110 protein-coding genes and 9 pseudogenes (2 of these 119 running past the window's edge) are annotated in these 114158 nt (G+C 48.6%); 63 read left to right on the top strand and 56 right to left on the bottom strand.

What is annotated here, in order from left to right; all coding sequences use genetic code 11:
• From pseC to QUE23_RS07185, 3 genes and pseudogenes are all read right to left on the bottom strand, one after another.
• Positions 1-987, bottom strand: a pseudogene (gene pseC, locus QUE23_RS07195) (UDP-4-amino-4,6-dideoxy-N-acetyl-beta-L-altrosamine transaminase) (it extends 137 nt beyond the left edge of the window).
• A gap of 8 nt (positions 988-995) precedes the next feature.
• Positions 996-1205 carry a LolA-like protein gene (locus tag QUE23_RS07190; protein WP_286348387.1) on the bottom strand — a complete coding sequence of 70 codons (210 nt, stop codon included), beginning with the start codon at positions 1203-1205 and terminating at the stop codon, positions 996-998.
• Complete coding sequence (locus QUE23_RS07185; RefSeq protein ID WP_286348386.1) at positions 1151-1513, bottom strand: outer-membrane lipoprotein carrier protein LolA; 363 nt, start codon at positions 1511-1513, stop codon at positions 1151-1153. Before QUE23_RS07185 ends, QUE23_RS07190 begins: the two co-directional genes overlap by 55 nt.
• A gap of 95 nt (positions 1514-1608) precedes the next feature.
• Here QUE23_RS07185 and secA point away from each other — a divergent pair, with 95 nt between their 5' ends.
• The 3 genes from secA (at position 1609) to rbp (ending at position 5774) form a co-directional block, all read left to right on the top strand.
• Positions 1609-4197, top strand: coding sequence for a preprotein translocase subunit SecA (gene secA, locus QUE23_RS07180; RefSeq protein ID WP_286348385.1), 2589 nt, complete (start codon positions 1609-1611; stop codon positions 4195-4197).
• Entirely contained in the window at positions 4190-5422 is a 1233-nt protein-coding gene (locus QUE23_RS07175; RefSeq protein ID WP_286349437.1) for an ABC transporter permease, read from the top strand. The genes secA and QUE23_RS07175 overlap by 8 nt, the downstream gene beginning before the upstream one ends.
• 106 nt (positions 5423-5528) lie before the next feature.
• Complete coding sequence (gene rbp, locus QUE23_RS07170) at positions 5529-5774, top strand: RNA-binding regulator (RefSeq protein ID WP_053825701.1); 246 nt, start codon at positions 5529-5531, stop codon at positions 5772-5774.
• A gap of 2 nt (positions 5775-5776) precedes the next feature.
• Here rbp and QUE23_RS10255 read toward each other — a convergent pair whose 3' ends face one another.
• Genes QUE23_RS10255 through QUE23_RS07150 form a run of 4 tightly spaced genes read right to left on the bottom strand, consistent with a single transcriptional unit; the run spans position 5777 to position 7463 of the window.
• Complete coding sequence (locus QUE23_RS10255) at positions 5777-5875, bottom strand: hypothetical protein (RefSeq protein ID WP_491904319.1); 99 nt, start codon at positions 5873-5875, stop codon at positions 5777-5779.
• 34 nt (positions 5876-5909) lie between these two features.
• On the bottom strand, positions 5910-6644 hold the full coding sequence (locus QUE23_RS10250) for a hypothetical protein (RefSeq protein WP_286348384.1): 735 nt from the start codon (positions 6642-6644) through the stop codon (positions 5910-5912).
• Positions 6611-7033, bottom strand: a complete 423-nt coding sequence (locus QUE23_RS07155) for a GIY-YIG nuclease family protein (RefSeq protein WP_286348383.1) — start codon at positions 7031-7033, stop codon at positions 6611-6613. Before QUE23_RS07155 ends, QUE23_RS10250 begins: the two co-directional genes overlap by 34 nt.
• Complete coding sequence (locus QUE23_RS07150) at positions 7014-7463, bottom strand: hypothetical protein (protein WP_286348382.1); 450 nt, start codon at positions 7461-7463, stop codon at positions 7014-7016. Before QUE23_RS07150 ends, QUE23_RS07155 begins: the two co-directional genes overlap by 20 nt.
• A 163-nt stretch (positions 7464-7626) precedes the next feature.
• Between QUE23_RS07150 and QUE23_RS07145 the strand changes: the two genes are divergently transcribed.
• The 6 genes and pseudogenes from QUE23_RS07145 (at position 7627) to QUE23_RS07120 (ending at position 13954) form a co-directional block, all read left to right on the top strand.
• Positions 7627-8742, top strand: a complete 1116-nt coding sequence (locus tag QUE23_RS07145) for a succinyldiaminopimelate transaminase (protein ID WP_286348381.1) — start codon at positions 7627-7629, stop codon at positions 8740-8742.
• Positions 8736-10070 carry a UDP-N-acetylmuramate--L-alanine ligase gene (gene murC / locus QUE23_RS07140; RefSeq protein WP_286348380.1) on the top strand — a complete coding sequence of 445 codons (1335 nt, stop codon included), beginning with the start codon at positions 8736-8738 and terminating at the stop codon, positions 10068-10070. Before QUE23_RS07145 ends, murC begins: the two co-directional genes overlap by 7 nt.
• On the top strand, positions 10067-10408 hold the full coding sequence (locus tag QUE23_RS07135) for a hypothetical protein (RefSeq protein ID WP_286348379.1): 342 nt from the start codon (positions 10067-10069) through the stop codon (positions 10406-10408). Before murC ends, QUE23_RS07135 begins: the two co-directional genes overlap by 4 nt.
• Positions 10405-10587, top strand: a complete 183-nt coding sequence (locus QUE23_RS07130; protein WP_286348378.1) for a hypothetical protein — start codon at positions 10405-10407, stop codon at positions 10585-10587. Before QUE23_RS07135 ends, QUE23_RS07130 begins: the two co-directional genes overlap by 4 nt.
• A 109-nt stretch (positions 10588-10696) precedes the next feature.
• A complete protein-coding gene (locus tag QUE23_RS07125) occupies positions 10697-12604 on the top strand; it encodes an endonuclease MutS2 (RefSeq protein ID WP_286348377.1) in 1908 nt (635 codons plus the stop codon).
• A 198-nt stretch (positions 12605-12802) separates the two neighbouring features.
• Positions 12803-13954: pseudogene (locus QUE23_RS07120) on the top strand (M20 aminoacylase family protein).
• A gap of 151 nt (positions 13955-14105) precedes the next feature.
• Here the strand turns inward: QUE23_RS07120 and QUE23_RS07115 are convergent.
• The 5 genes from QUE23_RS07115 to ndk are packed head-to-tail and all read right to left on the bottom strand — an operon-like array spanning position 14106 to position 17072.
• Entirely contained in the window at positions 14106-15101 is a 996-nt protein-coding gene (locus QUE23_RS07115; RefSeq protein WP_286348376.1) for a beta-ketoacyl-ACP synthase III, read from the bottom strand.
• A 9-nt stretch (positions 15102-15110) separates the two neighbouring features.
• A complete protein-coding gene (plsX, locus tag QUE23_RS07110; protein WP_286348375.1) occupies positions 15111-16142 on the bottom strand; it encodes a phosphate acyltransferase PlsX in 1032 nt (343 codons plus the stop codon).
• 6 nt (positions 16143-16148) lie between these two features.
• On the bottom strand, positions 16149-16298 hold the full coding sequence (rpmF, locus tag QUE23_RS07105) for a 50S ribosomal protein L32 (RefSeq protein WP_286348374.1): 150 nt from the start codon (positions 16296-16298) through the stop codon (positions 16149-16151).
• Between the two features lie 10 nt (positions 16299-16308).
• Positions 16309-16662, bottom strand: a complete 354-nt coding sequence (locus QUE23_RS07100) for a hypothetical protein (RefSeq protein ID WP_286348373.1) — start codon at positions 16660-16662, stop codon at positions 16309-16311.
• Positions 16663-16673: 11 nt separating this feature from the next.
• Positions 16674-17072 (bottom strand): nucleoside-diphosphate kinase, encoded by a 399-nt coding sequence (gene ndk / locus QUE23_RS07095; protein WP_286348372.1) that lies wholly within the window; start codon positions 17070-17072, stop codon positions 16674-16676.
• 127 nt (positions 17073-17199) lie between these two features.
• Between ndk and QUE23_RS07090 the strand changes: the two genes are divergently transcribed.
• Genes QUE23_RS07090 through QUE23_RS07060 form a run of 7 tightly spaced genes read left to right on the top strand, consistent with a single transcriptional unit; the run spans position 17200 to position 24485 of the window.
• Positions 17200-18234 (top strand): type II asparaginase, encoded by a 1035-nt coding sequence (locus QUE23_RS07090; protein WP_286348371.1) that lies wholly within the window; start codon positions 17200-17202, stop codon positions 18232-18234.
• 9 nt (positions 18235-18243) lie between these two features.
• On the top strand, positions 18244-19296 hold the full coding sequence (locus tag QUE23_RS07085) for a GMP reductase (protein ID WP_286348370.1): 1053 nt from the start codon (positions 18244-18246) through the stop codon (positions 19294-19296).
• Entirely contained in the window at positions 19286-19888 is a 603-nt protein-coding gene (locus tag QUE23_RS07080; protein ID WP_286348369.1) for a molecular chaperone TorD family protein, read from the top strand. Before QUE23_RS07085 ends, QUE23_RS07080 begins: the two co-directional genes overlap by 11 nt.
• Positions 19889-19896: 8 nt before the next feature.
• Entirely contained in the window at positions 19897-20139 is a 243-nt protein-coding gene (locus QUE23_RS07075) for a hypothetical protein (RefSeq protein WP_285602854.1), read from the top strand.
• A 15-nt stretch (positions 20140-20154) separates the two neighbouring features.
• A complete protein-coding gene (locus QUE23_RS07070) occupies positions 20155-22962 on the top strand; it encodes a formate dehydrogenase subunit alpha (protein WP_434801981.1) in 2808 nt (935 codons plus the stop codon).
• A gap of 9 nt (positions 22963-22971) precedes the next feature.
• Positions 22972-23610, top strand: coding sequence for a formate dehydrogenase FDH3 subunit beta (fdh3B, locus tag QUE23_RS07065; protein WP_286348368.1), 639 nt, complete (start codon positions 22972-22974; stop codon positions 23608-23610).
• Positions 23611-23618: 8 nt separating this feature from the next.
• Positions 23619-24485 (top strand): formate dehydrogenase subunit gamma, encoded by an 867-nt coding sequence (locus QUE23_RS07060; protein WP_286348367.1) that lies wholly within the window; start codon positions 23619-23621, stop codon positions 24483-24485.
• A gap of 3 nt (positions 24486-24488) precedes the next feature.
• Here the strand turns inward: QUE23_RS07060 and pdxA are convergent, their stop codons facing one another.
• The 3 genes and pseudogenes from pdxA to QUE23_RS07045 all read right to left on the bottom strand — a co-directional run bounded on the left by pdxA (position 24489) and on the right by QUE23_RS07045 (position 27144).
• A complete protein-coding gene (gene pdxA, locus QUE23_RS07055; protein ID WP_286348366.1) occupies positions 24489-25412 on the bottom strand; it encodes a 4-hydroxythreonine-4-phosphate dehydrogenase in 924 nt (307 codons plus the stop codon).
• Complete coding sequence (locus QUE23_RS07050) at positions 25402-26178, bottom strand: pyridoxine 5'-phosphate synthase (protein WP_286348365.1); 777 nt, start codon at positions 26176-26178, stop codon at positions 25402-25404. Before QUE23_RS07050 ends, pdxA begins: the two co-directional genes overlap by 11 nt.
• Positions 26169-27144: pseudogene (locus tag QUE23_RS07045) on the bottom strand (glycosyltransferase family 4 protein). The gene QUE23_RS07050 and the pseudogene QUE23_RS07045 overlap by 10 nt, the downstream one beginning before the upstream one ends.
• Positions 27145-27175: 31 nt before the next feature.
• Here QUE23_RS07045 and QUE23_RS07040 point away from each other — a divergent pair.
• Together QUE23_RS07040 and QUE23_RS07035 are read left to right on the top strand one after the other, a co-directional pair.
• The gene (locus QUE23_RS07040; RefSeq protein WP_286348364.1) at positions 27176-27769 is read left to right on the top strand and encodes a phosphatase PAP2 family protein; all 594 of its coding nucleotides are present in this window, start codon (positions 27176-27178) and stop codon (positions 27767-27769) included.
• Between the two features lie 114 nt (positions 27770-27883).
• Positions 27884-29563, top strand: a complete 1680-nt coding sequence (locus QUE23_RS07035; protein WP_286348363.1) for a methyl-accepting chemotaxis protein — start codon at positions 27884-27886, stop codon at positions 29561-29563.
• Between the two features lie 26 nt (positions 29564-29589).
• Here the strand turns inward: QUE23_RS07035 and selA are convergent.
• Positions 29590-30692, bottom strand: a pseudogene (gene selA, locus QUE23_RS07030) (L-seryl-tRNA(Sec) selenium transferase).
• Between the two features lie 247 nt (positions 30693-30939).
• Here selA and speA point away from each other — a divergent pair.
• The 5 genes from speA to QUE23_RS07005 are packed head-to-tail and all read left to right on the top strand — an operon-like array spanning position 30940 to position 36811.
• Positions 30940-32805, top strand: coding sequence for an arginine decarboxylase (gene speA, locus QUE23_RS07025; RefSeq protein ID WP_286348362.1), 1866 nt, complete (start codon positions 30940-30942; stop codon positions 32803-32805).
• A 46-nt stretch (positions 32806-32851) separates the two neighbouring features.
• Positions 32852-33754 (top strand): carbon-nitrogen hydrolase, encoded by a 903-nt coding sequence (locus QUE23_RS07020; protein WP_434802015.1) that lies wholly within the window; start codon positions 32852-32854, stop codon positions 33752-33754.
• A 1-nt stretch (position 33755) separates the two neighbouring features.
• Positions 33756-34145 carry a hypothetical protein gene (locus tag QUE23_RS07015; protein ID WP_286348360.1) on the top strand — a complete coding sequence of 130 codons (390 nt, stop codon included), beginning with the start codon at positions 33756-33758 and terminating at the stop codon, positions 34143-34145.
• A gap of 39 nt (positions 34146-34184) precedes the next feature.
• Positions 34185-35477 (top strand): Na+/H+ antiporter family protein, encoded by a 1293-nt coding sequence (locus tag QUE23_RS07010; protein ID WP_286348359.1) that lies wholly within the window; start codon positions 34185-34187, stop codon positions 35475-35477.
• A gap of 56 nt (positions 35478-35533) precedes the next feature.
• Complete coding sequence (locus QUE23_RS07005) at positions 35534-36811, top strand: MATE family efflux transporter (RefSeq protein WP_286348358.1); 1278 nt, start codon at positions 35534-35536, stop codon at positions 36809-36811.
• Here QUE23_RS07005 and gmd read toward each other — a convergent pair.
• Positions 36804-37799: pseudogene (gmd, locus tag QUE23_RS07000) on the bottom strand (GDP-mannose 4,6-dehydratase). The gene QUE23_RS07005 and the pseudogene gmd sit on opposite strands and share 8 nt — an antisense overlap.
• Before the next feature lie 44 nt (positions 37800-37843).
• Positions 37844-39232, bottom strand: coding sequence for a mannose-1-phosphate guanylyltransferase/mannose-6-phosphate isomerase (locus QUE23_RS06995; protein WP_286348357.1), 1389 nt, complete (start codon positions 39230-39232; stop codon positions 37844-37846).
• A gap of 272 nt (positions 39233-39504) precedes the next feature.
• Between QUE23_RS06995 and QUE23_RS06990 the strand changes: the two are divergent.
• Positions 39505-40826: pseudogene (locus QUE23_RS06990) on the top strand (hypothetical protein).
• Here the strand turns inward: QUE23_RS06990 and gltX are convergent.
• Positions 40823-42205, bottom strand: a complete 1383-nt coding sequence (gene gltX, locus QUE23_RS06985) for a glutamate--tRNA ligase (RefSeq protein WP_434801980.1) — start codon at positions 42203-42205, stop codon at positions 40823-40825. The pseudogene QUE23_RS06990 and the gene gltX overlap by 4 nt on opposite strands.
• A gap of 27 nt (positions 42206-42232) precedes the next feature.
• Positions 42233-43009, bottom strand: coding sequence for a diaminopimelate epimerase (gene dapF / locus QUE23_RS06980; protein WP_286348356.1), 777 nt, complete (start codon positions 43007-43009; stop codon positions 42233-42235).
• A gap of 43 nt (positions 43010-43052) precedes the next feature.
• Between dapF and QUE23_RS06975 the strand changes: the two genes are divergently transcribed.
• Positions 43053-44108 carry an AI-2E family transporter gene (locus QUE23_RS06975; protein WP_286348355.1) on the top strand — a complete coding sequence of 352 codons (1056 nt, stop codon included), beginning with the start codon at positions 43053-43055 and terminating at the stop codon, positions 44106-44108.
• Here QUE23_RS06975 and QUE23_RS06970 read toward each other — a convergent pair.
• The 20 genes from QUE23_RS06970 to trpD all read right to left on the bottom strand — a co-directional run bounded on the left by QUE23_RS06970 (position 44105) and on the right by trpD (position 61041).
• Positions 44105-45760: an L-lactate permease gene (locus QUE23_RS06970; protein WP_286348354.1), complete on the bottom strand. Its 1656-nt coding sequence runs from the start codon at positions 45758-45760 to the stop codon at positions 44105-44107. The two genes, QUE23_RS06975 and QUE23_RS06970, sit on opposite strands and share 4 nt — an antisense overlap.
• A gap of 86 nt (positions 45761-45846) precedes the next feature.
• Positions 45847-47025: an outer membrane protein gene (locus QUE23_RS06965; protein ID WP_286348353.1), complete on the bottom strand. Its 1179-nt coding sequence runs from the start codon at positions 47023-47025 to the stop codon at positions 45847-45849.
• An 82-nt stretch (positions 47026-47107) separates the two neighbouring features.
• Positions 47108-47419, bottom strand: a complete 312-nt coding sequence (locus tag QUE23_RS06960; protein ID WP_286348352.1) for a hypothetical protein — start codon at positions 47417-47419, stop codon at positions 47108-47110.
• 18 nt (positions 47420-47437) lie between these two features.
• The gene (locus QUE23_RS06955; RefSeq protein ID WP_286348351.1) at positions 47438-47680 is read right to left on the bottom strand and encodes a hypothetical protein; all 243 of its coding nucleotides are present in this window, start codon (positions 47678-47680) and stop codon (positions 47438-47440) included.
• Positions 47681-47773: 93 nt separating this feature from the next.
• Positions 47774-47923, bottom strand: coding sequence for a beta/alpha barrel domain-containing protein (locus QUE23_RS06950; protein WP_286348350.1), 150 nt, complete (start codon positions 47921-47923; stop codon positions 47774-47776).
• Positions 47904-48347 (bottom strand): thiamine phosphate synthase, encoded by a 444-nt coding sequence (locus QUE23_RS06945; RefSeq protein ID WP_286348349.1) that lies wholly within the window; start codon positions 48345-48347, stop codon positions 47904-47906. The genes QUE23_RS06950 and QUE23_RS06945 overlap by 20 nt, the downstream gene beginning before the upstream one ends.
• A gap of 28 nt (positions 48348-48375) precedes the next feature.
• Positions 48376-50847: an FtsK/SpoIIIE domain-containing protein gene (locus tag QUE23_RS06940; RefSeq protein WP_286348348.1), complete on the bottom strand. Its 2472-nt coding sequence runs from the start codon at positions 50845-50847 to the stop codon at positions 48376-48378.
• Positions 50848-50857: 10 nt separating this feature from the next.
• Positions 50858-51091, bottom strand: a complete 234-nt coding sequence (locus tag QUE23_RS06935) for a hypothetical protein (protein ID WP_286348347.1) — start codon at positions 51089-51091, stop codon at positions 50858-50860.
• Between the two features lie 10 nt (positions 51092-51101).
• Positions 51102-51524: an SMI1/KNR4 family protein gene (locus QUE23_RS06930; RefSeq protein ID WP_286348346.1), complete on the bottom strand. Its 423-nt coding sequence runs from the start codon at positions 51522-51524 to the stop codon at positions 51102-51104.
• Positions 51476-51583 (bottom strand): HNH endonuclease family protein, encoded by a 108-nt coding sequence (locus tag QUE23_RS06925; protein ID WP_286348345.1) that lies wholly within the window; start codon positions 51581-51583, stop codon positions 51476-51478. The genes QUE23_RS06930 and QUE23_RS06925 overlap by 49 nt, the downstream gene beginning before the upstream one ends.
• Positions 51584-51588: 5 nt before the next feature.
• Complete coding sequence (locus tag QUE23_RS06920; protein ID WP_286348344.1) at positions 51589-52485, bottom strand: HNH endonuclease; 897 nt, start codon at positions 52483-52485, stop codon at positions 51589-51591.
• 1 nt (position 52486) lies between these two features.
• Positions 52487-52756, bottom strand: coding sequence for a hypothetical protein (locus QUE23_RS06915; RefSeq protein WP_286348343.1), 270 nt, complete (start codon positions 52754-52756; stop codon positions 52487-52489).
• A gap of 41 nt (positions 52757-52797) precedes the next feature.
• Positions 52798-53379, bottom strand: coding sequence for a hypothetical protein (locus tag QUE23_RS06910; protein ID WP_286348342.1), 582 nt, complete (start codon positions 53377-53379; stop codon positions 52798-52800).
• Positions 53380-53389: 10 nt separating this feature from the next.
• Complete coding sequence (locus tag QUE23_RS06905; protein WP_286348341.1) at positions 53390-54829, bottom strand: hypothetical protein; 1440 nt, start codon at positions 54827-54829, stop codon at positions 53390-53392.
• Positions 54826-55950: a hypothetical protein gene (locus QUE23_RS06900; protein WP_286348340.1), complete on the bottom strand. Its 1125-nt coding sequence runs from the start codon at positions 55948-55950 to the stop codon at positions 54826-54828. Before QUE23_RS06900 ends, QUE23_RS06905 begins: the two co-directional genes overlap by 4 nt.
• A gap of 98 nt (positions 55951-56048) precedes the next feature.
• Positions 56049-57152, bottom strand: a complete 1104-nt coding sequence (locus tag QUE23_RS06895) for a coiled-coil domain-containing protein (RefSeq protein WP_286348339.1) — start codon at positions 57150-57152, stop codon at positions 56049-56051.
• 131 nt (positions 57153-57283) lie between these two features.
• Positions 57284-57451: a hypothetical protein gene (locus QUE23_RS06890; RefSeq protein ID WP_286348338.1), complete on the bottom strand. Its 168-nt coding sequence runs from the start codon at positions 57449-57451 to the stop codon at positions 57284-57286.
• Between the two features lie 35 nt (positions 57452-57486).
• Positions 57487-58683, bottom strand: coding sequence for a tryptophan synthase subunit beta (trpB, locus tag QUE23_RS06885; protein ID WP_286348337.1), 1197 nt, complete (start codon positions 58681-58683; stop codon positions 57487-57489).
• Positions 58683-60038 (bottom strand): bifunctional indole-3-glycerol-phosphate synthase TrpC/phosphoribosylanthranilate isomerase TrpF, encoded by a 1356-nt coding sequence (gene trpCF / locus QUE23_RS06880; RefSeq protein ID WP_286348336.1) that lies wholly within the window; start codon positions 60036-60038, stop codon positions 58683-58685. Before trpCF ends, trpB begins: the two co-directional genes overlap by 1 nt.
• Positions 60031-61041: an anthranilate phosphoribosyltransferase gene (gene trpD / locus QUE23_RS06875; protein ID WP_286348335.1), complete on the bottom strand. Its 1011-nt coding sequence runs from the start codon at positions 61039-61041 to the stop codon at positions 60031-60033. The genes trpCF and trpD overlap by 8 nt, the downstream gene beginning before the upstream one ends.
• 162 nt (positions 61042-61203) lie before the next feature.
• Between trpD and QUE23_RS06870 the strand changes: the two genes are divergently transcribed.
• The 3 genes from QUE23_RS06870 to QUE23_RS06860 are packed head-to-tail and all read left to right on the top strand — an operon-like array spanning position 61204 to position 63062.
• Positions 61204-61464: a lipopolysaccharide biosynthesis protein gene (locus QUE23_RS06870; protein WP_286348334.1), complete on the top strand. Its 261-nt coding sequence runs from the start codon at positions 61204-61206 to the stop codon at positions 61462-61464.
• Positions 61427-62014: a glycosyltransferase family 25 protein gene (locus QUE23_RS06865; RefSeq protein ID WP_286348333.1), complete on the top strand. Its 588-nt coding sequence runs from the start codon at positions 61427-61429 to the stop codon at positions 62012-62014. The genes QUE23_RS06870 and QUE23_RS06865 overlap by 38 nt, the downstream gene beginning before the upstream one ends.
• Position 62015: 1 nt before the next feature.
• Positions 62016-63062 (top strand): YeiH family protein, encoded by a 1047-nt coding sequence (locus QUE23_RS06860; RefSeq protein WP_286348332.1) that lies wholly within the window; start codon positions 62016-62018, stop codon positions 63060-63062.
• A gap of 45 nt (positions 63063-63107) precedes the next feature.
• On the opposite strand, the gene QUE23_RS06855 is transcribed toward QUE23_RS06860, so the two are convergent.
• From QUE23_RS06855 to QUE23_RS06825, 7 genes are all read right to left on the bottom strand, one after another.
• Positions 63108-63797 (bottom strand): HNH endonuclease family protein, encoded by a 690-nt coding sequence (locus QUE23_RS06855; protein WP_286348331.1) that lies wholly within the window; start codon positions 63795-63797, stop codon positions 63108-63110.
• A 255-nt stretch (positions 63798-64052) separates the two neighbouring features.
• Entirely contained in the window at positions 64053-65609 is a 1557-nt protein-coding gene (locus QUE23_RS06850) for a VWA domain-containing protein (RefSeq protein ID WP_286348330.1), read from the bottom strand.
• Positions 65610-66122 carry a hypothetical protein gene (locus tag QUE23_RS06845; protein ID WP_286348329.1) on the bottom strand — a complete coding sequence of 171 codons (513 nt, stop codon included), beginning with the start codon at positions 66120-66122 and terminating at the stop codon, positions 65610-65612.
• A gap of 43 nt (positions 66123-66165) precedes the next feature.
• Entirely contained in the window at positions 66166-66333 is a 168-nt protein-coding gene (locus QUE23_RS06840) for a hypothetical protein (RefSeq protein ID WP_286348328.1), read from the bottom strand.
• 16 nt (positions 66334-66349) lie between these two features.
• Positions 66350-66568 (bottom strand): hypothetical protein, encoded by a 219-nt coding sequence (locus QUE23_RS06835; protein ID WP_286348327.1) that lies wholly within the window; start codon positions 66566-66568, stop codon positions 66350-66352.
• A 5-nt stretch (positions 66569-66573) separates the two neighbouring features.
• The gene (locus tag QUE23_RS06830; RefSeq protein WP_286348326.1) at positions 66574-67398 is read right to left on the bottom strand and encodes a hypothetical protein; all 825 of its coding nucleotides are present in this window, start codon (positions 67396-67398) and stop codon (positions 66574-66576) included.
• A 17-nt stretch (positions 67399-67415) separates the two neighbouring features.
• A complete protein-coding gene (locus tag QUE23_RS06825) occupies positions 67416-67919 on the bottom strand; it encodes an AAA family ATPase (protein ID WP_286348325.1) in 504 nt (167 codons plus the stop codon).
• Positions 67920-68143: 224 nt separating this feature from the next.
• Between QUE23_RS06825 and QUE23_RS06820 the strand changes: the two genes are divergently transcribed.
• Positions 68144-68425, top strand: coding sequence for a LysE family translocator (locus QUE23_RS06820; protein ID WP_286348324.1), 282 nt, complete (start codon positions 68144-68146; stop codon positions 68423-68425).
• Between the two features lie 189 nt (positions 68426-68614).
• Here QUE23_RS06820 and QUE23_RS06815 read toward each other — a convergent pair whose 3' ends face one another.
• The 3 genes from QUE23_RS06815 to edd are packed head-to-tail and all read right to left on the bottom strand — an operon-like array spanning position 68615 to position 71231.
• Positions 68615-68749 carry an HP0135 family lipoprotein gene (locus QUE23_RS06815; protein ID WP_286348323.1) on the bottom strand — a complete coding sequence of 45 codons (135 nt, stop codon included), beginning with the start codon at positions 68747-68749 and terminating at the stop codon, positions 68615-68617.
• A 56-nt stretch (positions 68750-68805) separates the two neighbouring features.
• A complete protein-coding gene (locus QUE23_RS06810; RefSeq protein WP_286348322.1) occupies positions 68806-69435 on the bottom strand; it encodes a bifunctional 4-hydroxy-2-oxoglutarate aldolase/2-dehydro-3-deoxy-phosphogluconate aldolase in 630 nt (209 codons plus the stop codon).
• A gap of 2 nt (positions 69436-69437) precedes the next feature.
• Positions 69438-71231 carry a phosphogluconate dehydratase gene (gene edd, locus QUE23_RS06805; protein WP_286348321.1) on the bottom strand — a complete coding sequence of 598 codons (1794 nt, stop codon included), beginning with the start codon at positions 71229-71231 and terminating at the stop codon, positions 69438-69440.
• Positions 71232-71299: 68 nt separating this feature from the next.
• Here edd and QUE23_RS06800 point away from each other — a divergent pair, with 68 nt between their 5' ends.
• The 18 genes and pseudogenes from QUE23_RS06800 to QUE23_RS06715 all read left to right on the top strand — a co-directional run bounded on the left by QUE23_RS06800 (position 71300) and on the right by QUE23_RS06715 (position 93852).
• Positions 71300-72622 carry a glucose-6-phosphate dehydrogenase gene (locus tag QUE23_RS06800; protein WP_286348320.1) on the top strand — a complete coding sequence of 441 codons (1323 nt, stop codon included), beginning with the start codon at positions 71300-71302 and terminating at the stop codon, positions 72620-72622.
• Positions 72615-73289, top strand: coding sequence for a 6-phosphogluconolactonase (pgl, locus tag QUE23_RS06795; protein WP_286348319.1), 675 nt, complete (start codon positions 72615-72617; stop codon positions 73287-73289). The genes QUE23_RS06800 and pgl overlap by 8 nt, the downstream gene beginning before the upstream one ends.
• The gene (locus QUE23_RS06790; protein ID WP_286348318.1) at positions 73273-74259 is read left to right on the top strand and encodes a glucokinase; all 987 of its coding nucleotides are present in this window, start codon (positions 73273-73275) and stop codon (positions 74257-74259) included. The genes pgl and QUE23_RS06790 overlap by 17 nt, the downstream gene beginning before the upstream one ends.
• Entirely contained in the window at positions 74256-75905 is a 1650-nt protein-coding gene (gene pgi, locus QUE23_RS06785; RefSeq protein WP_286348317.1) for a glucose-6-phosphate isomerase, read from the top strand. The genes QUE23_RS06790 and pgi overlap by 4 nt, the downstream gene beginning before the upstream one ends.
• The gene (locus tag QUE23_RS06780; protein WP_286348316.1) at positions 75905-77122 is read left to right on the top strand and encodes a sugar MFS transporter; all 1218 of its coding nucleotides are present in this window, start codon (positions 75905-75907) and stop codon (positions 77120-77122) included. Before pgi ends, QUE23_RS06780 begins: the two co-directional genes overlap by 1 nt.
• Positions 77123-77524: 402 nt before the next feature.
• The gene (locus QUE23_RS06775) at positions 77525-79036 is read left to right on the top strand and encodes an ABC transporter substrate-binding protein (protein ID WP_286348315.1); all 1512 of its coding nucleotides are present in this window, start codon (positions 77525-77527) and stop codon (positions 79034-79036) included.
• Complete coding sequence (locus QUE23_RS06770) at positions 79036-79278, top strand: ABC transporter permease family protein (protein ID WP_286348314.1); 243 nt, start codon at positions 79036-79038, stop codon at positions 79276-79278. The genes QUE23_RS06775 and QUE23_RS06770 overlap by 1 nt, the downstream gene beginning before the upstream one ends.
• Positions 79279-79280: 2 nt before the next feature.
• Positions 79281-79979 (top strand): ABC transporter permease, encoded by a 699-nt coding sequence (locus QUE23_RS06765; RefSeq protein ID WP_286348313.1) that lies wholly within the window; start codon positions 79281-79283, stop codon positions 79977-79979.
• Positions 79973-80746, top strand: coding sequence for an ABC transporter permease (locus QUE23_RS06760; protein ID WP_286348312.1), 774 nt, complete (start codon positions 79973-79975; stop codon positions 80744-80746). The genes QUE23_RS06765 and QUE23_RS06760 overlap by 7 nt, the downstream gene beginning before the upstream one ends.
• Positions 80739-81356: an ATP-binding cassette domain-containing protein gene (locus tag QUE23_RS06755; RefSeq protein ID WP_286348311.1), complete on the top strand. Its 618-nt coding sequence runs from the start codon at positions 80739-80741 to the stop codon at positions 81354-81356. The genes QUE23_RS06760 and QUE23_RS06755 overlap by 8 nt, the downstream gene beginning before the upstream one ends.
• The gene (locus QUE23_RS06750; RefSeq protein ID WP_286348310.1) at positions 81347-81991 is read left to right on the top strand and encodes an ABC transporter ATP-binding protein; all 645 of its coding nucleotides are present in this window, start codon (positions 81347-81349) and stop codon (positions 81989-81991) included. The genes QUE23_RS06755 and QUE23_RS06750 overlap by 10 nt, the downstream gene beginning before the upstream one ends.
• An 83-nt stretch (positions 81992-82074) precedes the next feature.
• A complete protein-coding gene (locus tag QUE23_RS06745; RefSeq protein WP_286348309.1) occupies positions 82075-83457 on the top strand; it encodes a BspA family leucine-rich repeat surface protein in 1383 nt (460 codons plus the stop codon).
• An 85-nt stretch (positions 83458-83542) separates the two neighbouring features.
• Positions 83543-86779: a carbamoyl-phosphate synthase large subunit gene (gene carB / locus QUE23_RS06740; RefSeq protein ID WP_434802014.1), complete on the top strand. Its 3237-nt coding sequence runs from the start codon at positions 83543-83545 to the stop codon at positions 86777-86779.
• A 267-nt stretch (positions 86780-87046) separates the two neighbouring features.
• Positions 87047-88109, top strand: a pseudogene (locus tag QUE23_RS06735) (site-specific DNA-methyltransferase); the annotation flags it as partial.
• Positions 88110-88379: 270 nt separating this feature from the next.
• Positions 88380-88682 carry a hypothetical protein gene (locus tag QUE23_RS10215; RefSeq protein ID WP_434802013.1) on the top strand — a complete coding sequence of 101 codons (303 nt, stop codon included), beginning with the start codon at positions 88380-88382 and terminating at the stop codon, positions 88680-88682.
• Entirely contained in the window at positions 88669-91473 is a 2805-nt protein-coding gene (locus tag QUE23_RS06725) for a type III restriction-modification system endonuclease (protein WP_286348308.1), read from the top strand. The genes QUE23_RS10215 and QUE23_RS06725 overlap by 14 nt, the downstream gene beginning before the upstream one ends.
• 463 nt (positions 91474-91936) lie before the next feature.
• Positions 91937-92588, top strand: a pseudogene (locus QUE23_RS06720) (IS607 family transposase).
• Positions 92563-93852, top strand: a complete 1290-nt coding sequence (locus QUE23_RS06715; protein WP_286348307.1) for an RNA-guided endonuclease InsQ/TnpB family protein — start codon at positions 92563-92565, stop codon at positions 93850-93852. The pseudogene QUE23_RS06720 and the gene QUE23_RS06715 overlap by 26 nt, the downstream one beginning before the upstream one ends.
• A 305-nt stretch (positions 93853-94157) precedes the next feature.
• Here the strand turns inward: QUE23_RS06715 and QUE23_RS06710 are convergent, their stop codons facing one another.
• From QUE23_RS06710 to QUE23_RS06695, 4 genes are all read right to left on the bottom strand, one after another.
• Positions 94158-94334, bottom strand: coding sequence for a hypothetical protein (locus QUE23_RS06710; RefSeq protein ID WP_286348306.1), 177 nt, complete (start codon positions 94332-94334; stop codon positions 94158-94160).
• Between the two features lie 101 nt (positions 94335-94435).
• Complete coding sequence (locus tag QUE23_RS06705) at positions 94436-95116, bottom strand: outer membrane protein (protein WP_286348305.1); 681 nt, start codon at positions 95114-95116, stop codon at positions 94436-94438.
• Positions 95117-95130: 14 nt separating this feature from the next.
• Positions 95131-95313: a hypothetical protein gene (locus tag QUE23_RS06700; RefSeq protein WP_286348304.1), complete on the bottom strand. Its 183-nt coding sequence runs from the start codon at positions 95311-95313 to the stop codon at positions 95131-95133.
• Positions 95289-96164, bottom strand: coding sequence for a class 1 fructose-bisphosphatase (locus QUE23_RS06695; protein ID WP_286348303.1), 876 nt, complete (start codon positions 96162-96164; stop codon positions 95289-95291). The genes QUE23_RS06700 and QUE23_RS06695 overlap by 25 nt, the downstream gene beginning before the upstream one ends.
• 37 nt (positions 96165-96201) lie before the next feature.
• On the opposite strand from QUE23_RS06695, the gene QUE23_RS06690 reads away from it, so the two are divergent.
• From QUE23_RS06690 to QUE23_RS06665, 6 genes are read left to right on the top strand one after another with little or no spacing between them, the layout of a single operon-like run.
• The gene (locus QUE23_RS06690; RefSeq protein ID WP_286348302.1) at positions 96202-96981 is read left to right on the top strand and encodes a LamB/YcsF family protein; all 780 of its coding nucleotides are present in this window, start codon (positions 96202-96204) and stop codon (positions 96979-96981) included.
• 25 nt (positions 96982-97006) lie between these two features.
• Positions 97007-97357, top strand: a complete 351-nt coding sequence (locus QUE23_RS06685; RefSeq protein WP_286348301.1) for a hypothetical protein — start codon at positions 97007-97009, stop codon at positions 97355-97357.
• Positions 97257-98141 carry an NRAMP family divalent metal transporter gene (locus QUE23_RS06680; protein WP_286348300.1) on the top strand — a complete coding sequence of 295 codons (885 nt, stop codon included), beginning with the start codon at positions 97257-97259 and terminating at the stop codon, positions 98139-98141. Before QUE23_RS06685 ends, QUE23_RS06680 begins: the two co-directional genes overlap by 101 nt.
• Before the next feature lies 1 nt (position 98142).
• Positions 98143-98868 (top strand): 5-oxoprolinase subunit PxpB, encoded by a 726-nt coding sequence (gene pxpB, locus QUE23_RS06675; RefSeq protein ID WP_286348299.1) that lies wholly within the window; start codon positions 98143-98145, stop codon positions 98866-98868.
• A complete protein-coding gene (locus tag QUE23_RS06670) occupies positions 98861-99250 on the top strand; it encodes a 5-oxoprolinase subunit C family protein (protein WP_286348298.1) in 390 nt (129 codons plus the stop codon). The genes pxpB and QUE23_RS06670 overlap by 8 nt, the downstream gene beginning before the upstream one ends.
• On the top strand, positions 99222-99800 hold the full coding sequence (locus tag QUE23_RS06665) for a 5-oxoprolinase subunit C family protein (RefSeq protein WP_286348297.1): 579 nt from the start codon (positions 99222-99224) through the stop codon (positions 99798-99800). The genes QUE23_RS06670 and QUE23_RS06665 overlap by 29 nt, the downstream gene beginning before the upstream one ends.
• Here QUE23_RS06665 and gpmI read toward each other — a convergent pair.
• Together gpmI and QUE23_RS06655 are read right to left on the bottom strand one after the other, a co-directional pair.
• Positions 99792-101262: pseudogene (gpmI, locus tag QUE23_RS06660) on the bottom strand (2,3-bisphosphoglycerate-independent phosphoglycerate mutase). The gene QUE23_RS06665 and the pseudogene gpmI overlap by 9 nt on opposite strands.
• The gene (locus QUE23_RS06655; RefSeq protein WP_286348296.1) at positions 101263-102063 is read right to left on the bottom strand and encodes a hypothetical protein; all 801 of its coding nucleotides are present in this window, start codon (positions 102061-102063) and stop codon (positions 101263-101265) included. It abuts the pseudogene before it with no gap.
• A 213-nt stretch (positions 102064-102276) separates the two neighbouring features.
• Here QUE23_RS06655 and glyS point away from each other — a divergent pair, with 213 nt between their 5' ends.
• The 10 genes in view from glyS to waaA are tightly spaced (at most 35 nt apart) and all read left to right on the top strand, a layout consistent with a single transcriptional unit that may run on beyond the window.
• Positions 102277-104340 carry a glycine--tRNA ligase subunit beta gene (glyS, locus tag QUE23_RS06650; protein WP_286348295.1) on the top strand — a complete coding sequence of 688 codons (2064 nt, stop codon included), beginning with the start codon at positions 102277-102279 and terminating at the stop codon, positions 104338-104340.
• Between the two features lie 4 nt (positions 104341-104344).
• On the top strand, positions 104345-105604 hold the full coding sequence (locus QUE23_RS06645) for a TolC family protein (protein ID WP_286348294.1): 1260 nt from the start codon (positions 104345-104347) through the stop codon (positions 105602-105604).
• Entirely contained in the window at positions 105601-106671 is a 1071-nt protein-coding gene (locus QUE23_RS06640) for an efflux RND transporter periplasmic adaptor subunit (RefSeq protein ID WP_286348293.1), read from the top strand. The genes QUE23_RS06645 and QUE23_RS06640 overlap by 4 nt, the downstream gene beginning before the upstream one ends.
• On the top strand, positions 106671-109733 hold the full coding sequence (locus tag QUE23_RS06635; RefSeq protein WP_286348292.1) for an efflux RND transporter permease subunit: 3063 nt from the start codon (positions 106671-106673) through the stop codon (positions 109731-109733). Before QUE23_RS06640 ends, QUE23_RS06635 begins: the two co-directional genes overlap by 1 nt.
• Entirely contained in the window at positions 109733-110023 is a 291-nt protein-coding gene (locus tag QUE23_RS06630) for a DUF3240 family protein (protein WP_015107457.1), read from the top strand. Before QUE23_RS06635 ends, QUE23_RS06630 begins: the two co-directional genes overlap by 1 nt.
• A gap of 35 nt (positions 110024-110058) precedes the next feature.
• Complete coding sequence (locus tag QUE23_RS06625; protein ID WP_286348291.1) at positions 110059-110991, top strand: NAD(P)H-dependent glycerol-3-phosphate dehydrogenase; 933 nt, start codon at positions 110059-110061, stop codon at positions 110989-110991.
• A gap of 10 nt (positions 110992-111001) precedes the next feature.
• Positions 111002-111883 carry a glycine--tRNA ligase subunit alpha gene (gene glyQ, locus QUE23_RS06620; protein WP_286348290.1) on the top strand — a complete coding sequence of 294 codons (882 nt, stop codon included), beginning with the start codon at positions 111002-111004 and terminating at the stop codon, positions 111881-111883.
• Positions 111876-112631: a Nif3-like dinuclear metal center hexameric protein gene (locus QUE23_RS06615; RefSeq protein ID WP_286348289.1), complete on the top strand. Its 756-nt coding sequence runs from the start codon at positions 111876-111878 to the stop codon at positions 112629-112631. The genes glyQ and QUE23_RS06615 overlap by 8 nt, the downstream gene beginning before the upstream one ends.
• Position 112632: 1 nt before the next feature.
• On the top strand, positions 112633-113349 hold the full coding sequence (locus tag QUE23_RS06610; protein ID WP_286348288.1) for a zinc ribbon domain-containing protein: 717 nt from the start codon (positions 112633-112635) through the stop codon (positions 113347-113349).
• A 3-nt stretch (positions 113350-113352) separates the two neighbouring features.
• Positions 113353-114158, top strand: the 5' portion of a protein-coding gene (gene waaA / locus QUE23_RS06605; protein ID WP_434801979.1) for a lipid IV(A) 3-deoxy-D-manno-octulosonic acid transferase. It continues 379 nt past the right edge of the window; only the first 806 of its 1185 coding nucleotides appear in the window; it begins with the start codon at positions 113353-113355; its stop codon lies beyond the right edge, outside the window.

Raw genomic sequence — 114158 nt, 5'->3', positions numbered from 1 at the left:
GCACGCCTAGCAAGTTTTGGTAAAGCTTAAAAGTGTGTATGGGCTTGTAATGCACTTGCACGCCCATTTGTGCCTGCACCAGCGCGTCTAAAATCAAGGTCTTTTGCGCCCATAAATAGGACTTTAGCAAAATGGGGTATAAATGGTTTGCGCTCTTGATCTTGGGGCTTAGGGTGGCGTGCAAACAAGTGAAATAGGGATTGTCTTTAAAGAGCTTGTCATACAAGCACGCAATCTCTTCTCTCTTGGCGATAAAGCGATCCACTTTTTTAAGCTGACTTAAACCCAAAGCCGCCTGTAATTCATTCATACGGAAGTTAAAGCCCAAACTCTGCACTTCTGTGTCCCAGCCGTCCTTTTCCACCCCGTGTGAAATAAGCAGCTTTAAGCGGTGGTAAAGTGCGCCATCATTTGTGGCGATCGCCCCCCCCTCAGCGGTCGTGATGGACTTAATGGCGTGGAAGCTAAACACGCTCGCATCTGCAAGCCCCCCGATTTTCGCCCCACAATACTCCCCCCAAAGGCGTGTGAGCTGTCGCCAAGAAAGAGCAGCCCGTGTTTAGTGCAAAAGGCTTTAAGGGCGGCGACATCCACACTCGCCCCCCCATAATCCACACCCACCACCGCCTTAACCCCCGACTCTAGGCAATTTTCTAAAAGTGCAGGGTTGATATTGCCATCTTGTCCTATGTCGCAAAAAATCGGGGTGGCGTGGTTAGCAAGTAGCATGCTCGCTGTGGCGACAAAACTTAGGGGCGTGGTGATGACTTTAGAGTGGGCTAAGTCTAGGGCGTGATAAAGCATAAACAACGCCGTGGTTGCGCTCGTGCAAACCACGACATGTTTGACACCCAAATAATCCGCCAAAGCCCTTTCAAACTGCTCTGCTAAAGGACCTTGCGCCAAATGTGCCCCTTGCAGAGCTTCTTGCACCGCCCTTAAGTCGTCCGTATCGATGCACTGTGTGCTGTAGGGATTGAGTGCCAAAAGTCGCCTTACTGCTTGATGATCTCGATGCCAGCGGGGGGGGTGAATTGAAAAAGACTGGAGGCTAGGGGGATGTTGGTTTGCACTTGGCTGAAAGTGATTTCCACCTGGCTTTGCATTTTGTCGGTGTAGTTGAGTTTATAGGGCAGACCACCTTTTAGGGTCAGGTAGTAGGTGGTGTGGTTGATTTTGGCTTTGTAGCGCCCATCTTTTGCCACTTGGCTTTTTTAAGGATGGCAAAAAAGTCTAGAGCTTTGCTTAACTTCGTGTAGGTGGCTTGCAGCAATCTAGGCTCGTAGATGATGACTTGCTTGTCTTGCATGTAAACTTCTTTGGGGCTAGGCTTGGTGTAGCTCCACTTAGCAAAAAAAGGGGTCTTGGCGAGGATTTGCCCTTCATAGGTGGGGTTAACGGGAGAAGGAGTCGTGCCGAGCACCACTTGCTTAAAGTGGGCACTTAGACTGGTGAATTGCAGGGGAGCGGAAACCAAGAATTGGAAACAAAGGATCAACAGATAGGCGCGCATGGACTCCCTTTTTATAGGGAATTTTACAAAATTTTGTTAGAATCTGCACTTATACAAAAAGACAATTTGTCCTTGGGATTTGAGGGATGTTAGGAATGATAAAAACCATTCTAGGTAAAGTTATTGGTACAAAGAATCAACGGGAAATCAGACGCTACCAAAAACGGGTGGCAGAGATCAACGCGCTAGAAGCTGAAGTGCAGGTCTTAGACGATGGGGCATTGCAAGAGCGCTTTTTTGGCCTGAAAGAGGCGGTGCAAAAGGGCGAAAAGGACTTACAAGAGGTCTTGCCCCTAAGTTTTGCGATCACCAGGGAGGCTTCAAGGCGTATTCTTGGCATGCGCCACTTTGACGTGCAGCTCATTGGAGGGATGGTCTTGCACGAGGGCAAGATCGCCGAGATGAAAACGGGCGAGGGCAAGACTTTGGTGGCGACCTTAGCCGTGGCTCTAAACGCTTTGGGGGGGCGCAGTGTGCATGTCGTTACAGTCAATGACTACTTAGCCCAAAGGGATGCGACCCAAATGCAGCCCTTGTATAATTTCTTGGGTTATAGCGTGGGCGTGGTTACGGGGGGCGTGGGCGATGGAGAACGCCTAGAGATTTACGCCAACGACATTGTCTATGGCACGAACAACGAATTTGGATTTGACTACCTTAGGGATAACATGAAGTACTCCCTAGAGCAAAAGGTGCAAAAAGAACATGCCTTTGCGATTGTGGACGAGGTGGATTCGATCTTGATCGATGAAGCCCGCACACCTTTAATCATCTCAGGCCCTGTCAATCGGCGCATGGAGAATTACGAGCGTGCCGACATGGTCGCTAAGAACATGCAACCTGAAGTCGACTTCACCATTGATGAAAAAAATCGGGTGGTGTTGATCACCGAAGAGGGCATTAAAAGGGCAGAAGAACTCTTCGGTGTAGACAATCTTTACAGTCTGGAAAACGCCATACTCTCCCACCACTTGGATCAAGCCCTCAAAGCGCACTATCTCTTTGCCCGCGATAAGGACTATGTCGTGGCTAATGGCGAGGTGGTGATCGTGGATGAATTTACGGGCAGGCTTAGCGAGGGGCGGCGCTTTAGCGAGGGGCTGCACCAAGCTCTAGAGGCGAAAGAGAAAGTGGGTATTAAAGAGGAGAGTCAAACTTTAGCCGACATCACTTTTCAAAACTACTTTAGATTGTACGACAAGCTCTCTGGCATGACGGGCACCGCGCAAACAGAGGCGACCGAGTTTTTAGAAATCTATAATTTAGAGGTCGTGTCTGTGCCCACAAATTTACCCATCCAGCGTAAGGATTTGAACGATCTCATCTATAAGAGCGAGCGGGAGAAGTTTGAGGCGGTGGTGGCTAAGGTCAAAGAGCTGCACGCCATGGGTCAGCCCGTGTTGGTGGGCACGGCGAGTATCCAAAAGAGCGAGGCACTGCACGCCCTACTGCAACAAGAGCGCATCCCCCACACCGTGCTCAATGCCAAACAGCACACCAAAGAGGCGGAGATCATCAAAGACGCGGGGCTTAAGGGGGCTGTTACCATCGCCACGAACATGGCGGGGCGGGGCGTAGACATTAAGATCAGCGAAGAGATCAAGGCTTTGGGCGGGCTTTACATCATCGGCACAGAGCGGCACGAAAGCCGTCGAATCGACAACCAACTAAGGGGACGCTCTGGAAGGCAGGGCGATCCGGGGGTGAGTCAATTTTATTTAAGCCTTGAGGATGGCTTGCTTAGAATCTTTGGCAGCGATCGCATCAAGGGCGTGATGGAAAAGTTGGGCTTACAAGATGGCGAATACATCGAGTCTAAATTAGTGACGCGCTCCGTGGAGAACGCCCAAAAGAAAGTAGAAGCCCTGCACTTTGAGAGTCGTAAGCACCTGCTAGAGTATGACGATGTCGCCAACGAGCAGCGCAAGACCGTCTATAAATTCCGCAACGAACTCTTAGATGAAAACTACGACATCGGCGCGCGCATTGCTGAGAACCGCCAATACACCGTGGCACGCATTTTGGAGAACAACCAAGCTTTTAAAGAACAGGACTTCTCGGACGAGGACTTAGAAAACGCCGCCAAAGCCTTACAAGAGGATTTCAGCACGGCCATTGACTTTAGCCCCTTGCAAGAAAGAGATTTTAACTCTGTGGAAAACTTTATTTTAGAAGCCCTAGAGGTGCAATACGCCGCCAAAATGGCGCATGTGGAGGATCAAAACCGAATCGAGCGGGTGGTGTATTTGCAGATTTTAGACAACGCTTGGCGCGAACACCTTTACACCATGGACAATCTCAAAACAGGCATTGGGCTTAGGGGCTATAACCAAAAAGACCCCCTTGTGGAGTATAAAAAAGAGAGCTATAACCTCTTTTTAGAGCTCATCGACTCCATAAAAGTAGAGGCGATCAAGACCTTTTATAAACTTGAATTGATCGCCAACACCCCAGAAGACACCGATCGCTTTTTGAGTGGCTTAGAGGACGATCCATTAGAACTTAACTTCAACAACCAAGACATCGAAGCGGGATTGAGCAATTGGGCAGAGTCTAAACCAAAGACCATCGCTAGAAACGCCCCTTGCCATTGCGGCAGTGGCAAAAAGTATAAAAATTGCCATGGCAAGAGCGGACCTAAAAAAGGCATTTTTGCAACCAACAACAAACCCACGGATGTCTAAAACTTCTTTAGTGGCGTTTTTAGTGCGCCGCTATCTGCGCTTTGACAAGACCCAACCTTTCATCAGCATCACGGCGATCTTAGCCTTTTTGGGCGTGGGCGTGGGCGTGATGGTGCTCATCGTGGCGATGGCGATCATGAATGGCATGAACGCCGAGTTTGAAAAAAAGCTCTTTGTGATGAACTACCCGCTCACGCTCTATGCGACAAGCTACTACGGCGTGGAGCAAAGGACTTTAAGCGCCCTAGAAAAACGCTTCCCAAATTTGCGTTTTAGCCCTTATTTACAGAGCCAAGTCGTGGCGCGTTTTAATGGCATGCTGAGTGGAGGCATGCTTTTTGGTGTGGATATACAAAAAGAAGTGCAGATCAACAACATTTTAAAAAAGGGGTTAGAAGGGGTCAATTTACAAGCTTTCAAACAGGCCCCTTTTAATTTAGTGGCAGGCAAGGGCTTTAAGGAATCTCTGCTCTTAGGCAACACACGTAGCGTTGATTTGTTCTTCACGAAGTTAGAGCCTACGGGCTTTGTGCTTTCGCCCACAATGAAACGCTTTAGTTTGAAAGGCTTTTTTGAATCGGGACTCAAGGCTTACGATGGCAGTTATTTATACACAAATATAGAGGCTCTGCAAGCAATTAGGGACTTACCTGCGGGGGTGTATGACGGCGTGCACGTTTACTCCAAACATCCCATGCAAGACATGGAGAAAATCAAACAAGCCCTTAAAGAAATCCCCAACAATGGTGTAGACATTGAGGGGTGGTGGCAACAAAATGGCAACTTCTTTTCGGCCATGGCGTTAGAAAAGCGTGCCCTTTTCATTGTGCTCATGCTCATTATTTTAATGGCTTCGCTCAATATCATCAGCTCTCTTTTAATGGTGGTGATGAATCGCCGTAAAGAAATCGCCCTATTGCTGAGCCTTGGCGCGACCGCTAAAGAAATCCAAAAAAGCTTTTTTGCTTTGGGCTCAGTGATTGGCGTGGGGGGGATTGTACTAGGCGTGCTTCTAGCCTTTTTGGTGTTGTGGGTGCTTGCCACCTTTCCTATCATCTCTTTGCCCGCCGATGTCTATGGGATCAACAAGCTCCCCCTAGACTTATCTGTTGTGGATTTTTGCAGCACTTTAGTGGGCGCACTTGTCATTGTCGCTCTGTCTTCTTATTATCCTGCCCGCAAGGCAGCCAGTGTGGATGCATTGTCTATTTTACGCAATGAATAGCCCTTAGTGTCAACAAGCCATTTACCATTATTAAGTTGCTTTGTGTTAGAATCGACTCGTTCTTTGTTTATTTTTAACACAGGACTAAATCTAGTGGAGAAACGCCTTGAAGAACATTTATGTAGGGAATTTGGTTTATAGCGCAACAAATCAGGAGGTTGAGGAACTCTTTAGCCAGTTTGGTGCCGTAAACTCTGTGAAGTTGATCCAAGATCGCGAAACAAAGAGACCGAAAGGTTTTGGCTTTGTGGAAATGGAAGACGAGGGCGCACAACAAGCCATCGCTAAGTTGGACAACACGGACTTTATGGGTAGGACCATTCGGGTAACAGAGGCAAATCCCCGCAAGTAAACCTAATACCCCAAAGAGGCTTTGCGCTTTTGTTGCCTGTGGTAGGCAAGCGCGAAGCGGTGTGCTTCATCTCTCAAATTCTGTAAAAATTGTAGCCGCACGTCTTGTGGTTCTAGATGCCAAGTTTGCTCCACGCTATAAATTGTATCCGCCACATCCCCACCCCCTTTTGGCTCTTTTGTTTGCCTTTTCTTTGGCTAAGGCCACCACCGCCACGCGAGCCCCCACGCTCTTTAGAATTTTCGTGGCTAAGAGGGCTTGAGCCCGGCCGCCATCTAAAAGCCACAAATCGGGTAAGCCCCCGTGTTTGGTGCGCCTTTCTAGCATTTCTTGCATTTGGGCGTATTCGTCTATGCCTCTTAGGCTGTAGCGTCTGTAAGCACTTTTAACCCATTTGCCCCTAGAATACACGACCATCCCCCCCACGCATGCGCTTTGAGCGTGGTGGCTCACATCAAAAACTTCAATGCGTTTAGGGGGTTTGCTAAGCCCTAAGAGCTCTTGCAAGAAACGCCCCATTTGCACTTCGGGCTGTTCTGTGCGCTTGAGTAGGGTCTGTACGGCTTGCCAATAATCTCTAAAAATCGCCGCTTCTTCAAAACGCTCCTTAGTGGCTAAAACACGCATGCGCTCTTTAAGTCGGGCGCATAATTTGTCTTTATGCTCTAGCAAGTCTAGGGCTTCTTGCACGAGGGGGGCGTATTCTTGTGGGCTCACTTTGCCGCTGCAAGGGGCTAAACAACGCCCCATTTGGTGGAAAATGCAGGGTTTTTTGCCTTTTAAACAATTCTTGCTTTGCACTAAGGGGATTAAACTTTGCACGCTTTCTAAGAGCTCTAAAGAGGCGAGGCTAAAGGGGCCAAAAAACACCTACACCCTTCTAGGGGCTCTCTGGTGCGCTCTAGGGTGGGGTAGGGTTTGTTTAAGTCTAGGCAAATGTAGGGGTAGGTTTTGGAGTCTTTTAAAAGGATGTTGTATTTGGGTTGTTTGGTTTTAATGAGTTTATTTTCTAAAAGTAGGGCTTCTTCTTCGCTTGCTGTGGTTTGCACTTGCAAATGGGCGATTTGGCTTGTCATCCGTTGGATACGGACGCTGTTTTTAGGATTAGGGACGAGTTGCTCGCCTTGTATTTTAAAGTAACTCAAAATGCGTTTTTGTAAATTCTTTGCCTTACCGACATAGAGCAGGTTATCTTTCGCGTCAAAATACAGATAAACCCCACTGGTAGTGGGGAGATTCTCAAGGGTTTTGCGATCCATTGTGCTTTTTAATGCAGGTGCGGATATTTTCTAGAATTTCTCTTAAAGCCGGGTCGCTAAAGGGGTTTTCAAAGTCGCCTTTTGCCCGCTCATTGTAGTAAAGTTTGGGGGGCTTGGTTTCAAACTCTTGTTGTATGCGCTTGGGGAGGTAGCCTTGCACTTCCGTGGGCTGTGTGGGGAGGTCTAATTTTTTAGCGGCGTTTAAGAGAATGGGGGTGTAATAGCTCTTTTGCCCATTAAAATACAACTGGGCGCTGGGGTGCTTGAAGACAAGCAAAAGTTTAGTTTGTTTCAATACAATACAGCGCAGTCCTATAAGAATACCTTGTGGGAGGTATAATTTCAACTGCTCGAGTTGCAAGCGCACTTTTAGGGGGGCTAAGTGGGGTTGCTTTAAGAGCTGGGAGAAAATCTTTTGCGCGTTTTTCATGTTTGCATTTTAGCATGTTTGCTGGCCGGCTGTGGCTTTAAAGCCCCCCCTTTTTACAAGACCAACAAAGCCCCCATAACAAAACCCCAAACCCCTAGCACAAACCACATGATCCAAGAAGAATAGATTTTGGATATAATGGGGGCTTTTAGCGGAGAAATGCATGTTTGAGCCTTACCCCTTTGAACGCCTAAGAGAATTGTTAAAAGATTGCAAGAGGGGGGGGGTGCCCCTAGATTTGTCGATCGGTGAACCGCAATTTGAAACCCCTCTTAGCGTACAAGACACCTTAAAAGCCCACACCCACGAACTACGCTTTTACCCTAAAAGCAGCGGTGAGGACTTTTTAAAAGAGGCGCAAATGGCGTTTGTGAAAAAACGCTTTGGTGTGGAGTTGTCTAAAGAGCAGGTGATCCCCACCTTTGGCTCTAAAGAAGTTTTATTTAGCTTGCCTATTTTCTATCTACACGACAAACAAGCCCCTAAAATCGCCTTTGCTAACCCCTTTTATCAGGTCTATTTAGCCAGCGCAAGGGTGGCACGGGCGCAAGTGGTCTTGATGGATTTAAGCCTAGAAAATGACTTCACGCCCACGCTAGAGCAAGAAGCTGACTTAGTCATCTTAAACTCGCCTAACAACCCCACAGGGCGCACCCTAGATTTGGAGGAACTCAAAGAGTGGGTGCAAAGGGCTTTGGATGAGGATTTTCTCTTAGTCAATGACGAATGTTACAGCAACATCTACGCCACCACCCCCCCGAGCGTTTTACAAGCGTGCATAGAGGTCGGCAACACAGACTTTAAAAATGTCCTTGCCATCAATTCTTTATCCAAAACCCTAAGCGCACCAGGGCTTAGAAGTGGCTACATCGCCGGGGATGCTCAAATTTTAAAGCCCTATCAAGTCTTTAGAAGTTACAGCGGTTGTGCCTTGCCTTTGCCCTTGCAACACGCCAGTGCCGTAGGGTGGCTAGATTTAAAAGTCCAAGAGCAAATCCGTCACATTTACGCCAAAAATCTAAACCTCGCCCAAGAGATTTTAAGCGTGCCCGTTTATCCCACAAGCTTTTATGTGTGGCTAGAAGTGAAGGACGGGCAGAAATTTGCCAAGCACCTTTACACCACAGAGGGGCTAAAAGTCTTGCCTGGGGCGTTTTTGGGCTATGGCGATAGCCCACACACTAAGGACTTTGTCAGGGTGGCTTTGGTCTATGCCCCCGATCGCCTAGCCCCCGCCCTAAACGCCCTTAAAAACGCCCTAGACAGCTACTTATGCTAGATCGCCCCATCCATACTTATAAAATCCACTTCATCGGCATCGGGGGCATCGGTATTTCAGGGCTAGCCAAGTATTTAAAAGCACAGGGGGCGGTGGTGAGCGGCTCGGACATCGCCAAAAGCTCCATCACCACCTATTTAGAGGGGCTAGGCATCCCCATCACCATCCCGCATGATCCTAGCGCGCTCACCGACCAAGAGGTGGTGATCCACTCGGCAATCATTAAAGTGGATAATGTAGAGATCGTGGCGGCTATGGAGAAAAATTGCGTGATCCTCTCGCGCAAGAGGGCTTTAGAGTATATCTTGGGCGATAAACGGGTGTTTAGCGTGTGTGGAGCGCATGGCAAAAGCACCACCAGTGCCATGCTTTCTGCCCTATTGCCCCATTTTGGGGCGATCATCGGGGCATCGTCTAAAGCCTTTGGCTCCAATGTGCGGGAGAGCCAGAGCCCTAGTTTGGTCTTTGAGGCAGACGAGTCAGACCAAAGTTTTCTAAGCTCCAATCCCTATTGTGCCCTTGTTACAAACGCTGAAGTGGAGCATTTAGAGGGCTATAACTACGATTTAAAGGCGTTTTATCAAGCTTACACAGATTTTATCAAAATGGGAAAAAGGCGTGTCATCAATGTAGAAGACCCCTTTTTAAAGGGTTTGGATTTAGAGGCGATCCGCCTAAACCCCAGCGAGGACATCAGCCACATTGAATACTTTTTAAAAGAGGACGAGCCCTACACCCGTTTCACCTTGAAAGATTACGGCAAATTTGAGGTGTGGGGGCTGGGCGCACACACGGCACACAATGCGAGCCTAGCGATTTTAGCCGCCTTAGAGGAATTGCCCCTAGAAGAGCTGAGAAAAAACCTTTTGGACTTCAAGGGCATAAAAAAACGCTTTGACATTTTGCAAAAGGGGGAGTTTGTACTCATAGACGACTATGCCCACCACCCCACAGAAATCGCCGCCACTTTGCAAGCCTTGCAAACTTACGCTGACTTAAAAGGGCTTAAAGAGGCGGTGGTGTTTTGGCAACCGCACAAATACTCCCGTTTATTTGACAATCTCAAGGGCTTTCAAGAGTGCTTTAACCACCCGATTGTGAGCCAGCTTTACATCTTGCCCGTGTGGCGGGCGGGCGAAGCTGTAAGAGAGCTAGACATGCAAGCCTTGTTCGGGCATTTACAGCCCACCTTCATCGACCGCCTTTGGCGCACCCAAGAGGGGCTAGAGTTGTTCGTGCAAGGCGTGAAAATCCGCACCCTTAAAAGAGGGCTAGCCATTGGCTTTGGGGCGGGCGACATCACCACGCAACTTAGGGGAGAAGTGTGAGCGGGTGGATTGTTTTAGGCTTAGTCCTTGTGCTGTTGTGGTTTTTACTCAAAGACTTCTTTGGCAGGGGGTTTAAGCAAAAAATCGCGGTGGTGCTGTTTTTAGGCGCACTTGCCATAGGGCTAGGGCTTTACACCTACAAGCAAGATTTAATCAATAAAGAGCAAGTCGCCTTGCAAAGAGATTTTTTACGGGGTGTGGTGCTGGATTGCAATGGGGTGAAGGTGAGCCAAAAGGATTTTAGTTTGGTTTCAGGGACTTTAAGTTTTCTTGGCAAACAAAACACCCCCATGCAAGGCGTGCTGGTGGATTTACAAACTTGCCAAAGCCCCAAATGATCGCCAAACAGCTCGATTTAGCCCCCTTTTTAGAACAATTTACCCGCTTTCTAGCCCGCCCTAAAGACATCACCTTTCACTTCCCCGAGCACACTTGGATGCATTTACAAGAGCTTGAAAGCCTAGAGCTTGCCCCCCACCCCCCTTGCCCCCCTAAACGAGCCCTTAAAAGCCTTTAAAAAAGGGGGTGTTGCACCTTGAGGCATTGTTTGCTTTGATCCAAATCACCCGCTATTTTTTACGCCTAAAAAAGCAAGTCCCCCCAAATCCCCCACCCTTTACGCCTACTTGCAAAGCTTAAATATCCCCCAAGAGTTGTTGCAATTAGAAACGCACATGCAAGAGGAAGCGGGCTTTAAGAGCGGGTTTTACCCCGAGCTAGACGCACACCAAGAGAGCCTACAACGGCTCAAAAAATCCCAACAAAAAATCTTTAGCCAAATCTTGGGGCAAAAATCTTTAGAGCCCTACCTAGTCGATCGCCAAGTGCATTTGGTGCAGGGCATAGAAACCTTGCTACTCAAACCGGGCTTTTCTAGCGTGTTTAAGGGCATTGTGATTGCCCGCTCGCATAGCGGACAATTTTACATAGAGCCCTTAGAGGCAAAAACTTTAAGCCATAAAATCCAAGAAACCCGCGCCGAAATAGAACATTGCTTACAACAAATCTGCACCCAATGGAGCACGAAATTCCACCCCCTATTTCTCTTTTTACGCTTTTTTGACAAGCAATTTGACTACCTAGACCACCTACAAGCACGCATTAGCTTTGCCAAAAGTTTGGGTTTAAACTTTGTCAAGCCCAATACCAGCGGACAATTCGTGCTCAAAGACTTCGCCCACCCCAGCCTGAAAGAGCCCAAGCCCTTAAGCGTGGATTTCAACCATTCTTTATTGCTCGTTACGGGCGTGAATACGGGGGGCAAGACCATGCTTTTAAAATCCGTGCTTGCCAGCGTGTGGCTGGCTAAACACTTCTTGCCCTTTAAGATCAACCCCCACCACTCTAAAATCCCCCACATTGAGAACATCCAAGCCATCATCAGCGACCCGCAAAACAGCCAAAACGACATCTCCACCTTTGCCGGACGCATGCTTGACTTCACCCACGCTTTAAACACCCCTAACCTTCTACTCGGCATAGACGAAATCGAGCTAGGCACAGACGCAGCAGAAGCCAGTTGTCTTTACAAAGCCCTCTTAGAAAAGCTCATCAAAGAGGGGGCTAAAATCGTGGTAACCACCCACCACAAGCATTTGGCTTTGCTTTTAGCCAAAAACCCCTCCGTGCAACTTTTAGCCGCCAATTACGACCACCAAGCCCAAATGCCTACCTACACCTTTACCCCGGGGCTCATTGGCAAAAGCTACGCCTTTGAAACCGCTTTGCGTTATGGCGTGCCCCCTGAGCTCATCACTGAGGCAAAAGAGCTTTATGGCACAGAGCAAGAGAACTTAAACGCCTTGATTGAGCGCACCAGCGCGTTAGAGCAAGAGTTGCAAAGCAAGCAACAAGAATTGCAAGCAATGAAAGAAACGCAAGAGCAAGGCTACCAAGAAAAGCTAAGAAAAATGCAAGAGGCGCAAAGAGCCAAAGAGGCAAAATTAAACACCCTAGAGCAAAGCTACGCCCAAGCCCTAAAGCAAATGCAAGAGACGCTAAGAGAGTTTAACCGTCAAAAAAACATAAGCCAAGCCCACCAGCAAATCCAGCAAATCCAAGCCAGCCTAAAAAAAGAGCCCAAAGAAGCCAAAGAGCCCCCAAGCCTAGAAGTGGGCGATTTTGTGGGCTATGGCAAGCTTGGCGGCGAGATTGTGGGCACTAGTGGGGGGCTTTACAGCGTGGCGTTAGAAAATGGGCTCAAAATTAAAGTCAAGGCAGAGAGTTTAAAATTAAAGCCCAAACCCCAAGCTCCCAAGCCACAGGTGCAAATCAAACAAAAACCCCAAGCTAAGGGGCAAATGCGTTTAGATTTATGCGGTCTAGACACCCAAGAAGCCCTAGAGCAAGCCCAAGATTTCTTAGCCAACGCTTTGCTGGCCGGCTTTGAAGAGGTGCTGATTGTGCATGGCAAGGGCAAGGGGATTTTACGAAACGCTTTAAGAGAGTGGCTCAAAAAACACCCCAAAGTCCTCGAATTTAGCGATGCCCCCTACAATTTAGGCGGCTCTGGGGCGCAAATTGTGAAGTTATAGAATTTAACTTTGTTTGGGTTGTGCCAAAACTCAAGACTGGCTTGCTAGCCCTTTATGGAGGGTGAGGTGCCACACGCACCAAGGGGTGGTTTGTGCGCGCACACGCCATGCATCAAACATACAGAGAAACCCGATAAACCACAAGGTTTACCCACACAGCGTATAATGCTGTTTTTTCAAACTTTCAAAGGAAGATGCATGCCCCTCATCCCTGAAATTGTCGCCATGCAAGAGGCGTTTATCAAGTTGCGCCAGCAAATCCATCAGCACCCCGAGCTGGGCTTTGAAGAGATAGAAACTTCTAAACTCGTGGCTAAGAAGCTCAAAGAGTTTGGCTATGAGGTGCACACGGGTGTAGGCAAAACGGGGGTGGTGGGCGTGCTCAAAAAGGGCGATTCGCCTAGGAAAATCGGTTTAAGGGCAGACATGGACGCGTTGCCCATGCCAGAAGACAACGATTTGCCCTACAAGAGCCAAAACGCGGGTAAAATGCACGCCTGTGGGCATGACGGACACAGCGCGTCTTTGTTGTTGGCGGCCAAATATCTAGCCAACCAAGAGTTTAAAGGGACGCTTCATCTCTACTTCCAGCCCGCTGAAGAGGGTTTGGGGGGGGCTAGGGCGATGCTTGAAGATGGCTTGTTAGAAAAGTTTGGCAGCGACATGATCTTTGGCTGACACAACATGCCTTTAGGGACGGACAAAAAATTTTATCTAAAGAGTGGGGCGGTTATGGCAAGCGCAGACAGCTACACCCTAGAAATCAAGGGCAAGGGTGGGCATTCGAGCGCGCCTGAGAAGTGCAAAGACCCCATTCTGGCGGGTGTATTTTTAGTGGTGGCGCTGCAAAGCATTGTGGCTAGAAATGTTGACCCCCAGCACAGCGCGGTGGTGAGTGTGGGGGCGTTTAATGCGGGCAGCACCTTTAATATCATCCCCGATCGCGCCACTTTAAAATTAAGCGTGCGGGCTTTAGACAGCAAAAGCCAGGAGATCGTAGCTAAGCGCATTGAAGAAATCGCTAAAGAGACTGCTTTGGCTCATGGGGTGGAGATTGAGATCACCAAGCAGGGTGTTGCCACTATCACGTTTAATGACCCTAAAGCCACGGCCTTCGCCCAAGAAGTGGCAACGGAAGTCTTTGGTAAAGAGGCTTGCTGTTTTGAATATCCGGCGGCTATGGGTAGCGAGGACTTTGGCTACTTTGCGCAAAAACGCCCCTCAGCCTACGCCTTTTTAGAAAATGAAAACACCCACTACTTACACACCTCCGGCTATGTGTTTAACGATGCGCTGTTGGCCCGTGCGGCCAGCTATTATGCCTGCTTGGCACTAAAATATTTAAGCTAGCGTCAGCGTATGGTGTTTTTGGCGTTTATAGGGCTGCTTTGCCGCGTCCACAATCTTGCCAAAATGGGCGTGGTTTTTAGCAAATTGAGAAAAAGCTACATTGCCAAGGAATGGCTACACCTTTCTTGAAAAGGCTACACCAAAGAAAAAGCTACGCTTTTTCTTCTCCAAAATACACCAGCGCAGAGCCCCAAGTGAGGCCACCCCCAAAGGCATCTAAGAGCATTAAATCGCCCGTTTTGAGCTTGTCCTGTTCGTAAATTTCATTCATCGCCATGGGGATGCTGGCCGCGGAGGTGTTGCCATACTTTTGCACGGTCAAGACCACTTGCTCCTCTTTAAAGGCGAGTTGGTTTTGCACCGCTTGGATGATGCGTAAATTTGCCTGATGGGGGATAAAATAGGTGATTTGTTCTGGGGTTACGGCGTTGGCCTGTAAAATTTCTTCCACATCTTTCAGCAAAGTTTTAATGGCAAGTTTGAAAACTTCATTGCCTTTCATGTGCAGGGTTTGGGTGTCCTCATATCCGGGGCAAAAGGCACTGGCCTTAATGTTGCGTGGGGTGTAAAGGTAGTCGCCAAAGTTGCCATTGGCGGCAATTTTGACATCCAAAATGCTTTTTTTAATGTCTTCAGTGGGCGAGATCACACAAGCCCCCGCCCCATCCCCAAACAACACGCAAGTGGAGCGATCGTTAAAATCTAAAACACTGCTGCACTTCTCTGCCCCCACAATCAGCACATTTTCATACATCCCGCTTTCCACAAATGCCTTAGCAGTGGCGAGCAAATAAATAAACCCACTGCACGCGGCGATGAGGTCCATGCTGGGCGTGTTCTCTAAGCCTAACTTTGCGCTAAGGTTGCAGGCGGTGGAGGGCATGGCGACATAATCCGGGCTTAGTGTGCCCACCAAAACCAAATCAATGTCTTCTTTCTTTAGGCCTGCCCTTTCAATGGCAAGCTTGGCCGCCTGCATGCCTAAATCGCTGCTCTTTTGATCGGGGCTAGCAAAATAGCGGGTCTTGATCCCTGTACGCTTTTGTATCCATTCATCGCTGGTGTCTAACAGCCCCTCAAAGGCGCTGTTGGGGACACAATTTGCAGGCACATACGAAGCCACCGAGCGCAACATTGCATAGGGCATGGACTTCCTTTAAGAAACAGGGGGGCTTTGCACGCCCGCATTTTTATGACTGAAAGCTTGCGCCATTTTCTGTGCCACACCGCTTTCCTTGGCCCGAATTGCCTGGTAAATGGCGCATTCAATCGCCCGCGCATTGCTCTTACCGTGGCTGATGATCACGGCTTTATTCACCCCCAGCAGCGGTGCGCCGCCATACTCGGCGTAGTCGGTCTTTTGCTTGAGTGTGCCAAAGGCTTCTTTTAAGAGAAACGCCCCGATTTTGGCACTGAAATGCTCTTTGATCACGGTTTTAAAAATGCTGCCAATCGCGCTGGCGACTCCTTCGGTGGTTTTGAGCACAATGTTGCCCACAAAGCCATCACACACCACCACATCCACGCTGTTGACAAAAATGTCGTTGCCCTCCACATTGCCCTTAAAAATGGACGCGTTGTTGGCAAATAGAGGGTAATCGTGGATGAGCTTAAACGCTTCCTTGGTGAGGGTGTCGCCTTTGCTGTCTTCCTCGCCATTGGCTAAAATCCCCACCGTGGGGTTGTCGTAGCCCAACACGCTTTTAGCGTATTCATAGCCCAAAATGGCAAAGTCTAATAAATACTCCGCCTTGCAATCGGTGTTCGCGCCCACATCTAGGCACAAGCTCGCCCTTTTACCCACAGAGGGCATTAAAGTGCAAAGGGCGGGACGGCTCACGCCCTTAATGCGCCCGAGTTTGAGCGTGGCTAGCCCCATAGTCGCCCCGCTGTGCCCGGCCGACACTAAAGCATCTGCCCCATTATTTTTTAAAATATCCATCCCCACGAAGATAGAAGCCTCTTTGCGTTTGAGTGCCTCCGTGGCTTGTTCTTCCATGCGGATGTAATCGGGGCAATCGATGACCTCCACCTTAGAGGCCAAATCTTTAGAGATGAACGCCTTTGCCTTCTTGGCATCGCCCACTAAAATGGGCTCAAATGCCTTGTGCGCCAAAGCCTTAGAAACACCTTCAATAATGGGTAAGACTCCAAGGTCTGCCCCCATCATATCAACAACGATTTTCATCGTTTGTTATTTGTAATTGCCTGTGAATCGGTTGACAAAATGGGGCAATTTCCAGCTGCCGTCCTTGCCTCTAACGGGCATGGCCAATTTGGCTGTGTAGTGGGTGCGGCGTTTTCTCGCCCTTGTTTTACTCACGCGTCTATCAGGTACTGCCATTTTTCATCCTTTATGCTTGGTTTAAATAGTGGTAATCGGCTTGGATGCTCTGCACCTCAGAGCGCAGAATATCCTCCAAATCAATGACACCGCCAAAACACTCAACGGCGTCTAAGGCATCCACGCCCCAGCCCTCTAAACTCTGTTTAGGGTCAAAGACCCCATCGCAGAGCAAGAGTTTTAAATCTTGGGACAAGGTTTTGTTAAAGACTTGCGCACTTCGCGCACACACAACTTGCACCTCTCCATGCAAACGCCCCTCAAAAATAAAGAATTTGGGGGCAACGCGGCACACCTGCCCGTCTAAATGCACGCCCTCGTATTGGCATGCCACAGACTTAGCAGAATGTCCGATTTTTTGCATTTCTAGGCGCACTATTTGCTAAAGAAAAAGGCGATTTCTCTTTGGGCGTTCTCTTCGCTATCGCTGCCGTGCACGACATTAGCATCAATGTTTTCAGCAAAATCCGCCCTAATGGTGCCCGCTTTGGCGGCCTTGGGGTCAGTCGCGCCCATCAGCTTGCGGTTTTTCTCCACGGCGTTGTGCCCTTCTAACACCATCACCACCACCTCACCGCTGGTCATAAAAGCGATCAAGTCGTTGAAAAAGGGGCGGTCTTGGTGGATGGCGTAAAATTCTTCAGCCTGCGCTTGTTTTAGATGCAGGCGTTTGATTTTCACCACCTCGAGCCCCGCGTCTTCAAAACGGGTGATGATTTTGCCGATGATGCGCTTTTTCACGCCATCGGGTTTGATGATCGACAGGGTTTGCATGCGTGTCCTTACTTGAAATCTAAACCGCCCATTTTAGCAAACGAAGCTAGGGTTTTAGCTTAAGTTATTTGCCAAGTGTGTAGAAAAATGCGTTAGAGTAGGGGCATTTATTTTATAAAGGGCTTTTATGCGTTTGTTTTGGTCTTTGTTGTTGTTTATGGGGGTGTGTTGGGCAAAACCCCTAATTTATGTTTTGGCGACAGGCGGCACGATTGCGGGTAACTCTAACAGCCATTTAAGCAGTGCTTACAAGGCGGGGGTGGTGGGCGTGGATGCGCTCCTAAAGGCCGTGCCGCAGCTGCAAGAGCTCGCCACCCTTAAAGGGGAGCAAATCAGCAACATCGGCTCTCAAGAGATGGACAACGCCACTTTATTGAAGCTGGCCAAACGCACCCAAGCCCTGCTAGACAAGCCCGAAGTGCAGGGGGTGGTCATCACGCATGGCACAGACACGATGGAAGAGAGTGCATATTTTTTAAACCTTGTGGTGCATAGCAAAAAACCCATTGTTTTTGTGGGGGCGATGCGCAACGCCAGCTCACTGAGTGCCGATGGCCCCTTAAACCTTTACAACGCCGTGGCGGTGGCAGCAAACAAACAAGCGGACAACAAGGGGGTTTTAGTGGTGATGGACGGTGCGATCCACGCGGCTAGGGAAGTGAGCAAAACCAACACCACCCACACCGACACCTTTAAATCCCTAAACACCGGGCCCATTGGCTCTGTGATTTACGGACAGGTGCGCTTTTACATGCAGCCTTTAAGGAAGCACACCTTTAACAGCGTGTTTAACATCGCCAATATTAAAAGTCTGCCTAAAGTGGACATTCTCTACGCCCACGAAAATGACAATCCTAACTTCGTGCAAGCGGCATTGACTAAGGGAGCCGAGGGGCTTGTGAGTGCTGGGATGGGTAATGGCAATCTCTTCCCTTCCGTGCTCAATGTCCTGGCAGAGGCGACTAAAAAGGGCGTGGTGGTGGTGCGCTCTAGTCGGGTGGGCAGCGGCGAAGTTACCCAACCGGGCGAAATCAACGATGCTAAATACCGCTTCTTAACCAGCGACAATTTAAACCCCGCCAAAGCCCGCATTCTTTTAATGGTAGGGCTCACCAAAACCCATGACTTAAAAACCCTGCAGCGGTATTTTTTAGAGTATTAAGGATTTGCCATGCATATGGATGCCCATGAATATTTAGATTTTGAGGATATTTTGATCAAACCTAGGCGTAGCCCCATCAACTCCCGCCAGGAAGTGGATTTAACCCGCAGCTTTAAGACCAAGAGCGGGTTTGTGTTAAAAGGGGTCGGAGTGGTGGCGGCGAACATGGATGGCGTGGGGACTTTTAGCATGGCTAAAGCCCTAGCCCAGGAAAAGATGTTTACCGCCTTGCATAAATTCTACACCCTAGAGCAGTGGGTGGAGTTTGCCAAGGACAACGCCGCCATCTTGCCCTATGTGTTCATCACCATAGGCACAAGTGAGGCAGAGTTAGAAAATCTTGGGCGCATTTTAGAGGCGATCCCCATTTTGACCAACATTTGTGTAGATGTCGCCAATGGCTATAGCGCGCACTTCTTGCCCCATGTGGCTAAGGTGCGCGAGAAGTTTCCTAATAAAGTGCTGATGGCGGGCAATGTGGTGGGGGCAGAGATGAGCGAGGCACTCGTGCAAGCGGGGGCAGACATTGTCAAGGTGGGCATTGGCCCGGGCAGTGTGTGCACCACCCGCAAAATGACAGGCGTGGGTGTGCCGCAATTTTCGGCGATTGTGGAGTGCGCGCAGGCGGCGCACGCTTTAGGCGCGCTGGTGTGTGGGGATGGGGGCTGTGTTTGTGTGGGCGACATCGCTAAAGCCCTAGCCGGGGGAGCAGATTTTGTGATGCTAGGGGGGATGTTTGCCGGCCATGCCGAATCCGAGGCCAAGATTGTAGACAAAGAGGGCAAGCCCTATGCTTTATTTTATGGCATGAGTTCATACACCGCCCAAGAACACCACGGGGGGGTGCGCTCTTATCGGGCCAGCGAGGGCAAAGAAGTCTATTTGCCCTTTCGGGGGGCTGTGGCGGCGCGTTTGCAAGAGATTTTAGGCGGACTGCGCTCCACTTGCGCCTATGTGGGGGCAACCAACTTAGAGGAACTACCCAAGAGAGCGATTTTTATTCGGGTGCGCCGGCAAATTAACCCCATTTACGACCACTTAGAGAGTCCGCATGGAAGTTGACTTAATCCACGCTCGGGCACTTTACTACCGCCTGTGGCACTATCTAGTGGTGTTCGTGCACGATGAGAGGCTTTTTCAAGAATTGGGGGCGTTGGTGAGGCATTTAAAAGACTACCCCTTTGATCTAAAGACGGGGCAGAGCTGGCAAGAGTTTGATAACTTTTTGGCGCAAGGGCTAGAGGCGTTTAAAGCAGAGCAAAACGCCGTGTTGTTCGCGCCCGGGGAGCAGTTTGTGCCCTTAAGTGCGTCTTACTACTTGGAGGGGCAAGACAATGGCAAAAAACGCCTAGAGGCGATCGCGCTTTTAAAACAATCGGGCTTACACATTGAGAGCCACACGATCGGCGTGCCTGTGGCTGAGGACGATTTGGCGTTTTTGACCTTGATGATGAACGCCTTTTTAAAGGAAATGCTAGCCAATCCGCACTTCTTTGCGCTGCACGCCACGCTCTTTAAAGACTTCTTCCATTTATGTGGCGATGCCTTCATCAATGCCATTTCTACACACCAAAGAAGCGTGTGTTACAAAAATTGCGCTATAATCCTCAGCGCATTTATCCAACACGAAAGATTATTTTTTAATCTGGTCTAGGAGGTTTAATGAACGAAAGTGGGACGCGGGCAGAAAACGGAACTCCAACAAGACGTGGGGCTTTAAAGAAATTAGGGATCTTGGGTGTGGGGGCCCTCTCTAGCCAAAGCCTGCTAGCGACCATGCCTGAAAGGCGTTTTCCGGACACGGATGCTAATAGCAATGGCGTGGTGGTGGGCAAGAGCAATAAAAAAGAAATTCTTTACCATAAAACCCCCGCTTGGGAGATTTTTTATAAAAGTGCATGGTAGTTTTAAGGAGATAACATGGGTAATTTAAGTCGGCGCTCGTTCTTAAAAATGGGCGCAATCGGGGCGGGGGCAGGCGCAAGCCTAGCCTTTGCCAACACCAAAGTCAGCAAAGAAGAGAGTATGATCGACCCTAATGAGGGGGTCAAACGGGTTAAAACCATCTGCAGTATCTGTTCGGCCGGATGTGGAATCATCGCTGAGGTCAAAGACGGGGTGTGGATTCGCCAAGATGTCGCCCAAGATCACCCCATCAGCGCGGGCAGCCACTGCTGCAAAGGTGTGGATCAAATCGACTTAGTCAAGTCCAAAATGCGCCTAAAATACCCGCTCAAACGCGAGGGCGGACAGTGGAAGCGCATCAGCTACGAGCAAGCGATCAACGAGATCAGCGAAAAAATGCTTAAAATGCGCGAAAAGTACGGGCCTGATAGCATGATGTTTCTAGGCAGTGCGAAGATGAATTCGCAACAAGCCTACTACTGGCGTAAGTTTGCCGCCTTTTATGGGACAAACAATATAGACCACGTCGCCCGCATTTGACACAGCACCACAGTCGCCGGTGTGGCGAATACATGGGGGTATGGTGCGATGACAAACCACTTCGGGGACATTGTCGGGCATTCTAAAGCGATTTTGATGGTGGGCTTGAACACGGCTGTGAGCAACCCGATTGGCTTTAAGCACTTCTTGCAAGCCAAGGATCGCAACAACGCAAAATTGATTGTGATCGATCCGGTCTTTACCAAGAGCGCGGCTAAGGCAGATATTTATGTGCGGATACGCTCAGGCACGGACATTGCCTTCATCTATGGCATGTTGCACTTGATCTTTAAGCATGGCTGGGAGGATAAAGAAGTCATTAAAAACCAAGCCTATGGGATCGACGCGATCAAAAAAGAGGCGCTCAAATATACGCCCGAAGTGGTGGAGGACATCACCGGCGTGCCCCAAGACCTTTTGATCCAAACGACTAGGGTTTTTGCCACCGCTAAACCGGCCACACTAGCGTGGGCTTTGGGAATCACCCAACACAGCGTGGGTAGTGGCAACACCCGCATGCTCTCCATTTTGCAATTAGTTCTAGGCAATATGGGTAAAAAGGGTGGGGGCTGTAATATTGTGCGTGGGCATGACAATGTGCAGGGGGCCACGGATATGTGCTGTGTCGCGGATAATTTGCCCGGTTATTATGGCTTAGGTGAGGCTAGCTGGAAGTATTACGCCAAATGCTGGGGCGTGGATTACACATATTTACAAAAACGCTTCTTTAGCCCTGAGTGGATGTTTAAAAAGGGCTTTAGCGTGTCGCTTTGGTATGAGGGCGTGTTGCAAGAGAGCAAGACCCACTCCAGCGCACCCATTAAAGGCTTGTGGGTGCAGGGCAATGGGGTGAGCTCTTTGGCGCACAACATCAAAATGGCTAGAGCCATTGAGAAATTGGATCTAATGGTGATCGCCGAACCTTTCTTGAACGAGGCGGCGATTTTGACCGACAAACCAGACGGCGTGTATGTCCTACCCATCGCCACGCAATTTGAATGCGAGGGAACTGTGGTCGCCACGAATCGGGCTGCCCAGTGGCGATCTCAGGTGGTTAAACCTTTGTATGAAGCCAAGCAGGACCACGAACTGATGTTTGAAATGGCTAAGAAGTTTGGCTTTTATGAGGAATACACCAAAGCCCTACTCTGTGACTTTGATAAAAACGGGGATTTGGTGCAGGTGAGAAAGAGCTTTAGCTGGCCCGAAGATGCTACTCGTGAGATCGCGCGCACAGTGAAAGTGATCGGGCTTGGAGGTTGGACTCCCGAGCGACTCAAAGCCCAACAAGAAAATTGGCACATGTTTGATTACATCAGCCAAGAGGGCTATGGACCGATGAAAGGGCAGTATTACGGCTTGCCCTGGCCGGCCTGGACTCCAGAGCACCCCGGCACGCCCATTTTATACGACACGAGCGTACCCACCAAAGAGGGCGGCATGGGCTTTAGGGCGCGCTTTGGCGAAGAGCGCGATGGGCAAAGCTTGTTAGCCGATAAGAGCGTTACCATTAAAGGCTCAGCCATTAAGGGCGGTTACCCTGAAATCACTAAAGCCAACATTGAAAAGGTGTTAGGAATCAAGCTCACCGAGCATGAAAAGGTTATTATGGGGGATAATTGGAAAGTCGATACCAGCGGGCTCATCCAAAAAAAATGCGATGAAAAGGGCGTGTGTGTCTATGGCAATGCCCGCGCGCGCGCCATTGTGTGGAACTTCTTAGATCAAATCCCGGTGCATAGAGAGCCCATCCACTCTCCCCGTCCCGATTTGGTGAAAAAATACCCGGCCATTAAAGACCAGGTGAATAATTTTAGGGTGGATGTGCGCTTTGCAAGCGAACAAACTAAGCAGGAGTGGGCTAAAGAATTTCCCATTGTGATCGCTTCTATGCGCTTGGTGAATTTGAGCGGAGCGGGCATGCTAGAGCGCACCAGCAAGTATCTATCCCACATCACGCCCGAGATGTTTTGCCACATCCATCCGGATTTGGCACTCAACCACGGGATCAAAGATGGGGAGATGATGTGGATTCACTCGCCTGAGGGGACTAAGATTAAAGTTAAGGCGATCTTTAGCCACGCTGTAACGCCCGATCGCATTTGCATGCCCTATAGCTTTGCCGGGGTGTTGCAGGGCGTGGATGTGAGCCATCGCTACCCTGAAGGCACGAAGCCCTACACCACGGGCGAGAGCTCAAACACAATCACCAACTACGGCTTTGATCCGGTCACGCAAATCCCTGAATTTAATGCCGGTTTGTGCCGCATTGAGAAGGCTTAAGGAGAGAACATGGCAAATATTGCGCCTAGCAAACAAATCCCAAACGCCAACCGCATGAAGTTTTATTGTGACGACAACCGCTGCATTAGCTGTTTTGCCTGCTCTGTGGCTTGCTCGCACTCTAACGAGCTAGAAGTGGGCTTGAATCGGCGTAAGGTCATCACCCTTTATGAGGGTGTGGAGGGCAAAGAAAAATCTATCTCCATTGCCTGCCAACACTGCACGGACGCGCCCTGCGCGCAGGTCTGCCCGGTGGATTGCTTTTACATTCGAGAAGACGGCATTGTCTTACACAACAAAGAAACCTGTATTGGCTGTGGGTATTGCTTATATGCTTGTCCCTTTGGCGCGCCGCAATTTCCTAGAGATGGGGCCTTTGGCGTGCGCGGCGTGATGGATAAGTGCACCATGTGCGCTGGGGGTCCCGCGCCCACACACTCCAAAAAAGAAATGGAGCTTTATGGGGTCAACCGCATCGCCAGCGGTCAAGTGCCCATGTGTGCGGCGACTTGTTCGACCAACGCGCTGTTAGTGGGCGATGCCTTGAGCATTGCCGACATCTACCGCAAAAGAGTCATGGCTAAATACGCCAACGCCCAAGACTTTAAAACCAAAGCCGCGCACCAACTAGAGGGCGCGACACCTTAAGGGGGTTGATGAAAAAGTCTCTATTTGTTGGCTTAGTTGGGGTCTTAAACGCGCAGAGCACGCCCCTCGATCAAGAGCGCATTTTAGGCATTCTACCCTACGGACAAACCCAAACCGGCCAACTCGGTCAGCTTTGGACGCTTTGGCAGGGGCATTATTTTATGTGGCTGTTTTTGGCAGTGGTTTTGGGTGTGAGCTTAGGCTTTTTAATGCATTATCTAGTCATCGGTCCCAAGCAGTTTAAGCACAGCGGGCAGAAAATCCCTTTTTTTACGCTCTTTAACCGCATCATCCACTGGATCGCCGGGATTTCCTTTATTGTGCTTGTCCCCACAGGGCTTATCATGATCTTTGGAGCTTTTTTTGGCGGGGGAGCATGTGTGCGCTATTGCAGAGTTGCGCACAGCGTGGGCTGTGTGATCTTCATGGTGGCTGTCTTACCCATGCTCTTCATGTGGCTTAAGGACATGATCTTAAGTCTAGCAGACTTTAAATGGCTCATCATCATGGGCGGGTATTTGAGCAAAGAGCATAAGCCCGTGCCGGCTTATAAATTCAATGCTGGGCAAAAGACATGGTTTTGGATCGCCACTTTGGGCGGGCTGGTGATGATCGCCAGCGGGGGGATTTTGTATTTTAACACCGCGGATTTGAGCGCGATCGCGGACTTTTTGGGGCTTTATCAAATCTCTTTATTGCGCTTGAGTGCCTTTGTGCATAACTTCTTCGGGCTAGTCTTGGTGGGCTTTTTCATTGTGCATATTTATATGTCCGTGTTTGCGATCAAGGGGTCTTTGCAATCCATGATCGATGGCAATAAAGAGCTGGAAGAAGTGAAAATTCTACACAGCTTGTATTTGAAAGAGGGACACTGATTTTTAGGGCTGTGAAAGCCACTTAAGGGCGTTCTCATAGCTTTTTGTGCTGGCTAGATTTTGATAGGCGATGTCAAAGGCGCAGCCGTGATCGACTGAAGCCCGTTTGATGGGTAAGTTTAAAGACACATTGATGCTCTCTTCAAAATACAGGGCTTTGAGGGGGGCAAGCCCGACATCGTGATAAAGGGCGACAAAGTGCCTATGATTTGCCCTAAAACGGGGAGCAAAGGCACTATCTGCCGGCACAGGACCTAAGAACTTGGGTGTTTTTAAAAGGGCGTTGGCTTGCGCTATCGCCCCCTTAACTTCCATGTCCTGTATCCCAATCGCCCCATTGTCCCCACAATGCGGATCGATCCCTAAAACCACAATCTGCTCTAGGGTGTCTAAGACTTGCGCCAAAGTGTGTAAAAACTCTTTTAAAGGCTCTAGGCGCACCTTTGCGCTCACGGCACTTAAGGGGATGTGCTCGCTAAAGAGCGCGACCCACAGACTAGGGCAACCAAGCATCATGATCGCTTCTTGTCGGTAACGCTCTCTTAAAAGAGCGGTGTGCCCGGGAGTGGCAATGCCTGCTAGTTGCCAAGCGTGCTTATGGATGGGTAGAGTGCAAACCCCGCTAACCTCCCCCTTGTCGCACAAATCTAAAGCCTCTAAAAAGCTTGCATGGCTGTAAAATCCACTTTCTCGATCCACTTGGGCGGGTTTGATTGTGGGTTGGGGTGCACGGGGGGCGACACACGGCATATTTTCTAGGGCGTGGGTGTAGGTGTTGCCTAACAGGGTGTTGGCTTGCGCCAAGAGTTCTTGATGCACGCAATAGATGGGCTGGCAAATTTGGCAAACGCTAGAGTGTGCCTTCAAGGCGATCTCTGCGCCCACGCCCTGGATATCCCCGATAGAAATGGCGATTTTAGGGGGCATGAATCGCCTCTTGCATGGATTTAATCGCCTGCTCTAGCCCCACAATGACCGCCCTAGCGATGATGGCATGCCCGATATTGAGCTCACGAATGCCTTGCAATTTAGCGACTAGGCCCACACTCGCATAATTGAGCCCATGCCCCGCGCACACTTCTAGCCCCATATCTTGCCCTTTTAAGGCACTTTGGGCGAGCTCCTCTAAGCTTGCCTCTAGCATCTCTTTTAAAGTGGCGTTGTCCTTTGGTAAATCTAGGCGGTTTTTATGGTGTTTAAAGCCTGTGTAAAGGGTGTTAAACACATTGCTAAACTTGCCTGTGTGTAGTTCCACAACTTTAACACCTAGGGCTAGGGCTGATTCTAAATTTTCCACACTCGGGTCAATGAAAAGGGCAACTTCTACCCCACAATCGGTGTAAGCCTTGATGGTGTCTTGCAGCTTGGGGTGCTTTAAGTTTAACCCCCCCTCTGTGGTGATCTCCTCCCGTCTTTCAGGCACTAAAGTTGCTTTAAAGGGGCGTAAATGGCATAGAATTTTGGTGATTTCAGGGTCAATGGCGCACTCGGCGTTGATGGGCAGGGGGGCGTGCTTGAGGATGCTTTTCACATCGTCCTCGTGAATGTGGCGGCGGTCTTCTCTTAAATGCAAAGTGATTAAATCCACGCCCGCATTTTTGGCGATAAAGATCGCTTCTAGCGGGTCTGGCTCGTGGATTTTTCGCGCTTCTCTTAGCGTGGCGATGTGGTCGATGTTTAATCCTAAGCGCATTTTGTCCGTCCTTGAAGTTTAGCATAAAGCTTGAGATAACAGCCCACGAAAAGAGCGATGAGAAGCAGCAAGGCATAAGGGTGCTTGCGGCATAAAAAACTCACCCACATAAAGGGCAGATTCGCAAGCACGATGATTAAGCCTGTTAGGGCGTTGGGGTTTAAAAAACTAGGCTTGTCTTGCAAGCTTTTAAACAGCAAAGTGTGTAGGTGCAAAGCGTCCGGCAAAGTCGCCCTTTGCTTTTGCCATTTACGCCGTGTGATAGAAAATAAAACTTCGGTCACCGGATAGACCATTAAAGCCAGCCCAAACCACACGCTCACACCCCTTAAGCGACAAATCCATTAAACCCACCCCCAAAATAAAGCCCAAGAGATACGCCCCCCCATCGCCTAAGAAAATATAACCCTTAGGGAAGTTCAACACTAAAAAACCCAACAAGGCGCAGAGCATGGCTAAAATGAAGGGGTTTGGGGCGGCTAGATACATAAAGCCTAAAGCCAACACCCCAAAACCCCCGGCTAGCCCGTTAAAGCCATCGATGATGTTCATGGCATTGACCACGCCTACGAGCATGAACACACTAAAGGGCAAGGCTAAAGCTAGGGGCAAACTAAGTAGGGGGGCAAAGTCTTTTAAGATTAAAGGCGCAAAGAGCACCACCACCAGCGCACCTAGACTTTGTAAGATGAGGCGCACTTTGGGGCTTAAAGAGAAGTTTAAATCCTCTAAAAAGCCGCTGATAAAAATGAGCACTCCCCCTAAAAACCCCCACACTCCCAAAAGCCCACCACTAAAGACAAACACCACAAACAAGCCAAGCCCCCCCGCTCTAGGGGTTTTCTTCGTGTGGAAGCCTTGGGGCTTGTTGGCGTTGTCGGTGAAAATCTCAGACTTTTTCGCGTAAAAAACCACCCCCAAAGCACAAGCAAAACTCAGTAAAAAGTAAGCGAACATAAAGGGCATTATACCCTAACAAAATGCTATAATGCGCCCTATGCTGAAAAAATTATCCCGTTTGTTTGCCGTGTTTTTATTGTTTAGCAATTTGGGACGCGCTGAGATCTCCCGCGATGCCGTGATTTTAGAAGACATGGGCGATGTCTTGCGGCTCATGCCTGTGTTTGTGGGCGTGGTGAGCCTTGGGATGCGCGATTATCGCGGAATGGGTGAGCTTGCCATTGGCTCTTTAGTTACGCAAGGGGTGATCTATGGAATGAAAAATATTTTTTCAAGCGCGCACGCAAGGGGGGCGCATGTGCCCTTTGCCAAACGGCCTTGCTGTGATAGCTGGCGGGGGATGCCAAGCGGGCATGCCGGGGGGGCGTGGAGCGCGGCGGGGTTTGTCTACTACCGCTATGGCTGGAAGCCGGCCATCCCCGTGATTGCCCTGGCGATTCTAACCGATGCGAGCCGGGTGGTGGCAGAGAAACACACGATTTTACAAGTGGTGATCGGCTCTTTAATCGGCTGGGGTTTTGCCTACCTCTTCACCTCCAAATACCGCCGCAACTGGGAGCTTTACCCCGAGATCGGCTGGGACAGCAGAGGCTATGCCCGCTATGGGATGCACTTTCATTATAGATTTTAGGTTTTAAATGATTTAGAGCGGAATTTTGTTATAATACGCGGTCCGTGCTTGGTTATTTTTTTTATTAATAGCGTTGTGCGTTCATCAAACTAGATCAGATACCGGGGTGAGGCAATGCGTGTTGGGCTTAAAATCTTACTTAATATTTTTCTTTCTTTGGTTGGGTTGGGTGTCTTGGTGGTCTTGCTCACAGACTATAAGCAGCATGTCCTTGTACGGCAATTGATCCATGTTGCAGAGCAAGACATCATCAAAAAGAAAGAAGATGCCTTAAAGGGTATGTTTAGTCTAATCAAATTTGGAGTGCACCGTTTCTACCGCATACAGCCCTCTAAAGATTTGGCTCTCAAATTCACTCTAGACTATTTTAAAGTCATCAACGATGACCCAAATTCGGTTTATATGGTGGCGGTGGATAAAGAGGGCAAAGTGCTCTTTGACCCGGTGAATCCGGAAACTGTGGGTAAAAGCGGGTTAAATTTGCAAAGTGCCGATGGGGTCTATTATGTGCGTGGCTACCTAGAGGCGGCACAAAAAGGCGGGGGTTACACCCGCTACAAAATGCCTAAATTTGCGGGTGGAGTGCCTGAACCTAAAGTGGCCTACAGCCAATACGACCCGACAAGCAACATGATCATCGTAACGACCAGCTATTACAGCGATATTTTAAAAGACATTGGTGCCGTCGAGCAAGATGCAAGAAAGAAGATGATCAAAAATTCGCGGATTCTCACCGTATGGATCGGCGGAACGGTGTTGTTCATGATCTTGGTTTCTAGTGTCGCTCTTTATTTTATGATCATCCGACGCCTCAAAGAAACTGTAGATCGGATTTACAACTTTGGACAAGGGGACAAGGATTTAACGAAACGCTTGAGAGTACGCAGGGGGTATGATGATGTGAACAAAGTTGCCACAAGCATCAACGCCTTTGTGGAGAAAATCCATAAGTGCATAGAGGGCATGAAAAGCAACAGCGTGCATAACAAATCTTTAGCACATAGATTGCAAGCCATCATCGACATCACTTACAAGCGCTCCAAGAGCAATGCCGCAATCGTCCAAGATATTTGCCAAGAAACCAACACCCTCACCGCCTCTGTGGCTAAGTCGGTGCAAGCCGCCAAAGATGTGGGGGACCGATTGGGGCAAATGCAAGCCTCTATTGAAGAGTCCAACACCTCTTTAACCACGATGCTCACCCAAATTTTGGATGGGGCTAAAACGGAGGAGGAGTTGGCCAACAAGGTCGAGCAACTGAGCAAAAACGCCGACAGCGTGAAAAGCATTTTGCACATCATCAACGACATCGCCGATCAGACCAACTTATTAGCCCTCAATGCGGCCATTGAGGCAGCAAGAGCCGGGGAGCACGGGCGGGGCTTTGCGGTGGTCGCCGATGAAGTGCGCAACTTAGCCGCAAGAACGCAAAAAAGCTTAGCCGAGATCAACAGCACCATCAGTGTGATCGTGCAAGAGATCAACGATGTCAGCAACCAAATGAATCTCAATTCTAAGAAAATTGAGGAGCTCAGCGCGGGCAGTATGGAGGTGCAAGAGCGCTTTAAAACCATGAGTGCAGAGGTGGGGGCGGTGGTGGAAAACACCCACGCTTTCATCAGCGACTACAATAAAACCGGGGAGAGTATCCGCACTATGGCCGGGCGTTTAACCCAAGTGGATAAAGATACAGAAGAGTCCCTAGAGGATGCCAAAGAAATCATCAGTCTAGCCGACTCGCTCAACACAGCCACCGCCGAACTAGACACAGAGATCAACCAGTTTAAAACTTAAGAGGCTTAACCCCCAAGCCCAAAGAGCTAGGATTGTAGCACTCCTTTAGCGATTTTAGCAATGGTGCTTAAGTCCTTTTCAAACAGCGCAAAGGTGTCTACAAGCACCCCATCATAACGCAGGATACAGGCTAGCCCTTGTTGGTGTAAGGCGTGGTGCAACTCTTTAAAATCTCTTTTGGGCGTTAAGAGCAGACCAAAGCTTTTAAGCCCTGTGTCTGCTACACCCCCCCCGATTAAAGCGGTCGTCTCTATGAGTGTGGCCGGCACTCCATCTAAAAGTTGCAAGAGTTTTAACGCTTTATTTAACAGAGCATCTTGATCTTGGGCTAAAAATCTCTGTGTGGGGTTAGTTTGCCCTTGGATATGGGCTTGCAAACCTTTTGCAAGCATGTAAAGCTGGATTTTATCCGCTCTAAACGCCCGATAAAGGGGGTGTTTGGCCAAAGCTTGGACGCACTCTTTAGCCCCTAGCACAATCCCCCTTGCACGCTGCCTAAGAGTTTATCTGCGCTAAAGCTCACTAGATGGGCGTGTTTTAGAGATTTTTGCACTTGTGGCACGCTTTGTAGGCTCCCTAGGTCTTCATAAAATAAAATCTTATGCGCTGTGGCAAGTTTAAACAACTCTTTCGCCCCCACAGAAGCCACAAAGCCTTGTTGCAAGAAGTTGCTTAAGTGGATGGTTGCGATGAGCGTTGTTTGTGGGCTTAGGGCGTGTTGGTAGTCTTGTAGGTAGGTTTTGTTTGTGCTGCCGACAAATTTAAGGTTTGTCACACAATCTAAAAGCTCGTGCGCCCTAAAATGCCCCCCGATCTCCACTAATTGCCCGTAGGAAAGTAAAGTTTCTTTATTTTGGGCTTTGGACGCAAAGACACTCGCGACCAAGACTAAGGCGCTGGCGTTGTTGTTTAAGATGAGGGCATCTTCTGCCCCAAAGAGCATTTTTAAAAGCTCTTGCACTAAGTGGCAGCGGTTAGCCCGTTTGCCCGTGTCATCCACTTCTAGATTGACATAGCCGCTCAGCAGCTCCAATTCTTTTAAGTGGCTAGGCTCTAGGCACGCACGCCCCAGATTTGTAGAAAGCACAACCCCCGTAGCGTTGTAAAGGGGCTTTAAGGGGGGCGACATTAAAGCGTGGTAGCGTTCCTTGACAAGTCCGACCCACTCATCTAAATTAGTGCAAGTAAAGGGGGTTTGTTGGTGCGTTTTAAAAAGGGCGGTGGCTAGGGATTTCAGGCTGTCTTTGGGGTAGTTTTTTAAGGCTGGGGCATTTAGCAGGGCGTGCATGGCGGGGGTTGGTTTTCATAGGGGGAATTGTAACACAAAAGGGGGTTTTTTAGTTATACTGAAAGCTTATTAATGCATAGGGATTGGCATGCAAAATTATGGTTTGAATTATTGGGGCAAGGAGGATTTTATCATTGAGGAAGGGTTAGTGAAGGTCAATGCCGGCAACAAACCAAGCCTCATGGAATTAGTTTTAGACATGCGCGAGCAGGGCTTTAAGGGCCCCTTGCTTTTGCGTTTCCCCCATTTGATCGCCAAACAAGTACACAAGCTCTTTTCTATGTTTTCGCACGCCATTTCTCAATACCATTACAACGGAGCGTTTAAAGCGGTCTTCCCCCTAAAGGTCAACCACATGCCAAACTTCGTGCACGCTTTGGTGGAGATTTCAGAGCGATTTAAGGGGGCGTATGGACTGGAGGCGGGCTCTAAGGCGGAGCTGATTTTAGCGATGGCGTATGTCCACGAAAACGCCCCCATCACCGTCAATGGCTTTAAAGATAAAGAGATGATCGAGTTAGGCTTCATCGCCGCGAGCATGGGGGCAGACATCACACTCACCATTGAGGGACTCAGTGAATTAAAGAGCATCATTGAAGTGGCGCTCGAAAATAACACGATTGGCGAAAATGTTAAGTTTTGTCCTAAAATTGGCATCCGTGTGCGCTTACACAGCTCGGGGGTGGGGGTGTGGGCCAAAAGCACGGGCATCCACGCCAAATTTGGGCTTGCCAGCACTGAATTACTAGAAGCCATGCACCTGCTGGAAATGCACGGACTACTCGGGCAACTTTCCATGATCCACTTCCATATCGGCAGCCAAATTAGCGACATCACGCCCTTAAAAAAGGCCCTTAAAGAGGCGGGCAACATTTACGCTGAGTTGCGTAAAATGGGGGCGTTTAACTTGAATAGCATCAACATCGGGGGGGGGTTAGCCATTGAGTATTCGCAGCACAAACACCAATGCGAGCGCAACTACACCCTAGAAGAGTTTGCCGGCGATGTGGTGTTTTTGTTAAAAGAGATTGTGAAGAATAAAAAAGAGCTAGAGCCTAACATTTTTATCGAGTCGGGGCGCTTTATCAGCGCCACACATGCCGTGTTGGTTGCGCCTGTATTAGAACTATTTTCTCAAGATTATGACGAAAGCACCTTGCGGCTTAAAAAATCCAACCCCCCCTTAGTGGCGGAGATGGAGGATTTATACCACAACATCAACAGCAAAAACGCCATTGAGTATTTGCACGACAGCTTAGATCATATGGAGTCGCTGTTTACGCTCTTTGATTTGGGTTACATTGATTTACAAGATCGCAGCAATGCTGAGGTGTTGGGGCATTTGATCATCAAAAAGGCGATCGGGTTTTTGCGCCACAAAGATCATAACGACATCATCCGTATCCAAGAGCAGGTGCAAGAGCGCTATTTACTCAATTGCTCGTTTTTCCAAAGCTTGCCCGATTATTGGGGCTTAAGACAGGGCTTTCCTGTGATGCCCCTACACAAACTCGATGAAGAGCCCACAAGGAGCGCGAGTTTGTGGGACATCACATGCGATAGCGATGGCGAGATCAGCTTTGATAAAGACAAGCCCCTATTCTTGCACGATGTGGATGTGCGCCAAGAGGATTATTTTTTGGGCTTCTTTTTAGTGGGGGCTTACCAAGAGGTGCTGGGCATGCACCATAATTTATTCACACACCCCACAGAGTGCAGCGTGCAAATCACAGAAAGTGGCTATGAACTCACCGACATCGCCCAAGCCCAAACGATTTTAGACGCTTTGGAGGATTTGGACTACGACACCAAAGAGATCGAGCGGATTTTAAAACAAAAAATTGAAGACAGCGAGCTATTAGAGGATAGTGAGGATAAAAAGGAAATGTTGGGACGGCTGTATGTGATGCTGAGCGAAAACGGGTATCTAAGAACGCTTGCCATGCAAGAGTAGGTTTTTTGTTATAATTTATCTTTTTTAGGGAGCGCACATGGTTTTTATGGATTTTAATTTAAACACCATCGAAGTCGCCATTTTACAGCATGGCTATCAAGGCAGCGTGCAAGCCACTTTAGAGCACACTACGCAGCTTTTGGCGCAAGCAAAGGCACAGCATCCCCATTTGGATTTAGTGGTCTTGCCTGAATTGCACCCCTACCCTTACTTTTGTCAGCACGAAGACCCTAAGTATTTTGCGTGGGCGCGGGAGTTTAAGGCGCAGTGTAATTTCTTAAGCGGGCTGGCTAAGGCGCACGAAGTGGTGTTGGTGGGCTCACTCTTTGAGGAGCGCATGGTGGGGGTGTATCACAACACGGCGGTGGTGTTTGAAAAGGACGGCAAGTTATTAGGGGTGCAAAGAAAAATGCATATCCCCGATGACCCAAGATTTTATGAAAAATTCTACTTCACCCCCGGGGATCGATACGCCCCCATTGCTAGCAGTGTGGGCAATTTAGGGGTTTTGGTGTGTTGGGATCAATGGTATCCAGAGGCAGCAAGACTGATGGCCTTGCAAAAGGCGGACATTTTGATTTACCCGAGTGCGATTGGGTGGTTTTGTGATGAAGAGAGCGAGGATTTAGAAGAAAAGGCCCTGCAAAGGCAGGCGTGGATGGGGGTGCAAAAAGGGCATAGCATCGCCAACACGATCCCCGTGATCGCGTCTAATCGGGTGGGCTTTGAGCCAGACCCCTCGGGCAAGACCAGTGGATTAGAGTTCTTTGGCTCCAGTTTTGTGTGTGGGGCGTTTGGTAAAGAATTAGCCCAAGCGGGCTTTGAAGAAGAGATTTTATATACATGCATTGATTTAGATGAAAGTGCAAGGGTGCGCCAAATGTGGCCCTTTTTTAGGGATCGGCGCATAGACACCTACAAACCTCTCACAAGACGGGTGGTGGACTAACATGCGTTTCAAAGTCTTAAAATTGGTGTTTTTGGTTTTTGCAGTGTTGAGCCCGTCTTTATTAAGTGCTTATTCCACACTAAGAAGCGATGGATTCCTTAGTCAAGTCTTAGCTACGCATTTTATGCGCTCGGCCATCACGAGCCATAATTTGGCCTTGCAAGGCGATCACTCCACGCTTTTCACGGGGGCGATCTGCGATAGATTGGACGAGCCTTACAAATGCTATCTTCTCAGGACTCTTGTTTTATCCCGTTTTGAAAAGGTGGCAAGTGCCTATCAAGCAAAGAGGATTGAATTAGAGGATAGCAACATGCCTAAACCCTTTATCCTAGCTACCAAGGAAGCGTTGCGAGATTTTGCACATGCTCTTGTCAGGAGGCAGAAATGATGGGAGTGATTTTCAAGAATAGGTTAAGCAGGCAGCACCATGGCTTTGTGGAGTAATCCAGCGGTTGTTGCCGTGCTTGTCATGGTGGGTTTAAGCCTTGCCCGCTTGAATATCTTGCTTGCGATCATCAGCGCCACGCTTGTGGGGGGGCTTATGGGCGGACTAGGGTTTGTAGACACCACTCAAGTCATGATTAATGGCATGCGGGGCAATTTAGAAACGGCTTTGAGTTATGTTTTGCTGGGTGCCCTAGCGGTTACTATTTCCAGCGGCAACTTAATGAAAGTGGTTTTGTTTAGGCTTGTGGGCTGGTTGGATCAAAAACGCACGATTTTTTGCTTTTTAATCGCCTTCATCGCCTGCTTTTCGCAAAACCTAATCCCCGTGCACATCGCCTTCATCCCCATTTTAATCCCCCCACTACTCCATTTAATGAACCGTTTAAAGGTTGACAGGCGGGCGGTGGCGTGTGCGCTCACCTTTGGTTTAGAAGCCCCTTATATGACTATTCCCGCTGGATTTGGGTTGATTTTTTTAAATTTAATCGTGGATAATCTACGCCAAAACGGCATACAAACCGACCTTCGTGAAGTGGTGGCGGTCATGTCTATTTCTGGTTTAGCCATGCTCTGTGGCCTTGTGGTGGCGGTGTTGATCCTTTATAGAAAACCCCGCTTCTATGAAGACCGCCTAGAAAGCACCACCCATGAAGAGTTGAAATTGCAAACAAAAGACTATCTCGCTTTAGTCGGCATTGTTTTAGCCTTTGTGGTGCAGATCGCTACGGGCTCTTTACCGCTTGGGGCGTTTATCGGGCTGATGGTGATGCTCGTGGGGGTGATTAAGTGGGGGCAAATGGACAGCGTGATCGATGAAGGCGTGAAGATGATGGCCTTTGTCGCCTTTGTCATGCTTGTGGCCTCAGGCTTTGGCGAAGTTTTGCAAAAGACACACGCCATCACGGATTTGGTACACATTGCCAGTGGGGCGATTTCAGGCAAGTTTGCCGGGGCTGTGATTATGCTAGTGATTGGGCTATTCATCACGCTAGGCATAGGGACTTCCTTTGGCACGCTCCCCATCATTGCGACTTTTTATTGCCCCTTGTGTTTGGCATTGGGCTTTGACACAAAGGCGACCATTTTGCTCATAGGCATCGCAGCGGGACTAGGCGATGCGGGTTCACCAGCTTCAGATAGCACCATAGGGTCCACTACGGGACTCAACGCCGATGGACAACACAACCACATTTACGACACCTGCATCCCCACATTTTTAGTTTATAACATCCCCTTGATGATCTTTGGAGTGGTGGGAGCGTTGCTATTATAAAAGCACAAAAGTGGTGGCGTTTAAGGCGCATTTTAAAGCTGGCGATCCCCTCTGGAGTGAATAATTTTTTAGAAATCTTTGTGTTAGCCGTGTCTGTAGTCTTCATGGGGAAACTCTCCGATAACCACATCGTGGCGATGGGCGTGGGCTTGCAGTATATCATGCTCTTTTACGCCCTAAACTCTATTTTTTACATAGGCACAAACGCCACACTGAGTCGTTTAGTGGGAGCGAAAGACACCGAATTGGTCGCGATCGGGTATTCAAGCATTTTAATCGGGGCTTGCGGAATTTGCGCGCTGGCAGGGGTCGTGGGCTTTTTAGGCATTGGCTCCTTTGTGGCGTGGATGGGGATCACAGGCACAGCAAGACAGCTGGCCAAAGAGTATTTACAAATCCTCATTTGGGCGATGCCCGCCATTTTCATTAAAAACACCATGGCAAGCGCGCTGGCAAGTTTGTCCGACACTTTAACCCCCTTTGTGCTGAAAATCCTCATGAGCACGCTTTGCCTGTTCTTAAACGATGCCTTGATTTTCGGGCATTTTGGCTTTGTGCGTTTAGACATTCGGGGGGCAGGGGTGGCGAGCGTGGCGGTGGCGTTTTTAGAGTTGTTTTTGCTTTTCATTGCCATTAATCTTAAAAAGCACAACCCCCTAAAATTTCGCTTTGTCTTTGAAGCCCAGCTGTTTAAAAAGGCTTGGCAGGTGGGCTGGCCTTCGGGCTTTGAGCGGATGCTCACGCTCTTTTCTATGGCTTTGGTGTCTAAGTTTGTGGCAAGTTATGGCAATGAAGTGCTGGCGGGCATGCAAGTGGGCTTAAGGATTGAAACCTTTAGCTATATGCCCGGTCTTGGCTTTACCATTGCGTGTATGGTGCTCGTGGGGCAACATTTAGGGGCTAATCAAGTCAACAGGGCGCAAGAGTACATCCGCACAATTTTAAAAGTCGCTGGAGTGTTGCTCGGGGTTTTGGGCGTGGCGATGATTGTCTTTGCCAAACCCTTAGCCATGATTTTTAGCCAAAATCACGAAGTCGTGCAGGTGGCGGCGTGGTATTTAATGGTGGTGGGGCTTAGCCAAATGCCCTTAATGTGCCTCTTTGTGCTCGATGGGGTGTTTCGGGGGGCGGGCATGGCGAAGGTGTCGCTGTTTATCAACACCGCTAGCCTGTGGAGTTTGCGGATTTTACCCATGTTTATTTTGTGGCGTTTTGGGCTTTCTGTGCGGTGGTTCTTTGTGCTGATTTGCTTTGAAACCTTTATGCGGGCGGGCTTTTTCTACATTGCCTACAAAAAGGGCATATGGAAAAAGCCCGGGCGTTTTGCTACTTAGTTAAAGACTCTTTGCGGGCCAACTCCAAATCGCTTTGCAGCATGTCTAGCACTAAATCTTGCACGCTAAACTCTCTTTGCCAGCCTAACTCTCTTTCAATTTTAGAGGGATCGCCTAAGAGCAAATCCACTTCAGTGGGGCGGAAATAGCGGGCATCTACGCGCACCAACACCTGCCCTTTTTGTAGGGCAACGGGCTTTAGCCCGTTTAAAAGGGGGCTGGGTGTGAAGTCTAACAAAACCCCCTTTTCCTCCAGCCCACTGCCTTGAAACTCCAGCTTGAGCCCCAGCTTTTCACATGCCAGTAAAACAAAGTCTCTAATGGTCATCGTCTGTCCGCTTGCCACGACATGATCCACGGGCTTGTCATGCTGTAAAATCAAATGCATGGCTTTGACATAGTCTTTAGCGTGTCCATAGTCGCGTTTTGCGTCCAAATTGCCTAAATACAAGCACTCTTGCAAGCCCAAAACAATGCGGCTTAAAGCCATTGTGATTTTGCGCGTCACAAAGGTTTCGCCGCGCATGGGGCTTTCGTGGTTGAATAAAATCCCATTGACCGCAAACATGTTGTAGGCTTCTCTATAATTCTTAGTAATGTAATAGGCATAGAGTTTAGCCACAGCGTAGGGGCTTCGTGGGTTAAAGGGGGTGTTCTCATTTTGTGGCGTTTGCAAGACTTCTCCGTAAAGTTCAGAGGTGCTGGTCTGGTAAAAGCGGGTGTCTTTTAGGTCTAAAAAGCGCATCGCCTCTAAGATACGCGATGTCCCCAACGCATCCACATTCGCCGTGTATTCGGGCATCTCAAAGGACACTTGCACATGGCTTTGGGCGGCAAGGTTGTAAAACTCTGTGGGCTGGACTTTGGCGATCAGGTTTGGTTGCTCGAGTCGGTCAGATCGCCATAATGCAAGAAGAAGCGGTTTTTATGGGCGTGGCGGTGTTAAAAGACGAGCTGCGCCTTTAATGCCATGCACTTCATAGCCCAAATAATGCCCGTGATTAGGGCGGTTTTTCTTGCCATCATGTTCTTTTAAGGTCGTTGGTAGTCATCGTGTAAGCGTTCAATGTCGCTTTCATCTAAAATCGCCCCACATTGCACTTCTAAGATTTTTAGGGGCTCATCGGTGTCGTTGCCTAGTCTGTGGATTTGTCCCTGCTTGATAAACACGCTCTCATTGGTCGGCACGCTCAAAGACTGTTCGCCCACCACGACACGCGCCACCCCCTCCACCACGACCCAGTGCTCGCTTCTGTGCTGGTGCTTTTGTAGACTGAGGCGTTTATGCGGCGCGATCTCTAAGAGTTTCACTTTAAAAAAGGGGCATTCTAACAACACTTCAAAGCTCCCCCACGGGCGGTATTCTAGGGGGTAGGTCTTCAGCAGGTTTGGGTATTTCTCCCCCACGCACACCACAAGCTCTTTAAGGCTGTCTAAATGCGCCCTTGTGGCGACCAATAAAGCGTCCTTGCTATCGACCACCACGCAATCCTCCAACCCGAGCAAACACACTAATTTATCGGGTGTGCTGTAGGTGTAGTTGTTCTTGGCATGTAGGCTTAAAAGGGGGTTGTTGTGCGCCACATTGCCCGCATTGTCGGCGGGTAAACTCGCTTGCAAACTCGCAAAATGCCCCACATCTTGCCAATGGGCGTTTAAAGGCACAAGTTTTAACCCCTTGCATTTTTGCCACAACAGCACATCCACGCTCCCATCTTCTAACCCATCCATGTTTTCACATTTTAAAATGGTGGGCAGTTTTTTGGCATTGTAATACACCTTTTTGCACGCCTCGAGCATTTGGGGGGCGTGTTGCAAACAGGCTTGTAAAAACACCCCGGCTTTAAAGACAAACATGCCGCTGTTGATATAAAAATCCCCGCCCTCTTGTTGCAATTTAGAGGCTTCCTCAGGGCTTGGCTTTTCTATGAAGTCTAGCACTTCACACACGCCCCTTTGTGCTTTGGTGCAACGCACAAAGCCATATTGGTTGCTAGGCTTCTTGGCGATTCCAAAGAGCACCATTTGATCGTCCTTAGCGCACTCTAGGGCGGTTTTTAAAGCCGTATTGAACGCCTCTTTCTCCATTAAATGGTCTGTGGGGCTGATGACTAAAATCTCATCAGGGCTGCACTCCAAAGCGGCAAGCATCAAGGCGTTCATGGTGTTCTTGCCTGCACTCTCTAGCAAAAATTGCGTGCGCTTTTCTAAATGGGCTTTTGTGATCTCTTCTAGAGCGTGGAAGTAATGCGCTTCATTGCACACCACTAAAAATTGAGCTTCAGGCGTGTTTAAGCGCTCCAAAGCCAGCCCAAAAAGGCTGTTATCCCCATAAAGTTTTAAAAATTGTTTAGGAAAATGTTCCCGACTTAAAGGCCATAATCTCTTGCCACTCCCCCCACTCAACACCACATGCACCACAAGCAACCCCTAAAACAGAACTGAAGATGCGATTCTAGCGCAAAGGGGCTTAAACTCTCCCACTTGATAAGCCCCAATTGACAATAACCTACTTCAATGGATCATCTCTCCAAATGATCGTAATTTTTAGAGGATTTATGGGTCTTTATGTTCCAAAATAGACCCTTTGGTTTACTAAATTCTTATTTTAATTTAATATGAGAGTTTTTAAGGTTCATTTTATTTATTTTATGTTAAAAATCTTCCGTCTCTCATTTTTAAAAGGATCTGCGATGAAAACCATAAAAGAGGTGTTAAAGTTTGGCCTGTGCGGTGCGTTTGCGTCTATGTTCTTGCCTGCGCAAGTAAAAGCCGTTGCCTTTGCCTATGATTTAAAGTTCATGAGCTTTACTTACAACTTGGCGGCTAAAAACAATCCCTACTGGAACAGTCTAGTCAACATGAAAAACCGAATCATACCCGAGATCGGGATTCAATTTGACAAGCACCAGTCTATCATGTTTGGGGCGTGGTTTATCCAAAACCTGCACACCCACATCAGCTACTTCCCCTACTCTTGGGGCGTTACTATGTATTACAGCGCGGTGGGTAAGGATTTTAGGACCTACATTGGCATCATCCCTAGAACTTATACCATGGCAAACTACCCCCTAGCCGCCTTTAAAAAGCTCTTTTGGTTTAAAGACCCCACCGTTAGGGGAGCGATGTTCCAATACAAACCCGTTTACAACCCTAACCGCTGGTGGAATGGTTGGGCGGAGTTTATCATCGACTGGTATGGCGGACGCAACTGGAACAATGTTGTGGGCAAAAAATATGCCGCCAACCACTACAACATGAACCAAATGCTCTACTTTGGGGGGAGTGAGTGGTCGTTTTTAAAGGGTTATTTGGGCTTTGGCGGACGTGTGGTTGCCTTCCACAACACCAGCCCTTATAGCATGGGTAGCCCCTACCCCTTTGGGGGGCACTCCGATCCAGCCATGCGTGGAGACACTCCCCTGTGGCCCAACGGTTATCCCTATTTTACGGGCGAAAAAGACGGAGGCGTGCCTGGACAATACTCTAACCCCACCGTGCTCGATCGCATTTACTACTATGGCTACATCAAAACCAACCTCAAACGGCTTGTGCCCTTCATGGATAAATTCACCATCTCTTTTGGCACCATGAGCGAGCAAGAGCACTACTGCGTGCGTGCGGGTGATCATTGTGGGCTAGCCAGTGGTACAACAGCTTTGGGGGACAATTCGACTTCGATGTGCAGTATAAGGGCTTTGGTTTTTACGATAAATACTACTTCTCCGACAAGCCCCAAATGAAGTTTTATGCCACCTATGGGCGTGCGCTCTACACTGGCTTGCCATGGTACCACGCGCCTAACTTTGAGCGCATCGCGCTTTACTATGTTTATAAAAACAAGTACCTCAGCGTGCGCGCGGACTGCTTCTTCAACTTCATGGGTGGGGGCAACGGGCACAGCTTAAACGGACATGGCGGACACTGGTACACCACTTTCCAACAATTCGTGACTGTGGGCATCGACACCCGCCAACTTGTGGACTTCATCAGAAGCCACAACCACAGACTCTAACTTGCTAAAAACGCCTTTAACCGCTCTAGGCTTGCTTGAAAGCCTAGCACAAACAAGGCTTCTTTAACCCCAATCCCCCCCGCTTCTCCAAGCAGGGCGATTCGTAGAGGCAACATCAGTGCCCCTGCCTTAAGCCCCTTGTTTTCCATAAGGGCGTGCAAGGTGGCATCTAGGCTTTCTACACTGCTAAAATCCTGCTCTTTCAAGCCTGCCATTAGGGTTTTTAACACCTCTAGGGCTTGATCTCTGTTTTTGAGCTTGTTTAAGGCGTAGCTTGTGGGGGCGTTTAACACCTTAGCAATCTCGGTTGCCATTTCCCTTAAAGTGCCAACCCGACTTTTTAGAGCCTCTAGCAACGCGTCTTGTTGCGCCGGGCTTAGAGTGTTAAAGCTGCTGGGTAGGTTAAATTCTGCCAGCAACGCTTTGAGCTGATCTAGGGGGCTTTCTTTGATGTAGTGGCTGTTGAGCCAGTCTAGCTTATGGGGGCTAAAGCAACTAGGCGCGCTGTTTAAATCTTTGGGGTTAAAAAACTCTTTCATCTCTTGCAGGCTAAAAATCTCTTGATCGTTGTGGCTCCAGCCTAAGCGCACCAAAAAGTTTAAGAGCGCGTCCTTAAGATAGCCCAAACTCTTATAATCCATCACTCCCATCGCCCCATCTCGTTTGCTGAGTTTATGCCCCTTTTCGTTTAAAATCATGGGTACATGGTAGAAGTTAGGGACTTTAAAACCTAGGGCTTGGTATAAAAGGATTTGTTTAGGCGTGTTGCTTAAGTGGTCGTCCCCGCGGATCACATCGCTGATCCCCATTAAGGCATCGTCAATAGTAACGACAAAATTATAAGTCGGCACGCCATTCGAGCGGGCGATCACAAAGTCGTCCAATTCGCTGGCTTGCACGCACACCTCCCCCTTCACGCCGTCTTTAAAATGCACTGCGCCACTTAAGGGGGCTTTGATGCGCACCACGGGCTCGATCCCACTAGGGGGCGTGCCTTTAAAATCTCTATAACGGCGATCGTAGCGGGGAGTCAAGCCTTGCGCTTTTTGCGCTTCTCTTAAAGCCTCTAACTCTTCCTTAGACATGTAGCAATAATACGCCTTGCCCTCGTCTAAGAGTTGCTGGATGTAGCGTTGGTAAATGTCTAGCCTTTGTGATTGGTAGAGAATCTCCCCATCGACTTCTAGCCCAACCCATTCAAACGCCTTTAAAATCGCCTCTGTGGCTTCCTGGACATTGCGATCTAAATCTGTGTCCTCAATGCGTAAATAAAACTTCCCCCCACAAGAGCGGGCGTAAAGGTAGTTGAAAAGGGCAGTTCTCAAGCCCCCTATGTGTAAATGCCCCGTAGGCGAAGGGGCAAAGCGCGTGGTAACCATGGTGATCCTTTATGAAAAATTTAAATTCTAGCAAAGGGTGTTGCAATAGTCAATGACGGGACCCACTCTCTTAACCGCTCCGCTAAAAAGCACGCTTGTGCCCTCTAAGCTCAAGCTTAAAACCTCCCCACTAGGCGGGATACAATGCGCTGTATTTTCCACGCCCCTTTTGAGCGCCGCAAAAAACACCGCCCCCATGCCCGTCCCACAAGCCAGCGTGATGTCCTCCACGCCCCGCTCATAAGTGGCTAAGTGGATGGTTTGGGGGTCTTTGATGTAGGCGACATTGACATTGGCGTTGAATTGTTGGCGCAGGGCTTGCATTTGTGGGGTTTTTGCTTTAGGGATCTCGCTCAAATGCTCCACAAAATGCACTAAGTGGGGCACGCCACTATTAATTAAAACCCACTCCTGCCCCTCAATGTCTAAAGTGTCTAGCCATTTAGGACTGCCTAAATTGCTCTGCACCACACCCCCGCTTTGTGCAACTTCTAGCACTTCTAGGGCAATCACCCCCGCCCCACTTAAAAAGCTGTGCTTTTTGGGGGCGAGCCCTTGCAAATACGCATAAAGCCCAACGCAACGGCTGGCATTGCCACACATGTTTGCCAAACTCCCATCGGCGTTGTAAAACTCCCATGTGTAGGCGTGTTGTGGGTGGGGCAAAAGTATGACTAGCCCATCCGCTCCAAAGCCGTAATGGCGGTTACAAAGCTCTTTAGCGAGGGCTTGGCGGTTACTTGGCTTAAAATGGTGGGTGATTAAAAAATCGTTCCCACTGGCGCAATATTTCTCTAGGTGCATGTTTTGCCTTTTTGGGTATTATAAAGCAAAAAAGCGAGTTGGCATGCGTCCCGTGTATTTCTTTTGGCTTTTGTTTGCCATTGCCTTTTATTGGATGCTCTATCTTTACGAAGATTTTTTAATGGATTTGTTGATTGCGGGCTTACTTTGCGTCACGATTTTTTGGCTCAAAGGGTTTTTTGACCACTACATGCGTAACCTTTTCAGCTCGCTTTTATGTGTGGTGGTGCTCTTAAGTTTCTTGGTTGTGCCTTTGTATTTTTTAATTTACCAAAGCACGGATTTCATCACCCACTTAAACCTAGAAAAATTCGCCTTCTACTTCAACAAGTCTAAAAGCGATCTCTTGCTTTACTTGGAGCGCTTCCCCACTTTAAGCACCTACGCCCATAAATGGCTTTCCAACCTCTCGGCACAAAATTTCATGTCTTATGTCTTGCACCTCAGCAGCGGCCTGGGTAAATACAGCCTAAAATTTGCCAGCGACACGGCGATGGTCTTGGTCTTTCTCTTTTTGTGTTTCTTTTACGGACAACGCTTTTACGACTATATCCTAGACATTTTTCCCTTTGAGAAAATCCAAAGCAAGGAGATTTTTAGAGAAGTGGCGGGGATTTTACGGGTGGTCTTGTTGACTTCCATCATCAATGTTGTTTTACAAGGCTTGGCCTTTGGTTCTTTGGTCGTATTTTTTGGGCTAGATTGGCTCTCTCTTGGGATTTTATATGGGTTAGCTTCGCTCATCCCCATTGTGGGCGGGGCTTTGGTGTGGGTGCCGGTCTCATTGTATGAGCTTTACCGCCACAACCCAAGCACAGCCATCATCATCGCCCTTTATTCAGTGATTTTCATCGGTGGGGCGATCGACAGCCTCATAAAACCATGGCTCATTGGCTTCATTAAACACCGGGTGTTGAAGATTTCCCTAAAAATCAATGAGATTTTGATCTTCTTTTCGATCTTGGCGGGCATTAGCAAGTTTGGTTTTTGGGGGATTGCCGTAGGCCCTACAATCACCGCTTTTTTTATTGTGCTTTTGCGCCTTTATGAAAAGGAGTTTGCCCGCCGCAAGCGTGCAAACGCCCCCCTGCCCCGTTAAGGATTCGTGCTTGGCACGATTTGGGGAAAACCATAGGCAATCACGCTCACCACGATCCCGATCACAATCACAAAGGCGATCGAGTATTTGACCGTGAATTTAAACAGATCGGACTCTTTGCCCGCCAGCCCCACCGCCGCGCAGGCAATGGCGATGCTCTGCGGGCTGATCATCTTACCTAAAGTCCCGCCCACGGTGTTGGCGGTGAGCGTTAAGATTTCGGGGATTTTAAGATTATTGGCGGTGAGTTGTTGCAAAGAGCCAAAGAGCAAATTAGAGCTGGTGTCGCTGCCGGTTAAGAACACCCCGACCCAGCCAATGATGGGCGAGAAGAAAGTGAAGGCCTTGCCCGTGTGTGTTAAGGCAAGCGCCATAGTAGCGGAAATGCCGCTGTAATTAGACACAAAAGCAAAGCTTAAGACGAGCCCGATGGTTAAGATAGGGTAGCGCATTTCTTTTAAGGTGTCCCCAAAAACTTCGATCGCCTCACTGGCTTTCACACGGAGCACAAAGATGCTGATGAGCGCGGCCACTAAAATAGAAGTACCCACGGTGTTAATCAAGGGCAGTTTAAAGACCACAGGGCTAGCCGCACTCTTGCCTTCAAACACAAAGGGCGCGCTTTTTAAAATCTTTTGGCTGATGCTGCTAAACTCAAAGTAAAAACTAGAGAACGCCAACGCTCCCCCTTTAGCAAAAAGGGCTTTAAACCAGGGCTGAGTCCAAATCACAATGGTCGCGATCAAGATAATGAAAGGAGCCCACGCCACTAAAACCTTACAAATGTGGTGTTTGGGGTGGTCGTGTTCGACTTCCTTGCCATCGCTTCTAAAAATGTGCTTGGGTTGCCAAAAGCGCAAAAACACAGCAGTTGCGATAAGCGAAACGATCGCCGATAAAATCCCGGGCAATTCTGGCCCTAGGTAGTTAGAGCTTAAATACTGCGCCAAAGCAAAACTAAAGGCCGCCACGAACACCGCCGGGAAAGTTTCTTTAATCCCCCTAACCCCGTCCATCAAAAACACAATGAAAAAAGGCACTAACAAGCTGATAAAAAACAGGATTTTACCCGCCATGGCACTGATAGAAAGCGCGCTCACGCCCACAGCTCCGGCCATCGCCGTGATGGGAATACCCACCGCCCCAAAGGCCACGGGGGCGGTGTTGGCAATGAGGCACAACCCGGCCGCATACAAGGGGCTTAAGCCAAGTCCCACTAAAATCGCCGCCGTGATCGCCACGGGGCCGCCAAAGCCGATCGCCCCTTCTAAAAACGACCCAAAGCAAAACCCAATCAAAATCACCAAAATGCGGTGATCGGGGGTGATGGCCTGCACGCTCTCCTTTAAAATCTCAAAGTAACCAGACTTCACACTCAGTTTATACAAAAAGATCGCGGCGATGATGATCCACGAAATGGGCCAAAGCCCGTAGAGAAAGCCGTAAATAAAGCTGGAGGCCACCATCACGGCCGGCATTTTATACACCACAAGGGCGATTACCACAGACAAAGCCACGCTTAAAAACGCCGCCATATGCCCCTTAAGTTTAAACACAATCAAAGAAGCGAAAAAAAGCACAATGGGTAAAACCGCCACAAGTGCACTTAACCAAATGTTGCCATCTATGGGGGCGTAAACCTGATGCCACATACAAAACTCCTGCAAAAATTAGAGCTTAAGTATAGCACAAGGTCAGTGGGAGTGGGGACACTGATCCCCAAAGCACGGACAACCCCCTAGAAGTTGTAAACATAGTTCACAAAGACCGCAACATTGCGCTTGTAACTGATGTTTAAAAGCTCTGTGTCCTTTTGGGCTTTAAGGTAGCTGTTTAGGGCTAGGGGGATTCTTAAGCCCACTTCAAACCCGTGGTGTTTGCTGACATTGCTTCTAAAACCCACATTTAAGGGGATTTGGAAATAAGTCGTGTGTTGGCGCACCCGCCAGCCCTCAGCCTTAAGTGCGTTGCCTAGACTTTGGTAGGCTTTGGCATCTTTTAAAAGCCATGTGCTGCCCGCCAGCATAAAGCCTACAAAAAGCCCTGTAGTGTAACGCCCATTGGCACTCTCATAGAAGTTATAGAGCGCGTCTATGCCCGCCCCGTAAACTAAATTGCTAAGAGCTGTGGCGGTCTTGCCCGTGAGCTTACCATATTGGTAGCTGAAACTGCCGTAGTAACGCAGCCCAAAGCGTTTTTTCTTGCCAAAGAAGTGCTTATAGCCCAGTTGGGTGTTAAAGCCGTATAAGTCCCCGTTGACGCTCCCACTTTGCATGGCAACAAGGGGGGAGTTTGAGAGGGCTAGCAGGCTTGGATGTTCTTTGGCGTAGGCATTGAGCTTGGTTTGTGTGGCTTGTAGATAGGCTAAAAGCGTGCCTAAGTTTTGGATCGCCTGCCCTTTGGCTTGTCTGTTTTGGGGGTTTAAGTTTGCCGGGTTTTCTTGAGCAGCAAAGCCATCTATTCTTGGAGATTTTATAGAAGTGTTTAAAAGCGTGTTGAGCAAGTTTTGTTGCAACTGCTCCACTTGGACGATGAGTTGGTCTAGGCGTGTTTGCAAGCCGACTAGATCGTAACTGGTGCTGGCTGCCAAATTGTAAAAGCCGTTGAAGGCATCTTTGAGGTTTTGGTCGAAATTGGCATTGCTTGCCACAGAGTTAAAGAATTGGTTAGTCCCCGCGACCAAAGAGCTAAAAGCCTCGGCAGGGGTTTTTGTGATTCTCTCCACGCTTGTGATGAGTTGCCCCTTGTTGTCTATGATGGTGGTCTTTTCTTCTGTTTTGTAATTGGTGATGGTCGCCACAACTCCGTTTCCATCGACAAGGGTTTGCAAATGGGTTTTGGGTTGTGGTGGGATGATGGGCGTTTGTGGTCTATTGGCAATGGGAGATGTGGGGATTTTTGGAGGCGTGTTTTGCACACTTTGGGGTTGTTTGGGTGGGAGCGTTTGGGGCGGATTTAGCGGGTTTACAAAAACAGGGGGTAGGTTGATGCTTACATTTTTAGGGGGCGTGGGGGTTGCTGTGTTTGTGGAGGGCTGTTGGTTTACCGTGTCGGTTGGCACGGGGGTTTGGCTTGTGTTGCCCGGTGTGGGGGTTTGGGTTGGTTTGGCTAGGGGGTTTTGCCCGGTGTGGGGTCAAAATCTGGGCGCGCCCAAGAGGGGGCTTGGGGAAGGATTTGCCATCGGCATCGCAACACCAAATGACATCCGTTCTTTGGAAGCCGTCTTTGTCTATCTCCACATCAGCTTCTAGGAAGGGGGAGCAAAAAGCGGCGGCTAGGCTGGCCGAGGTGTTTTTGAGTTTGTCATTCATAAAAGCTCCTTTCTTAATCTACTTCAGGCTTTGCCCCACTTTGTTTTGGGGAACTTTTGGGGCTTGTAAAGTCGTGGGTTTGGCGTTTAGCACATTAAAAAGGGGGGGCTGGTTCGTCAAACTAGGGGCTTTGTTTTGCGTGTTTTGGGTGATATTGGAGTATTGAAACCCCACAGCCCCATAAGCTCCGTTATTTTCAGCCAACAAGGGGCAAACAAGGTTAAAGATTGCCAAGATTGAGATTGTTTTTAGAGGGGGCATTCTGACTCCTTTTGCTAGGGTTAGCAAAGTTGTCGGTGCATTTTACCACAGGTAACATTAAAAGCGTTAAGGCAAACCTACTTAAAGCGGTTTCTAGGTGTTTAAAAAATAACGGATGCTCGCAAAGCCCTTAATGTGTAGATTTTTCACAAGCTCTATCTGTTCGCGAGTTGTGATCCCCCCTAGAGCAAAAATATGGGGCTTAAGTGTCGGGCTTAGGGCTTTAAAATAATCTAAGCCCAAAGGGGGGTTTGTCTGGCGTGGCAAAAATCGAGCTTAAAGTGCAAAAATGCACGCCCAAATCTAGGGCTTGTTGCACCTCTTTAACACTGTGTGCGCTGTAAAAGCTCTGTAAATTTTGGGGGATTTTAAGCACAAAGTCTAGAGCGTGGCTCTTTAAATGCACACCCCTAAAGCCATATTCTAGGGCGCAATCTAGGCTTTCTTGGGGGTTTTGGCAATTGATGTAGGGCATCACTTGAAAGGCGGCGCAAAGGCGTACAAAAGCGGCACACATTCTGGCAGCAAAGGGTGGGCTACTTGCCACTTGCCTTAAACACGCCCGGTTGGGGGCGTGGGTGCTAAAAACTTGGGCTAAACACCCCTCAAATTCTTTTAAGCTGATAGTTTGCCAAGCTTGTGGAGTGATGAAGTAGGATTCAAACATAAAGCCCACTATAGCACAATAAAAGTCTTTAACTTTCCTTACCCAAATCCTTGAAACTATAAGGTCTAAAATCCATGTGCGCGTCTGTGGATTTGTCAAAAAAGCGGGCATTGGTGCGCTCTAATCTCTCTTTGATCTCTAGACTGGTCGCCTTGTCAAGGTTTTCTTGATTGCTTTTAAAGACAATGCGGTGTCTAAAGACTTCTAAGATGTCCTTGAGGTCGGGAGTGCTGGAGATTTTTTTTAGATTGGTGAGCATCACGATGTAGTGGTGATCGTAGTCGCGCGCGCTATTTAAAGACGCTTTTAACTGCGCTAGTCCTGTGCTTTTTTTCTCGTATAACTCCTGCGCCTCATCCAGCGAGTCGATAAGGATAAAGCTGCCGGGTTCTAAATTCTCTTCAAAGATTTGGGCGTTGGTGTGGGTGGGGGCGATGCCGTAGGGTTGTAATTGATCTTGGATTTTGGCAAGGGCTTTACTGGCATTGTAGTGGTAAAGCTTTTTGCCCAGTGCTTGCAGATTTTTAGCCAAAATTTTAAGCCAAATGATTTTGGCTTCATCTGTGCCCACAAAGAGCAAGTGATCGCCCTCTTCAAGGGGTAAAATAAATTCCCTGCCCTCATAATCCACGCCCACGCCCAGCTGCAAACTTGTGCCGTGTAACTTGAGTTTTTGGGGCATGTAAATGGGTTCTTCACCATTGTAGAGTTTGCGATCCTTTATGGGTTTTATGCCCCGCTCCCTAGCTTCCTTGTTGGTTTTGATAATGAAGTCGGGGAGTTTTTCGTTGGCTGCATAGGGGATGCTTGTATAAACCATCATGGAGTCGTCTTTTTGTTCCCCCACGAAACTATAGAGACCTTTTTTAGGTTCAAGGCGCGTTGCGGCATCGTTGCCTAAGACGGATATGCTGTCGTTTTTATCATTCACGGCTAAAGCCATGCGGTTGCCTATTTGGCCTAAAATTTCTTTGGGAATCGTGCCCCCAGCCATGGTTTGGGTGGAAAAGACCATGTGTACCCCATAACTGCGTCCTTTTTTGAGCAGATTCACCACCAAGTTTTTCATCTCCTCTAACTTTTTAGCATTCATAAACAACACCTGAAACTCATCGATGATCACCACAAATCTAGGCAGCCCGTGGGTTTGGCGGTAGCCTTTAAAATCCTTCACCCCACAATCCTTAAACAACCTAGCGCGCCGCTCTAGCTCTTGATTCAGCCATTCTAAAAAGGTGATCCCATAGGACACGCAAGCTTGAACGCTCACCAGTTGGGCATGCTCTAGGGGCGGGTTGGCGTAAGCGTTAAACTCCACGCCCTCTTTGTAATCTAGTAAGAATAGACGCAATTCATCGGGGGAGTAGTAAAAGGCTAAGTTTTGGATCAACACATTTAAAAAATTGGATTTGCCACTCCCACTGCGGCCACAAACCAAGGTGTGGTGCTGGGTTTGATCGCCCCCAATTTCAAACAACACTTCGCGGCAATCCTTGTCCCAACCAATGGGTACGCTCACGACATGTGTGCTGTTCTTGCTCCAAAATTCCTCTTGTTGCTGCAATGTACCCACTTCTCGCTTGACCTGTTTACGCCTCGCATAGTAGTTAGCCACCTCTTTAGCAAAGGCGTTTAAATGTTCCGTGTGTGTGCCCGTGGAATCGTGCAGGGCTCTTAAACGCAGGTGTTCAAAAGTGGGGACACTCTCGAATTTTTGGGCGTGTTTTTCTAAAAAGCGGTCCAAAAACACCTCCTCTTTGCTGCGCTCCTCCTTTTCACTCAAATTGTAGATGAAGCACAGCACCCCATTAGCCGCCCCAAAGCGCACCAAATGCTGCAAATACCCCCGACTCTCATGATCCAGTGCGTCCACGCCGCTTAAAAACAGGGCACGCACTTCGAGGCGGTCGGTGTTGTAGCGGTTGTAGTCCATGAAATCTTTATAACCGGCCAACTTCTCTTGTAGATTGGTCTTCATGTATTCATAAAGGTCTTTTAAGGCTTCTTTGATTTCATCGCCCTCTGTGAAGATTTTTTGGCGGTATATGAAATCGTGGTCCTTCTTTAAAAAACGCCGTGCCAGCGCAAACACCCCACCTAAACTCAAAGCGTCCACCAACACAACTTGTAAATGCGTGAGCGGGATCGTGGAAACAAGGCGCAGCAAGCCCTCGCGCAAGAATCTAGGCGTGTTCTCTGTGCTGCCATAGAGGGCGGGCGGGGGGAAGGGGGTAACTTTGGGGATGAAGAATTTTTCAAAGCTCTCTTCTAGCCCCTCTGGGGGGTTCTCGCGCACCTCAAGCACACCTAAAGCCAAAAATTCGGGGTAGCTTTGGCTTTCGTTTAGGTGTAGTTGCCCGCCCAGTTGGGGCTGACTCTTTCTAATCTCATCTCTAATCTTAAGCAATCTGGCTTGACTCTCCTTAAGGGTGAAAAGCGGGCTGTGGGCAAAACGCACTTTGTGTAGGGTTTGGTCTAAATCTTGTAGGGCTTGCAACATAAAACTTCCTTTAGGGTTGGATGCTGTGGGCTTGCTGGACTAAAGCGCGCGCTTCCTCTAGGCGATCGGTGATGATCTGTTTATGGCGGATCATCTCCAGCTCAAGGTTTTCAAACTGGTTGGCTAAATGGCACATCTCCTCGATCACCTCTGTGCTGAGTTTACGCCCCAAATCATCGTCCATCGCCTCTAAAAACAAATCTTCTAAATGCCGCACATGCCGCACGCTGCCTTCATAGTGCATACAAAACTCCTTAAGATTCTAATTTTTTCAGCAAAAGATCAAGGGCGATCAAGGGCTTTTTGGCCCCCGTATCCGTGTCTAAAAATAAGACCTGATCGCTGGCGGTGTCTAGGATAAACAACCCGCCATAGCCATCGCTGCCAAAAAAGATTTCTTGCGCCTCTAAATGGGCTTTGAGCTTTTGCATGAAAAAGGCAAAAGTGCATTTGCCCTCCATATTGAAGTTCAGCACATTTTTAAAAGTATAGTTCTCCTGCCCTACGCTAAAGTTGCGCTTAGGGGGGATGGCGTTGTTGGCGCGTTTTAAGAACTCTAAAAAAGCGGGGCTAAACTCTAGAGCGCACAGCTTTTGCGCGCTCTCTAGGGCGTTGTCCTCTAGGGGGATCACAAATCCCCAATTTGGGTTTTTAGGTTGGGGAGTATTTCTTTCCATAGCGGGTATCCTTTCGTGTGGGGGACGGACAAAAGCACCTCTTCGCGCACCAACTGCATGGTGCCTAGTGGGGGTTAGGGTCAAAATGCCACATATAGCCCTTAGGCGTGATGCCCTTGTTGATCTGCGCTTTGTCCTCCTCGCTCAAGATTTCTTGTAAAGCCGGGCTTGTGCTTAAAGCCTTTTGCAAAGCTTTTAACGCATAAAAGCACAACATGGGCTTTTCGTTGTCTAAATTTTTTAAATCTAAATGGGTGCTAAAGATGGCCGGGAAAACGGGCAGATTGAGATCGTTAAAAGGGGTTTTAAAGGTCTCATCTTGGCTGACAATAAAGCCCTCTTTGCGCTCTTGTAAAAAGGCGCGGTATTCATCGTGGATGGCTTGTATTTGCGCTTGCTTGAGGAGGGGGTCTAGCTGGGACTCTAAGCCCTGCAGATGGTCGTAGAGTTTTTGAATCTCTGGGGGGATCATGTATTGTTGTTCGATGATCTCGCTGGCTTTAAGCGCGCGCCTTTTAAGCTCGTGGTGCGCCTCTCCATAGGCTAAGAGCAAGGCTCGGCTTTGCTGGCAAAATTCCTCGATCAAAATCGTTTGGATACGCCTAAGCTGCTCTGTGTAGATTTCCACCGCCTCCTCTAGCAAGGCGACTTTTTGCTCCCATTTTTCGCGCTTATCAGTTGCGATGTTTAGAGCGATTGTCGCCGCCCACACCCCCCACTCTGTGGCGATGGCAATGGCAAGCGCGATCTCACAAGCAACCTCCCACGCCCTAGCACTGGCTAGCCCCTCTCTGGCCTCTTGTAGGGCCTGCTTGGTTTGGGTCAATTCCTCTTTGGTTTCCTCATAAAAGGTTTCTAGCTCCTGTAAAAAGGCGCGGGTCTCTTGGTGCAAATGCTCCTTAAAGTCCTCAAAACGCTCAAGGACGGCGCGCACCTCTTTGGTGTCGACATTGACAGGCACACTACACCCCTAAATAAGTGCGTGTCTCTTCGATCTTGCGCCTAAGCCAGCGCACTTGTTCCTCTGCTTGCTCGTCAAAGTGCTTTAAAAAGCCCTCCAACTCCTTAAGCACTTCCTCAAATTCTAAATACTTGGTGTCCGCCCAAGTGTCGCCTAAAGCGCGGAAGTGCCCGTTTAGACTGCGCACCATTTCATTCAAGTCGTCCATGAAGCTTTGTAGGTGGTTGGTGAAATCCTCAGCCTCATCAGGGTCCATCACTGCTTGTGCCATTGTTGCTCCTTAAATAAATTTCCCACCCACCGCCCTTAAAATCAGTGGTTGGTTTCTTGTGTGGTGGGGGGTTTATCCCCGCCCTCGCTAGACAACTTACACGCTATGGGTTGAGCGGTGGCGGGCTCTTGGTGTTTCTTGCCCCTAGCTTTTTCATACTCTTTGGTTTTTTCCCATTCCTCTTGTTGCCACCCGGATTGCTCGCTGTTGTGGGGCATTTTGGGACTTAAGGTTTTTTGCGGGCTTAGATCGGCGTTGGTGCAAAAAACGACACTCCCTAATGCCTCCCCGAGTGAATGCCCCCCATTGTCTTGCAAGCACGCCTTGAGTCCGTGCTGCATGTAGAGTAAATTTAAAAGGTCGCAGAGCAAGCTAGGTCCCCACACACTCCCCTTTAGCTGGGGCTTAAAATAAGTAGATTGCAACAAGGGGGAGCGCGACTCTTTAGGGTATACAAAACAAAAATCCCTTGCTTTGCCCGGCTCGATGTTGTAAATTTCATTAAAGTTTGTAAAAAAGTCCGCCCCCGCCTCCTGCATACAGACAAAGACCAAACCCCTCTGTTGGGTGCGCTTAAACACCCCCACCTTTTGATCCAAAATCACAAAAACATACGCATACATGAGAGTTCTCCTAAGATTTTAGTTGCACGAGGTGTTCGTCTTCACACGAATCCCCATCCATCGTGAAAACCCCCACCACGATGCTGTCCGTATTGACTCGCTTGATTTTGATTTGGTAAATGTCCTCTTCATAGGTGTCTTCAAAGAAGATGGGTTCTCTAACCGCCTCTTCAATGGAAAGTTCGTTGGTCGTGGCGCGGGGCTTGTCGGTGTAGTAAAGCTCCAGCCTTTGCCCTTTAAATTTAGAGCTAAATTCCACCCACTCCCCAACCACCATCTCCTCTTTTTCTAAGATCAAATGGAAACAATCTCCCTTTTTACGCCCCAAATAGAATTTAAAAACAGGTTCTCTATCCGGGCAGGCATCTTTAGAGCAAATGTTGATGCCCCCGCCGTGTTGATCGCGCCCGTCTAAGAGTCCAAAGACCACCCCCGTTTTACAAGTAACGCGCCGTTGTTGGTCGGGTTCGGGGTCTTTGCCGCTCCTCTCTTTGATGATCGCATCAGCCTCTGACGTGCCTAGTGGGGGGTAGATGGTGAAGGTGATCTCTGTTTTAGACTGCGCCTGCCTTTTAGCCGCCTCTTCTTCAAAGAGCATTTTCACTAAGGGCGAACGGCTGGAGTTACCCCCTAAGAAAATATGCACGTGGCTGGCGTGTTTCATGTGCGGGGCAGCTTCCCGCAACGCCTCAAAAAAGTCGGTGATGACGAGCCCGATTTCCGTTTTTAAAATCTGCAATAATTTCGTGCGGTTGACCATGAATTGCGCGCTTTGGGGGTTGCCCTGGCGGCCGACTAAACTCAAGTTGATGCGCTCTTCTTCTAATTCTGCGGCGTGGATTTGCTCCTCATCTAAGCCGTGCAAAAAGGGGCGCAACTCTTCGGCAATCGTCTGCAAATTGCGCCGCCCCTCTCTTTTGTTGTCGATGAAGGCGCGCAAGGTGTGGACGTTAGTAACCCTAGCTTCGTAATTGGGTGTGGCGATCACAAAGTCCTTTTGGCGCACTTCCTCCATGTTGTCCTTAAACACTTCTAGTGCCAAGAGTTCTAAAAGATTTTCCCCGCCTAAGTATTTCGCACCCCCCTCCTTAAAGTGGTGCAGATCGTAGTCTTTGTCCTCATCTGCGCTCCTCTCCCAGTAACCAAAGTCAAAATCTGTCGTCCCCCCACCAAAGTCAAACACCCCGTAATTGATCGCCTCTGCCCCTAGATTCTTAAGTGTGAAACCAAAGGCTTGCAGCGCGCTGATGGCGTAAGCGGCTGGCTCGCTCACATTCATTTCCACAACCATTTTTTCTACTTTAGTCCGCTCGTTTTCCTTTTTACCCGTAACATAGGGGTCAAAGACACCTTGAGGCAGGGATTTTGCCAGCCCACGCATGAAGCTTTCTTTGATGTGTTCTCGTTGTTCCTTTTCGTATTTTGCGGGGTAGGATAAAAGATAGGTCAAATGCACCCCTTCAGGGTTGCCCCCATGTTGTTGATGTAACGCCCCAAGAGATAGGCGTAAATCTCAATGGGGTCGGGGTTGCCCGTCCCATAGTCGGTGATGTCGCCTAAATCCCAAGCCACCCCATCTCTATCTTGCACCCGCACTTCGTTGCCCGAAGTCCCCGCCCATTGTTTGAGCTTATAAAAAAAGCGGTAATAGTTGTTGCCCGTGGCTTCCCTGAAGTGTTCAAAAGCCATGTGTGAGATGCTTAAATCCGCGATGTCTGTAAAGGGGCGGTGTTCAAGGCGGTTGTAATCCCTTAAGAATTTTTTATAATCGCTAAACTCCATGAAGGTGGGGTTTTCAAAATCTGCCTCAACGATCTCTTTTTTGGTGTCTAGTGTCCCAATGGAGAGTAGGATTTTACGGCTGTTTTTGTCTAAAATTGCCGCTGTGGTGCTCTTAGTGCCAAAGTCGATCGCCACCACCTCAGCTTTACGCCAAAAGACATCTTGATTGTTTAGGGGGTGGCGGGTGTTTAGGGTGCAGTGCTCGTTGGCACTAGGTTCGGGGAAACAAAATGTGATGGTGTTTTGATCGCTGGAAGTTTGGGGGTGTATGTCCCAGTGCCCGGCATTGGGGTCTTCTAAGAGATTATGATCGTAGGGGTCTAAATTGATCGCCACTTGATCCACCTCTAAAAGCCATTGCTTGAATTGTAAAAACGCCTCTTTGCTTAAGCGGCGCATCGCGTTGTTCTGCCCTAAAATCCTCTTAGCCCGCGCCAATTCCTGCGAGGTGATGCAATTTTGACTTGCGGCACTGTTGTCTTGTAGCCATGCCAGCTCTTCCATCAAAGACAGCAATTCTTTGGAGGGGTCTTTGGGGTTAGCCGCACAAATGCAATCGATCAGCTCCAGCAAGCGTTGTTCGTTTTCGCCCAAACCCCCGCCCTTTTTGGTCCTAATCTCCTTGCGGGTAAGCAAGGCGTTGCGCTTAACATTCTCAAAGTCTTTTAAAAACTTGCGATCCTCGGGGCTCAACTCCTTGAGTTTAAGCGCAATGGGGTGGTCTACAGGCAAAGTGATGCTTGTGAGCGTTTCTCTGATTTTGTCGTTTTTTAAATTTAAGGGATTCATCGATGTTTCCTTTCTTAAAATGGTCTTTTTCACTTTTTTCACGAGGCATAGAAGGTATCCACGCCAGTTGAGCCGCCGCCCTCTTTCCATGCTCTAGTTTAGACCTCAACCAAACTTTTAAAAATGGCTGAGCCCTGTTTGTAGCCCACAAAGTGCACCTTTTTCACCTTGCCCCTTACAGGTTGTGGGTCTTTTGGGGTGGCGTGCTCTCTAGGGTTATAGCTGTCCTCCTCACGCACGCTTAGACGCGTGAGTTTTTCTGTAGACTCTAAAAGGGGAAAGAGGGCATTAAAAAAGGCGATCAAGGGCTGGATTTTAGCCAAATCCTCACGGAAGTGCTGGATGTCTTCAGCGATGCACTTAAGCACAAACAAGCGGTCTTGCCCCAGCTTGGAGGCAAAGAGATCGTCTAAAGTGGCATTTTTATCGATCCCTAGGCGCTCTAAAAGCCGATCGCTCTGTTTGGCTAAATTGAGTAATTGCACGAGGACGAGGTTTTTATAGCCCATAGCCTCTTTTTCATAAGCCTTTGCCGCTTTAAGCGCGTCCTCTAGCTTGGCATGTGCGTCCTTGAGGTTTTGGCAATCTGCACGCGCCGTGTTTAACTCCCCTTCTAGCCTTTCTCTGTCTGTTTTAGCGTGCCTTAGCTCTTGCTCTAGATTTTCACTTTTATTCTTTAATTCTGCTTCGTCTTCTTGAGCCCGTTTTAGGTCGTCTTCAATGCCTTTAAGCTTTTGTTCTAGGCGATCGTTGTCTATTCTTTGTCGGTCTAGTTTACCCTGTAATGCCTCTTTGTCTTGTTGCGCTTGCTGCTCGCTGTGTTCTAACGCTGCTTGCACCTTTTTTAATTCCTCTTTTTTGTCCTCTAGTGCCTTTTGCAGCCCATTTTTTTGCCCTTCAATTTCCTGCTTGGCACTCTCTAGTCCCTTTATTTTGTCCTTTAATTCCGCCTTTTCTTTTGTGAGGGTGGCGTTTTCTGTCTCGAGTGTTTCAAGTTGCGTGGCATCTAGGCTTTTTGTGGGGCTTTGGCTCTTTAACCCCTCCAACTCTTCGGCTAAAGCCCCGATGCGCCCCTCCAACTTCTTTAAAATCTTGCAAATCTTGCATTCTTTCTTTTTACCCATGCCTTCTTCCTCTAGTGGTGTGATGCTCTCAAGCGCGTTTTTTAATTGCCCTAAAAGTTCTAGGGGGTCATTTGGCAAATCTTGTAAATCGTGAGAAAGGGTGTGGAAAGATTGTGTAGCCTGATAGGCTTCGTCAGCTGTGTTTTGGACTCGTTCTTGGACTTGGGTTTGGTTTCTGGGGTGTTCTTTAGAGGCGGCGTTGGCGGGAGTTACCCCCCCCCCCCCCCCATAGATTGGTGCACCTCAACGATGATTTCACCCTCCACTTCTTCTAAGTTTAAAAAACAAGTGTGCGCGCCTACAAAAAATTTTTGGGATTTTTCTTTGTTTGGTTCGCTAAAATTGTTTAACTTATAGGTCAACCGCACTAAACTCAAAATAACCTCCTAATCAAAGTAAAATCCGAATTCTACTATAAATTTCTAAAAAGCATACGCCCCCAAGACAATTTTAACGCATTTTGCACCGTGGCTAAGTCCTTATCCCCCCTGCCGCTTAAATTAACAAGCATGAGGCTTTCTGTCTTGCACTCTTTGGCAAGTTTATAAGCATGGGCTAGGGCGTGGGCGCTCTCTAGGGCGGGGATGATGCCCTCACTTTGGCTTAGGCGTACAAACGCCTCTAAAGCCTCTTGGTCGCTCACAGCCACATACTGCGCCCGCCCACTTGTTTTTAAATAACTATGCTCGGGACCCACACCCGGGTAATCTAGCCCAGCTGAAATGCTGTGGCTCTCTTGTATTTGCCCCTCGCTATCTTGCAAAATATACGTCTTGCACCCGTGTAAAATCCCCACGCTCCCCTTGCATAAAGTTGCCCCGTGTTTGTGCGAATCTAGTCCAAGCCCCCCGGGCTCTACGCCGATCAAACCCACATCCTGATCGTTTAAAAACCCCGCAAAAATGCCAATCGCATTAGACCCCCCACCCACGCAGGCGATGACAGAGTCGGGCAACCTACCCTCTTTTGCTAAAATCTGCGCCCTTGCTTCAGTGCCGATCACGCTTTGGAAGTGTTTCACCATTTGGGGATAGGGGTGTGGGCCGGCAGCGGTGCCTAGCAAGTAGTGCGTGTTGGTGTAAGAACTCGCCCAGTCCCTTAAAGCCTCATTGATCGCATCTTTAAGACTTGCTGATCCACTTTCCACGGACTGCACCTTAGCCCCAAGTAGGCGCATCCTAAAGACATTTTGCTCTTGACGCTGTATGTCCTTAGCCCCCATATACACCACACACTCTAGCCCCAAAAGCGCGCAAGCGATGGCTGTAGCCACGCCGTGCTGCCCGGCTCCCGTTTCGGCGATCACGCGCTTTTTGCCTATTTTTTGCGCCAACAACGCTTGCCCTAGGGCTTGGTTGGTCTTATGCGCCCCCCCGTGGATCAAATCTTCTCTTTTTAAATACATTTTCACTTTGGGGTTGGGGCAGAAGTTTTGCACCAAAGTTAAAGGACTAGGCCGGCCCACAAAGTCCTTTAAAAGCCCCTTGAAAGCGGCTTGAAACTCTGTATCGTGCAAGCAATCTTTAAAGGCTTGTTCTAGCTGCGTCAAAGCGGGGACTAAGAGTTCAGGCACAAAGCCCCCCCCAAATTCTCCAAAATAGCGATCCATCAGTACTCCCGTAACATTTTCGCCACTTGGGCGATTTTTTGCGCGCTCTTTTTACCCGGTGCGCTCTCTAGCCCTGAGTTTAAATCTAAGCCCAAAGCCCCCGTACACACCGCCCTTTCTAAATTGCTTGCATTAAGCCCGCCTGCAAGCATGAAAGGGCGTTTAAACCCCCCTAGAAGTTTCCAACAAAACGCCACGCCATTGCCCCCCGCTTTTGCCCCCTTGCTGTCAAAAAGAATTAAGGGGGTGCTTGGCGTGGGGGGGAGTTTACGCGCCTGTAAATCCACGCTCACCACCGCCCACACGGGGCAATCTAGGGCGTTTTGCAGCAGGGCTAAATCCTCTGCACTATAACGGCCATGCAATTGCACCGCCTTAAGGCCTAGCTGGCAGGCTCTTTTAATGATCGTTTTAGGCTTGGCTTGCACGAACACCCCCACAAAGTCTAGCTTAGGCACTTTTTTCATGAGTTTGGCCGCTTTTTTGGGGGAGATGTAGCGCGGACTTTGGGGGTCAAAAATCAACCCGCCATAAATGAAGCCATTTTTCAGCACCGCTTTCGCGTCTTTCACCCTTTTAAGCCCACAGACTTTATTTTCCCCCAAAATGAGTTTTTTACAGGCCTTGTCTAGGTTTTTTTGCGCCATAAGCAAGCTCCCCACTAAAAAACCCTGCACTTTAGTATAAAGCTGCTTCACCACGGCGTGCGAGTCGATGCCCGATTCGCTGATGAGGATTCGATCCTCGGGGATCAGGGGGGCGAGCTCTAAAGTCGTGTGGGTGTCGACTTTTAAGGTTTTTAAATCGCGGTTGTTGATGCCGATGATCGGGGCGTTTAAAGCGATCGCCCTTTGCACCTCTTCTGGGTTACTCACCTCTGTTAAAACCGCCATGTTTAAAGACTGGGCTAAGGCCGCTAGGTCTTGATAACTCCCATCATCAAGCACGCTAAGCATCAACAACACCGCATCTGCCCCCATAAGGCGGGCTAGACGCACCTGAAAGGGATCGATGATGAAATCCTTACACAAAAGGGGCTTGGTGGTGTGGGCCGCCACTAGGCGCAAGTTCTCAAACGCGCCTTTAAAATACTTTTCATCGGTCAGCACCGAAATACAAGTGGCGTGCTTTTCGTAGACTTTAGCGATTTTAAGCAAATTAAAGGGGCTTCTAATCAAACCCTTAGAGGGGGAAGCCTGTTTGCACTCTAAAATAAAGCTCGTGCGCCGCTCTTGCAAAGCTCCTTTAAAATCCCGTTGGCTAGACTTCAACTCCGTAGGCACGCTGTGGCGGTTTTTTAAAGCCTGTATCTCTAGTTTTTTGTGTTCTAAGATGGTTTTTAGCAAATCATGCATGGCTTAGTTGAATCATCCTTTGTAAGTGGGTGTAGGCCTGCTGGCTCTTGAGACAATCGTTGGCAAGCCTAGCCCCTTCTTGAAAAGTGTCCGCCCGCCCGGCCACGACCAACACCCCCGCACTATTGGCAACCACGCTCGCCCTTTGCGCCTTGCTGCCCCCCCCTTTTAACAAGTCCAAACAAATTTGCGCGCTCTGTTCCACACTCTCTACTTGAAGTGCCTCTAGGGGATGGCTCTCTAGTCCAAAGTCACTGGGCTTTAGCGTGTATTGTTTGATTTCCCCCCCCTTGAGCTCACAGACTAAGGTTTCCCCGTGCAAAGCGATTTCATCACAGCCCGCACCGTGCACCACCAAAGCCCGATCTAAGCCCAAATTCTGCAAAGCACATGCAAGGGGGTAGCACAGCTTGGGGTCGTAAACGCCTAGAAGTTGCGCTTTGGGGCGCAAAGGGTTTAGCAAGGGACCTAGCAAATTAAATAAGGTGCGTGTTTTTAAGGCTTTTCTTAGGGGGGCGGCCTTGGCAAAGCTGGGGTAGAAAAGCGGGGCAAAGAGAAAGGCAAAGTTGGCTAAATCTAGACTTTGGGCAACTTGTTTAGGGCTTAGGCGGATATTAAAGCCCAAGCACTCCAAAAGTTCTGCGCTCCCACCCCCGCTAGAGCTGTAATTGCCCGCTTTGGCCATTTTCACACCCAAGCACGCGCACACAAACGCGCTGGTGGTGCTGATGTTAAAACTCTTCACCCCATCCCCGCCCGTCCCGCAATTGTCCACGACACCAAAGGGGGTGCTTAAGGCTTGACTCTCTTGCAAGCATGCTTGCACGCTGTAAGCGATCTCTAGTGGGCTTTCGCCCTTACACTTCAAGGCGATGAGCAACGCGCCCAGCTCAATGTCGCTAAAGTGCCCCTGCAAAATGGCCTGAAAAAACGCCTGCACCTGCCCCCTTTCTAGGTCCTTTTTAGCACAAAGTTGGTTGAGTAAATCTGTGTAAAGGGGCATGGCAGTCTTTACTTTAGCGTTTTAATAAAGGGGGATTATAGCACAAGCAACGCAGAGTGTTGCTTTGAATACAAAGTATTGCGGTGTTGTAGCCATAGGCTTGCTTTGGGACACAAAGCGTTGGTGGCGAATTTTGCTATAATGCGCCTTTTGGGAGAGAGTATGCGTATTTTTGTGATCCATTTGTCTAAAGCGACTTGTCAAGAGTGGGGACTTAAAGAGCGTAACATTGACGCACTTTTACAGGATTTAGATCAAGACAAACACCCAATCGAAGTTTTCAACGCCATTTATTCCAAGACCAAAGGGGGCTTAAACTCCCTTGTGTCTGCCCACCTCTTTCCTTTCTTTGTACACCCAAGTGTGGGCGTTGTAGGGGGGGGGGGTGAAAACCCTGCTGCAGGCTTGTTACTATGCGCTTAAACAAGAGGGCGTACCTATGAGTCTTGGCGAGCTGGGGTGTTTTGCTAGCCATTACAGCCTATGGCAACGCTGCATAGAACTGCAAGAACCCCTTTGCGTTTTAGAGGACGACATCGCATTAGAGTCCCACTTTTTTGAAGCCATAGATCACATCGCAAAGCACATCCATGGTCTACACTGGGTGCGCCTCATGCATCTATTTACCGATCAAATCTCCTCTACACCAACATCCACTCCCCAAATCTCTATCATTCCCTACAGCTACCCCTCTTATGGGAGCGGCACACAGGGCTATGTGCTCGACCCCACCGCTGCCAAAGCCTTTATTAAGGCGAGCCAGCATTGGGTCATGCCTGTGGATTTTGTTTTGGAAAACACCTATTTACATGGCATAAAAAACCATGTTTTTGAGCCCTTCGCCATTAGCGAACACATACAAAACACTTTAGAAGGCAATATCTCCAGGGATCGCGATGTCGGCTACCCGCCACTTGTGGGTGCTATAAGACATCTACACCGTTACTATGTAAGCTACAAAACGAAGAATTGACATGCAACACCACCAAAACACGGCATTAGGCATCCTCTTAGGTCTTTGTGTCATCGGCGTTTTAGCCTTTGTATCGCTAAAAATCGCCCATCTGCCCTATTTGAGCACGCACCACATTTCGCCCCTCTTGGTGGCGGTTCTACTAGGTTTGGTAGGTTCGTTTTTTTACCCCAAAATCGCCTATTGGACGCACCACGGCGTGCATTTTAGTGCCAAAAAGCTCTTGCGCTTAGGCATCATTTTATACGGCTTTAATGTTACGATTAATGACATTTTGCACTACGGCTATGTGCCCCTATTCATTGCGCTGGTTGTGGTCGTGGGGGTGTTTTTGCTTGGGGTGTGGCTAGGGAACAAGATGGGGCTAGATCAAGATTTAAGCATGCTTGTAGCGTGTGGGAGTGCGGTGTGTGGGGCGGCGGCGGTTTTAGCCCTAGAGAGCGTGCTTAAATCTCCCCCCTTTAAGGGCGTGGTGGCGGTGGGCACGGTGATCGTCTTTGGGCTCTTGGCGATGTTTTTATACCCCTTTGTCTATAACTTGGGCTGGGTGCCTTTAAGCCCGCTTTCTGAGGGGGTGTATATCGGGGCAACCTTGCACGAGGTGGCAAATGTCGCCGGGGCAGCTAGCGGGATTTCACTAGAAGCCGAGAAAGTCGCTGTAACGATTAAAATGGTGCGGGTCATCATGCTCATCCCTCTACTCTTAGCCGTGTCTTTTTATTTAAAGAGCACAAACACTAAACACAAGCACAAAGTGAAATTACAAGTGCCTTGGTTTGCCTTCATTTTCTTGGGTATGGTTGTGGTGCACTCGTATTTACAACCCCTATTTGGCGGCTTTGTGGCCCCTGATGTGCTCAAACACAGCGTGGAAGTGTTGCGTTTTGGGTCTGTGGTGTGCTTGGTGTGTGCGATGGGGGCTTTGGGCTTGCAAGTGGAGTTGAAGAAGTTTTTAAGTCTTGGGGGACGGGCGTTTGTTTTAGCCTTAATCCTTTTTGTGGTGTTGATTTTTGGGGGCTTGGCTTTGGTGAAGGTGCTAATGGGCTAGCCTCTAGAATTTTAAGAGGGGGTTTTGTATGGGCTAGCCTAAAAGTTAAGAGAGTGTGCGCACAATGCCCAAAAACTCTTGAGTTAGGCTTTTTGTCCGCTTCTCAATATGGTCCGCATCCCACTGCGCCACCTCTAAGACTTCCTTCGTGATGTCGAGGTGATTCTTTTGACTATTTAAGCACATTTTCTTGCTTTGATCGCCATGCACCTTGACACGCCATACATTGTTGCTAATGGCCGTGTTTAGTTTTTGGCCGAGCAACACCATATTGCCCACTTGGTAAATCAAACCTTCCGCTTTGTTTGCATTGCCCCCCACAATGTCCGTCCAATGCGTTTCCCATTTTTGGGGCATTAAATGCTCTAGGCTGTAGTCGCATTTTAATGAGTGTTTTTCATCCTTTTGCTGTATCCTATAAAGCTCAAGGGTGAAAAGCACCAACATCGCTCTATCGTTGGAGAGCTTTGCTCCACCGCTCGATTTTAAAGCGTTGGCAATTTGCATCTCTTCGGGCTTGCGTCCTAAAAGATTTCCTTTGAGGGCTTGGAGTAAGCGTTGATGACCTTGTGCCTCTTGTGTGCAAAGATAGCGGACAGTTTGGGCAAAAAACTTTGAAAAATCCTTTGTGCTTTCTTTGCAAAGCCAATAGGTAAGGGTGAGGATTTCTAACCACGCAAAGCCTTGCCGCACCAAACCTTCATCTTGATCCTCAAGCCCCTTTAGATAAAGCACAAGTGGGAGGCAGGCTTGGATTTGAGTTAATAAGAATAGCTGTGTGGATAACTTTTACAAACGAGTGGTATTAGGTATGGGGCTAAAACCAACACCCACATAGGTTTTCTTGCACTTTAAAGTAGTTTATTTTCTATACTTTAAGGTTATAGGCTTGTTCAGGGTCTGCACCTCCATCAAAGACAATTTACAACCCTCTTTGATTGTTTGCCCTCATTTTCACGGAGGGTTTTGCTCTAGCAAAACACTGATCGCTTAAGCCCCCACATCGTTACCCAGCTCACACAAAACCCGAATGTTTTGGCGGTGGCTGTCATACACCCAATGCTTGTCAAAGGCATGTTTTGCCCCCGAGTTGCCATTGATGTCTAGCAAGTAAAAGCGGTTTTTGTCTTGGCGTTGGTGCTGCATTTGTTGCGTTAAGTGGGGGTCAAGTCCGCCAAAGTCGCCATCGGACACTACGAGCAAATCTGCCTTTTGGTAGTTTTGCGCTTGCATCGCCTTTAAGCCCTCTTTTAAGGCGAGTCCGACATCTGTCCCGCCCCCAAAGCTCAAGCTTAAAAACTCATTGAGCCGTGCAAGTCCCCCGCCCTTGCTTAAATCCACCGCTGTGGTTTGGGAGCTAAAATTGATGAGAAAGCAAGCGCGTTTGCTCTTTTTGGCGTGTGAGGCTAAAAACAAAGTCAAAGCCTTAGCGATGAGCTCGGGCGCGCCGCTCATCGATCCGCTGGTATCCACGCAAATGATGATAGGTCCCTTTGCGCCCTCTTTTTCTTGTGTCTTTTCTTGCTCCACTTGCACTTCCTCGATGCCCTCTAAATGGCGGTCAATGTAGCCCTGCTTTTCAAAGCAAAACAGCCGTTTTTCCACGAATTTAAGGGTGAAAAGGATTTCTAAATCGGGGTCGTTTAACAAGGCTAATTCTTGGGGGATGAGATTTTCTAAGTCGTTGCTTAAATGAATCCCGCAAATTTCCTCTTTGTAATCCCTTGTTACTTGTTTTTCGGTGTAAGAGTAGCTTTGCAACTCTTTGATCATTTCCTTTACCATCTCTTGTTGCTTTTCCTTCATCCGCCCGAGCAAATCGCAAATCGCCATTAAAGCCTTGTTATTTTTGATTTGGGCAAAGAGGGCTAAGATTTGGGCGAGGTTTAGGCGTTTAGGGCTAGAACCTACAGAAAATGCATGCCCCCTTTTTTCGGTTTTTATGTCTGTATCCAAACTTGTATCTAGCCCCGTGTCTAGCCCCTCTAAATTTTGTAATGCCCTTTTTTGTGCCTTGGCTTCGCCCAAGCCCTCCAAGTCTAGGGCTTCTAGGGCAAGATTTTTAGCGTCCATAAACAGCCCGTCTTTGCCAAAGAGTTCGGGGGATTGTTTGGCGAGTTGCTTGGCTTGCCATAGGGCTTTAAACCACGCCTGCATGCGTGTTAAAAAATCCTGCTCCATCTTGGCTTGCGTGGCGTGTTTCCATGTGGCGATTTTGTCCTCTAACACCCCTTGCCACTTGTCTAAGATGAAGCGGTGCAAGGTCGCTTGTTCTTCTTGGCTCTTGAGCGTCTTTTCTTGGGTGTTGATGAAACTTAAATCCGCTTGGGGGTTGTGGGCGTGGAAGGCTTGACGGGTGGTTTTGGCTAAATCTTTTTGCTCTAGGTGGGCGTGTTTGCGTTCATAATGCTCTAGGCTTTCCTCAAAAAAGGGGTGGTCTTTAAGAGCTTCTTTCATTTGGCTGTCTTTTTCTTGACAGGCACGCTCAAACTCTTTAGCAATCTCAGGGTCGTCTAAAAGCCCAAAGCTTTTTAAGGACTCTAGCAACTAATACCCCATATGCTCCCAACGCATTTCTTCGGCAACACAGGTGAGAAAATCACCTGTTTTATATCTTATGCAACTACGGACTTCGTCATAAGTGTAAGTGCCGCCCTCGCTTTCAAGAAATTTGTTTTCAGCTTTGGTAAAAATTTCCGAAACAAATTCCGCAAAATCTATTTTAATCTTAAATGTATAATAAAAAGAATAACCGCCTTGCAAGGTGTCCAATAAAGCACTGGGATTGCAATATGCAAATGTATCACCAAAACTCTTTGTATTGTTGTAAATATCAATAGGATAGTTTTGTGCGTATATTTTTTCAAGCAACTCATCGGGTGTCTGTATCTTTGTTGCTGCAAAATCTTCAAAGATTTGGACTATGTTTTCTATCGCTTCTTGAAAAGTGGGGGTCTGCATCACCCTCTCATCTTTGAGTGTCTCAGCATTGATAACAGCCATTGTAAAAAGCTTCCTCAAATCCTCATGCACATCGCGGTTGTTGTCCTCTTTTCCCATGCTCTGTCCTTTCATTTTTTCAACCCAAGTATTCTAGCAAAATTCACTCACCTTTAAGTTTATCCGCAAGGGCTAAAAGCTCGTTAATCAAGTCGTCTTTTTGTTTTTGGCTCAAGTTGTGGGGGCTTGGAGCTTGATTAGAGGTTTGCGTTGCCCTTGCTGTGGCTCGTGGAAATCGCTCCATTATTTGCTCTAATTCCTCGTGAGTCATTTTTTACTCCCTAAATTCAGTGAATCGCCCCTCTTAACCCGGCTTTAAGCACATTGCGTAAATCGGCATAAGCCCCCAAATCTACAGGCTCGCCGCGGTGGTTTGTGAGCTTAAAGCCCCGTTTTTTAAGCTCCATAGGGTCAAGGTCGCCACGCGTATAGCCCTCTAAAAGTTCCACAATCTTAGACACAGACTCCCCCTCTAAAATCTCATACTTCTTGGTGATGGCTAACACCTCTTTTACCAAAGCGTGGTTAGGGGTTGTGCTTCTGCTAGGGTCTTGGGGTTATTGGGGCTATTTGGGGTTCTTTTTTGTGCCAACTCTTTTAGCTCCAATTCAAGCACCTTAAACGCTTGCAATAGCTCTTGCACGCCCGCAAAGGCGATTTTCATGTCCTCATTGGATAAAAAAATATTAGCGTTTTGGTGTGTTTCCTGCCACTCTTGGCTAAGTTCCTTGGCATGCGTGCTCACTTGTTTGGATAGGCTTTGGTAGGCATTGTTAAAGGTTTCTGGCGAATCTGCCCCCATTTTTTCAAGGTGTAAAAAGCTCTCTTGTGCCTTTTCTAGGTCTTTTGCCTTGGCGTGGCTGGTCTTCAACACTTGCGTTAAAATCGCATTGACTAGGGGGATTTGCTCCAAGCTGTCCCATAAACAATGCCTGAGCAACGCCAAATCGGGGGGCGTAACTTCGTTTTGGTCGCTAAGCAGGGCGGAGACTTGTAGAAGCTGGGCGCATTGCTTGAAACGCCGATCAGAAGGGCTGGCGATTAAATTAATATCGGGCTCTGTGTTTTCCTCGCCCTCTTTGCTGGGCGCATTGTCGCCTAAAAATTGGGCGATTAAAGCGGGGTTGTGCTTTAATTGCTCTAAGCTCGCCTTGATGGCGTGCAAACTCTCTAGGGCTTCTGGGCTAAAGGGGATTTGTGTAGCTAATTTGTGGATTTTTTCTAATTCCTCTAGGCTAAAGGCGTGCTGGTTAGAGCTTGTGCTCTCTTGGCTGGCGATGAGCTTTAAAAAATTCGCCTTAGACTTTAGGGGCTCAACAAAATAGCGTAAGAGCATGCGGTCATACAGGGCTTCTAAGCCTTGATTGGCTGGGGGAACTCATTGCTCGCACACACAATGCCCTTAAGGGGGACAGGTATGTTTTTATCGCCCTGTTTAAACAACCTTTCGTTGATGATGGTGAGCAGTGTGTTTAAGATGGCGGGCGAGCTTTTCCAAATCTCGTCTAAAAAGGCAAAATGGGCGGTGGGTAAGTAGCCTTCAATGTTGCGTATGAGCTTGTTTTCCTTCAGTGCGCCGATGTCAATGGGCCCGAAAATGTCCTCTGGGGTAGAAAAGCGGTGCATGAGCGCACTGAAAAAGGGCGTAGATTTGTCGTCTTTAGACTCAAAGGCAAGGCTGACTTTCCGTGCAATCATCGACTTAGCCGTGCCGGGAGGTCCATACAAAAATATCGCTTTACCGGCAAAACAAGCCAGCAACACCAAGCGCACACATTCCTCGCGCTCAAATAAATCCTTTTCTAACGCGGCGATGAGATTTCTAACTTTGGTTTTGTATTGGTTGTTTAAGGGCATGGATTCCTCTCGCTCAAAATAAAAGAAACATTATAACTTAAGTTCGTGCGCTTAAAACGCTATAATCCACCAAAAATTAAAGGCTTTTTGTGGGGCTGTGGCTGGTTTTAGGGATTCATTTTTGGCATTGCTGACCCCGGACCGGACTTCTTTTTAATCAGCTCTCACGCCCTAAAACCCAGTTCAAACACGCTTTAAAGGCAGTTTTAGGCGTGGGGCTTTGCGTGTTTATATGGGTTGTGCTCTCCCTCTTTGGTTTAAAAAGCCTCTTTGCCACTTTCCCGCTTTTACAAACTCTTTTAGCCCTCTTGGGGGCGTTTTACTTGCTCTACTTGGCTGTTATGTGCCTAAAATCTAACGCGCCCATTAAGTTCAAGCCCACCAGCACCAAACAGGCTTTTTTAAGCGGATTCCTCACCCACATTTTAAACCCCAAGGCCATGCTCTACTTTAGCAGCATTTTTTCGGGTTTCAATCTCTTTTGCAAAGACACCACACTTTTTTAGCTCACTTTCTGTTTGGTGTTTGAAACCCTTGTATACTTTAAATAGCGGTGGCGTTGTTGTTTTCTAACGCTAAAATGCGTGCTTGGTATGGCAAATACTATCAAGTGACTGACTACCTTTGTGCCTTGATTTTTAGCGCCTTTGCCCTCTATATCTTGGCTAGCCACCTTAAAGCGTGGCTTTAAGGGGTTATTTTTGTTCGGGTTGCCAAATGGTCTTTTCTGAGGGGGTGTAATCTTTCTCGTCTTCTAAAATCTGTTGCTTGGTTTCGCTGCAAGCGGTGCATAAAAAAGCTAAAATCCCTGCTAAAAGCAATGCGCGCATCGCCATCCTTTCAAAGAATCTAAACGCCCATTATAAACCCAAAAAGTTAAGGAGCTCTAAATGCCTTCAGCCGCCGCCACGCTTTTTTGCGCCATTGCAGTGATTTTTGCCCACTCTTTGGCCTGCACCAACTCTTTAGGCGCAAGCCACGAGCCCCCCACACAAAGCACATTAGGCAGCTTTAAATAATCGCCCATGTTCTCTAAAGAGATCCCCCCCGTGGGGCAGAAAAACGCCTCTAAAAAGGGGCCAGCAAAGGATTTAAGCATGGCAATTCCCCCGGCCGCTTGTGCGGGGAAAAACTTTAAATGTTTGAAACCATGCTCGAGTGCCAGCATCACCTCGCTCGCACTCGCCACCCCGGGGATGAGCGGGATTGGGCTCTCTTTAAAGGCTTTAGCTAAGGCTGGGGTGAGCCCCGGGCTTATGGCAAACCTAGCCCCCGCTTGCTCTGCGCGCTTCAAGTCCGTGGAGTTTAACACCGTACCCGCCCCCACGATCGCCTCTGGCACTTCTTGGCTAATGCATTTGATCGCCTCCAGGGCTTCTTTGGTGCGCAGTGTGATCTCTAGCACCTGAACGCCTCCTTGCAGCAAAGCCCTAGCTAAAGGCACGGCATCTTTGGCTTCTTCAATGACCATCACGGGAACGATGCGCCCGGCGTTTAAAATGTCAAAAGCCTGCATGGCTACTCTCCAAAGCTCACCGCACCCGTTTCCGTGCTCCCGGCCAAAAGGCGCAGCCCAGCAAAGAGTTCGCGCCCGCTCCCAAAGGGTTCACGCAAAAAGGGCACAGATGGCAAGCGCTCCTCCCATTCTTGATCTTCTAGCAACACTTGCAACACCCCCTCTTTTGCGTCCAAAAGCAGCATGTCCCCGTCTTGAATTTTGGCAATCCCGCCGCCTAAAAGAGCTTCAGGGCTGACATGGATGGCGGCGGGCACTTTGCCCGATGCCCCACTCATGCGCCCGTCTGTAACAAGGGCGACCTTAAAACCCTGATCTTGCAGTGCACCTAAAATGGGGGTGAGTTTGTGTAACTCGGGCATGCCATTGGCGCGTGGGCCTTGGTAGGGCAAAATGGCGATGAAGTCCTTTTGCAGTTCTTGGCGCTTAAAACGCTCGATCATATCTTGTTGGGATTCAAAGATGATGGCGGGGGCTTTGATGGTGTGGTGTTTGGTGTCGATGGCAGACACCTTGATCACCGCCCGCCCCACATTGCCCTCCAGGATTTCCAGCCCCCCATTGGGTGAAAAGGGGTTGTTAACGCCCCTTAAAATGTCGGTGTTGTGGCTCTCTTGCACGCCCTCTTGATAAACCACCTGCTCCCCGTCTAAATAGGGGTTTTTGGTGTAAGCCTCTAAACCCTGCCCCATGATCGTGTCGCAATCCTCGTGCAATAATCCAGCGTTTAGGAGTTCACGCACCACGAAAGCCAGCCCACCGGCTGCCTCAAATTGGTTCACATCGGCCTGTCCGTTGGGGTAAATTTTAGCAAGTAAGGGGGTGATTTCAGAAATGGCGGCAAAGTCGTCCCAATTGATCACGATCCCGGCGGCTTTAGCGATGGCAACTAGGTGGATGGTGTGATTCGTAGAGCCCCCGGTGGCCATAAGACCCACCATCGCGTTAACAATGTTTTTTTCACTAATCATTTCCCCGATGGGTTTAGGGGTCTTGGTCGCCATTAAAGTGGCAGCCTTGTGCACTAGGGCCTTTCTTAGGGGAGTGTTGGGGTTGATGAAGGCAGAGTTGGGTAAGTGCAGCCCCATCAGTTCGACCATCATTTGGTTGGAGTTGGCCGTGCCATAGAAGGTGCAAGTACCAGCCGAGTGGTAGGATTGCATTTCGCTCTCTAAAAGCTCTTGTCTGTCCACCTTGCCCTGGGCAAAAAGTTCACGCACCTTGGATTTTTGGGCGTTGGCTAGCCCGCTAGTCATAGGCCCGGCGGGGATGAAAATTGCGGGCAAATGCCCGAAACTTAAAGCCCCGATGAGTAACCCGGGCACGATTTTATCGCACACGCCCAAGTAAAACGCCCCGTCAAAGACATTGTGCGAGAGCGCGATCGCCGTGCTCATGGCGATCACATCGCGGGAGAACAAACTAAGCTCCATGCCTGCATAGCCCTGGGTGATTCCATCGCACATGGCGGGCACGCCACCGGCCATTTGCCCAAACGCCTCGTGTTGCAAGAGAGTTTCTTTGATCCACTCGGGGTAGTCTTTTAGGGGTTTGTGCGCGGAGAGCATGTCGTTATAAGCGGAGATGATGGCAAAGTTGGGTTTGTCGTTGTTCTTGATTTTTGCCTTGATGTGTTCGGGCAGGCTGGCGTAGGTGTGGGCCAGGTTCGCACAACTCAACTCCCCACGCTGGATTTTGCGCTGTGCTTTGGCGGTGCGCTCTAAGTAGGTTTCTCTACTGCTTTGAGAGCGTTCAATGATACCTTTGGTAATGTCCTCTAGGGCTTTTTTAGGCATGTGTACCTCCGTGTAGTCTTTTCGTGGCGCAATGATACTACAATTTTTAAAATCTCTAAAGGACGGACATGCAAGAGTGCTGTTTCATCTTACTGGGGGCCACAGGCGATTTAGCCTTGCGCAAGATTTTCCCCGCCCTGTTTAAAGCAAGCCAAGCGGGCTTAAAACCCACCATCACCGCCTGCGCTAGAAGCCACTTAAGCACTCATGAGTTTCTAGACAAACTCAGCACAAAAGCCAAAGAACACATCAAAGACCTAGATTCCAAAGCGTGGGCGCACTTTAGCACTTACATCAACTACACCCCCCTAGACTTCAACAAGCCCGAGGACTTTAAAGCACTCAAAGCCAACCACCCCAACACGATCATCTACTTTTCCATCGCCCCCGAATTTTTCGCCAAAGCCTGCCAAAATTTAGCCGCCGTGGGTTTAAACGCCCCCAATGTCAAAATCGTGTTAGAAAAGCCTTTAGGCACCAACCTGCAATCCTGCAAAGACATTTGCGCCCAAATCAGCCAACACTTCCAAGAAGCACAAATTTATCGAATCGACCACTATTTGGGGAAGCAAAGCGTGCAAAATCTCTTTTACTTGCGCCACAACAACCCGTTTTTAGCTGGCCTGCTTGGGGCGCACTATCTAGACCATGTGCAAATCAGCGTGCTAGAAACCTTAGGGGTGGAGAGCCGGGGGGGCTTTTACGACCCAATGGGCGCACTACGCGACATGCTCCAAAACCACATGCTTGCCATGCTCGCCCTAAGCACCATCCCGGCAAACACCCCCCAAGAAAATATCAGGCAAGCCAAATTAGAAATGCTAAAAAGTTTAAAGCCCCTAGGCCAAGAGGCGTTAAAAACTGAGGTCGTACGGGGGCAATACGCGGCAGGCGGGGGGTTTAAGGGCTACACAGAGGAAGAGCAGGTAAACCCCCACAGCCAAACAGAAACCTTTGTGGCGCTCAAGCTAGAGCTAGAGCACCCCAACTGGCAGGGCGTGCCTTTTTACCTACGCACGGGCAAGCGCATGGGCGTGTCTTTGGTGCAGGTGGTCTTCGTGTTTAAGGGCCCCCCGCAAGCACTTATCTACACCATACAACCACAATGTTCTTTAGAGTTGCAACTGCAGGGCATGGGGGCCTTAAAAAGCGCACTCGACTCGGGGATGGACGCTTACGAGCGGCTGATTTTAGAAGTGGTGGCGGGCAATCAGGCCCCCTTTAACCACCAAAACGAGTTGGAGGCCGCCTGGAGTTTTGTCGACCCCATTTTACAAAGTTGGCAAACAAACTTAACCCCTTTGTTGCCCTATGCCGCGACCAGCTATGGACCACAAGCCGCCTTTGATCTCTTGAAGCAAGATAAGCGGGAGTGGTTTGCCCATGTTTAAACTTGATTCATTTAACAGCCCCAAAGAGAGCGCACACGCTCTAGCCATTGAGATCGCCACGCAACTAAGGCGGATTTTAAGCGTCAAAGAGCGCACAGGACTTGCCCTTTCTGGGGGCAAGTCGCCCATTTTGTTTTTACAAGAGTTGAGCCAAATACCCCTAGAGTGGGGCAAGTGCCGCATTAGCCTTGTAGATGAGCGGGTATCGCCCCTAACTGATCCTGAAAACAACGCCTTGTTGGTGCACACGCATTTTTTGCAGAACAAGGCCCAAGTTGCCCCTTTCACGCCTTTGGTTTTAGACGCTGGCGTTGGCACTGAGGAGCTGTTGAAACACGCAAAGGCGAGCTACACCCAGCCTGATTTGGCCGTGCTTGGCATGGGAGAGGATGGACACACGGCTTCGCTCTTTGCCTGTGCGCCCGAGTATGAAAACGCCCTAAGCAGTCAAGAACCCATAGTCGCCACGACCCCCACAAGCGCGCCCTTTAAAAGACTTAGCATGTCTTTAAATGCGCTGGAGAGTTGCCAAATGTTGTTTTTACTCATCAGTGGGGATCAAAAAAGGGCGGTGTTTGAGAGGGCTAGCCAAACTTTAGACCCTAGCCTGCCCATTTCCTACATCCTACATTCTCAAAAGGTGGTTTGCCATGTCTTCTGCGCCTAACAACTATCCACGCCTTTTAGCCGACATCGGGGGGACCAATGCCCGCTTTGGGTTAGAGGTCGCCCCCGGGCAATTAGAATCCGTGGAGGTTTTAGCTTGCCACGACTTTGACACCATTGTGGACGCAACAAAGCATTATTTAAAGAATATAGGTCATCCCAGCGTGGCGCATGCCGCCTTTGCTTTAGCCAACCCTGTGGTGGGGGACTGGATACAGATGACTAACCACCATTGGGCCTTTTCTGTGGAAACCACCCGCCAAGCGTTGGGCTTTGCCACGCTCTTAGTCATCAACGACTTCACCGCCCAAGCTTATGGTATTTCTCAAGTCAAGGAAGAGGAGTTGTTGCAAGTGGGGGGCACCATGTGTACCATTGACACGCCCAAACTTGTGATCGGCCCGGGCACGGGGCTAGGGGTCAGTGCGCTCATTCCTTGCCACGATGGTTCGTATGTGGCGTTGGCGGGCGAGGGCGGGCATGTGAGTTTTGCGCCCTTTGACGACACCGAGATCATGCTGTGGAGGTATGCCAAGAAAAAATACGGGCATGTCTCTGCTGAGCGCTTTTTAAGCGGGGCAGGATTGGTGTTGATCCACGAGGCTTTGGCGCATCGCGAGGGGATCAAAGTGGCGAAGATGACCCCCGAGATGATCGGCGAGCAAGCCCTAAGCGGCAAGTCCCCGCTGTGCCGCCTGACCTTAGACCTTTTTTGCACGATTTTAGGCACGGTGGCTTCCAACATGGCGTTGGTTTTGGGGGCAAGGAGCGGGGTGTATTTATGTGGGGGGATCATCCCCCGTTTCATCGATTACTTCAAAACTTCCCCCTTTCGAATTCGTTTTGAAAATAAGGGGCGTTTTGACGCCTATTTGGCCGCCATCCCTGTGTATGTGGTATTGGCAAAATATCCGGGCATATACGGGGTGGGTATTGCCCTAGAAAACCACTTACGCAAAGAGAACGCATGAAAACCTTGACACAACACCCAGCCTTTAAAGCCTTGCAAGAACATTTCAACCGCATGAAAACAGCGCACATGAAAGACATGTTTCAAGCCGACCCTACGCGCGCTACACGCTACTTTTTAAAAAATGGCCCCATTAGCCTAGATTATTCTAAAAACCGCATAGACGACACGACCTTAAAGCTTTTGAAAGATTTAGCCACAGAGTGTGGGCTGGCTGAAAAAATCCAGGCCATGTTTGACGGAGAGAAGATCAACAGCACCGAAGAGCGTGCCGCCTTACACACGGCCCTGCGTTATCAAGGACAAGACCCGATCAAGGTTGATGGCCTAGATGTCCTGCCCCAAGTGCGCCAAGTCTTAGAGCGCATGGAAAAATTTAGCGACATGGTGCGTTGCGGGGAGTGGCTAGGCTACACGAATCAAGTCATCACGGATGTGGTGAATATCGGCATTGGTGGCTCGGATTTGGGGGCACTGATGGTGTGTAAGGCGCTACGCCCCTTTGCCAGCCCACGCCTGAATATGTACTTCGTGTCTAATGTGGATGGGACACAGATACAAGGCGTGTTAGACAAGATACATCCCGAAACCACGCTTTTTATCGTGGCTTCTAAAACTTTCTCCACGCAAGAAACCCTGACAAACGCCCTGAGCGCGCGCCAATGGTTTTTAGCCCACGCCCTCAATGAAGTCCACATCGCTAAACACTTTGTGGCAGTGTCTACAAACAAAGAGGCCGTGCAAGCCTTTGGGATCGACACACAGAACATGTTTAGCTTTTGGAACTGGGTGGGGGGGCGTTATAGTCTGTGGTCGGCCATCGGGCTTTCGATCATGATTTATCTAGGCAAAGAAAATTTTAAAGATTTGTTGTGCGGCGCGTATGAAATGGATGAGCACTTTAAAAACGCCCCCTTTGAGCGCAACATGCCCGTGATTTTGGCACTTCTTGGCATTTGGTACATCAACCTATTTGATGCGGGTAGTCATTTAATCGCCCCCTACGATCAATACCTACGCTACTTCCCCCGTTTCATCCAGCAACTCGACATGGAGAGCAATGGCAAAAGCACCACGCTAGAGGGGCAGGCAGTAGACTACGACACGGGACCCATCATTTGGGGGGATTTAGGCATCAACGCCCAACACGCCTTTTTCCAACTCTTGCATCAGGGCACGCACATCAGCCCAATCGACTTCATCGTGTCCTTAAGCAAAGAGGGACATTTGCCCGAACACCACGACATCTTAGTGAGCAACATGTTTGCCCAAGCTCAAGCCTTCATGGAGGGCAAGGACTATGAGCAAGCATATCAAGAACTCCTAGAAGCAGGCAAGAGTGTAGAGAAAGCCAAGAGTCTCGCCCAACACCGGGTGTTTTCAGGCAATCGGCCTAGCAATGTGATCTTGCTAGACACCATTTGCCCTAAGAGTATAGGCGCGCTCATCGCACTTTATGAGCATAAAATCTTCGTACAAGGAGTGATTTGGAACATCAATAGTTTTGACCAATGGGGGGTGGAATTGGGTAAAGAGTTGGCGGCGGGCATTTTGGCACGCCTACGCGGTGCTATGCCCACAAAACCCCTAGACTCCTCTACAAAGCACTTGGTAGAGGTCTACACCGCATTTAATAAAGGAGTTTAATGCAAACCAAGAGCAATACTTTTGCGCTCGCAGCTCTCACCGCTTTGTTTTTTGCCATGGGTTTCATCACCGTTTTAAACGATGTGTTGATCCCACATCTAAAGAAAATCTTTGAGCTCAGCCACGCAGAAGCTGTTTTGGTGCAATTTTGTTTCTTTGGGGCCTACTTCATCACAGGTGGGCTTTTTGGTAAATTGCTGGAGAAGATCGGCTATCCGACCGGCGTGGTGGGAGGCTTTTTGCTGAGTGCCATCGGCTGCATTTTATTTTATCCTGCCGCCTCCACGGCCTCCTATCCTATTTTCCTAGGTGCGCTTTTTATCCTCGCCAGTGGAGTGGTGTTGCTGCAAACCGCGGGCAACCCCTTTGTAACTCTCTTGGCCCCCGGCAAAGAGGCGAGCGCGCTAACCCTCGTGCAAGCCTTTAACTCTCTAGGCACCACTTTAGGCCCGCTCTTTGGGGCGCATTTGATTGCCTCCAACACGGAGAAAGTCATTGACAAGGTCAAAGAGGCGCAGTCCGTGCAAATTCCCTATTTAATGATTGCGGGAGCGCTCATTGTGTTGGCCATCATCGTGTATTTACTCAAACTGCCCGATGTGCGCGAGAGAGCCGAGCAAATCAGTGAACACAACCACGATGGGAAGAAAAGTGCCTTAGAATACCGCCACTTTGTCTTTGGGGCGGGGGCGATTTTCTTTTATGTGGGTGGCGAAGTGTCGATCGGCTCGTTCTTAGTCCTCACTATGGAAGAAATCGCCCATATCCCTGAAAAAGTCGGCTCACACCATTTGATCTATTATTGGGGCGGGGCGATGGTGGGGCGCTTCATCGGTAGTTTGGCCATGCAAAAAATCGCGCCCAACACCTGTTTGGCTTTCAACGCTGGCACGAACATCCTCTTGCTTGCGGTGGCTGTGGCACTACACAATGCCCTTAGCATTTACTTTTTGCTTACCATCGGCTTGTTTAACTCGATCATGTTCCCTACAATCTTCTCTCTAGCCACAAAGGGGCTTGACAGATTCACCAGCCAAGCCTCCGGGATCATTTGTATGGCGATTGTGGGCGGAGCGGTTGTGCCGCTCATTCAAGGCTACATCGCCGACATACATAACCTAGGGATTTTGATCTCTTACATGGTGCCTATGGCGTGCTATGTCTATATCTTGATCTTTGCAGTTTATTTCTACTCCGTGAGAGAACGCACACATTAAGTAAATATTTAAATAAAAGTGTTAGTCTGAGGCGTGAATTTTTCCAAGAAAGGATTGAAAATGGATGCACAACAGCGTGCGAGACTTATCTTGCTCCTAGACACTTTGCAAAAACAGTTGGGGTGTTTGCAAACTGAGTGCGCAGCCACTAGAACGCGCCTAGACAGCTTGCGATCGCAGTACACTAAACAGACTTTACTCTCCCCCCTCCCCCCAGCGCACGGCGCAACCCTAAAAAAGAAGTGCTCTAAACTCTAGGGGCGCAGCAAGGGCGGATGCAGCCCGCCTGGAGGGGGTGCGTGCTTGGCGCACGCTTTAACAATAGAGGCAGAAAGTGCTCGCCGTTAACCATTTTTTAAGAAATTAATACTAATAATACAAACATAGCACTAAAGGATTACTATGTTAAGATTTCTCCTTGCTTGTTTGTTAACTCTCCCCCTTTTTGCCGCCACGCCTAAAGACACTTTAGTGATCGGCGTGGAAAATGAAACTGCCCGCATCAACCCCCTTTTTGATGAGGATCACGACAGTGCTTTGGATTTTGTCTTTAGTGGACTGACCCGCTTTAGCCCTGACATGCAAATACAGCCCGATTTAGCCACAAGTTGGGAGGTGAGCCCTGATGGCTTAAGCTGGGTGTTTCATTTAAGAAAAGGCGTGTTTTGGCACGATGGCAAACCCTTTAGTGCCCAGGATGTGAAATTCACCCTAGAGCAAGCCCAAAACCCTAAGCTCAACGCCCCTGCGCGCGCAAATTTTAGCGAGATACAAAGCGTGCAGGTGTTAGACCCCTACACCTTAAAAATCACCCTAAAAGCCCCCTTCCCCCCGCTCTTAGATGTGCTGAGTGTCGGCATTTTGCCTAAGCACCTGCTTGCAGGCAAGGATTTAAACACCGACAGATTTAACCAACACCCCATCGGCACGGGACCCTTTAAATTCGTGCGCTGGCAAAAGGGGGCGTATATCAGCTTTACCGCTAATGAGAAATTTTATAGAGGTGCGCCCAAGTCTCAAAAAGCCGTTTTAAAGATTGTCCCCGATTTCAATGTCCGCACCTATGAGGTCAAAAGCGCAGACCTTGATGTCGCCCTGGTCGAGCCAAATTTAAGCAAAAGCCTAGAGCGCGACCCGCACATTAAGATCTTAGACTGCAAGAGCGCAGACTACCGGGCATTGATGTTTAACTTTGACAACCCCCTTTTAAAATCCCTAGCCGTGAGAGAGGCGATCAACTACGCCATTGACCGCCCCCTCATCGCCCAAAAAATCTTGCACGGCTATGGCTTTGTGGCAAACAACCCCATACAGGCAAGCTGGGCGAACGACCCGCACGCACAAGGCTATCCCTACGACCCCGCCAAGGCTAAAGAAATTTTAGAAAAAGACGGCTGGGTGCTTAAAGACAAGGTTTTTTATAAAGAGGGCAAGCCTTTGGCCTTTGACGTTTACGCCTTCAACACCGACCCACTCAGGGTTACCCTAGCCAATATTTTGCAAAGCGAGCTGGCCCAAGTGGGGATTAAAGCCACAGCGGTTGCCAAAAACCATGGGGCGTTTGAGATTGCTAAAGTGGATAGCTTCATCATTGGCTGGGGTTCACCACTTGATCCCGATCTACAAACCTACCGCATTTTTGGCACAAAGATGGAGTGGAATTACAACCATTACAGCGATAAGGCCGTAGACTTGGCTTTAAACAAAGCCCGCACCGCCAAAAGCAGGGCGACTCGCAAATTGTGGTATGCTAAATTCATACAGGATTTACACAACAACCCGCCCTTTGCGTTTTTGGTGTATCTGCGCTATCCTTTAGCCTACCGCTCAAATATCCATGGCATCAAGCCCACGATTTTGGGGCACCACGGGGCGCGATTCACTTACAATGTCGCTGAGTGGAGCAAGGATTAGTGTCTTTTGCGTTTAAAAAGATTTTGGGGGCACTCTTACTCTTGCTCATCTTTAGCTTTGTGGTGTTTGTGGCGCTGGATTTGTCGAGTGGGAGCGTGTTATCGGGCATTTATGGAGACAGCGTGCAGAGCGCAAATTCCCTTCTTAAAGCCCGCTTATTAGCCAATTTAGGCCTAGATCGCCCGCTTCTCGTGCGTTATTTGGAGTGGCTGGGGCGTATTTTTCGGGGGATTTGGGGGTGAGCTTGGCAAGCGGGGAGCGAGTCATTGACATTTTAAAAGAGGGCTTGCCCTATACATTAATGTTAGGCTTAACAAGCTTTGGGCTGAGCTTTGTTTTGGCGTTGGTTTTGGGCGTGGCTGGGGCGTATTTTAAGGACTCGTGGCTGGATAAAGCGATCATTTACACCACTCTAGGTTTTTTCAGTGTGCCAAGTTTTTGGCTAGGACTCGTGGCGATCATGCTTTTTAGCGTGCTTTTAGGCTGGCTGCCTAGCTCTGGGGTGGGAGAAATTGGCGCAACGCCTACCTTTAGCGATCTCATCCGCCATTTGCTCTTGCCCGTGGGTGTGCTGACCTTATCGCATTTAGCCATTTACACCCGCCTTGTGCGCTCAGTGGTGCTAGACACTTTGCAAGAACCCTTTGTCTTGAGTTACCAAGCGTGGGGGGTGAGTGGATTTAAGCGTTTTTGGCTGGTTTTGCGCTTTTGCTTTTTGCCTATTGTGGGGTATTTTGCGTCTAATGCGGGGGCGATTGTGGGGGGGACTTATGTCGTGGAGAGTGTGTTTTCCATCGGCGGAATAGGCCAAAGCACCATCAACGCCCTGCTGCATAAAGACTACCCGCTAGCCCTAAGCATCATCATGCTGAGTGCGTTTTTTGTGGTGGGGCTGAATGTGGGGGTGTCGCTTTTGGCAAGGTGGCTTAATCCCAAATGGTGAAGTTGGTGCTTGTTCTTGGGGGTTTGCTTGCCGTCCTTTGTCTGCCTTTTTTTGCGCCCTTTGCGCCCAATGAGGTGCATTTAGAGGCCTTGAAACTGCCCCCAAATGCCACACACTGGCTAGGCACGGATTTTTTAGGGCGCGATGAGTTTTCAAGGCTGTTGGTGGGCTTAAGAAACTCGGTGTTTGTGGGGCTTGTGAGCGGGATTTTGGCATTATTGATGAGTCTAGCCTTTGCCTTTGGGGTGTTGTTTGCACCTAAGTGGGGGCGCTTAGGGCTGCTGGGCTTTTTGGATGGCTTTTTGGCCCTGCCTAATTTGTTGTTGATTCTACTTTTTAGTGCCTTTAGCCAGCGGGGGTTGGGGCTTTTGGGCCTAGGCGGACTATTGTCGCTTTTTTTATGGCCGCAAATGGCAAAGGTTTTAGCCGACAGCTTTAGAGAAATCGCCACAAGGGAGTTTGTCGCTAATGAAAAGGCGTTGGGGGCAAGCAAGTTAGAAATCGCCTTTTTGGAGATACTGCCCCTAGCTAAAAACAGCGTGTTTGTGCTTTTAGCCAACACTTGTGCGCATGCCATCAGTGCCGAGGCCTTGCTTAGCTTCTTTGGGCTGGGGCTTAAAGTGGGGGAGGCGAGCTTAGGCAACATGCTCAACGAGGCTTCGCAGGCGATTTTTACGGGGGTGTGGTGGCTGGTGCTGGTGCCGGGTTTAGCGGTGTTTGTGGTGGTCTTTACTTTAGCGTGGGCGGGGGAGAGAGCGCGTGCTTAGCGTGCAAGGTTTGCGCGTGCTTAGCCCGAGCGGGGCGATTTTACAAGACATTAGTTTTAGCACCAAAGGGCATTTAGCCATTTTGGGCGTGAGTGGGAGCGGGAAAAGCACACTGGCTAGGACATTTTGTGGGTTGTTGCCCCCCACTTTTCAAGTGCATTACAGCGAACTCACCCTAAGTGCACAAGCGGGCTATGTTTTTCAAGACTGCATTTCTTGCTTTTACCCCTATCTTAAAATCAAGGACACCTTTACGATGGTGCTCAAAGAGCGGGCAGCCCAAGCTAAGGACTTGCTGGTGGGTTTAAATGTCCCCTTAAAGGCGTGGCAGGCTTACCCTTATGAGCTCAGCCGCGGGATGGCAAGTCGGGTGCAAATTGCTTTAAATTTAGCCCTGAATAAAGGAATTTTGTTTTTAGATGAGGTGACAAGCTCGCTAGATCAAGCAAACACGCAGAGCGTGGTGGATTTGCTTTTAAGCCTGCCCGTGCAAAGAGTGGTGATCACGCACGATGAGGAAGTGGCGCTGAAGCTCTGCGATGAGGTGTTGGTGCTCGATGGGGGGCAAAGCGTGTATTTTGGCGCAATTGGAGGGTATTTATGCTCTTAGAGGTGCTGGAGTTGTCTAAGTCCTATGGGGCACAAAGGGTGCTAGAGGGGGTGAGTTTTGGCTTAAAAAGGGGGGAGTTGGCGGCGCTGATGGGGCCTAGTGGGTGTGGCAAAAGCACGCTGGCTAAGTGCATTGCCCGTTTAGAGTCCTTTGATGGGGGGCAAATTTTATACGACAGCCAAGACATTTTGCAAATGGAAGAAAGACCCTTTAGGCAGGCAGTGCAGTATGTTTTTCAAGACCAACTGAGTGCTTTAAACCCCGCTAAAAAGGTGAAGGACTTGCTAGGCAGTGTGTGTCGGCGTTTTCAAACCTATGCCCTCCTCAACGAGGCTTTGGAGTTTGCAAAACTGAGCCCCAAACTTTTAGGGCGTTATCCCAGAGAGCTTAGCGGGGGGGAGAGGCAAAGATTAGGCATTGCGCGGGCGATGCTGGTTTGCCCCGAGGTGTTGCTCTTAGATGAAACCACAAGTGCCTTAGATAAAAAGCTCAAGCACGAAATCATGCAAGTGGCGCACACCTACCAACAAGAAAAGCAAATCTCGATTCTTTTCATCACCCACGATGCTACTTTGGCTAGAGGGTATTGTGAGCGGGTGTTGCAACTTAAGGAGGGGGGGCTTTTGCAAGGTTAGGGGTTGGTGCAGGTTGAAGCCCTAAATCCCATTTGTCAAATCTTGCTACAATACGGCCTTTATCTCACAGACAAAGGAGTCCCATGCAAGAGGCATTAGCAAAGTTAGAGCAAGAGATCAAAGCGGTTAAAAGGGCGGGGCGGTTGGCTAAAGGGGTGTTAGAGGAGGGCTTAGAGGCAAGGAGTGAGGCAAAAGAGTTGCACGCTAAATTTAGTGTGCTTTTTGAGGCTTTAGGGCATTTAAGCCAAGCCCTAGACACGCATTACGCCAGCCTAGAGGATGACGACACCCAGTTAGAGCAGGCTTTAATCAGCCTAAAACGCATTAAGTCTAAAATGGCCACACCCCTAGCCAGCCTAGAGAGTGCCAGTAGTGCTAAAGAAGTGTTAGAGGCTTTAACCAGCTTAGAGCAGGGCGTGCTGGATTTAGAGGGCGTGCTTACTAGCCTAAAAAAAGACCCACAAAATTCTCAAAACACTCCGCCCCCCACTATCAACATAGCCCCCAAAACCTATAAAAGGAAGTATTTCCCTAAAAATATGGAGGAGCTTAAAAAATTAGTGAAAAACGAGAACATCCACTTGGGTGAAATCGATATTGGTCCTTTGGAAAATTTGAGTTGTTTATTCTATCCAGACTATCCTAAAACTACCTGTGATAGAAAAAACTTTGAGGGGATAGAAACTTGGGATGTATCAAATGTGAAAAACATGGCTAGGATGTTTCACGGGTGTATTTATTTTAACCATGACATTTCTAATTGGGATGTATCTAATGTGAAATGCATGCACGGCATGTTTGAAGATTGTGAAAACTTCAATCAAGCCCTAGACAAATGGGATGTCTCTAATGTTGAGCAGATGGGGCATATGTTTAATGGCTGCAAAAAATTCAACCAACCCTTAAACTCTTGGGATGTATCTAATGTCAAAGAGATGGCTTGCATGTTTGAAAGCTGCAAAAAATTCAACCAACCCTTAAACTCTTGGAATACTTCCAAAGTTGAAGAAATTACTACTATGTTTGAAGGATGCGAAAACTTCAACGGCTCTTTAGAGGGGTGGGATGTTTCTAATGTTAAAAAGATGGACCATATGTTCAACGGGTGTGTGTCTTTTAACCAACCCTTGAATAGTTGGGATGTGTCTAATGTCGAGACGATGTGTGATATGTTCCAAAACTGCAAGAGTTTTAACCAACCCTTGAACTCTTGGAATGTGTCTAAAGTAAAAAACATGAGTGAGATGTTTAAATATTGCGAAAGCTTCAACCAACCATTAGACACTTGGGATGTATCTAGTGTTGAGCAGATGGGGGGCATGTTTTTCGGCTGTAAAAATTTTAATCAGTCGTTGGATAGTTGGCAAGTTAATTACTTTTGTATTTTGGGTAAAGATACATGCACGGGTGATATATTTGCCCGTTGCGAAAGTCTTGAAAAACGCCCAAAATGGTGGTATCGCTAAAAGACAACGCACCGCTCTTTAGATTTTGTTTTGTGGTTTGCCCCAAGTGCAAGCCATGCCCAACTCCCCCCCAACTTCTGCTATAATCCCGCTTATGCAAAAATTTAAGAAAATTCTACTCATTGGATCGGGTCCCATTGTCATAGGGCAGGCGTGCGAGTTTGACTACTCCTCTAGCATTGCCCTTAAAACGCTTAAAAGCTTAGGCTATGAAGTGGTGCTTTTAAACTCCAACCCTATCACCATCAACACGGACAAAGCCCTCGCCTATAAAACCTACATTGAGCCCATCAACACCGCTAATGTGCTTAAAATCGTAGAAAAAGAGGGCATAGAGGCGGTTTTACCCACAATGGGGGGGCAGACGGCGTTAAATATCATGGTGGAGTTGCACCAACAGGGGCATTTTGAGGGGGCATTAAAACATGTCAAACTCTTAGGCGCGAAGATTGAGAGCATTTTAAAGGCAGAAGATCGGCGCGCGTTTAAGGAGTGCATGCTAAACATCGGGCTAGATTTACCCAAGGGGGGGTATGCCTACAGCGAGGAGGAGGCGTTAAGTGTGGTTAAAGAAGTGGGCTTTCCTTGCATCATCCGCTCTAGTTTTACTTTGGGCGGGGAGGGGAGCTCCGTTGCCTTTAACATTGAGGAGTTTAGGGATTTAGCCAAATTCGCCCTAGAAGCCTCGCCCATTAATGAAATCTTGATTGAAGAGAGCTTATTAGGCTGTAAAGAGTTTGAAATGGAGGTGGTGCGCGATTGCAAGGATAATTGCGTGATCGTGTGCTGCATTGAAAATGTCGATCCGATGGGGATACACACGGGCGATAGCATCACCATTGCCCCTGCGCTCACCCTCACAGATAAAGAATACCAACGCATGCGCGATGCCAGCTTTGCCGTGCTGCGGGCGGTGGGCGTGGATACGGGGGGGGCGAATGTGCAATTTGCCATTAAAGACAGGCGTTTATTAGTCATTGAAATGAACCCAAGAGTGAGCCGCAGCTCGGCCCTAGCCAGCAAAGCCACGCTCTTTCCCATCGCCAAAGTCGCCACGCTCTTAGCTTTGGGGCACACTTTAGAAGAAATACAAAATGACATCACCCAAAGCACGACTTGTTTTGAGCCCACTTTAGATTACATCATCACCAAAATCCCGCATTTTGATTTTGAGAAATTCCCCCAAGTGGACACGACTTTAGGCACTTCTATGAAGAGCATTGGCGAAGTGATGGGGATCGGGGGGAGCTTTAAAGAGAGCCTGATGAAAGCCCTAGAGAGCGACTACCGCTTAAAAAACTTACGCTCTTCTTTAGAAAGCCCCCTGGATTTAGAGTTTTTGAAAAAGGAACTGCGCCGCCCTAACCCCAATAGGCTAATATACGCCATGCACGCCTTCGCCCAAAACTTGAGCGTAGATGAGGTGCATGCCCTTTGCTACATTGACCCCTACTTTTTAAACGAGATCGCTGAAATCGTGCAAGTCCTATTAGAGCTCAAAGAGGCGGATAAACAAGCTATTTTAAGCGATAAATCCGCCCTATTTAGGCTTAAGAGCATGGGCTTAAGCGATTCGCTCATTGCCAGCTTTTTAAGCGTGGGCGAGCTAGAGGTGCGAGGGGTTAGAGAGGCTTTAGACTTGCACCCTAAAATGTACCAAGTGGATTTGAGCGCGAATGAGTTTAAAAGCCCCACGCCCTACCTATACAGCACCTACGCCCCCGCCTTCCCCGCCCACAACAACCCCCCCCCCAAATCCACCCGCCAAAAGGTGATTTTAATTGGCTCCAGTGCCAATAAAATCGGGGTGGGGATGGAGTTTGACTACGCCTTAACGCACGCCAGCCTTGCGCTTAAAAAAATGGGACTAAGCCCTATCATCATCAACAACAACCCCGAGACGATCAGCACCGACCACGACACCAGCGACACGCTCTACTTTGAGCCCATCACTTTAGAGCATGTCCTAGAGATTGTGGCAAGAGAGAGGGCGCATTTAATGGGCGTGGTGGTGGGCTTTGGGGGGCAAACGCCCTTAAAAATTGCCAAAGACTTAGAAGCCCTGCACATCCCCCTGCTTGGCACCGCCTTTAAGAACATTGAAATTGCCGAAGAGCGGGATTTATGCCATGAACTTTTAGAGCGCTTAAACATTGCCTACCCTAAAGGGCTTTGTGCCAACTCAAAAGAGCAAGCCCTAGAGTGTTTAGACCAGCTAGACTTGCCCCTCATCTTACGCCCGAGTTTCGTGCTAGGGGGGGCAAAAATGCGGATTTTACGCACCAAAGAGGAGTGTTTAGACTACATAGAAAACTACAGTTTTGAAACTAGTCTACTGATGGATAGCTTTTTAGAGGACGCGCTAGAGCTGGATGTAGATGCCATTTGCGACCAACAAAGCGTCTTTGTGTGTAGCGTGCTAGAGCACATTGAGCCCGCCGGTATCCACTCGGGCGATAGCACTTGCTTTATCCCCCCAAGCCTAAGCCCGCAAGTTTTAGAAGAAGTTTATAGCCAAACGCAAAAAATCGCTTTGGGCTTGCAGGTGTTGGGCTTAGTCAATATCCAATTTGCCTACAAGAATAACCAACTCTTCGTGCTAGAGATCAACCCCCGCTGTTCGCGCACCGTGCCCTTTGTGTCTAAGGCTTTGGGGTTAGACATTGCGGCGATGGCGATCGGGGTGATGGTGGGGCAAAAATTAGAGGAGATGAAGGGGCTAGAGAATAAAGGCGGGGGGTTATTTTTAGCCAAGCCTTTAAACTATGTCTTTGTCAAAGAAAGCGTGTTCCCCTTTAATAAACTCTATGGGGCGGATTTGGTGCTAGGACCTGAGATGAAGAGCACGGGCGAGGTGGCGGGCGTGGGCTACACTTTAGCCGAAGCCTTTTATAAGTCGCAACTTGCGTGCAACAACCCCATCAAGCACAGCGGGCATGTCTTTGTGTCGCTCAAAGATGCCGACAAGCAAAGGGCGATGCCTTTAATGCGCGCCTTTGCCAGTTTGGGCTTTAAGCTTTACGCCACCACCGGCACACATAAAGCACTGCAAGCTGAGGGGCTAGAAAGCGTGCAGGTGCTGAAAATCTCTGAAGGCCGCCCCAATATCTCGGATTTTATGCTCAATCACGAGATCGACATGGCGATCAACACCAGCGACCGGGTGAGCGAGGACTCTAAGATCATCCGTATGCAAGTGCTGAAAAATAAAATCTCCTATTTCACCACGCTTAAGGCGGTAGAAAAGGTGCTTTTAAGCCTTCTTGAATACTCCAAATTCAAGCACAACCCGCCTATCAGCTTACAAGAATTGCAGGCTTGAATGCAACAAGATTTCTTATTTGAAAACGCGCCGCAAGGGGCATTGGCAGGCAAGATTGAAGCCCTGAAAAAATTATTCCCCTCTTGTGTGGATAAAGAAGGGAAGGTGATTTTAGAGAAGTTGGGGGCACTTTTGGGGCAAAATGGGGGGTTTTCTAGCGAGAGTTATGGCTTGCAGTGGTTAGGCAAGGCGTATGCGCGTATGTTGGCGGAAGAACGCCCTTTTAGCATGCTAGAGTTAGAGCAAAACGCCCCTAGTCAAAATCTTTTAATCAGGGGGGATAATTTAGAAGCCCTAAAGCACCTACAACACGCCTACTATGAAAAAATCAAATGCATTTACATCGACCCGCCCTACAACACGGGCAACGATGCGTTTATCTACCAAGACAAGCGCGCCTTTAGCCCCCAAGACTTGGGCGTAAAGGCGGGGATGAGCGAAGGGGAAGCTGGGCGGGTGTTAGAGTTTATCGCTCAAGGGGCAAACACCCACTCTGCGTGGCTGACCTTTATGTATCCGCGTTTGGTGCTGGCGCGCCATTTGCTAAGAGATGATGGGGCGATTTTCATCAGCATTGACGACAACGAACAAGCCCCGCTTAAATTACTTTGTGATGAAGTCTTTGGGGAAGGGAATTTTGTGGGGAATTTAGTGTGGCAAAAGAAAAAAGGGGGGGGCGGTAGCGATTCGCAATATTTTTTACAAGAACACGAATATATCCTATGCTATGCCAAAACAGATTGGACTATCCAAAATTTGATAGGCGAACATGACGAAAGCACTTTTAAAAAAATTATCAATGGCAAAAAGGCTAAGATAAGGAAGCTAGAAAAGGACGGCGATAAATCTTTACGAATAGATAGACCTAGTCTTTACTACCCCATAAAAGACCCACAGGGCAACGATTTTTACCCCCTTGCCCCCAGTGGCGAAGAAGGGCGGTGGCGTAAAAAACCCGAAAATTTAGACCCCGAGTGCATTTTTTGGCAAAAAGACAGCAAGGGGCGTTTAACCCCTTATGAAGTGCTTTATTTTGATGAAGTGCAAGACCAAGACAAAATCATCAAGACGAGAACCATTTTTACGGAACATGGCACAACCACAGAAGCGACTAAAGAAATCCAAGCCCTTTTTGGCTTAAAAATCTTTGACACCCCCAAACCCACCGCCTTAATCCAAAAATCCTACAAATTGCCACTACGGGGGGGGGGAGAACCCCGAGATTGTCCTAGACTTTTTTGCCGGCTCAGGGACGACAGGGCATGCCGTGATGGCGCAAAACCTCGCCGATGGGGGCAAGCGGCAATTTATTTTAATCCAGCTAGATGAGCCCATCGACCCTAAAAAATCCCCCAACGCCTATAACTTTTGCCAACAAGAGCTAGGGCACGCTAAACCGACCATCTTTGACATCACACAAGAACGCCTTAAAAGAGCCAAAGCCAAATTAGAGCAAGAGCACGCAGGGCAGACAAGCGATTTAAACTTTAAAGTCTTTCGTGTGCAAGAAAAGGGGGCGTGCTTAGAAGACATCGCCACCTTCCAAGCCCAAGAGCTTAACTTCCCCACCTACAGCCAAACCAGCCTTTTAACCACTTGGATGGCTTATGATGGCATTAGCTTAAGCCTAGAGCCCATGCCCATCCTCTTAGCCACCTACACAGCCTTTTTGTGTGCCAGCCGCCTTTACTTGCTATCCCCCAATTTTGACATGCCCGCTTTAAAGGCGTTGTTAGAAAAGTTTGATAATGATCCTAGTTTTAAACCCTCTGTCATCGTGGCGTGCAATGAAGAGATCGACAGCCCCATGCAGCGTGCCTTGTGTGAAAACCTTAAAGCCTTGAATAACCGCAAAAACCTAGAAATCAAAACCTTCATTCGGCTAGCGCATGGCAAACTTTGAATACAGCTACGAACACCTCCCCCACCAAGAGCGGGCAGTGCAGGCGATTTTAAAAGTGTTTGATGGCTTTAGCCTAGAGCCTAGCCGCCCTTGCGCCAACCCCAAACTTCTTAAAGACAAAGCCCTTTTTGCATCCAATTTACACGCCTTGCACAACCAAGAGCACATTGAGCATACCCGCTACACCCACCTAGAGAGCCACACCATCGACATTTCTATGGAAACAGGCACGGGCAAGACCTACACCTACACAAAAGCGATGTGTGCCTTACACCAACACTTCCAGCAATCTAAATTTATCCTAGTCGTGCCCTCTTTGGCGATCAAGGCGGGGGTGGCAAAATTCTTAAGAGAGCCTAGCGTGCGCGCGCATTTTAGAGACCTTTACCAAGTGGATTTAAGCGTGCATGTGATCTCTAGCCAAGCCAGTAAGGGCTTTCCTAGCGCACTTAGCGACTTTGTCAAAGCCCCCATAACCCCCCATAAAATCGAAGTCTTGCTCATCAATCAAGGGATGATCAACGCCCCCAGTCTAGAGAAAAGCTACGACACCACTCTCTTTGACACCCACACGCGCCCCTTTGACGCGCTTAAAGGCACAAACCCGATTTTGATCATAGACGAACCCCACCGCTTTAAAAAAGACCAAAAGAGTTTTAAAAACCTTGAAAAAATCGCCCCCTCTTGGATTTTGCGTTTTGGGGCGACCTTTGAAAACACCGAAGAAAACCTCATCTACCGCCTCAATGCCATGCAAGCCTTTAACCAAAACCTCGTTAAGGGTGTGCAGGTTTTCACCCACGGGTTAGGCAGCCACACACCCCCCACCCAGCTCGTGGGGCTGAGCGCCTATGAAGCCAAATTTAAACAAGGCACAAGGATTTTTAGCATCGGGCAAAAGGAGAGTTTAAGCAAGATCGCCCCTGAGCTCAATTTAACCCTAGAGAAGGTGTCCTCTAGAGTGGCCTTGCTGTCTAATGGGCTAGAATTGCGTTTAAAAGACAGCTTGAACCCAGATTGTTACACCTTGAGCCTACGCGATCAAATGATCGACAAAGCCCTAGATACACATTTTGAACTAGAGCGGCAACTTTTAAGCCGCCCAGATAAAATCAAGCCCTTATTGTTGTTTTTCATCGATGACATTGTGGGCTATCGTGGTGGGGGGTTTCAAGAAGCCTTTAACGCGCTTTTAACCCAGAAATTACAAGCCCTTTTGACACAAGAAAAAACGCGCCCAGACACCAACCCTTTTTATGTGGCCTATCTACAAAAATCCTTAGCCGATGTGGCGGCCACACATGGGGGGTATTTTGCACGCGACAACCTAGCGCGCGATGAGAAGATCGAAGCACAGATTACAGAGATTTTACACGATAAAGAGAGATTGTTAAGCCTAGACAATCCTAGACGCTTCATCTTTTCGCAATGGACTTTAAAAGAAGGGTGGGACAACCCCAATGTCTTTGGCATTTGCAAATTGCGCTCAAGCGGGAGCGAGACTTCTAAATTGCAAGAAGTGGGGCGGGGGCTTAGATTGCCCGTCAATGAACACGGGGCGCGCATCCACAGCGAAAACTTTTATTTGAACTACTTTGTGGATTTTAGCGAAAAGGACTTTGTGGCTAAACTTGTGGGCGAGATCAACACCAGCACCCAGCTTGAGAGCAGCCCCACAAAACTAGAAGACGCGCTCATTGAGTACATTTGTCGGGTGTATCAGCTGAGCGATACAGAGTTATTAGAAAACTTGGATCAGGCGGGGGTGATCGATCGCACAAACCACTTTAAAGAAGGGGGGTTTGAAACACTCAAAGCTCTTTACCCACAAGCCTTTTTAAAAGCCGACAAGATCAAAAACGCTAAGGACAGAGTCCCTAAAGCCCACATCCGCGCTAAGAAATACGAAGAACTTAAAGAGTTTTGGGAAAAGATCAACCAAAAGGCGTTGTTGCACTATTTGGGCGATGAAGAAGACTTTTGCCAACTCTTAATAAACTTTTTACAAAAGCATAGAGAAGGCTTTAAAACCCCTTTTTTGGGCGTTAAAAAAGAGACCTTGCAAGTGCAAGCACAGGGCGCGCACAGCTTGAGCGAAACTTTAAACATGCAAATGTCTACGCCCAACATGCCCTATGGGGCGTTTTTAAGCCAGCTTGCCCTAGAGACCCACACAAAAGCCCTAACTTGGCACAAAGCTTTTTGTGCCCTTAAAGATTTTGACATCAATTTATATTGCCACAACGCCACCATCCGCCACATTCAAGGGCATTTGGCCAGTTATCTTTTAGATCACGCCCTTAAAGGGGGTGGGGGCTTTAACATCGCCTACGAAAAAATCGCCCACAACCCACACCCCACATTTTTGACAGACGCTAGGGGCAACGCGCTCATAGGCATCGACCCCAGCCCGCTAGGCGTGCAAAAAGGCGACACTCTCCCCGCACAAAATTATCTCTTTGAAGAGCTTTACTACGACTCGCAACTAGAGAGGGAAAACATCGTCAACGGGCTTGAGGGGGTGTGTGTCTTTAGCAAAATCCCCAAAAACTCTTTAAAAATCCCGATGAGCGGCGGGGGGACTTACAGCCCCGACTTTGTCTATGTCTTAGAAAATGGGCGCGGCTTTGTGGTGGAGACCAAGGGCAAGCAAGAACGCGCCTTGATGGCCGATGAAGCCCAAAAGATCGCACATGCAAGGAAATTTTTTAAAGAGGTGCTCGGAGTGGAGTTTGTCTTGCAAGATGAGCAAAAGGGGCCTTTAGAGTTGCTTAAAAAAAGAGCACCATAATCCCCTTCCTTTGGGACACTAAGCCCCTTTAGGCGCACTAGCCTTCTTGCAAATGCGACATTTTAGCGTAGGGTTTGGGGATTTTAATCTCTTGCCCTAGGCTCAGTGCCGCATTGCAACACTAAAGGCAGTTTTTTAGCAAGCACTAGCTAGATCATGGAGAGGCTTGCAGCAACGCCCCCACGACTCACATCTAGGCATCGTAAATGAGGTTTAAAGACTCTAAAGTAAATGCTGGATTTTGGGGGTGTTGCCTTGTTTATGGTAATCTGTGGCCAATACCTGCGCGGTTATGGATAAAAGCCAAATGGTGATCCAAAGGAATCCGTTTTATTTCAAAGTTTTACGCCTAAGTGGGCTTAGATTCTTTGGGCTAAAAACAGCAATATAAAATCTATAAAATTCTATAATTCTCTGTAAATTTTTTATATGTTTTTAAGTTTCTAGGTGCTACCATGTTGGCATGAGTAATTTACTATCCATAGGTCAAGCAAGCAAGGTTTTAGGTGTCAGTATCCAAACCCTAAGAAATTGGGAGAAAAAAGGCTTACTTAAACCCGATAACTACACAAAAGGTGGGGAGCGGAGATACAAGCTAGAGAGCCTTAAAAATATCAACAAAAACATTGTTTTTCATAACGATAACCGCAAGACTATTGCCTATGCCCGTGTTTCTAGTGCCGACCAAAAAAGAGGATTTAATCCGCCAAGTGCAGGTTTTGGAGCTGTATTGTTCGAAACTGGGCTTTAATTACGAAGTGATACAGGACTTAGGCTCTGGGATGAATTATTACAAAAAGGGCTTAACCAAACTTCTTGACCTTATCCTAGAGAGCCAAGTAAAAAGGCTTGTTTTGACCCATAAAGACCGCTTATTGCGTTTTGGTGCGGAGCTGGTGTTTGCCATTTGTGAGGCTAAAGGTGTGGAGGTGATTATCATTAATCAAGGCGATGAGAATATCCGCTTCGAGGAGGAGTTAGCTAAAGATGTGTTGGAAATTATCACAGTATTCTCCGCTAGGCTTTATGGAGCACGCTCCAAGAAAAACAAACAGCTTTTAGAACAAATGCAGGCGGTGGTAGAGGACAATGTTACAACTGACCCACAAGATTGAATTAAACCCTAACAACAAGGCAAAGACCCATTTTAAAAAAGCCTTTGGGTGTGCTCGATTAGCCTATAATTGGGGACTAGCCAAGTGGAAGGAAAACTACGAAAAGGGCATTAAATCTAACCACCTTGCCCTAAAGAAAGAGTTTAACGCTCTTAAAAAAACGAATTATCCCTTTGTCTATGAGGTTACAAAATATGCCACCGCACAGCCTTTTACGCATTTAAACCTAGCGTTTCAAAAATTCTTTAAAGACCTAAAGCTTGGCAAATTGAGCTACCCCCGTTTTAAGCGCAAAAGAGAACATCAAGGCAGTTTCTACATTGGGGGCGACCAAATAAAAATCATTCAAGGTGGCACAAAAGACTATCTAAAAATCCCTAATTTGCCTAAAATTAAAATGACAGAGAGACTAAGATTGCAAGGTAAAATCAATGGGGCGACCATTACACAAAAGGGGGCTAAATTCTTTGTTTCCATTCAAATCAACACCACACAAGAGGAGTTTAACCGCACGCATAAGCCCATTAAGAGTAATAGCACTCTAGGTGTGGATACAGGCATTAAAGCGTTTGCTAGTCTATCTAATGGCTTACAAATCCAAGCACCTAAGCCCTTAAATAGGCTAACAAGACGGCTCAAAAGATTTAGCAGGCAAGTTTCTAAAAAGCAACACCCGAAAACCAAAGGCGACAAGACTAGAAAATCCGCTAATTATCTTAAAGCCACTTTACGCCTAAACCGCTTACACGCACGCATTGCCAATATCCGCACTGACTTTTTACACAAGCTCAGCACCGCTCTAATAAGGCACGCCAAAGTCCTGTGTATGGAGAGTTTGAAAGTGTCTAACATGCTCAAAAACTCTAAACTAGCCAAAGCCCTTAGCGATGTCAGCATCTCTGCTTTTAACACGCTCTTAGAGTATAAAGCCAAATGCTATGACAGAGAGATTAAGCGAGCCGATGCCTTTTATCCTAGCTCTAAAACTTGCTCTGGATGTGGCAATGTCAAAAAGGATTTAACGCTTAGTGATAGAGTGTATCATTGTGGGGCGTGTGGTATGGCGGTGGATAGAGATTTTAACGCCAGTGTTAATCTAGTGAAGCATTTAGTAGGTGGAGTTCCCACCGAATTTACGCCTGCGGACATGACGGCTCTATTAAGTTGTTTTGCAAAGAATGGCTTAGTAACCAGCATGGTGGAAACAGGAATACAACAAAAACCGCAATCTTTAAAATTTTTTTCTATTGATAGGATTTTATAGGATTTTATGCGGTTTTATAGGTTTGTAAGAACGGTTAGTTGTTTTTGTGTTTCTCAAGATATTCGATCACTTTTCTAAAAATTTGGGGTTGTCTTTAATCTACATCCACTCACTGCCCTTACCGGTTTTGTGGTCGTGGTCTCTTGCTAATGGTGCTGTAACGCCCACAATACCTATTTTTTCACAAATGGGACAGACAAAAATACTCCCTTTACAGGAGCTTTTGCGTCCATTTTGGCTTTTCTGGCAAGAGCTTCATGCCATCTTTACGGCACCGATAAACAACATTAAAGCGCATTCCCTTTTTAGGTGTTGTGTGCTTTGGAGTTGGGGCTTTGGTTTTGTTGGTTGTGTGGTTGGTTGGAGATTTGTAAGGGGTGGTTTGGGTTTTTGGATTTGCTAGGATTGAATAGATAGGGGGCTTGGAGGTTTAGCCGTTCTTGGTGTGGAGATATGCGAAAGCCCTTCAACCCCTGCCACAATCGCCCCCACACCAGACAAAAACAATACAAAGCTTGTCAATAGATTTTATATAGCCCTCAACTGCTTATTTAACCCTACACGCACGCATTTTGGGCATCGCCTAAAAGTTATAAACATAATTGCCATAAAAAACAATGCTTCTTTGGAAAGTCAAGCCATAAATGCCCCCGGGGGCAATGGAGCGGAAGTAGTAATTACGCACTAAAGGGATTTTTAACCCGAACTCAAAGCCTTGGTGCTTGGTAACATTCGTCCGCACGCCCACATTCACGGGGATTTGAAAGTAACTAAAATTCTCGCTCACTCCGGGGTATTTGGCAAGATTCTTAACATACGAAGCCCCCGAATTGCTCCACGAACTGCCCGCAAACGCCAAGCCCATAAAAAAACCCACCTGCATTTTACGTTTGTCGATGAAATTGAAGAGATAATCCGCCCCCACGCCGTAGACATTGTCGTTTAAGCGAGGGCCGTTGAAGCTGGGGTTGTCGTAGCCGTAGTCATAAAAAGCGTAGATTCTAACTCCATTGCGCCTTTCTAGCTTGCCAAAAAACATTTTATAGCCCGCATTTAGGCTAAAGCCGTACATGTTGCTCATCCCCGGGGTGTAGCCACTTAGACCCAAAGGCTGCGCCTCGTTGGCATACATCCCCCTGGAGATCGTGGTTTTGACTAAGGTGTATTGCAACCCCCCCGACACATACACGCCGTTTTTCTCAGCCAACGCCACGCTGACTAAAGCACACAACACCCCCACACCAAATCTAAACCTTTGCAACATCACAAATCCTTTAGCTAAAAATCAAAATTGCCCTGTTGGCCTTTATTCATGCTTGCATACACGCTCGCAACATAGGCCTTTCTCTCCGCACACTCCAAAGTCAAACTGCAACGCAAGCAAGAGCCCACACCCTTGCGCTCTTGGCAAGCCTGCACCTTTTGTTTCCATTCATCTAGTTTTTGCTCGAACGCATCCACTGCTTTAACGCCTCCATTTCAACTTTTGAGCCTAGAAAACATGGGCTTTTGTCGTGCAGGCTGTTTAAGGGGGCGTTTAAGATATTTTGCATGCCATCAAAGCTAAGTCCCCCCGCCTTTTCTACGACAAAGGCTAGGGGATAGACCTCAAAGAGTTTACGCAACTTGCCTAGGGGAGCATCTGTGGTGGCTGGGTAGCAAAAGAGCCCCCCCTCTTTGCTGAGTAAGTGGTGTATGTCGGCAACCATGCTCCCGCTGTAACGCAGACGGTAGCCCTGCTTGAAAAATGCCATTAAAAATTCTATATATGCGGGGCTAAAGTGTTGCCAAGAACCCCCGGGTGCTAGGTTTTTACCCTTCTCTTTTAATTTTAACGCCCCCTTTGTGTGCCACTTTTGCATGTCTTCATTGTAAATATAATGCGTAACATCTTGCGTGGTCGCCACAACTAATTCTAACTTCGCCCCATACAGAATATACGCCCCCATTTGGATATGGTGTGCCATATTTGGCTCAGCAAAACCCAAAGCAGGGCGATCATACACCCCAAAAATGCTCCCCACTAAAAAATTCGCCCCCACCACGCTAGAGCCATCCAGGGGGTCAAAAGCGACTAAAAAATCCCCCTGTTCGTTATACTGCGCTTCTTGCCTCTCTTCGCTCATCACGCCCCCCACGCTAGGCACTTGCATTAAGGCTTCAAAAATGAGCTGATCTGCCGCTACATCCACGGCTAATTGTAAATCTGCGGTGGGGTTTTTGTGATCGGTGTAGCGGGTGTCGCCTTGTTTAATGGCTTGATAGACTTTGGGGGCCAGGGTTTGCAAGGCTTGCACGATGGGGACCGGCATTTTCTTGTCCTTTAGAATTTCGTGTTAGCATTGTAGCATGGATTGTGTGGATTTAAACAGCGACATGGGCGAGGGCTTTGGGGTGTATCGCTTGGGCGATGATGCCGCCATCATGGAGTTTGTCAGCAGCGCGAATTTGGCTTGTGGCTGGCACGCAAGCGATCCGTTGATCATGCAAGAAATGGTCGGCTTAGCCAAAAAATCAAACCTAGGGTTGGGCGCACACCCAGGTTATCCCGACCTTTTGGGCTTTGGGCGGCGTGATTTAAAAATCAGCCCCAAAGAGGCCAAAGCCTACACACTCTACCAAGTGGGTGCGCTCTATGCCTTTGCCAAAGCACAGCAAACCCCCTTACAGCATGTCAAATTGCACGGGAGTTTTTACAACCAAGCCGCCTACGATTTAAAGCTAGCACGAGCGGTGCTTGAGGGGGTGGGGGACTTTGAGCCCAATTTGATTGTGCTCGCCCCTAGCCTTAGCCCTATGGCAAAGTTGGGGCAAGAAATGGGTTTAAAAATCGCCCAAGAAGTTTTTGCGGATAGGCACTACTTAGACGATGGGCGGTTGGCACCAAGAGCCCATCCACAAGCCTTTGTAACCGACTTGAGCGAAGCCTTGGTGCGGGTGGTTTGCATGGTTAAAGAGCGCAAGGTGCAAACCATCAGCGGCAAAACTATAGACATTGTGGCCGACTCCATTTGTGTGCATGGCGACAACCCTCAAGCGGTGTGGCTGGTCATGCAGATTAAAGAAGTTTTGCTAAAAAATGGGGTGGCAATCAAACCCTTAGGGGAGTTCATAAGGGGGGCGCATTAGCCACTTACTCGGAGCGGCGTTTTTAATGGCAACCTCAGCGGTGGGGCCGGGCTTTCTCACCCAAAGCGCACAATTCACACAAGAGCTCAAAAGTGCTTTTGCCTGCGCTATTCTCATCGCCACTCTAGCCTCCCTAATCGCCCAACTCAATGTGTGGCGGGTGCTGGCTGTGGCTAATCAAAGGGGGCAAGAGATTGCAAGTGCCCTGCTGCCCGGGCTCGGGGCGTTTTTGACCTTTTTGATTTGTCTAGGGGGATTGGTTTTTAACATCGGCAATGTGGGGGCATGGCTTTGGGCTTACAAGTGCTTGGGGGTTCAACCTCAACACGGGGGCGGGGCTTGGGGCGTGTTTAGCCATTGGGGTGTTTCTCTTTAAGCGGGCAATGGCGTTCATGGATAAAATGACGCAGATCTTGGGGGTGTTGATGGTCGTGTTGATGGGCATTGTCGCCCTACACGCCAAAGCCCCTCTAGCGCAAGTGTTCAAAGAGAGCCTACACCCAAGCCACTTCTCTATGGTGGCGGTGCTGACCTTAATCGGGGGCACCGTAGGGGGCTATATCATTTTCTCAGGCGGGCATCGGCTTTTAGACGCCAAGGTTTGTGGCACTCATCGCTTAAAGGAAGTGGATTTAGCCGCCTACTTAGGCATCTTTGTGGCGACTTTGGTTAGGGGGTTGTTGTTCTTGGTGATTTTAGGCGTTGTGGAAAGTGGGGTGGTGCTAAAGCCTGCTAACCCCGCCCTTAGTGCCTTTGAGTCTTTTGGGGAGTGGGGGCGTGTGGTCTTTGGTGTGGTGTTTTTGGCAGCGAGTCTCACCTCCATTGTGGGTGCGGCTTACACGAGCGTGTCGTTTTTACGAAACTTAAGCTGGGTGAGAAGGCAAGAAAACACATGGGTGGTGGGTTTTATCGGCGTGCCGACGTTGATCTTTTTGGGTGTGGGCAAACCCGCCACACTTTTAGTTGCTGCTGGGGCGTTAAACGGGCTGATTTTGCCCTTAACTTTAGCCCTCATGCTCATTGCCGCCAAAAGCCCTAAAATTGTGGGTACTTACAAGCACCCCCTCATCTTAAGCGTGCTAGGCTGGGTGGTGGTGAGCTTTAGTGCCTACTGGGGACTGCTCTCTTTAAAACCGCTCTTCAAACTATTGGGGACTTAGAATGCGGCTTGAGTCATCGGTGGAATTTAAACCTTGCGCTGAGGATGCCCTTTTGATCACTTTAGGTGGCGCGATCACGCCTAGCCTCAACGCCAAGGTGCGCTTGTTGTGCGAAAAGTTAAAGGCACAAAGGTTACAAGGGGTGTTAGAGCTACTACCCGCTTACACCTCTTTACTTGTGGTTTATGACCCTTTGATCCAAACCTACGCTAACTTGGTGCAGTGTGTGAAAACCCTTAGCCTAGACACTTCAGCAGAGAAAGAGCAAGAAGTCTATTTAGTGGAAGTGCCCGCTTGTTATGAGTTGGGGCTGGATTTAAAGAGCGTGGCAGAGCAAACGGGTTTGAGCGCGGCGCAGGTGGTAGAAAAGCACAGCGGGCGGGATTACTTGGTCTATTGTTTGGGTTTTTTGCCCGGTTTTATTTACTTAGCCGGGCTAGACCCTGCGTTAAAGTTGCCCCGCCTTGCCACACCTAGACTGGAAGTGGCCGCAGGTTCTATTGGCATCGCCAACGACCAAACCGGCATTTACCCCATAACTAGCCCGGCCGGCTGGCACATCCTCGCACAAACCCCCATTAGCCTATACATCCCCACACAAGAGCCCCCTGTGTCTATTTTTGCGGGCGACTATGTCCGCTACAAGCCCATCACTTTACAAGAGTTTAAAAATAGCCCACACACCCTAAAGCGCACCCCCGTGCCAAAGACAAGTCTCAATGCCTAGTGTGCGGGTGCTAAAGGCGGGGCTGTGTACCACCGTTCAAGACTTGGGGCGGGTGGGGTATCAAGCCTTTGGAATCCCTGTGAGCGGAGCTATGGATGCCTTTAGTGCCTGTGTGGCAAATTTTTTAGTCGGCAACGCTAAAGAGCAAGCCCTCTTAGAAATGACTTACACGGGCGACACCCTAGAATTTTTAAAGCCCATGCAAATTGCCCTTGCGGGGGCAAATTTAAGCCCTAAGCTTAATGGGGGGCGGATTGCTAATTGGGAGTCTTATGCCGTGCGGGCGGGGGACATTTTAGAGTTTGGGCGGCTACTTGACGGGGCTAGGGCATATTTGGCCTTTAGCGGGGGGGGTGCAAGTGCCCCTAGTGCAGGGCAGTAGGGCGACTTATGTGCGTGCTAAAATTGGGGGCTTTTGTGGGCGGGCATTGCAAGAAGGCGATGCACTCTTGATCGCCCCAAGCCCCCCGCAGAAAAAACGCCTTTTGCCCCAAAACCACCGCCCCCTTTATGCCAAAGAAACGAGCCTACCCGCCCTTTTAGGCACAGAAGCGCATTATTTTAACCTGCAAAGTGTGCGCCGCTTTTTCCACTCCGTCTACACGATTAGCCAAAGAGCCGATCGCATGGGCATTTGCCTAGAAGGGGAAGCTTTAAAGCGGCGTTTGTTAACTGAGCTGGTGTCTAACCCTTTAGTGCTCGGCAGCGTGCAGGTGCCTAGTGACGGACAGCCCATCGTGCTCATGGCAGACAGGCAAACTTTGGGGGGGTATCCTAAAATCGCCACTTTGCTCAAGGAAAGCGTTTTTGCCCTCGCCCAAATGCTGCCCGGGCACAAGGTGCATTTCATCCCCCTCAAATTAGAGCAAGCACAAGCAAGGTATAAGGCCTTCTATGAAAACCTCGCTAAAGTGCAAGAGATTTTAAAATAAAGCGGGGTCCATGCTGCTAGGCACAGCAAGCTCCATCAGCTTCAACACGCTGGCGGCGACATTATTCAGCCCGCCGTTTTTCAAGCGTTTGACTCCATGCCCCATCACAAAACAATAGACCTCGTAGGTGGTGTGGTTGGTGAGCGTTTGCTCGCCCTCTTGCATGTGTTCGCAGTTGCCATGGTCGCTGGTGAGCACCAAAGCGTAATCGAGCTCTTTAGCCAGTTGCACGATTTGCCCTAGAGCCTTATCCACCGCCTCCACAGCCGCCACCGCCGCTTTAAAATTGCCCGTGTGCCCCACCATGTCCCCATTGGCAAAGTTGACAATGATTAAATCCTTGCCCTTTTGCATATGCGTACAAACCGTGTCCGCCACGCCAAAAGCGCTCATTTCGGGGCATAAATCGTAGGTTTTAACCTTGGGGCTTTCGATCAAAACCCGCTCTTCATTTTTAAAGGGTTCTTCTATGCCACCATTAATGAAAAAGCTCACATGGGCATATTTCTCGGTTTCGGCGATGTGGGTTTGGGTTAAGCCCGCCTCAGCCACCACTTGGGCTAAGGTGTGGGTGATGTTGGGCTTTTCAAACAGCACGGGGTAGGTGAAGTTTGGGCTGTAACTGGTCATCGTGGCGATGTAAAGCTCGGGGGGGGCTTTAAAGCCCTCTAGTTTGCCCCCCGTGCCTAGAGCTTGGGCTAATTGGCGCATGCGATCGCTTCTAAAATTGATACAAATGACCCCCTCGCCATCAAACATGCCCGCATAAGCGCCAAAGCTTGCCGGCTCGATGAACTCATCGCTGATGCCTTGAAAATACATTTCTTTGATATAGCGCTCTGGGGTGAAGTCTGTCTTGTCGGCGGCGTGCACCATGCAGTTGTAAGCTTTAAGCAGCCGCTCGTAGCGTTTGTCGCGATCCATCGCAAAGAAACGCCCCGCCACGCTGGCGATGTGGATGTTCTCGTCGCAAATGGAGTTGATGTGCTCTAAATAGCCCAGCGCACTTTGGGGTAGCGTGTCGCGCCCATCGGTGATGAGGTGCAACCACACTTTTTTACCCAGCCTTTCTAAAAGCAAGGCCATGCTGGTGAAGTGCTGGATGTGCGCGTGCACCCCTCCATCGCTCATCAGCCCGATGACATGCACCACTTTGGCATGCTCGGTTACGCTTTTTAGAGCGGGGTTATCCTCAATTTCCCCCTCAGCAAACGCCTTAGAAATACGCACCAAATCTTGATAGAGCACCCGCCCCGCCCCCATGCAACATGTGCCCCACTTCCGAGTTACCCATTTGCTCTTCAGGCAGCCCCACGCTTAGGCCATGCGTTTTGAGCAGACTATAGGGGACATGCTTAAAGAGCCAATCGTAGGTGGGCTTTTTGGCTGCCAAAAAGGCGTTGCCTTCAGGGTTGGGGTTATGCCCGATCCCGTCCGTGATGATGAGGAGGGTCTTTTGCATTTAAAACACCGGTGATTCTTGCATGAGGATGATTTTATCTGCCTCTTTGCTGTTCTTGGGCGTTTTGCCTGTGTGGGTGCGGTCTTTAGGGGGGGTGTATTTATACGTGCTGTGGTGTTTGGGGGGATTTTTAGTGTTTTTATGGTGGATGGTCTTATGCGTGCTGTGGTGGTGAGTGTTTTTATGTGTGCTGTGGTGTTTGGGGGCGGGTAGGGGTGGGGGAGGCGCGATTTGGGGCTCGGGCTGCATTTGGACGCTCTCCTCGTGTTTGTCCTCGTGTTCGTGTGTGGCGGTTCTTAGGGGTTTGGCTTGGGCTTCATCCACGCTTTCTTCTAAGGATGGCATTAGACTTTGTAAGGTTTTGATCTTGGCGACAATGTCTTGGTAATATTCATTAGCGATTTGATCGATATGTTCGTTCTTTTGCCAACGCAAACCCTTGCGGTAGGACTTGATCATGTTCTTTAAATCCCCTTTGTTAGTGCGCTTCCAGCTGATTAAAGTGTCTAGGGCGACTTTAGAGGCGAAGTTTTTGTCTTTAATGAGCAGGTCGCCATACACGCTTTGCATGAACCGCGTGTTGCGCTCGTTGTAGAGTTTCAACACACCGGGAACATAAGCGTGGTAAATGCCCGCGCTTGGGTCATTAAAATCCACCCGATACATGCCCGCGCAAGATTCCTTCCACGCAATGGCGGCCAACTCGTAGCCCAAATTTTCTTTAAAGCCGTAGCGGTAGGCATAGACTAAAATGCGCTTTTGGTCAGCGTTAAAGTGGCGCGGGTCCACACACTCGGCCAAAGTTGCTTTTTTCAGGTAATCGGCACTTAGACTGTGAGGCAAACAAAAAAAAGCCAAAAAAGCCCACGAAAGAGACCGCAAAATCCCAAAAACCGCCCGGTGCGCACAATGCATAACAAACCTCTTAAGAGTTTTTAATCACTTTTTGTTATAATTGTAGCAAAAGTAACCCTTGAAACACCATAAACTACGACTAAAACCACAGGAGCTTACTTGAACCAAGCCCTCCTTGTTGAAATCTTGTTAGAAGAGTTGCCCGCAAAGCCCCTTTTGCAAGAGCTCTCTCAAATGCCAAATAAATGGCAAGCTCTTTTGAGTGCACACGGCTTAAGCACCCCAACAGAGTTTAGCTACACGCCCACAAGGCTCGTGCTGCACGCCAAGGACTTCCCCACCCACACGCCCGCAAGCCAGCAGGAGCACTTTGGCCCGCCCCTAGCAGTGGGGGTTACAAACAACGCCCTAAATCCCATTGGGCGTAAGTTTTACGAGAAGCTAAATTTAGAAGTGCCAAGCGTGTGGCAAACAGCCACCAAAAACAATAAAGAAGTGCTGTATGCGTGTGTGCAAATAGAGCCCAAGCCCACCGCCCCTCTCTTAGACGGCTTGATTTTAGACTTCTTGCAAGCCTTAAACTTTAACAAGAGCATGGCGTGGGGAGAGGTCAAGACCCGCTTCATCCGCCCCATCCACAACATTTGTGTGCTGTTTGGCGGCGCAGAAGTTCCCCTATGCCTCTGCGAAGAAAACTTTTCTTGCACCACAAAACAAGCCACAAAATGGCACTTTTCCAAAGGCTTTGGCTGGCATGAAACGTCTAGCATCGATGCCTATTTTGACACTTTAAAAAAGGGTAAAGTCCTTTTAGACCCTAAAGCTAGAGAAGCCAAAATCTTAAAGGAAATCCACGCCCTAGAGCAAGAACACGGCTTTAAGGTGCAAGTGGATGGCGATTTACTCGCTGAAGTGGTGGCGATCACAAGCTACCCCACTGCCCTTTATGGCAAGTTTGACCCTGCATTTTTAACCCTGCCCCCTGAAATCATCACGACCTCCATGCAAGAACACCAACGCTATTTTTCTATCTTTAAAGACGGGGCATTGCACGCTGGCTTTGTTGTGGTGAGCAACACCCCACTAGAGAACCTAGCAGACTTTAAGGACATTGTGGCGGGCAATGAAAAGGTGCTTAAAGCCCGTTTGAGCGATGCCATGTTTTTTTATGAGAACGATTTAAAAGCCCCCTTTGTCCCCGCCACGAACGCCCTAGTGCAAATCGCCTTCGTGCAGGGCTTGGGTACGCTAGCGGATAAAGTCCAAAGAGAGCAGGTGATCGGGCAAACATTGGCACAAAAATACGCCCCCCATTTGCAAGCCGACCTAGAACAAGCCATCGGCCTTTCTAAACTAGACCTTTTAAGCGAAGTCGTCTATGAGTTCCCTGAATTGCAAGGCATCATGGGGGCTTATTACGCCAAAGCCAAGGACTACAAAGAAAGCGTTTGCACCGCCCTTAAAGAGCAATACCTCCCAAATAGTGAAAACGCCCCCCTACCCTCTAGCCTTTTAGGCGCATTGCTAAGCTTAAGCCACAAGCTAGATAGTTTGTTGGCCCTTTTTAGTGTGGGCAAAATCCCCACGGGCTCTAAAGATCCCTTCGCCCTGCGCCGCGCGTGCAATGCCCTTTTACGCATTTGCCTGCACTTTGATTTACCCTTTGATTTGCAAAAAGACATGCAAGAGTTGGCTAAAAATTATCAAGGCTTTGACACTGCCCTTTTAAAAGACTTTGCCCTAGAGCGGCTAAGCCACATTTTAGAAAGTAGTCTGCAAGGCTACACCCCAAATGTTTATAGGTCCGTGCTTGCCGGCATCGCCCAAAGCAAGGGAGTGTATGAAGTCTGCCAAATTGCTAAGAAGGTGCAGGCGTTGGGGGCGTTCTTAGAGAGCACGCAGACAAGGGACTTTGTGGCGGTGTTTAAACGCGTGGCTAACATCACGCAAGATCATCAAGACAACATAGCTACAGACCCTAAACTCTTCACCCACGAGAGCGAGCACGCCCTTTACAACGCTTATACAACCTTGCAAGCCACGCCCTTTACAAGCTATTTAGAGCAACTACACGCCCTTTTTGCCCTTAAAGAGCCTTTAGAGGTCTTTTTTGAGGGCGTGCTTGTCAATGACCCCAATATGGCTGTGCAAAACAACCGCAAGAGCTTGCTGGTGGCGATTTACCGGGCGTTTTTAAGTGTGGCAGAAGCCAAAGAATTGTAGGGCCATGCGTTTCGTTTTATTGTTTTGGGGCTTGTTGCTCGCCAATTTAAGCGGGCGTAGTTTCACTTTAGCCGAGTTTTTTAAGCGGGTGGAGCACAATTCTATGGAGCTCATCCAAAAAAAGGCAAACTTCATCAGCCTTTTAGAAAATCAAAAAGCTACCAATGCGTGGGATTTTCCTTACATTTCTAACGAAACTTCTATGGTACGCAACTACCAAGGCATTGCCGAGCCCCAACCCCGCACGGTGTTGATGATTAAACCAAAACTGCCATGGGTGAGCCGTTTGCTTGCTAGAAGTTTATCCATTAAAAATGTGCAATACCGTAAGAGCTATGAACTCAGCCGTAACCTAGCCTTCATAGGGGCCAAGCGGCTGTATTTAAACTATGTTCTTAATATTGAAAAACACAATATTTATGCTAGACGCGAAGAAATTTTTCACTCCCAACTTAAAGCTGCGGAAGAAAAGGTTGCTGCCGGGAGCATGTCTAAAAAAGACTACATCAACTTCAAAAACTCTTACCTAGAGTCTAAACTTGCCAAAATCAACATGGAAACGCTCATCATCAACCAAGAGCGCACCCTAAACACCATGCTTGCCATTGTCGATCCCATAGGGCGTAATGCCCGTTTTTCTAGCTTTGTGGATCAAGAACACCAAATCAAAATCCCCGAATTAAAATTTGAATATGTACATTTAGGCGAGCAGACCCTAGAAAGGTTTTTGCAACACTCCTTGTATGTAGAAGTGCTGGACTTGGCGGCTAAGGACTACCGCGTGAATGCTAATTTAGCCAACCGCGACATCTTCCAAAACTTTGAATTTGGCTTGGGTACAGAGAGCTACAACTCTGCCACAAATTTATCCATGGAGTTTTACATTCCCTTGCCCGTAACACCCAAGAACATCCACTTAAAACGCAAATACCTCGCCCTAGAAAACGGCACTTTGGCTAAAAATGTGGTGATGAAACGCAACATCCACATCAACGCCAACGCCTATTTAGACCAATTAGAAACCAAAGAGCGTTACATCAAGATTCAAATCGATGCGATCGACAACAAGGCAAAGCTCATGGAAATGGGGCGCGTGGCTTACGAGGCGCAAAAAATCGGGCTGTTTGAGTACTTGTTTTACCAAAACGCCTACATGGACGCACTGATTGCTCTAGCTGAGGCGCGGATTGAATATGTCAATATCACCGCTCTTTTGGAGGAAACTTTGGGCCAAACCCTCACACGCATAGGGAATGTGTATTGAAAGCTTTCATTTTTCTTTTGTGCTTTTGTGCGTTGCAGGCTTATGAAGAGATTGCACTAACTCCCAAACAAATTGAAAGTTTGGGGCTTAAGGTGGTGTCTTTGGATCAAAAATTTGCCACGCGTGGCTTGCCCTTTAACGCCTCCATCGACTTTAATAATTTCAACCTCAAACACACGGTGATCCAAAGTTTGAGCTTCAACGCCACAGTGGTGGCGATTTATAAAAACGAGGGCGAATTTGTGCATAAGGGCGATCTCATCTGTGAGATCAGCTCCATTGATTTAAGCAATCTCTACTTTGAGTTGCAAAACAACAAAAATAAATTAAAAGTCGCCCTAGATGTCAGCACCAAGGACCACGAGCTGTATAAACAAGGCGTGATCGCCAAAAGGGAGTACCAAAACAGCTTTTTGATCAGCCAAGAGATGAGCCTTAAAGTACGCCAGCTGGAAACCACTTTCCAAAATTTTGGCATCGACCCTAAAGACCCTTTGGGACTATATGGCTTTCGAATCATCGCCCGCAACAGCGGGATTCTCTCCATCGCCCCCAAAGTCTTGGGCGAAAAGATTTTGCCCTTCACAACCTACATCCGCATCTCAGAAAACAACGACCTCATCGCCCGCATTAAATTGCCCGTGAGCCTCTCACGCTACATCAAACGGGGCTCAAGGGTGTTTGACCAAATGGGCAATGCCATTGGGGCGATCCAAAGCATCTCTGTGGTGCTGGATAAAGACTCTAACACCATTTTAGCCACCGCCCGCATCGAAGCGGGCAATTTCCATGTGGGCGAGACGACCGATGTCTATATTGAGGGGGCAAAGCCCAAAAATTCGCTTTTTATCCCCTCCAGTGCCGTCATTAAAAACGACCAAGATTATTTGATTTTTGTGCGCACCAAAAAGGGCTTCATGCCCACTGCTGTCAAGATCATTGAAGAACGCAACCATGTGTTTGTCATCAGTAGCCAAAACATCAATCCGCACGCCAAGGTCGCCACGGGGGCTCTGGTGAGCTTAAAGGGCATTGTCAATAACTTAGGGGACGAGGGGGACGAGTGATGCTGGCCTCTCTCATTGAGTTTTCCCTAAGACAGCGCATCATTGTAGTCATTTGCGCCTTCTTGCTCTTGCTCTTTGGGCTGTATAGCTTTTTCACCACACCCATAGACGCGTTCCCTGACATGTCGCCCACACAGGTCAAAGTGGTGCTGAAATTGCCCGGCAGCTCCCCCGAAGAAATGGAAAACAATGTCGTCCGCCCCCTAGAGTTAGAACTCTTGGGTTTAAAGGGCGAAAAGTCTTTAAGGAGTACTTCTAAGTATTCTGTGTGCGACATCACCATTGACTTTGCCGATGGCATGGACATTTATTTAGCCCGCAACATGGTCAATGAAAAGCTCTCTTTGGTGTTGCCAAACTTGTCCCCTGATTTAGAGGGGGGGATGGAGCCCATTGTTACGCCCTTGTCAGACATTTTAATGTTCACCATCGATGGCAATTTGGACGACACGGACAAAAGGCAGTTGTTAGACTTTCTCATCAAGCCCATGCTACGCACGATCCCCGGGATCGCCGATGTCAATTCCATCGGGGGATTTAGCCGTGCTTTTGTGGTGGCGCCCGACTTCGACGACATGGCAAGGCTGGGCATTTCTATCAGCGATTTAGAGCACACCCTAGAGGCGAATTTAAGCAACAGCGGGGCGGGGCGGGTGGACCGCGATGGAGAAACTTACTTGGTCAAAATCCAAACCATTGCCCTCACCCCTGAAGAGATCGGCGACATCACCATCTCCACAAAAAAAGGCTTTTTACACATCAGGGACTTTGCTAAAGTCATCGTGTCTTCACGCACAAGGCTGGGCTTTGTCACGAAAAACGGGATCGATGAAACCACAGAGGGGCTTGTGCTCTCACTCAAAGGGGCAAACTCAAACACCATCATTAAAGCCGTGCGTGAAAAACTAGACAAGGAGATCAAACCCTTACTGCCCGCTGGCGTGCATACACACATCTTTTACGACCGCTCGGAATTTACAAAAAAAGCCATCAACACGGTGACCAAAACGCTCATTGAAGCCATTGTACTCATCATCATCACGCTGTTTTTGTTCTTGGGCAATTTCCGCGCAAGCATCGCCGTGGGCGTGATCTTGCCCTTGAGCCTTAGCGTGGCATTCATCCTCATCAAGCTCAACCACATGACCTTAAACTTAATGAGTTTGGGCGGGCTCATCATCGCCATAGGCATGCTCATCGACTCGGCGGTGGTGGTGGTGGAAAACGCCTTTGAAAAATTAAGCACCCACACCAGCACCACGAAGTTACACGCCATTTACCGCTCGTCTAAAGAGATCGCCGTGTCCGTGGTGAGTGGGGTCATCATCATCATTGTGTTCTTTGTGCCCATCATGTCCTTAGAGGGCATCGAGGGTAAAATGTTTGTGCCTTTGGCAACCAGCATTGTCTTTGCCTTGTTAGGCACTTTAGTTTTAGCCATCACCGTGGTGCCCGTGATCAGCTCTATGGTGCTTAAAGTGCAAGCGCATAAGGAAACCCCCCTGACGCGCTTTTTCTACTGGATTTACACCCCCGCTTTGCAATTTACGCTCAAAAACCCCAAAATCATGCTCATCGGCGCGCTCATCTTTTTGGTGTCGAGTTTGTCTTTGTTCCCCTTTGTAGGCAAGACCTTTATGCCAAACTTAGATGAGGGCAGCAGTGTTTTAAGTGTGCACACGGTGCCCTCGATCTCTTTAGATCAATCTAAGGATTTGATCTTACGCATTGAAAAGACCATCAAAGACAAGGTTAAAGAGGTGAAAATGATCGTGGCACGCACGGGCTCAGACGAGCTAGGGCTAGATTTAGACGGGCTCAATCACACCGACATGTTCATCTCCTACCTCCCCAAAGAGCAATGGAGCGTGAAGACCAAGCAAGAGTTGCTAGACAAGATTTTGGCAAGCTTGCAGGATTACAAGGGGATCAACTTCGCTTTCACCCAGCCCATTGAAATGCGCGTGTCGGAAATGCTCACCGGCGTTAGAGGGGATTTGGCGATTAAAGTCTTTGGCAACGACATTGAAAAGCTAAACGATCTGAGCGCACAGATTGTAGAAGTGATTAAGGGCATCAAGGGCTCGGACGAGGTGTTTACAACCCTAAATAAGGGTGTGAATTATCTGTATGTTACACCAGATAGGGACTCTATGGCAAATGTCGGCATCACCAGCGATGAATTTGCTAAATTCCTTAAATCCGCTTTAGAGGGGATTGTCGTGGAGTACATCCCCACGGGCATTTCACGCACCCCGGTCATCATCCGCCAAAACAAGGACATCGCCTCTAACGCCACTTTGCTAAAAAGCCTGGAGATGACTTCTAATCGGGGCTTTGCCGTGCCCATCACTTCGATCGCCAACATCACGGAGGTCGATGGCCCCGTGGCGATTGTGCGCGAGAACAGCAAGCGGGTGAGTGTGGTGAGGAGCAATGTTGTGGGGCGGGATTTAGACGGCTTTGTGCAAGAGGCGAGGAGAAAAATCGCGGCTAAGGTGCAACTGCCCCCCAACTACTACATCACCTACGGCGGGCAGTTTGAAAACCAAGAAAGGGCCAACAAACGCCTTGCCACGGTGATCCCCTTAAGCATTTTGGCGATTTTCTTTATTTTGTTTTTCACCTTTAAAAGCGTGCCTTTGTCGCTGCTCATCTTATTAAATGTTCCCTTTGCCATCACAGGTGGGCTCATTGCGCTCTTTGCCAGCCACGAGTACATCTCTGTGCCTGCGAGTGTGGGCTTCATTGCGCTCTTTGGGATCGCGGTCTTAAACGGCGTGGTGATGGTGGGGTATTTTAGAGAACTCTTAAGGCAGGGCAAGAGTGTGGATGAGGTCGTGTTTATGGGGGCAAAACGGCGTTTGCGCCCCGTGTTAATGACCGCGTGCATTGCGGGTTTGGGGCTCATTCCCTTATTGCTCTCGCATGGGGTGGGCTCAGAAGTGCAAAAGCCCTTGGCAATCGTGGTGCTAGGCGGGCTAGCCACTTCCAGCATTTTAACGCTCCTACTCTTGCCCCCGATGTTCATGCTCTTAGCCAAAAAATTAAAAGTGGTGTGATGGTTTTAGTGGAGATTTATGCAGACTTAGCGATTAAGGACATGATCGTGGACCACCTATTTGCCCACGGGCATGAGGACTTTTACTTTGGGGAGTGCTTTGAGTACGCCACTTCCACGCTTTTAAAAAGCGAAAAAGAGCAGGTGAGCGGACGCAAGGACTATGGGCTATTTAAACTCTACTTAGAGGAGGAGAGAGCACAAGTTTTAGCCAAGCAAATCCACGCCCTCAGCAAAGAGGCAACCTTATATTTGATCCCCCTAGGGGCGATCTCTACACCCCTAGCTTAAACATGCTAGAATAGAGTTTTTGCGAAAGGATGGCTATGCGTGTTGCGGTTTTTGGCGGAGGGGCTTGGGGGAGGGCATTAGCCTTTGCACTAGGGCATAAAAACCCCATCAAGATTGTTTCCAGACAGGATTTAACACCCCTACTCATGCCCTTAAACAAAGACCTTGTGCTCAAAGGGCATGAGCCCATCACACAATGTGTGTTGCAAGAAGCTTTAGAGGCGGATTTATTTGTTATTGCCATCAGCGTGCAGCATTTGCGCTCGTGGTTTGAAAAGGCCCAACTGCCTACCCACTCTAAAGTGTTGGTGGCCGTGAAGGGGGTTGAGATCGGAGGGCATTTTGTGAGCCAAATTGTGGAGACGTTCTTAAAGGGCAACAATGTCTGTTATTTAGCAGGCCCTAGCTTTGCTAAAGAGATTGTGGCCAGCCTACCCTGTGCCTTGGCGATCCACTCTACTAACCCCGAGCTTGCAGGGGAGTTTGCCTCCTGTTTGCCCGCCTTCATCCGCTCTTACATCCAAGAGGACATCAGGGGCGCAGAGATCGCCGGGGCGTATAAAAATGTCATCGCTATCGCCGCCGGGGTGTGCGATGGTTTGGAGCTAGGGCAGGGGGCCAAGGCGAGTTTGCTCTCAAGGGGACTTGTGGAAATGAGCCGTTTTGGGGCGTATTTTGGGGGCAAACAGCAAACCTTTTTGGGGCTGTCTGGGGCAGGGGATTTGTTTTTAACGGCAAACTCTTTACTCTCACGCAATTACAGAGTGGGGCTAGGCATCGCCCAATGCAAACCCCTAGCCACGATCATAGAAGAGTTGCAAGAAGTCGCCGAGGGGATCAAAACTACCAAGGCAATTGTGCAGATCGCCATGCGAGAAAACATCCACACCCCTATTGCTAAAGAATTGGATCTGCTTTTGGAGGGTAAAAACCCGCTTGAGAGCATGACTGCTTTAATCAAACGATAAGGATAACGCCGTGCTGACCTTTTCGAATATTCTATTGAAATTGCAAGAGTTTTGGGAAAAGCAAGGTTGTACCTTGTTACAACCCTATGACATCCCCGCAGGGGCGGGGACTTTTCACCCCGCCACTTTGCTAAGAAGTTTAGACTCCACCCCTTGGAGTGTGGCATATGTCGCCCCCTCACGCCGCCCCACGGATGGGCGCTATGGAGAAAACCCCAACCGCCTAGGCAGTTACTACCAATTCCAAGTCTTGATCAAGCCAAGCCCCTTAAACATCCAAGAGCTATATTTGCAAAGTTTGCAGGCTCTAGGCATTGATTTTAGCAAACACGACATCCGCTTTGTGGAGGACAACTGGGAGTCGCCCACTTTGGGGGCGTGGGGGCTAGGCTGGGAGGTGTGGCTAGATGGCATGGAGATCACGCAATTTACCTACTTTCAGCAAGTGGGCTCGATCGCGTGCAGCCCCACGCCCATTGAGATCACCTATGGCGTGGAGAGGTTAGCGACTTATATCCAACAAGTCGATTCGGTGCTGGATATTGTTTGGACGCTTAAAGACAACAAGCCCGTGTATTATAAAGAGGTGCATTTGGAGGGTGAGGTTGAGTTTAGCCATTACCACTTCAACCACGCCAATTTGGACTTTTTGCAAACAAGCTTTGAGGCTAACCAAGCCGAGGCGAAGCGTTGCTTAGAGCAAAATCTGCCCCTCGTGGCTTACGATTTTGTGATGCTCTCTAGCCATTTTTTCAATGTCCTAGATGCCAGAAAAGCCCTATCGGTGGCTAAACGGCAAGAGTGCATTCTAAAAATTAGAGAACTTGCCAAGGCCTGCGCCCTGCTTTATAAAGAGCAAGAGTCGGATAGATTAAAACGCCTGCATGCTTGAGCTAAACGAATTAATCGCCTTTTTAGATCAATTAAGCCCCTTTGGCTTGCAAGAAGACTGGGATAACTGCGGGCTGAATTTAGGCAGTTTAAACGCCCCCTATGAGAACATCGCCATCGCTTTAGAACTCACCCTAGAGCTTGTTAAAGAGCTAGAGCCTAGAAGCGTGGTACTCACCCACCACCCCTTATTTTTCAAGCCCTTCAAGAGCTTTAACCCAAGTTTATACCCTGCCAACATCGCCGCTTTGTTGTTGCAAAAATCCTGTGCTTTAATCGCCTTGCATACGAATTTTGACAAGACCCATTTAAACCCCTACTTTGCTAAGTCATTAGGCTTTGAGCGTACCAAGGAAGAGGGCATGGCGTTGGTGGCAGACATCACGCCTACAAGTTTAGGCCACTTAGCCACACAAGTGCAAGAGCGTTTAAACCTACCCTATGTGCGGCTCGTGAGTGCCAAGAATCTCATTCAACAAGTGGTGCTGGTGTGCGGGGCAGGGTGCGGGTATTTGCACACACTCAAAGAAGCCCCCAATGATCTTTGCCTCATCACGGGCGACATCAAGCACCATGAAGCCATGCAGGCACTCAGTATGGGGATTTCGCTTTTAGAAGTCCCTCACTATGAGAGTGAAAAGGCGTTTGTGCCCCTCTTAAAAGACTTGCTAGAGCCCTATATTTTGCAATTTCAAGTAAAGTGTGTTAGACTACTAGATTGTAAAAATCCATTTATGCTTAAGGTTTGACATGAACGCCCACTTAGTGCAGTTAATCCAAATTGCCAAGCTAGACAAGGACATTGAGGCTTTAGAACCCTTGATTAAGGCTAAGCGCGCTGACTTAGATAAAGCCCTAGCTACAAGACAGAAAAAGCAGACGGAATACGCCCTACTTGAGGAAGAAAAGGCAAACTTGCATCTGCAAATCCAAAAGAACGAGCAAGCCCTGCACGAAACCAACGCCAAAGTCGATAGCATCCAAAAAAAGATTTCTCAAGTGAAGAGCGAGAGGGAGCTACGCTCCCTTGGTATTGAAGAGGACATCACCAAAGAGAGGGCGAACCAAGCCAACAAAGAGATCGAACGGTTGCAAAATGAGAGCGGGCACAAGAGCAAATTACAAGAGGAATTGCAAAGCGCATTAGAGAGTTTGGAGCAAGAGATCGCCGTTTTAGAGGAAAAGGTGGAGGCAGACACCGCCGAGATTAAAGAGAAACAACAGGCGATTTTTCAAGAGAAACAAGATTTGACTTTAAAAATGGATCGTAAACTCATCGCCTTTTATGAGAAAATCCGCCGTTGGGCCGGCAACACCTGCGTGGTGAGTGTGAAAAAGCAGGCCTGTGGGGGGTGCTTTATCCGTATTAACGATCGCACCTACGCTGAGGTTTTAAGCAGCAGCGACATTTTGACTTGTCCGCATTGTGGGCGGATTTTATACATAGACACCGCACAATCCGCTTAAGGTTTGGCTTTTTTCAAGTTTGTGTATTTAGGGCTTTTGTCTTTGGCACATTGTTGCGCCACGCCTTTTTTAGCCCTTTTTAGCCTGAAGGCAAAATACCGCCACTCTTTGAAAGGGCGTTTTTTTGCCAAAGGGCATGCCCTTGAGTTTAAGCCCCGCTTGTGGTTGCACGCTTGCTCTTTAGGCGAGGCGAAGTCTTTAGAGTGTGTGCTAAATGCCTTGAAAGACACGCCCACGCTTTTAACCACGACCACACAGACGGGCTACAACCACGCCCAAAAATTAGCCAAGATCCACCCCAAACTCCAAGTGCGCTTTTTGCTCTTTGAAACTTTGTTGTTTTTATGGCGCAAGGATTTAAGTGAGCTAAAAGCCCTTGTGGTGACAGAGGCGGAGCTGTGGTTTCAACTCTTTGCGCTGGCTAAGTCTGTGGGCGCAAAGACCTTTTTAATCAACGCCCGCATTTCTAGCCGCTCTTACCCTAAATACCAACGCCTAAAACCCTTTTACACCGCCCTTTTTAAGCAGATTGATTTTATCTACGCCCAAAGTGCTTTAGACAAAGAGAGGCTAGAGAGTTTGGGAGCAAAAACACCTTGCGTTTTCCCACACACAAAACTATTCAACCCCCCCCTTTGCACCAAAACCTACCCCAAACTTAAACACTTAAGCATTGTGGGTGCAAGCACCCACCCGAGCGAGGAGGCACTGATTTTAAAAGCGTTTTTAAGCTTACAAGAGCCGGCGCAACTCATCTTAGTCCCCCGCCATCCTGAGCGCTTTAAAGAGGTGAAAAACTATTTAGAAAA

It is taken from the genome of Helicobacter felistomachi (genome assembly GCF_030296895.1).
Taxonomy (GTDB): domain Bacteria; phylum Campylobacterota; class Campylobacteria; order Campylobacterales; family Helicobacteraceae; genus Helicobacter; species Helicobacter felistomachi.
Note: the sequence above shows the minus strand (reverse complement) of the source record. Positions and strands in the feature narration are given on the sequence as shown.

Bases quoted from the DNA above. Each gene is read 5' to 3' on its own strand.
- QUE23_RS07185 (WP_286348386.1), bottom strand. From the start codon at position 1,513: ATGCGCGCCTATCTGTTGATCCTTTGTTTCCAATTCTTGGTTTCCGCT.
- secA (WP_286348385.1), top strand. From the start codon at position 1,609: ATGATAAAAACCATTCTAGGTAAAGTTATTGGTACAAAGAATCAACGG.
- QUE23_RS07175 (WP_286349437.1), top strand. From the start codon at position 4,190: ATGTCTAAAACTTCTTTAGTGGCGTTTTTAGTGCGCCGCTATCTGCGC.
- QUE23_RS07155 (WP_286348383.1), bottom strand. From the start codon at position 7,033: ATGGATCGCAAAACCCTTGAGAATCTCCCCACTACCAGTGGGGTTTAT.
- QUE23_RS07150 (WP_286348382.1), bottom strand. From the start codon at position 7,463: ATGAAAAACGCGCAAAAGATTTTCTCCCAGCTCTTAAAGCAACCCCAC.
- QUE23_RS07145 (WP_286348381.1), top strand. From the start codon at position 7,627: ATGTTTGAGCCTTACCCCTTTGAACGCCTAAGAGAATTGTTAAAAGAT.
- murC (WP_286348380.1), top strand. From the start codon at position 8,736: ATGCTAGATCGCCCCATCCATACTTATAAAATCCACTTCATCGGCATC.
- QUE23_RS07130 (WP_286348378.1), top strand. From the start codon at position 10,405: ATGATCGCCAAACAGCTCGATTTAGCCCCCTTTTTAGAACAATTTACC.
- QUE23_RS07115 (WP_286348376.1), bottom strand. From the start codon at position 15,101: ATGCCCTATGCAATGTTGCGCTCGGTGGCTTCGTATGTGCCTGCAAAT.
- plsX (WP_286348375.1), bottom strand. From the start codon at position 16,142: ATGAAAATCGTTGTTGATATGATGGGGGCAGACCTTGGAGTCTTACCC.
- rpmF (WP_286348374.1), bottom strand. From the start codon at position 16,298: ATGGCAGTACCTGATAGACGCGTGAGTAAAACAAGGGCGAGAAAACGC.
- QUE23_RS07100 (WP_286348373.1), bottom strand. From the start codon at position 16,662: ATGCAAAAAATCGGACATTCTGCTAAGTCTGTGGCATGCCAATACGAG.
- ndk (WP_286348372.1), bottom strand. From the start codon at position 17,072: ATGCAAACCCTGTCGATCATCAAACCCGATGGCGTGAAAAAGCGCATC.
- QUE23_RS07090 (WP_286348371.1), top strand. From the start codon at position 17,200: ATGCGTTTGTTTTGGTCTTTGTTGTTGTTTATGGGGGTGTGTTGGGCA.
- QUE23_RS07085 (WP_286348370.1), top strand. From the start codon at position 18,244: ATGCATATGGATGCCCATGAATATTTAGATTTTGAGGATATTTTGATC.
- QUE23_RS07080 (WP_286348369.1), top strand. From the start codon at position 19,286: ATGGAAGTTGACTTAATCCACGCTCGGGCACTTTACTACCGCCTGTGG.
- QUE23_RS07075 (WP_285602854.1), top strand. From the start codon at position 19,897: ATGAACGAAAGTGGGACGCGGGCAGAAAACGGAACTCCAACAAGACGT.
- fdh3B (WP_286348368.1), top strand. From the start codon at position 22,972: ATGGCAAATATTGCGCCTAGCAAACAAATCCCAAACGCCAACCGCATG.
- QUE23_RS07060 (WP_286348367.1), top strand. From the start codon at position 23,619: ATGAAAAAGTCTCTATTTGTTGGCTTAGTTGGGGTCTTAAACGCGCAG.
- pdxA (WP_286348366.1), bottom strand. From the start codon at position 25,412: ATGCCCCCTAAAATCGCCATTTCTATCGGGGATATCCAGGGCGTGGGC.
- QUE23_RS07050 (WP_286348365.1), bottom strand. From the start codon at position 26,178: ATGCGCTTAGGATTAAACATCGACCACATCGCCACGCTAAGAGAAGCG.
- QUE23_RS07040 (WP_286348364.1), top strand. From the start codon at position 27,176: ATGCTGAAAAAATTATCCCGTTTGTTTGCCGTGTTTTTATTGTTTAGC.
- QUE23_RS07035 (WP_286348363.1), top strand. From the start codon at position 27,884: ATGCGTGTTGGGCTTAAAATCTTACTTAATATTTTTCTTTCTTTGGTT.
- speA (WP_286348362.1), top strand. From the start codon at position 30,940: ATGCAAAATTATGGTTTGAATTATTGGGGCAAGGAGGATTTTATCATT.
- QUE23_RS07020 (WP_434802015.1), top strand. From the start codon at position 32,852: ATGGATTTTAATTTAAACACCATCGAAGTCGCCATTTTACAGCATGGC.
- QUE23_RS07015 (WP_286348360.1), top strand. From the start codon at position 33,756: ATGCGTTTCAAAGTCTTAAAATTGGTGTTTTTGGTTTTTGCAGTGTTG.
- QUE23_RS07010 (WP_286348359.1), top strand. From the start codon at position 34,185: ATGGCTTTGTGGAGTAATCCAGCGGTTGTTGCCGTGCTTGTCATGGTG.
- gltX (WP_434801980.1), bottom strand. From the start codon at position 42,205: ATGGTTACCACGCGCTTTGCCCCTTCGCCTACGGGGCATTTACACATA.
- dapF (WP_286348356.1), bottom strand. From the start codon at position 43,009: ATGCACCTAGAGAAATATTGCGCCAGTGGGAACGATTTTTTAATCACC.
- QUE23_RS06975 (WP_286348355.1), top strand. From the start codon at position 43,053: ATGCGTCCCGTGTATTTCTTTTGGCTTTTGTTTGCCATTGCCTTTTAT.
- QUE23_RS06970 (WP_286348354.1), bottom strand. From the start codon at position 45,760: ATGTGGCATCAGGTTTACGCCCCCATAGATGGCAACATTTGGTTAAGT.
- QUE23_RS06960 (WP_286348352.1), bottom strand. From the start codon at position 47,419: ATGAATGACAAACTCAAAAACACCTCGGCCAGCCTAGCCGCCGCTTTT.
- QUE23_RS06955 (WP_286348351.1), bottom strand. From the start codon at position 47,680: ATGCCCCCTCTAAAAACAATCTCAATCTTGGCAATCTTTAACCTTGTT.
- QUE23_RS06945 (WP_286348349.1), bottom strand. From the start codon at position 48,347: ATGTTTGAATCCTACTTCATCACTCCACAAGCTTGGCAAACTATCAGC.
- QUE23_RS06940 (WP_286348348.1), bottom strand. From the start codon at position 50,847: ATGTTGCAAGCCCTACAAGATTTAGACCAAACCCTACACAAAGTGCGT.
- QUE23_RS06935 (WP_286348347.1), bottom strand. From the start codon at position 51,091: ATGCACTATGAAGGCAGCGTGCGGCATGTGCGGCATTTAGAAGATTTG.
- QUE23_RS06930 (WP_286348346.1), bottom strand. From the start codon at position 51,524: ATGGAAAGAAATACTCCCCAACCTAAAAACCCAAATTGGGGATTTGTG.
- QUE23_RS06925 (WP_286348345.1), bottom strand. From the start codon at position 51,583: ATGCAGTTGGTGCGCGAAGAGGTGCTTTTGTCCGTCCCCCACACGAAA.
- QUE23_RS06915 (WP_286348343.1), bottom strand. From the start codon at position 52,756: ATGGCACAAGCAGTGATGGACCCTGATGAGGCTGAGGATTTCACCAAC.
- QUE23_RS06910 (WP_286348342.1), bottom strand. From the start codon at position 53,379: ATGTATGCGTATGTTTTTGTGATTTTGGATCAAAAGGTGGGGGTGTTT.
- QUE23_RS06900 (WP_286348340.1), bottom strand. From the start codon at position 55,950: ATGAATCCCTTAAATTTAAAAAACGACAAAATCAGAGAAACGCTCACA.
- trpB (WP_286348337.1), bottom strand. From the start codon at position 58,683: ATGGATCGCTATTTTGGAGAATTTGGGGGGGGCTTTGTGCCTGAACTC.
- trpCF (WP_286348336.1), bottom strand. From the start codon at position 60,038: ATGCATGATTTGCTAAAAACCATCTTAGAACACAAAAAACTAGAGATA.
- trpD (WP_286348335.1), bottom strand. From the start codon at position 61,041: ATGCCCCTTTACACAGATTTACTCAACCAACTTTGTGCTAAAAAGGAC.
- QUE23_RS06870 (WP_286348334.1), top strand. From the start codon at position 61,204: ATGCGTATTTTTGTGATCCATTTGTCTAAAGCGACTTGTCAAGAGTGG.
- QUE23_RS06860 (WP_286348332.1), top strand. From the start codon at position 62,016: ATGCAACACCACCAAAACACGGCATTAGGCATCCTCTTAGGTCTTTGT.
- QUE23_RS06845 (WP_286348329.1), bottom strand. From the start codon at position 66,122: ATGGGAAAAGAGGACAACAACCGCGATGTGCATGAGGATTTGAGGAAG.
- QUE23_RS06840 (WP_286348328.1), bottom strand. From the start codon at position 66,333: ATGACTCACGAGGAATTAGAGCAAATAATGGAGCGATTTCCACGAGCC.
- QUE23_RS06830 (WP_286348326.1), bottom strand. From the start codon at position 67,398: ATGCTCTTACGCTATTTTGTTGAGCCCCTAAAGTCTAAGGCGAATTTT.
- QUE23_RS06825 (WP_286348325.1), bottom strand. From the start codon at position 67,919: ATGCCCTTAAACAACCAATACAAAACCAAAGTTAGAAATCTCATCGCC.
- QUE23_RS06815 (WP_286348323.1), bottom strand. From the start codon at position 68,749: ATGCGCGCATTGCTTTTAGCAGGGATTTTAGCTTTTTTATGCACCGCT.
- QUE23_RS06810 (WP_286348322.1), bottom strand. From the start codon at position 69,435: ATGCAGGCTTTTGACATTTTAAACGCCGGGCGCATCGTTCCCGTGATG.
- edd (WP_286348321.1), bottom strand. From the start codon at position 71,231: ATGCCTAAAAAAGCCCTAGAGGACATTACCAAAGGTATCATTGAACGC.
- QUE23_RS06800 (WP_286348320.1), top strand. From the start codon at position 71,300: ATGCAAGAGTGCTGTTTCATCTTACTGGGGGCCACAGGCGATTTAGCC.
- pgl (WP_286348319.1), top strand. From the start codon at position 72,615: ATGTTTAAACTTGATTCATTTAACAGCCCCAAAGAGAGCGCACACGCT.
- QUE23_RS06790 (WP_286348318.1), top strand. From the start codon at position 73,273: ATGTCTTCTGCGCCTAACAACTATCCACGCCTTTTAGCCGACATCGGG.
- pgi (WP_286348317.1), top strand. From the start codon at position 74,256: ATGAAAACCTTGACACAACACCCAGCCTTTAAAGCCTTGCAAGAACAT.
- QUE23_RS06780 (WP_286348316.1), top strand. From the start codon at position 75,905: ATGCAAACCAAGAGCAATACTTTTGCGCTCGCAGCTCTCACCGCTTTG.
- QUE23_RS06775 (WP_286348315.1), top strand. From the start codon at position 77,525: ATGTTAAGATTTCTCCTTGCTTGTTTGTTAACTCTCCCCCTTTTTGCC.
- QUE23_RS06760 (WP_286348312.1), top strand. From the start codon at position 79,973: ATGGTGAAGTTGGTGCTTGTTCTTGGGGGTTTGCTTGCCGTCCTTTGT.
- QUE23_RS06750 (WP_286348310.1), top strand. From the start codon at position 81,347: ATGCTCTTAGAGGTGCTGGAGTTGTCTAAGTCCTATGGGGCACAAAGG.
- QUE23_RS06745 (WP_286348309.1), top strand. From the start codon at position 82,075: ATGCAAGAGGCATTAGCAAAGTTAGAGCAAGAGATCAAAGCGGTTAAA.
- QUE23_RS10215 (WP_434802013.1), top strand. From the start codon at position 88,380: ATGGCTTATGATGGCATTAGCTTAAGCCTAGAGCCCATGCCCATCCTC.
- QUE23_RS06725 (WP_286348308.1), top strand. From the start codon at position 88,669: ATGGCAAACTTTGAATACAGCTACGAACACCTCCCCCACCAAGAGCGG.
- QUE23_RS06715 (WP_286348307.1), top strand. From the start codon at position 92,563: ATGTTACAACTGACCCACAAGATTGAATTAAACCCTAACAACAAGGCA.
- QUE23_RS06705 (WP_286348305.1), bottom strand. From the start codon at position 95,116: ATGTTGCAAAGGTTTAGATTTGGTGTGGGGGTGTTGTGTGCTTTAGTC.
- QUE23_RS06695 (WP_286348303.1), bottom strand. From the start codon at position 96,164: ATGCCGGTCCCCATCGTGCAAGCCTTGCAAACCCTGGCCCCCAAAGTC.
- QUE23_RS06690 (WP_286348302.1), top strand. From the start codon at position 96,202: ATGGATTGTGTGGATTTAAACAGCGACATGGGCGAGGGCTTTGGGGTG.
- QUE23_RS06685 (WP_286348301.1), top strand. From the start codon at position 97,007: ATGGCAACCTCAGCGGTGGGGCCGGGCTTTCTCACCCAAAGCGCACAA.
- QUE23_RS06680 (WP_286348300.1), top strand. From the start codon at position 97,257: ATGTGGGGGCATGGCTTTGGGCTTACAAGTGCTTGGGGGTTCAACCTC.
- pxpB (WP_286348299.1), top strand. From the start codon at position 98,143: ATGCGGCTTGAGTCATCGGTGGAATTTAAACCTTGCGCTGAGGATGCC.
- QUE23_RS06670 (WP_286348298.1), top strand. From the start codon at position 98,861: ATGCCTAGTGTGCGGGTGCTAAAGGCGGGGCTGTGTACCACCGTTCAA.
- QUE23_RS06645 (WP_286348294.1), top strand. From the start codon at position 104,345: ATGCGTTTCGTTTTATTGTTTTGGGGCTTGTTGCTCGCCAATTTAAGC.
- QUE23_RS06635 (WP_286348292.1), top strand. From the start codon at position 106,671: ATGCTGGCCTCTCTCATTGAGTTTTCCCTAAGACAGCGCATCATTGTA.
- QUE23_RS06630 (WP_015107457.1), top strand. From the start codon at position 109,733: ATGGTTTTAGTGGAGATTTATGCAGACTTAGCGATTAAGGACATGATC.
- QUE23_RS06625 (WP_286348291.1), top strand. From the start codon at position 110,059: ATGCGTGTTGCGGTTTTTGGCGGAGGGGCTTGGGGGAGGGCATTAGCC.
- QUE23_RS06615 (WP_286348289.1), top strand. From the start codon at position 111,876: ATGCTTGAGCTAAACGAATTAATCGCCTTTTTAGATCAATTAAGCCCC.
- QUE23_RS06610 (WP_286348288.1), top strand. From the start codon at position 112,633: ATGAACGCCCACTTAGTGCAGTTAATCCAAATTGCCAAGCTAGACAAG.